Origin of the sequence: Vibrio profundum (assembly GCF_050337555.1) — a bacterium.
In the GTDB taxonomy this organism is placed as follows: domain Bacteria; phylum Pseudomonadota; class Gammaproteobacteria; order Enterobacterales; family Vibrionaceae; genus Vibrio; species Vibrio profundum.
Genome location: NZ_JAKJTA010000006.1, coordinates 115,344 through 230,686 on the forward strand (window position 1 = coordinate 115,344; position 115,343 = coordinate 230,686).

At 45.9% G+C, this 115,343-nt stretch carries 117 protein-coding genes and 6 pseudogenes (2 of these 123 cut by a window edge); 27 read left to right on the forward strand and 96 right to left on the reverse strand.

Annotated features, from left to right (window positions below; all coding sequences use genetic code 11):
• Positions 1-108 carry the 3' end of a BamJ family beta-barrel-assembly machinery protein gene (gene bamJ, locus L4C34_RS06470; protein WP_428788530.1) on the forward strand. 513 nt of this gene lie to the left of the window's left edge, so 108 of the gene's 621 nt are visible here — the last part of the coding sequence; its start codon lies off the left edge, out of view; the stop codon is at positions 106-108.
• Positions 109-543: 435 nt separating this feature from the next.
• On the opposite strand, the gene rplQ is transcribed toward bamJ, so the two are convergent.
• From rplQ to kefG, 37 genes are all read right to left on the reverse strand, one after another.
• On the reverse strand, positions 544-930 hold the full coding sequence (rplQ, locus tag L4C34_RS06475) for a 50S ribosomal protein L17 (RefSeq protein WP_428788531.1): 387 nt from the start codon (positions 928-930) through the stop codon (positions 544-546).
• Between the two features lie 24 nt (positions 931-954).
• On the reverse strand, positions 955-1,947 hold the full coding sequence (locus L4C34_RS06480) for a DNA-directed RNA polymerase subunit alpha (protein WP_428788532.1): 993 nt from the start codon (positions 1,945-1,947) through the stop codon (positions 955-957).
• Between the two features lie 24 nt (positions 1,948-1,971).
• Positions 1,972-2,592: a 30S ribosomal protein S4 gene (rpsD, locus tag L4C34_RS06485; protein ID WP_428788533.1), complete on the reverse strand. Its 621-nt coding sequence runs from the start codon at positions 2,590-2,592 to the stop codon at positions 1,972-1,974.
• Between the two features lie 31 nt (positions 2,593-2,623).
• Positions 2,624-3,013 carry a 30S ribosomal protein S11 gene (gene rpsK / locus L4C34_RS06490; RefSeq protein ID WP_005597095.1) on the reverse strand — a complete coding sequence of 130 codons (390 nt, stop codon included), beginning with the start codon at positions 3,011-3,013 and terminating at the stop codon, positions 2,624-2,626.
• Between the two features lie 19 nt (positions 3,014-3,032).
• On the reverse strand, positions 3,033-3,389 hold the full coding sequence (rpsM, locus tag L4C34_RS06495; RefSeq protein ID WP_428788534.1) for a 30S ribosomal protein S13: 357 nt from the start codon (positions 3,387-3,389) through the stop codon (positions 3,033-3,035).
• Between the two features lie 146 nt (positions 3,390-3,535).
• On the reverse strand, positions 3,536-3,652 hold the full coding sequence (gene rpmJ / locus L4C34_RS06500; protein WP_428788535.1) for a 50S ribosomal protein L36: 117 nt from the start codon (positions 3,650-3,652) through the stop codon (positions 3,536-3,538).
• A gap of 28 nt (positions 3,653-3,680) precedes the next feature.
• The gene (gene secY / locus L4C34_RS06505) at positions 3,681-5,015 is read right to left on the reverse strand and encodes a preprotein translocase subunit SecY (RefSeq protein ID WP_428788536.1); all 1,335 of its coding nucleotides are present in this window, start codon (positions 5,013-5,015) and stop codon (positions 3,681-3,683) included.
• A 20-nt stretch (positions 5,016-5,035) separates the two neighbouring features.
• Entirely contained in the window at positions 5,036-5,470 is a 435-nt protein-coding gene (gene rplO / locus L4C34_RS06510; protein ID WP_428788537.1) for a 50S ribosomal protein L15, read from the reverse strand.
• Between the two features lie 5 nt (positions 5,471-5,475).
• Positions 5,476-5,652: a 50S ribosomal protein L30 gene (gene rpmD, locus L4C34_RS06515; RefSeq protein WP_428788538.1), complete on the reverse strand. Its 177-nt coding sequence runs from the start codon at positions 5,650-5,652 to the stop codon at positions 5,476-5,478.
• A gap of 7 nt (positions 5,653-5,659) precedes the next feature.
• Complete coding sequence (gene rpsE, locus L4C34_RS06520) at positions 5,660-6,160, reverse strand: 30S ribosomal protein S5 (RefSeq protein WP_428788539.1); 501 nt, start codon at positions 6,158-6,160, stop codon at positions 5,660-5,662.
• Between the two features lie 14 nt (positions 6,161-6,174).
• Positions 6,175-6,528, reverse strand: coding sequence for a 50S ribosomal protein L18 (rplR, locus tag L4C34_RS06525; protein ID WP_428788540.1), 354 nt, complete (start codon positions 6,526-6,528; stop codon positions 6,175-6,177).
• 9 nt (positions 6,529-6,537) lie between these two features.
• Positions 6,538-7,071 (reverse strand): 50S ribosomal protein L6, encoded by a 534-nt coding sequence (rplF, locus tag L4C34_RS06530; protein WP_428788541.1) that lies wholly within the window; start codon positions 7,069-7,071, stop codon positions 6,538-6,540.
• A gap of 12 nt (positions 7,072-7,083) precedes the next feature.
• Positions 7,084-7,476, reverse strand: a complete 393-nt coding sequence (gene rpsH, locus L4C34_RS06535; RefSeq protein WP_428788542.1) for a 30S ribosomal protein S8 — start codon at positions 7,474-7,476, stop codon at positions 7,084-7,086.
• Between the two features lie 29 nt (positions 7,477-7,505).
• Positions 7,506-7,811: a 30S ribosomal protein S14 gene (rpsN, locus tag L4C34_RS06540; RefSeq protein WP_428788543.1), complete on the reverse strand. Its 306-nt coding sequence runs from the start codon at positions 7,809-7,811 to the stop codon at positions 7,506-7,508.
• Between the two features lie 16 nt (positions 7,812-7,827).
• The gene (gene rplE, locus L4C34_RS06545; protein WP_428788544.1) at positions 7,828-8,367 is read right to left on the reverse strand and encodes a 50S ribosomal protein L5; all 540 of its coding nucleotides are present in this window, start codon (positions 8,365-8,367) and stop codon (positions 7,828-7,830) included.
• Between the two features lie 23 nt (positions 8,368-8,390).
• Positions 8,391-8,708 (reverse strand): 50S ribosomal protein L24, encoded by a 318-nt coding sequence (gene rplX / locus L4C34_RS06550; protein ID WP_428788545.1) that lies wholly within the window; start codon positions 8,706-8,708, stop codon positions 8,391-8,393.
• Positions 8,709-8,720: 12 nt separating this feature from the next.
• Positions 8,721-9,092, reverse strand: a complete 372-nt coding sequence (gene rplN / locus L4C34_RS06555) for a 50S ribosomal protein L14 (RefSeq protein ID WP_017026385.1) — start codon at positions 9,090-9,092, stop codon at positions 8,721-8,723.
• Between the two features lie 163 nt (positions 9,093-9,255).
• Positions 9,256-9,510: a 30S ribosomal protein S17 gene (rpsQ, locus tag L4C34_RS06560; RefSeq protein WP_428788546.1), complete on the reverse strand. Its 255-nt coding sequence runs from the start codon at positions 9,508-9,510 to the stop codon at positions 9,256-9,258.
• Positions 9,510-9,701, reverse strand: coding sequence for a 50S ribosomal protein L29 (gene rpmC / locus L4C34_RS06565; RefSeq protein ID WP_428788547.1), 192 nt, complete (start codon positions 9,699-9,701; stop codon positions 9,510-9,512). The genes rpsQ and rpmC overlap by 1 nt, the downstream gene beginning before the upstream one ends.
• Positions 9,701-10,111 (reverse strand): 50S ribosomal protein L16, encoded by a 411-nt coding sequence (rplP, locus tag L4C34_RS06570; protein ID WP_428788548.1) that lies wholly within the window; start codon positions 10,109-10,111, stop codon positions 9,701-9,703. Before rplP ends, rpmC begins: the two co-directional genes overlap by 1 nt.
• Positions 10,112-10,122: 11 nt before the next feature.
• Positions 10,123-10,821 carry a 30S ribosomal protein S3 gene (rpsC, locus tag L4C34_RS06575; RefSeq protein WP_428788549.1) on the reverse strand — a complete coding sequence of 233 codons (699 nt, stop codon included), beginning with the start codon at positions 10,819-10,821 and terminating at the stop codon, positions 10,123-10,125.
• An 18-nt stretch (positions 10,822-10,839) separates the two neighbouring features.
• A complete protein-coding gene (gene rplV / locus L4C34_RS06580) occupies positions 10,840-11,172 on the reverse strand; it encodes a 50S ribosomal protein L22 (protein ID WP_428788713.1) in 333 nt (110 codons plus the stop codon).
• Between the two features lie 10 nt (positions 11,173-11,182).
• The gene (gene rpsS, locus L4C34_RS06585; protein ID WP_005435078.1) at positions 11,183-11,461 is read right to left on the reverse strand and encodes a 30S ribosomal protein S19; all 279 of its coding nucleotides are present in this window, start codon (positions 11,459-11,461) and stop codon (positions 11,183-11,185) included.
• Between the two features lie 19 nt (positions 11,462-11,480).
• Complete coding sequence (gene rplB / locus L4C34_RS06590) at positions 11,481-12,305, reverse strand: 50S ribosomal protein L2 (protein ID WP_428788550.1); 825 nt, start codon at positions 12,303-12,305, stop codon at positions 11,481-11,483.
• A 15-nt stretch (positions 12,306-12,320) separates the two neighbouring features.
• The gene (rplW, locus tag L4C34_RS06595) at positions 12,321-12,623 is read right to left on the reverse strand and encodes a 50S ribosomal protein L23 (RefSeq protein WP_428788551.1); all 303 of its coding nucleotides are present in this window, start codon (positions 12,621-12,623) and stop codon (positions 12,321-12,323) included.
• Positions 12,617-13,222, reverse strand: coding sequence for a 50S ribosomal protein L4 (gene rplD, locus L4C34_RS06600; protein WP_428788552.1), 606 nt, complete (start codon positions 13,220-13,222; stop codon positions 12,617-12,619). The genes rplW and rplD overlap by 7 nt, the downstream gene beginning before the upstream one ends.
• Positions 13,223-13,239: 17 nt before the next feature.
• Complete coding sequence (gene rplC / locus L4C34_RS06605) at positions 13,240-13,869, reverse strand: 50S ribosomal protein L3 (RefSeq protein WP_428788553.1); 630 nt, start codon at positions 13,867-13,869, stop codon at positions 13,240-13,242.
• Positions 13,870-13,883: 14 nt separating this feature from the next.
• Positions 13,884-14,195, reverse strand: a complete 312-nt coding sequence (rpsJ, locus tag L4C34_RS06610; RefSeq protein ID WP_004736761.1) for a 30S ribosomal protein S10 — start codon at positions 14,193-14,195, stop codon at positions 13,884-13,886.
• A 360-nt stretch (positions 14,196-14,555) separates the two neighbouring features.
• On the reverse strand, positions 14,556-15,296 hold the full coding sequence (gene rlmB, locus L4C34_RS06615) for a 23S rRNA (guanosine(2251)-2'-O)-methyltransferase RlmB (RefSeq protein WP_428788554.1): 741 nt from the start codon (positions 15,294-15,296) through the stop codon (positions 14,556-14,558).
• Positions 15,297-15,308: 12 nt separating this feature from the next.
• Positions 15,309-17,780: a ribonuclease R gene (rnr, locus tag L4C34_RS06620; RefSeq protein ID WP_428788555.1), complete on the reverse strand. Its 2,472-nt coding sequence runs from the start codon at positions 17,778-17,780 to the stop codon at positions 15,309-15,311.
• A 193-nt stretch (positions 17,781-17,973) separates the two neighbouring features.
• On the reverse strand, positions 17,974-18,606 hold the full coding sequence (gene motX, locus L4C34_RS06625) for a flagellar protein MotX (protein WP_428788556.1): 633 nt from the start codon (positions 18,604-18,606) through the stop codon (positions 17,974-17,976).
• Between the two features lie 217 nt (positions 18,607-18,823).
• Positions 18,824-20,140, reverse strand: coding sequence for an adenylosuccinate synthase (locus tag L4C34_RS06630; RefSeq protein ID WP_428788557.1), 1,317 nt, complete (start codon positions 20,138-20,140; stop codon positions 18,824-18,826).
• 175 nt (positions 20,141-20,315) lie between these two features.
• Complete coding sequence (locus tag L4C34_RS06635; RefSeq protein ID WP_428788558.1) at positions 20,316-21,257, reverse strand: isoaspartyl peptidase/L-asparaginase family protein; 942 nt, start codon at positions 21,255-21,257, stop codon at positions 20,316-20,318.
• Positions 21,258-21,405: 148 nt separating this feature from the next.
• The gene (gene slyD, locus L4C34_RS06640; protein WP_428788559.1) at positions 21,406-21,936 is read right to left on the reverse strand and encodes a peptidylprolyl isomerase; all 531 of its coding nucleotides are present in this window, start codon (positions 21,934-21,936) and stop codon (positions 21,406-21,408) included.
• A gap of 89 nt (positions 21,937-22,025) precedes the next feature.
• Positions 22,026-22,226, reverse strand: coding sequence for a YheV family putative zinc ribbon protein (locus L4C34_RS06645; protein WP_428788560.1), 201 nt, complete (start codon positions 22,224-22,226; stop codon positions 22,026-22,028).
• Positions 22,227-22,289: 63 nt separating this feature from the next.
• The gene (gene kefB, locus L4C34_RS06650; protein ID WP_428788561.1) at positions 22,290-24,089 is read right to left on the reverse strand and encodes a glutathione-regulated potassium-efflux system protein KefB; all 1,800 of its coding nucleotides are present in this window, start codon (positions 24,087-24,089) and stop codon (positions 22,290-22,292) included.
• Entirely contained in the window at positions 24,073-24,660 is a 588-nt protein-coding gene (gene kefG / locus L4C34_RS06655; RefSeq protein WP_428788562.1) for a glutathione-regulated potassium-efflux system ancillary protein KefG, read from the reverse strand. The genes kefB and kefG overlap by 17 nt, the downstream gene beginning before the upstream one ends.
• 133 nt (positions 24,661-24,793) lie before the next feature.
• On the opposite strand from kefG, the gene L4C34_RS06660 reads away from it, so the two are divergent.
• The 5 genes from L4C34_RS06660 (at position 24,794) to crp (ending at position 29,315) form a co-directional block, all read left to right on the forward strand.
• Positions 24,794-26,713 (forward strand): ABC transporter ATP-binding protein, encoded by a 1,920-nt coding sequence (locus L4C34_RS06660; RefSeq protein WP_428788563.1) that lies wholly within the window; start codon positions 24,794-24,796, stop codon positions 26,711-26,713.
• A complete protein-coding gene (locus L4C34_RS06665; protein WP_428788564.1) occupies positions 26,713-27,183 on the forward strand; it encodes a TIGR02444 family protein in 471 nt (156 codons plus the stop codon). The genes L4C34_RS06660 and L4C34_RS06665 overlap by 1 nt, the downstream gene beginning before the upstream one ends.
• Before the next feature lie 91 nt (positions 27,184-27,274).
• Complete coding sequence (locus L4C34_RS06670; protein ID WP_428788565.1) at positions 27,275-27,502, forward strand: YheU family protein; 228 nt, start codon at positions 27,275-27,277, stop codon at positions 27,500-27,502.
• A 61-nt stretch (positions 27,503-27,563) separates the two neighbouring features.
• A complete protein-coding gene (locus L4C34_RS06675; protein WP_428788566.1) occupies positions 27,564-28,433 on the forward strand; it encodes a phosphoribulokinase in 870 nt (289 codons plus the stop codon).
• A gap of 249 nt (positions 28,434-28,682) precedes the next feature.
• Complete coding sequence (gene crp / locus L4C34_RS06680) at positions 28,683-29,315, forward strand: cAMP-activated global transcriptional regulator CRP (protein ID WP_237363177.1); 633 nt, start codon at positions 28,683-28,685, stop codon at positions 29,313-29,315.
• A gap of 117 nt (positions 29,316-29,432) precedes the next feature.
• Here crp and L4C34_RS06685 read toward each other — a convergent pair whose 3' ends face one another.
• The 5 genes from L4C34_RS06685 to L4C34_RS06705 form a co-directional block, all read right to left on the reverse strand.
• Positions 29,433-30,224 (reverse strand): DUF1338 domain-containing protein, encoded by a 792-nt coding sequence (locus L4C34_RS06685; RefSeq protein WP_428788567.1) that lies wholly within the window; start codon positions 30,222-30,224, stop codon positions 29,433-29,435.
• A gap of 23 nt (positions 30,225-30,247) precedes the next feature.
• Positions 30,248-31,705 carry a succinylglutamate-semialdehyde dehydrogenase gene (gene astD, locus L4C34_RS06690; protein WP_428788568.1) on the reverse strand — a complete coding sequence of 486 codons (1,458 nt, stop codon included), beginning with the start codon at positions 31,703-31,705 and terminating at the stop codon, positions 30,248-30,250.
• Between the two features lie 21 nt (positions 31,706-31,726).
• Positions 31,727-32,746 (reverse strand): arginine N-succinyltransferase, encoded by a 1,020-nt coding sequence (astA, locus tag L4C34_RS06695; protein ID WP_428788569.1) that lies wholly within the window; start codon positions 32,744-32,746, stop codon positions 31,727-31,729.
• 58 nt (positions 32,747-32,804) lie between these two features.
• Entirely contained in the window at positions 32,805-34,016 is a 1,212-nt protein-coding gene (locus L4C34_RS06700; protein ID WP_428788570.1) for an aspartate aminotransferase family protein, read from the reverse strand.
• A gap of 359 nt (positions 34,017-34,375) precedes the next feature.
• Positions 34,376-34,954: an aminodeoxychorismate/anthranilate synthase component II gene (locus tag L4C34_RS06705; protein ID WP_428788714.1), complete on the reverse strand. Its 579-nt coding sequence runs from the start codon at positions 34,952-34,954 to the stop codon at positions 34,376-34,378.
• A gap of 223 nt (positions 34,955-35,177) precedes the next feature.
• Here L4C34_RS06705 and L4C34_RS06710 point away from each other — a divergent pair, with 223 nt between their 5' ends.
• Both L4C34_RS06710 and L4C34_RS06715 read left to right on the forward strand, forming a co-directional pair.
• Positions 35,178-35,792 carry a DedA family protein gene (locus L4C34_RS06710; protein ID WP_428788571.1) on the forward strand — a complete coding sequence of 205 codons (615 nt, stop codon included), beginning with the start codon at positions 35,178-35,180 and terminating at the stop codon, positions 35,790-35,792.
• An 83-nt stretch (positions 35,793-35,875) separates the two neighbouring features.
• The gene (locus tag L4C34_RS06715) at positions 35,876-36,259 is read left to right on the forward strand and encodes a hypothetical protein (RefSeq protein WP_428788572.1); all 384 of its coding nucleotides are present in this window, start codon (positions 35,876-35,878) and stop codon (positions 36,257-36,259) included.
• A 58-nt stretch (positions 36,260-36,317) separates the two neighbouring features.
• On the opposite strand, the gene trpS is transcribed toward L4C34_RS06715, so the two are convergent.
• The 12 genes from trpS to pilM all read right to left on the reverse strand — a co-directional run bounded on the left by trpS (position 36,318) and on the right by pilM (position 47,313).
• Positions 36,318-37,334, reverse strand: coding sequence for a tryptophan--tRNA ligase (gene trpS / locus L4C34_RS06720; protein ID WP_428788573.1), 1,017 nt, complete (start codon positions 37,332-37,334; stop codon positions 36,318-36,320).
• Positions 37,335-37,463: 129 nt separating this feature from the next.
• A complete protein-coding gene (locus L4C34_RS06725) occupies positions 37,464-38,150 on the reverse strand; it encodes a phosphoglycolate phosphatase (RefSeq protein ID WP_428788574.1) in 687 nt (228 codons plus the stop codon).
• Between the two features lie 49 nt (positions 38,151-38,199).
• Positions 38,200-38,871, reverse strand: a complete 672-nt coding sequence (gene rpe, locus L4C34_RS06730) for a ribulose-phosphate 3-epimerase (RefSeq protein ID WP_428788575.1) — start codon at positions 38,869-38,871, stop codon at positions 38,200-38,202.
• 117 nt (positions 38,872-38,988) lie between these two features.
• On the reverse strand, positions 38,989-39,828 hold the full coding sequence (locus tag L4C34_RS06735; protein WP_428788576.1) for a Dam family site-specific DNA-(adenine-N6)-methyltransferase: 840 nt from the start codon (positions 39,826-39,828) through the stop codon (positions 38,989-38,991).
• Positions 39,829-39,895: 67 nt separating this feature from the next.
• Complete coding sequence (locus tag L4C34_RS06740) at positions 39,896-41,449, reverse strand: AAA family ATPase (protein ID WP_428788577.1); 1,554 nt, start codon at positions 41,447-41,449, stop codon at positions 39,896-39,898.
• 42 nt (positions 41,450-41,491) lie between these two features.
• The gene (gene aroB / locus L4C34_RS06745) at positions 41,492-42,583 is read right to left on the reverse strand and encodes a 3-dehydroquinate synthase (protein WP_428788578.1); all 1,092 of its coding nucleotides are present in this window, start codon (positions 42,581-42,583) and stop codon (positions 41,492-41,494) included.
• A 27-nt stretch (positions 42,584-42,610) separates the two neighbouring features.
• Positions 42,611-43,129 (reverse strand): shikimate kinase AroK, encoded by a 519-nt coding sequence (aroK, locus tag L4C34_RS06750; RefSeq protein WP_428788579.1) that lies wholly within the window; start codon positions 43,127-43,129, stop codon positions 42,611-42,613.
• Positions 43,130-43,280: 151 nt separating this feature from the next.
• Complete coding sequence (locus L4C34_RS06755) at positions 43,281-44,651, reverse strand: type IV pilus secretin PilQ (RefSeq protein ID WP_428788715.1); 1,371 nt, start codon at positions 44,649-44,651, stop codon at positions 43,281-43,283.
• Between the two features lie 7 nt (positions 44,652-44,658).
• A complete protein-coding gene (locus L4C34_RS06760; RefSeq protein WP_428788580.1) occupies positions 44,659-45,180 on the reverse strand; it encodes a pilus assembly protein PilP in 522 nt (173 codons plus the stop codon).
• Complete coding sequence (pilO, locus tag L4C34_RS06765) at positions 45,155-45,661, reverse strand: type 4a pilus biogenesis protein PilO (protein ID WP_428788716.1); 507 nt, start codon at positions 45,659-45,661, stop codon at positions 45,155-45,157. The genes L4C34_RS06760 and pilO overlap by 26 nt, the downstream gene beginning before the upstream one ends.
• Before the next feature lie 139 nt (positions 45,662-45,800).
• A complete protein-coding gene (locus L4C34_RS06770; protein ID WP_428788581.1) occupies positions 45,801-46,355 on the reverse strand; it encodes a PilN domain-containing protein in 555 nt (184 codons plus the stop codon).
• The gene (pilM, locus tag L4C34_RS06775; protein ID WP_428788582.1) at positions 46,348-47,313 is read right to left on the reverse strand and encodes a pilus assembly protein PilM; all 966 of its coding nucleotides are present in this window, start codon (positions 47,311-47,313) and stop codon (positions 46,348-46,350) included. The genes L4C34_RS06770 and pilM overlap by 8 nt, the downstream gene beginning before the upstream one ends.
• Before the next feature lie 138 nt (positions 47,314-47,451).
• Between pilM and L4C34_RS06780 the strand changes: the two genes are divergently transcribed.
• A complete protein-coding gene (locus L4C34_RS06780; RefSeq protein WP_428788583.1) occupies positions 47,452-50,109 on the forward strand; it encodes a penicillin-binding protein 1A in 2,658 nt (885 codons plus the stop codon).
• Between the two features lie 82 nt (positions 50,110-50,191).
• Here L4C34_RS06780 and oxyR read toward each other — a convergent pair whose 3' ends face one another.
• Positions 50,192-51,082, reverse strand: coding sequence for a DNA-binding transcriptional regulator OxyR (gene oxyR / locus L4C34_RS06785; protein ID WP_428788584.1), 891 nt, complete (start codon positions 51,080-51,082; stop codon positions 50,192-50,194).
• A 152-nt stretch (positions 51,083-51,234) separates the two neighbouring features.
• Here oxyR and L4C34_RS06790 point away from each other — a divergent pair, with 152 nt between their 5' ends.
• Together L4C34_RS06790 and L4C34_RS06795 are read left to right on the forward strand one after the other, a co-directional pair.
• A complete protein-coding gene (locus L4C34_RS06790) occupies positions 51,235-51,963 on the forward strand; it encodes a redoxin family protein (RefSeq protein WP_428788585.1) in 729 nt (242 codons plus the stop codon).
• Positions 51,964-52,119: 156 nt separating this feature from the next.
• Complete coding sequence (locus L4C34_RS06795; protein ID WP_428788586.1) at positions 52,120-53,577, forward strand: dihydrolipoyl dehydrogenase; 1,458 nt, start codon at positions 52,120-52,122, stop codon at positions 53,575-53,577.
• 200 nt (positions 53,578-53,777) lie between these two features.
• On the opposite strand, the gene argH is transcribed toward L4C34_RS06795, so the two are convergent.
• The 4 genes from argH to argC form a co-directional block, all read right to left on the reverse strand.
• Positions 53,778-55,652, reverse strand: coding sequence for an argininosuccinate lyase (gene argH, locus L4C34_RS06800; RefSeq protein WP_428788587.1), 1,875 nt, complete (start codon positions 55,650-55,652; stop codon positions 53,778-53,780).
• An 85-nt stretch (positions 55,653-55,737) separates the two neighbouring features.
• On the reverse strand, positions 55,738-56,958 hold the full coding sequence (locus tag L4C34_RS06805) for an argininosuccinate synthase (RefSeq protein WP_428788588.1): 1,221 nt from the start codon (positions 56,956-56,958) through the stop codon (positions 55,738-55,740).
• Positions 56,959-57,017: 59 nt separating this feature from the next.
• Positions 57,018-57,827: an acetylglutamate kinase gene (argB, locus tag L4C34_RS06810; RefSeq protein WP_428788589.1), complete on the reverse strand. Its 810-nt coding sequence runs from the start codon at positions 57,825-57,827 to the stop codon at positions 57,018-57,020.
• A 16-nt stretch (positions 57,828-57,843) separates the two neighbouring features.
• Positions 57,844-58,848 (reverse strand): N-acetyl-gamma-glutamyl-phosphate reductase, encoded by a 1,005-nt coding sequence (gene argC, locus L4C34_RS06815; protein WP_428788590.1) that lies wholly within the window; start codon positions 58,846-58,848, stop codon positions 57,844-57,846.
• A gap of 146 nt (positions 58,849-58,994) precedes the next feature.
• Between argC and argE the strand changes: the two genes are divergently transcribed.
• The 3 genes from argE to L4C34_RS06830 all read left to right on the forward strand — a co-directional run bounded on the left by argE (position 58,995) and on the right by L4C34_RS06830 (position 64,047).
• Entirely contained in the window at positions 58,995-60,131 is a 1,137-nt protein-coding gene (argE, locus tag L4C34_RS06820) for an acetylornithine deacetylase (RefSeq protein ID WP_428788591.1), read from the forward strand.
• A gap of 285 nt (positions 60,132-60,416) precedes the next feature.
• The gene (ppc, locus tag L4C34_RS06825) at positions 60,417-63,050 is read left to right on the forward strand and encodes a phosphoenolpyruvate carboxylase (protein ID WP_428788592.1); all 2,634 of its coding nucleotides are present in this window, start codon (positions 60,417-60,419) and stop codon (positions 63,048-63,050) included.
• A 457-nt stretch (positions 63,051-63,507) separates the two neighbouring features.
• Positions 63,508-64,047 (forward strand): PadR family transcriptional regulator, encoded by a 540-nt coding sequence (locus tag L4C34_RS06830; RefSeq protein WP_428788593.1) that lies wholly within the window; start codon positions 63,508-63,510, stop codon positions 64,045-64,047.
• Between the two features lie 131 nt (positions 64,048-64,178).
• On the opposite strand, the gene cysE is transcribed toward L4C34_RS06830, so the two are convergent.
• The 15 genes from cysE to priA form a co-directional block, all read right to left on the reverse strand.
• Positions 64,179-65,000: a serine O-acetyltransferase gene (gene cysE / locus L4C34_RS06835; RefSeq protein ID WP_428788594.1), complete on the reverse strand. Its 822-nt coding sequence runs from the start codon at positions 64,998-65,000 to the stop codon at positions 64,179-64,181.
• A gap of 13 nt (positions 65,001-65,013) precedes the next feature.
• Positions 65,014-66,051 (reverse strand): NAD(P)H-dependent glycerol-3-phosphate dehydrogenase, encoded by a 1,038-nt coding sequence (gene gpsA, locus L4C34_RS06840; RefSeq protein WP_428788595.1) that lies wholly within the window; start codon positions 66,049-66,051, stop codon positions 65,014-65,016.
• 122 nt (positions 66,052-66,173) lie between these two features.
• A complete protein-coding gene (secB, locus tag L4C34_RS06845; protein WP_428788596.1) occupies positions 66,174-66,647 on the reverse strand; it encodes a protein-export chaperone SecB in 474 nt (157 codons plus the stop codon).
• Between the two features lie 44 nt (positions 66,648-66,691).
• The gene (locus L4C34_RS06850) at positions 66,692-67,126 is read right to left on the reverse strand and encodes a rhodanese-like domain-containing protein (RefSeq protein ID WP_428788597.1); all 435 of its coding nucleotides are present in this window, start codon (positions 67,124-67,126) and stop codon (positions 66,692-66,694) included.
• Positions 67,127-67,269: 143 nt separating this feature from the next.
• Positions 67,270-68,682 (reverse strand): sulfate adenylyltransferase subunit CysN, encoded by a 1,413-nt coding sequence (cysN, locus tag L4C34_RS06855; protein ID WP_428788598.1) that lies wholly within the window; start codon positions 68,680-68,682, stop codon positions 67,270-67,272.
• Positions 68,683-68,762: 80 nt separating this feature from the next.
• The gene (locus tag L4C34_RS06860) at positions 68,763-69,728 is read right to left on the reverse strand and encodes a DHH family phosphoesterase (RefSeq protein ID WP_428788599.1); all 966 of its coding nucleotides are present in this window, start codon (positions 69,726-69,728) and stop codon (positions 68,763-68,765) included.
• Positions 69,729-69,732: 4 nt separating this feature from the next.
• Positions 69,733-70,395 (reverse strand): adenylyl-sulfate kinase, encoded by a 663-nt coding sequence (cysC, locus tag L4C34_RS06865; protein WP_428788717.1) that lies wholly within the window; start codon positions 70,393-70,395, stop codon positions 69,733-69,735.
• A 33-nt stretch (positions 70,396-70,428) separates the two neighbouring features.
• A complete protein-coding gene (cysD, locus tag L4C34_RS06870) occupies positions 70,429-71,355 on the reverse strand; it encodes a sulfate adenylyltransferase subunit CysD (RefSeq protein ID WP_428788718.1) in 927 nt (308 codons plus the stop codon).
• Between the two features lie 20 nt (positions 71,356-71,375).
• Entirely contained in the window at positions 71,376-73,109 is a 1,734-nt protein-coding gene (locus tag L4C34_RS06875) for an SLC13 family permease (protein ID WP_428788719.1), read from the reverse strand.
• 404 nt (positions 73,110-73,513) lie between these two features.
• Positions 73,514-74,491, reverse strand: coding sequence for an elongation factor P--(R)-beta-lysine ligase (gene epmA, locus L4C34_RS06880; RefSeq protein WP_428788600.1), 978 nt, complete (start codon positions 74,489-74,491; stop codon positions 73,514-73,516).
• Between the two features lie 141 nt (positions 74,492-74,632).
• Complete coding sequence (hslU, locus tag L4C34_RS06885) at positions 74,633-75,970, reverse strand: ATP-dependent protease ATPase subunit HslU (protein WP_428788601.1); 1,338 nt, start codon at positions 75,968-75,970, stop codon at positions 74,633-74,635.
• Between the two features lie 56 nt (positions 75,971-76,026).
• Entirely contained in the window at positions 76,027-76,560 is a 534-nt protein-coding gene (hslV, locus tag L4C34_RS06890; RefSeq protein ID WP_428788602.1) for an ATP-dependent protease subunit HslV, read from the reverse strand.
• Between the two features lie 139 nt (positions 76,561-76,699).
• The gene (locus L4C34_RS06895) at positions 76,700-77,245 is read right to left on the reverse strand and encodes an SPOR domain-containing protein (protein ID WP_428788603.1); all 546 of its coding nucleotides are present in this window, start codon (positions 77,243-77,245) and stop codon (positions 76,700-76,702) included.
• A gap of 120 nt (positions 77,246-77,365) precedes the next feature.
• On the reverse strand, positions 77,366-78,379 hold the full coding sequence (cytR, locus tag L4C34_RS06900; protein WP_428788604.1) for a DNA-binding transcriptional regulator CytR: 1,014 nt from the start codon (positions 78,377-78,379) through the stop codon (positions 77,366-77,368).
• A 251-nt stretch (positions 78,380-78,630) separates the two neighbouring features.
• Complete coding sequence (gene priA / locus L4C34_RS06905; RefSeq protein WP_428788605.1) at positions 78,631-80,832, reverse strand: primosomal protein N'; 2,202 nt, start codon at positions 80,830-80,832, stop codon at positions 78,631-78,633.
• A gap of 269 nt (positions 80,833-81,101) precedes the next feature.
• Here priA and rpmE point away from each other — a divergent pair, with 269 nt between their 5' ends.
• Together rpmE and L4C34_RS06915 are read left to right on the forward strand one after the other, a co-directional pair.
• A complete protein-coding gene (gene rpmE, locus L4C34_RS06910; protein WP_428788606.1) occupies positions 81,102-81,323 on the forward strand; it encodes a 50S ribosomal protein L31 in 222 nt (73 codons plus the stop codon).
• A 246-nt stretch (positions 81,324-81,569) separates the two neighbouring features.
• Complete coding sequence (locus tag L4C34_RS06915; protein ID WP_428788607.1) at positions 81,570-82,868, forward strand: malic enzyme-like NAD(P)-binding protein; 1,299 nt, start codon at positions 81,570-81,572, stop codon at positions 82,866-82,868.
• 83 nt (positions 82,869-82,951) lie between these two features.
• Here L4C34_RS06915 and metJ read toward each other — a convergent pair whose 3' ends face one another.
• On the reverse strand, positions 82,952-83,272 hold the full coding sequence (metJ, locus tag L4C34_RS06920; protein ID WP_428788608.1) for a met regulon transcriptional regulator MetJ: 321 nt from the start codon (positions 83,270-83,272) through the stop codon (positions 82,952-82,954).
• 183 nt (positions 83,273-83,455) lie between these two features.
• Here metJ and L4C34_RS06925 point away from each other — a divergent pair, with 183 nt between their 5' ends.
• From L4C34_RS06925 to metF, 3 genes are all read left to right on the forward strand, one after another.
• Complete coding sequence (locus L4C34_RS06925) at positions 83,456-84,619, forward strand: O-succinylhomoserine (thiol)-lyase (protein ID WP_428788609.1); 1,164 nt, start codon at positions 83,456-83,458, stop codon at positions 84,617-84,619.
• Positions 84,620-84,631: 12 nt separating this feature from the next.
• Entirely contained in the window at positions 84,632-87,046 is a 2,415-nt protein-coding gene (locus tag L4C34_RS06930) for a bifunctional aspartate kinase/homoserine dehydrogenase II (protein WP_428788610.1), read from the forward strand.
• A gap of 300 nt (positions 87,047-87,346) precedes the next feature.
• The gene (metF, locus tag L4C34_RS06935) at positions 87,347-88,246 is read left to right on the forward strand and encodes a methylenetetrahydrofolate reductase (protein ID WP_428788611.1); all 900 of its coding nucleotides are present in this window, start codon (positions 87,347-87,349) and stop codon (positions 88,244-88,246) included.
• An 87-nt stretch (positions 88,247-88,333) separates the two neighbouring features.
• Here the strand turns inward: metF and zapB are convergent, their stop codons facing one another.
• Positions 88,334-88,585 (reverse strand): cell division protein ZapB, encoded by a 252-nt coding sequence (gene zapB, locus L4C34_RS06940; RefSeq protein WP_428788612.1) that lies wholly within the window; start codon positions 88,583-88,585, stop codon positions 88,334-88,336.
• A gap of 264 nt (positions 88,586-88,849) precedes the next feature.
• Here zapB and glpX point away from each other — a divergent pair, with 264 nt between their 5' ends.
• Positions 88,850-89,824, forward strand: a complete 975-nt coding sequence (gene glpX, locus L4C34_RS06945; protein WP_428788613.1) for a class II fructose-bisphosphatase — start codon at positions 88,850-88,852, stop codon at positions 89,822-89,824.
• Between the two features lie 110 nt (positions 89,825-89,934).
• Here glpX and groL read toward each other — a convergent pair whose 3' ends face one another.
• Both groL and L4C34_RS06955 read right to left on the reverse strand, forming a co-directional pair.
• A complete protein-coding gene (gene groL / locus L4C34_RS06950) occupies positions 89,935-91,581 on the reverse strand; it encodes a chaperonin GroEL (RefSeq protein ID WP_428788614.1) in 1,647 nt (548 codons plus the stop codon).
• A 58-nt stretch (positions 91,582-91,639) separates the two neighbouring features.
• Positions 91,640-91,930 carry a co-chaperone GroES gene (locus L4C34_RS06955; RefSeq protein WP_428788615.1) on the reverse strand — a complete coding sequence of 97 codons (291 nt, stop codon included), beginning with the start codon at positions 91,928-91,930 and terminating at the stop codon, positions 91,640-91,642.
• A gap of 483 nt (positions 91,931-92,413) precedes the next feature.
• On the opposite strand from L4C34_RS06955, the gene L4C34_RS06960 reads away from it, so the two are divergent.
• Complete coding sequence (locus tag L4C34_RS06960; RefSeq protein WP_428788616.1) at positions 92,414-92,749, forward strand: DUF3135 domain-containing protein; 336 nt, start codon at positions 92,414-92,416, stop codon at positions 92,747-92,749.
• A 36-nt stretch (positions 92,750-92,785) separates the two neighbouring features.
• Here L4C34_RS06960 and birA read toward each other — a convergent pair whose 3' ends face one another.
• Positions 92,786-93,745: a bifunctional biotin--[acetyl-CoA-carboxylase] ligase/biotin operon repressor BirA gene (birA, locus tag L4C34_RS06965; protein ID WP_428788617.1), complete on the reverse strand. Its 960-nt coding sequence runs from the start codon at positions 93,743-93,745 to the stop codon at positions 92,786-92,788.
• Positions 93,742-94,788: a UDP-N-acetylmuramate dehydrogenase gene (gene murB, locus L4C34_RS06970; RefSeq protein WP_428788618.1), complete on the reverse strand. Its 1,047-nt coding sequence runs from the start codon at positions 94,786-94,788 to the stop codon at positions 93,742-93,744. The genes birA and murB overlap by 4 nt, the downstream gene beginning before the upstream one ends.
• A 59-nt stretch (positions 94,789-94,847) precedes the next feature.
• Here murB and L4C34_RS06975 point away from each other — a divergent pair, with 59 nt between their 5' ends.
• The gene (locus tag L4C34_RS06975; RefSeq protein ID WP_428788619.1) at positions 94,848-95,300 is read left to right on the forward strand and encodes a GNAT family N-acetyltransferase; all 453 of its coding nucleotides are present in this window, start codon (positions 94,848-94,850) and stop codon (positions 95,298-95,300) included.
• A gap of 90 nt (positions 95,301-95,390) precedes the next feature.
• Positions 95,391-96,731, forward strand: coding sequence for a CDP-diacylglycerol--serine O-phosphatidyltransferase (pssA, locus tag L4C34_RS06980; RefSeq protein WP_428788620.1), 1,341 nt, complete (start codon positions 95,391-95,393; stop codon positions 96,729-96,731).
• 32 nt (positions 96,732-96,763) lie between these two features.
• Here the strand turns inward: pssA and L4C34_RS06985 are convergent, their stop codons facing one another.
• Both L4C34_RS06985 and L4C34_RS06990 read right to left on the reverse strand, forming a co-directional pair.
• Complete coding sequence (locus L4C34_RS06985; protein ID WP_428788621.1) at positions 96,764-98,698, reverse strand: polysaccharide biosynthesis protein; 1,935 nt, start codon at positions 98,696-98,698, stop codon at positions 96,764-96,766.
• 45 nt (positions 98,699-98,743) lie between these two features.
• Positions 98,744-99,292 (reverse strand): sugar transferase, encoded by a 549-nt coding sequence (locus L4C34_RS06990; RefSeq protein WP_428788622.1) that lies wholly within the window; start codon positions 99,290-99,292, stop codon positions 98,744-98,746.
• Between the two features lie 342 nt (positions 99,293-99,634).
• On the opposite strand from L4C34_RS06990, the gene L4C34_RS20410 reads away from it, so the two are divergent.
• The 3 genes from L4C34_RS20410 to L4C34_RS20420 are packed head-to-tail and all read left to right on the forward strand — an operon-like array spanning position 99,635 to position 100,678.
• The gene (locus tag L4C34_RS20410) at positions 99,635-99,964 is read left to right on the forward strand and encodes a helix-turn-helix domain-containing protein (protein WP_489686357.1); all 330 of its coding nucleotides are present in this window, start codon (positions 99,635-99,637) and stop codon (positions 99,962-99,964) included.
• The gene (locus L4C34_RS20415; protein WP_489686358.1) at positions 99,898-100,455 is read left to right on the forward strand and encodes a winged helix-turn-helix domain-containing protein; all 558 of its coding nucleotides are present in this window, start codon (positions 99,898-99,900) and stop codon (positions 100,453-100,455) included. The genes L4C34_RS20410 and L4C34_RS20415 overlap by 67 nt, the downstream gene beginning before the upstream one ends.
• Entirely contained in the window at positions 100,421-100,678 is a 258-nt protein-coding gene (locus tag L4C34_RS20420) for a transposase (protein WP_489686359.1), read from the forward strand. The genes L4C34_RS20415 and L4C34_RS20420 overlap by 35 nt, the downstream gene beginning before the upstream one ends.
• Positions 100,679-101,005: 327 nt before the next feature.
• Here the strand turns inward: L4C34_RS20420 and L4C34_RS07000 are convergent.
• The 4 genes and pseudogenes from L4C34_RS07000 to L4C34_RS07015 form a co-directional block, all read right to left on the reverse strand.
• Positions 101,006-101,155: pseudogene (locus L4C34_RS07000) on the reverse strand (ISAs1 family transposase); the annotation flags it as partial.
• Positions 101,156-101,510: 355 nt separating this feature from the next.
• Positions 101,511-103,304, reverse strand: coding sequence for an ABC transporter ATP-binding protein (locus tag L4C34_RS07005; RefSeq protein ID WP_428788623.1), 1,794 nt, complete (start codon positions 103,302-103,304; stop codon positions 101,511-101,513).
• A 145-nt stretch (positions 103,305-103,449) separates the two neighbouring features.
• Positions 103,450-103,547, reverse strand: a pseudogene (locus L4C34_RS07010) (IS30 family transposase); the annotation flags it as partial.
• A 374-nt stretch (positions 103,548-103,921) separates the two neighbouring features.
• A pseudogene (locus L4C34_RS07015) lies at positions 103,922-104,683 on the reverse strand (IS5 family transposase).
• A 473-nt stretch (positions 104,684-105,156) separates the two neighbouring features.
• Here L4C34_RS07015 and L4C34_RS07020 point away from each other — a divergent pair.
• Positions 105,157-105,527 (forward strand): annotated as a pseudogene (locus L4C34_RS07020) (IS66 family transposase); the annotation flags it as partial.
• A 71-nt stretch (positions 105,528-105,598) separates the two neighbouring features.
• On the opposite strand, the gene L4C34_RS07025 reads toward L4C34_RS07020, so the two are convergent.
• The 10 genes and pseudogenes from L4C34_RS07025 to L4C34_RS07070 all read right to left on the reverse strand — a co-directional run.
• Positions 105,599-106,249 (reverse strand): PIG-L deacetylase family protein, encoded by a 651-nt coding sequence (locus tag L4C34_RS07025; RefSeq protein WP_428788624.1) that lies wholly within the window; start codon positions 106,247-106,249, stop codon positions 105,599-105,601.
• Positions 106,250-106,268: 19 nt separating this feature from the next.
• Positions 106,269-107,321: a pseudaminic acid synthase gene (gene pseI, locus L4C34_RS07030; protein ID WP_428788625.1), complete on the reverse strand. Its 1,053-nt coding sequence runs from the start codon at positions 107,319-107,321 to the stop codon at positions 106,269-106,271.
• Position 107,322: 1 nt separating this feature from the next.
• Entirely contained in the window at positions 107,323-108,018 is a 696-nt protein-coding gene (locus tag L4C34_RS07035; protein WP_428788626.1) for a formyl transferase, read from the reverse strand.
• On the reverse strand, positions 108,008-108,658 hold the full coding sequence (locus tag L4C34_RS07040; RefSeq protein ID WP_428788627.1) for a formyl transferase: 651 nt from the start codon (positions 108,656-108,658) through the stop codon (positions 108,008-108,010). Before L4C34_RS07040 ends, L4C34_RS07035 begins: the two co-directional genes overlap by 11 nt.
• Positions 108,655-109,740: a UDP-2,4-diacetamido-2,4,6-trideoxy-beta-L-altropyranose hydrolase gene (gene pseG, locus L4C34_RS07045; protein WP_428788628.1), complete on the reverse strand. Its 1,086-nt coding sequence runs from the start codon at positions 109,738-109,740 to the stop codon at positions 108,655-108,657. The genes L4C34_RS07040 and pseG overlap by 4 nt, the downstream gene beginning before the upstream one ends.
• Positions 109,737-110,429 carry a pseudaminic acid cytidylyltransferase gene (gene pseF / locus L4C34_RS07050; protein WP_428788629.1) on the reverse strand — a complete coding sequence of 231 codons (693 nt, stop codon included), beginning with the start codon at positions 110,427-110,429 and terminating at the stop codon, positions 109,737-109,739. The genes pseG and pseF overlap by 4 nt, the downstream gene beginning before the upstream one ends.
• Complete coding sequence (pseC, locus tag L4C34_RS07055; RefSeq protein ID WP_428788630.1) at positions 110,429-111,592, reverse strand: UDP-4-amino-4,6-dideoxy-N-acetyl-beta-L-altrosamine transaminase; 1,164 nt, start codon at positions 111,590-111,592, stop codon at positions 110,429-110,431. Before pseC ends, pseF begins: the two co-directional genes overlap by 1 nt.
• A gap of 8 nt (positions 111,593-111,600) precedes the next feature.
• A complete protein-coding gene (gene pseB / locus L4C34_RS07060; RefSeq protein WP_428788631.1) occupies positions 111,601-112,614 on the reverse strand; it encodes a UDP-N-acetylglucosamine 4,6-dehydratase (inverting) in 1,014 nt (337 codons plus the stop codon).
• Between the two features lie 80 nt (positions 112,615-112,694).
• Positions 112,695-114,120 (reverse strand): annotated as a pseudogene (tnpC, locus tag L4C34_RS07065) (IS66 family transposase).
• 1,130 nt (positions 114,121-115,250) lie between these two features.
• Positions 115,251-115,343: pseudogene (locus L4C34_RS07070) on the reverse strand (transposase) (its annotated part continues 92 nt past the right edge of the window); the annotation flags it as partial.

Below are 115,343 nucleotides of genomic sequence, written 5' to 3' on the forward strand. Positions count from 1 at the left end.
AAGCTATACATCCCACAAGACCTTGCGTACGGTGAGCGTGGTGCTGGTGCAGCGATTCCTCCTTTCGCAGCACTTGTATTTGAAGTTGAACTACTAGCTATTCTGTAATTCGACCTCCAGCGCTGCAGAATCTGTGGCGCTGTCTCTCCCTCTCCTCCCTATTTTTCCACCTATCCCCAGCCAGAAGACCAGCTTTTCCCGGCCCATTTATTACAGCTTACCCACTTCCCTATATTCTACCTATCCTCTCCCTTTCCTAGTTCAGCTGATAAGAAGCCGATACTGAGATAGCTATACCGATATAGCATTCCGATATAGATAGATATGTACTCGCTACGATCCAAAAATACCGACAAAAAGAACGACTGACTTTGGAATTAGCCACATCCGAAACTTGCACTTGATGCCACTGTGGGTGACTTACGCGGGAAGATTATGGAGCTGACAGTTGAAATCACATTGAGATGCAAAGAAAAATAGTGATGCTAGAAAAGCAAAAAGCCGAGCATTACGCTCGGCTTTTAGTTCTATTACGAACTCTGATTACTCAGCAGCAGCTTCTTCAGCTACTTCTGGGCGATCAACTAGCTCAATGTATGCCATTGGAGCTTTATCGCCAGTACGGAAACCAGCTTTTAGGATACGTGTGTAACCGCCTTGACGGGCAGCAAAACGTGGACCTAGTTCGTTAAATAGTTTTGCAACAACTTCGTTATCACGAGTGCGTGCAAATGCAAGACGACGGTTAGCAACACTGTCTGTCTTAGCTAGGGTAATCAACGGCTCAATTACGCGGCGTAGTTCTTTTGCTTTTGGCACGGTAGTTTTGATAACTTCGTGACGAACAAGAGAGCTAGCCATGTTGCTGAACATCGCTTTGCGATGACTGCTGTTGCGGTTGAGTTGACGACCACTTTTACGATGGCGCATGACCTAATCCTTCTAACTTTTCGATTAATCTTCAGCGATTGACGCTGGTGGCCAGTTTTCTAGACGCATGCCTAGAGAAAGACCACGTGAAGCTAGCACATCTTTAATCTCTGTAAGAGATTTCTTACCAAGGTTAGGCGTTTTAAGTAGCTCAACCTCAGTGCGCTGTACAAGATCACCGATGTAGTGAATCGCTTCTGCCTTCAAACAGTTAGCAGAGCGAACTGTTAGTTCAAGATCGTCTACAGGACGCAGTAGGATAGGATCGAATTCAGGCTTCTCTTCCTTCTCCTCAGGAACTCGTACATCACGAAGATCTACAAACGCATCCAATTGCTCAGCAAGAATAGTTGCTGCGCGACGGATAGCTTCCTCAGGTTCTAGAGTACCGTTCGTTTCCATATCGATAACAAGCTTGTCTAGATCTGTACGTTGCTCAACACGAGCCGCTTCAACCGCGTAGGCAATTTTGTCTACTGGGCTGTAAGTTGCGTCGACAAGCAAACGACCGATTGGACGCTCATCTTCTTCGGTATGGATTCGAGCTGAAGCCGGAACATAACCGCGACCACGTTCTACTTTGATACGCATAGCGATCTCAGCGTTGTCATCCGTTAGGTGACAAATAACGTGTTCTGGGTTAGCGATCTCCACATCACCATCATGGGTGATGTCACCTGCAACAACAGGGCCCGAGCCTGATTTGTTTAGCGTAATAAACACTTCATCTTTGCCTTCGGCAACGCGTACAGCCAAACCTTTAAGGTTTAGAAGAATTTCAAGAACATCTTCTTGAACGCCTTCTTTAGTGCTGTATTCGTGTAATACGCCATCAATTTCTACTTCTGTTACGGCACAACCCGGCATAGAAGATAGAAGAATACGGCGAAGTGCATTACCAAGAGTATGGCCGAAACCACGCTCTAACGGCTCAAGAGTTACTTTTGCGTGTGTCGTATTGATCTGTTCGATATCAACAAGACGTGGCTTAAGAAATTCTGTTACAGAACCCTGCATTGTGTCCTCTCTTTAGTTTAAACCTTACTTAGAGTAAAGCTCGACGATCAATTGTTCGTTGATGTCAGCTGATAGGTCAGAACGCTCAGGCATACGCTTGAATGTACCTTCCATTTGGCCAGCATCTACTTCAATCCAAGTTGGTTTTTCACGTTGTTCAGCAACTTCTAGAGCCGCTTTAACACGAGATTGCTTCTTAGCTTTCTCGCGAATTGAAACAACGTCGTTAGCCGCAACTTTGAAAGAAGGAACGTTTACAACTTTACCGTTTACTAGGATAGCTTTATGGCTAACTAGCTGACGAGATTCTGCGCGAGTTGCGCCAAAGCCCATGCGGTAAACTACGTTATCAAGACGACCTTCAAGAAGCTGAAGCAGGTTTTCACCTGTGTTGCCTTTAAGGCGCGCAGCATCTTTGTAGTAGTTACGGAATTGTTTTTCTAGAACGCCGTACATACGACGAACTTTTTGCTTCTCACGAAGCTGAACACCATACTCAGATAGACGACCGCGACGAGCGCCGTGTACACCTGGTGGGTTATCAATTTTACACTTGGTATCGATCGCACGTACACCAGACTTAAGAAATAAGTCAGTGCCTTCGCGACGGCTAAGCTTAAGCTTAGGGCCCAAATATCTTGCCATGATTCTTCTCCAATATTCCTAAAAACGAAACTTAAACGCGACGTTTCTTAGGTGGACGACAACCGTTATGAGGGATTGGTGTAGCATCAACAATGTTTGTGATGCGGTAACCAGCAGCGTTCAGTGCGCGAACAGTAGATTCACGACCTGGACCTGGACCCTTAACCATAACTTCCAAGTTCTTAAGACCGTATTCTTTAGCCATTTCAGCACAACGTTCAGCAGCAACCTGTGCAGCGAACGGAGTAGATTTACGAGAACCACGGAAACCAGAACCACCAGCAGTAGCCCAAGCAAGAGCATTGCCTTGGCGGTCTGTGATAGTTACGATTGTATTATTAAAAGAAGCATGGATGTGCGCTACGCCATCAGCTACTTGCTTGCGTACGCGCTTACGCGCGCGAGTTGGTTGTTTTGCCATTGTACTCTACCTTATCCGACTATTTCTTGATCGGCTTGCGCGGACCCTTACGGGTGCGAGCGTTGGTTTTAGTACGCTGTCCACGTAGTGGTAGACTGCGACGATGACGAAGACCACGGAAACAGCCAAGGTCCATAAGACGCTTGATGTTCATGGATACTTCACGACGTAGATCACCTTCTACAGTGTACTTAGCTACACCATCACGCAGTTGATCGATCTGCTCTTCGTTTAGTTCACTGATCTTAACATTTTCAGCGATACCCACGTCAGCTAAAATAGCTTGAGCGCGAGTTTTGCCAATACCGTAGATTGCAGTTAATGCAATTACAGAATGCTTTTGATCAGGAATGTTAATGCCAGCTATACGGGCCATTATTCACTCCTAGTACTTTAATAAGAAATCATCCGTAGCAAAGCCCGTGAGGATACACTACGGTATACTACTTCTTTTGCACGCAAAAGGTAGGTCGTGGAATATACGCGACGCTACCTTATTTTTCAAGTAAAAACTTCTGCTTATTAGCCTTGGCGCTGTTTGTGCTTTGGCTCACTGCTACAGATCACGCGAACGACACCGTTACGCTTGATCACTTTGCAGTTACGGCAGATTGTTTTAACGGAAGCACGAACTTTCATTGCTAAACTCCGTAAATAGAAATCCGAATTAGCGGCCGTAGCCTTTCAGATTTGCTTTCTTCAACACAGAATCATACTGTTGGGACATCAGATGAGTCTGTACCTGTGCCATAAAGTCCATGATAACTACCACTACGATTAGTAGTGATGTACCGCCAAAATAGAAACGTACGTTCCAAGCGATCATCATGAACTGTGGAATCAGACAGATAAAGGTAATATATAGAGCACCCGCAAGGGTAAGTCTAGTCATAACTTTATCAATATATCTCGCTGTCTGCTCACCTGGGCGGATACCGGGTACGAATGCACCAGACTTCTTCAAATTATCTGCTGTTTCACGAGGGTTAAACACCAACGCTGTATAAAAGAAACAGAAGAAAATTATCGCTGCTGCATAAAGCATTACATACAACGGCTGACCTGGACTCAGTGCTAGTGACACGTCGGTTAACCAACCTAGTGTCTTACTTTGTCCGTTCTGACCAAACCACTGCGCTAATGTTCCTGGGAACAAAATAATACTTGATGCAAAAATCGCTGGTATTACACCGGCCATATTAATTTTTAATGGCAAGTGTGTACTTTGTGCAGCAAATACTTTACGACCTTGTTGACGTTTCGCGTAGTTGACGACTATTCGTCGCTGACCACGTTCCATGAAAACAACGAAGTAAATTACTGCAAAAGCCAATACCGCAATCAACAACATTGGAAGTACGTTCAGTTCACCTTGACGCGCTTGCTCAATTGTTTGTCCGATAGCTTTCGGCAAACCAGCAACAATACCTGCAAATATCAGAACCGAAATTCCGTTACCGATTCCGCGCTCAGTAATTTGTTCACCTAACCACATTAAGAACATGGTACCAGTTACTAAACTTACGGTAGCAATTAGCGTAAACATGGTTTGGTTGATAACAACCAAATTATGAACCATGCTTGGTAAGCCAGTTGCGATACCTATAGCTTGGAATATAGCAAGTACAAGCGTGCCATAACGCGTATATTGGGTAATCTTACGACGCCCTGCTTCACCCTCTTTTTTGAGTTCCGCCAACGCTGGATGAACTACGGTTAGCAACTGGACAACAATCGATGCCGAAATATACGGCATAATGCCCAGTGCTAATATAGATGCACGCTCTAAAGCACCACCGGAGAACATGTTGAACATTTCAACAATGGTGCCTTTTTGCTGTTCGAACAAATTGGCAAGTACAGCCGCATCAATACCAGGGATCGGTACAAAAGAGCCCGCTCGGAACACTATCAGCGCACCTATTACGAATAATAAGCGCGACTTAAGTTCACTCAAGCTGCCCTGAGCACTACGAAAATCTTTTCCTGGTTTCTTAGCCATCTGTACCTCGTTCCTCGAGATTATTCCTCGATTTTACCGCCTGCAGTTTCGATTGCAGCTTTAGCGCCTTTAGTCACGCGTAGACCTTTAACAGTCACAGCTTTAGTGATATCACCAGAAAGAACGATCTTAACGAACTCGATATTCTTAGTGATAACATTTGCTGCTTTAAGACTGTTTAGGTCTACAACGTCACCAGTTACCTTCGCTAGCTCAGCTAGACGAACTTCAGCAGTCACTAGGCTCTTACGAGAAGTGAAACCGAATTTTGGTAGACGTTGTTTTAGAGGCATCTGACCGCCTTCAAAACCTGGACGAACGCTGCCGCCAGAACGTGACTTTTGACCTTTGTGGCCACGGCCACCTGTTTTACCAAGGCCAGAACCGATACCACGGCCTACGCGCTTCTTAGAAGGCTTAGAACCCGCAGCCGGTGATAGAGTATTCAAACGCATTCTGATTACTCCTCAACTTTAACCATGTAGCTAACCTTGTTGATCATTCCACGTACACATGGAGTATCTTCAAGTTCAACTGTATGGTTGATTTTACGAAGGCCAAGACCTTTTAAGCATAAAACGTGCTTAGGTAGACGACCTATTGAGCTTTTAGTTTGAGTTACTTTAATAGTTGCCATCGTGCTCTTACTCCGAAATAGATTCAACAGTTAGACCACGTTTAGCAGCAACCATTTCTGGCGACTTCATGCTACCTAATGCATCGATCGTTGCACGAACGACGTTGATAGGGTTCGTAGAACCATATGCTTTAGATAGTACGTTATGTACACCAGCAACTTCTAGTACTGCACGCATCGCACCACCTGCGATAACACCAGTACCTTCAGAAGCAGGCTGCATGTAAACTTTAGAGCCCGAGTGACGACCTTTCACCGGATGGTGAAGAGTGCCTTCGTTAAGCGCGATAGTAGTCATGTTACGACGCGCTTTTTCCATTGCTTTTTGAATCGCAGCAGGTACTTCACGAGCTTTGCCGTAACCGAAACCTACGCGACCGTTACCGTCACCAACTACTGTTAGTGCAGTGAAGCTCATGATTCGACCACCTTTAACCGTCTTAGATACACGGTTAACAGCGATCAGCTTTTCTTGCAAATCATTCGCTTGTTGTTGTTCTTTAGCCATCTTCCAACCCTACCTTAGAATTTCAGACCAGCTTCGCGAGCAGATTCTGCTAGCGACGCTACTCGACCGTGGTATTGGAAACCAGAACGATCGAAAGCAACATTTGCAATGCCTTTTTCGATAGCGCGCTCAGCAATAGCTTTACCTACAGCTTTAGCAGCGTCAACGTTACCAGTATTCTTAACTTGCTCACGGATCGCTTTTTCTACAGTAGAAGCTGATGCGATAACCTCAGAGCCGTTTGATGCGATTACCTGTGCGTACACATGACGAGGAGTGCGGTGTACGACTAGGCGAGTTGCACCAAGTTCTGCAATCTTACGACGTGCGCGTGTAGCACGACGGATGCGAGATGCTTTCTTATCCATAGTGTTACCTTACTTCTTCTTAGCTTCTTTAGTACGCACGATTTCATCGGCGTAACGAACACCTTTGCCTTTATAAGGCTCAGGTTCACGGTAAGAACGAATGTCAGCCGCAACTTGACCTACTAATTGCTTATCGCAACCAGTAATAACGATCTCAGTTTGGCTTGGACATTCAGCTTTAATCCCCTCAGGTAGAGCGTGCTCTACAGGGTGAGAGAAGCCAAGGGTTAGGCCTACTGCGTTGCCTTTAATAGCAGCACGGTAACCAACACCTTTCAAAGTTAGCTTCTTAGTAAAGCCTTGAGTAACTCCAACAACCATGTTGTTTACTAGTGCACGAGCAGTACCTGCTTGTGCCCAAGCGTTAGCAACACCTTCTTTCGGACCGAAAGTTAGGTTGTTTTCTTCCTGTGCAACAACTACAGCGTTGTTTAGAACGCGAGTCAGCTCACCTTTAGTACCTTTTACAGTAACTTCTTGGCCGTTTACTTTCACCTCTACGCCAGCTGGAATAGAGACAGGTGCTTTAGCAACACGAGACATATTCTACTCCTATTAAGCTACGTAGCAGACGATTTCACCACCAAGACCTGCTTTGCGAGCAGCACGGTCAGACATCAGACCCTTGGAAGTGGACACTACAGCAATACCAAGACCACCCATCACAGTTGGTAGCGAGTCTTTGTTCTTGTAGACGCGCAGACCAGGACGTGATACACGTTTGATTTGCTCAATTACTGGTTTAGCTTGGAAGTACTTAAGTGTAACTTCTAGCTCAGGTTTTACTTCGCCTTCAACAGCGAAGTCAGTTACGTAACCTTCGGCTTTCAGTAGTGCAGCAATTGCAACTTTAAGCTTTGAAGAAGGCATTTTTACAGCAACTTTATTTGCTGCCTGACCGTTACGAACGCGGGTCAGCATATCCGAAATCGGATCTTGCATGCTCATAATATTTACTCCAAATGATTAAGCGGCAATTACCAGCTAGCCTTACGAAGACCCGGAATCTCGCCTTTCATGCAAGCTTCACGAACCTTAATACGGCTTAAACCGAATTTACGTACGTAACCGTGTGGGCGACCAGTTTGGTTGCAACGGTTGCGCTGACGAGATGCACTTGAATCACGTGGAAGAGCTTGCAGTTTAAGCACTGCGTTCCAACGGTCTTCTTCAGATGCGTTTGCATCGCTAATAATAACTTTTAGCGCCGCACGCTTTTCAGCGAACTTAGCTACTAGTTTTGCACGCTTTACTTCACGTGCTTTCATTGATTGTTTAGCCATAACAGTAACCCTACCCTTACTTACGGAATGGGAAGTTAAAGGCAGCCAGCAGAGCACGGCCTTCCACATCAGTACCAGCAGACGTCGTGATAGTAATATCAAGACCGCGCACTCGATCAACTTTATCGTAGTCGATCTCCGGGAAGATTATTTGCTCGCGAACGCCCATGCTGTAGTTACCGCGTCCGTCAAAAGACTTAGCGCTAACACCACGGAAATCACGCACACGTGGAAGAGCGATTGAGATTAAACGCTCAAGGAACTCCCACATACGCTCGCCACGTAAGGTTACTTTACAACCAATTGGGTAGCCTTCGCGGATTTTGAAACCTGCAACAGATTTACGCGCTTTCGTGATAAGTGGCTTTTGACCAGAGATCTGTGCCATATCAGAAGCTGCGTTTTCTAGCAGTTTCTTATCGTTGATTGCTTCGCCAACGCCCATGTTTAGGGTGATTTTCTCAATCCTAGGGACTTGCATGACGCTTGTGTAGCTGAACTCTTTGGCAAGTTCAGCGACTACAGACGACTTGTAGTAATCATGCAGTTTCGCCATAGTAGAACTCCAAATTGCTTCTATTAGTTAGAAACGGTTTCACCGTTAGACTTGAAGAAACGAACTTTCTTGCCGTCTTCAATACGGAAACCGATACGGTCTGCTTTACCAGTAGCTGCGTTGAAAAGTGCTACGTTAGAAGCATCAATCGCTGCTTCTAGCTCAACAATACCACCTTGTTGGTTCAAAGCCGGAACCGGCTTCTGGTGTTTCTTAACAAGGTTAATACCTTCAACAATAACTTTACCGGTTGCGAGAACCTTAGTTACTTTACCTTTCTTGCCTTTATCTTTACCGGCAAGAACGATAACTTCGTCATTACGACGGATCTTAGCTGCCATTTCTTGTGCCTCTTACAGAACTTCTGGAGCCAGTGAAACAATCTTCATGAATTTCGCATTGCGAAGTTCACGTGTCACTGGACCAAAGATACGTGTACCGACTGGTTGCTCAGTATTGTCGTTCAACAATACGCAAGCATTACGGTCGAAGCGAATGACTGAACCGTCTGGACGACGTACGCCTTTACGGGTGCGCACTACAACCGCCTTAAGAACATCACCTTTCTTAACTTTACCGCGAGGAATTGCTTCCTTAACAGTAACTTTAATGATGTCTCCGATATGTGCATAACGGCGGTGAGAGCCACCCAGAACCTTAATACACATTACTCTACGAGCGCCGGAATTATCCGCAGCGTCGAGTGTACTTTGCATCTGGATCATGTTAGTGCTCCGCTAAATATTAAAAACTAGACCCTCTCGGGTCGGGCTGCCTCTTTAAAGGGACGCGAATTGTACCACCCTTTCCTAGGATTGGGTAGACAAAAAACAAACGGCTCCAAAAAATAATTAGAGCCGTTTATTTATAAGTTAAAGTAAACCGAAATTATGCTTTCGCTTTTACTAAAACTTTAACCAATGCCCAAGACTTAGTCTTAGACAAAGGACGACACTCTGCGATTTCAACTTTGTCGCCTAGGCCACATTCGTTGTTCTCGTCATGTGCGTGTACTTTGGTCGTACGCTTTACGAATTTACCGTAAAATGGGTGTTTCACCATGCGTTCGATAGCAACAACGATAGACTTGTCCATCTTGTCGCTTACAACACGACCTTGTTGAGTACGTTTTTGTTCGCTCATTATGCGCCTGCCTTCTCAGTCAAAACAGTTTTCACACGTGCGATGTCACGGCGTACAGCTCTCAAAGTGTGAGATTGCTGTAGTTGACCAGTTGCAGCTTGCATACGCAAGTTGAACTGTTCACGCAGCAACTCTAGCAACTCAGAGTTAAGCTCTTCAACGCTTTTTTCGCGTAGATCTTGTGCTTTCATCACATTACCTGCTTAGTTACAAATGTAGTTTTGAAAGGCAGTTTGCGCGCCGCAAGACGGAACGCTTCACGTGCCAATTCTTCAGGTACACCGTTCATTTCGTACATAACCTTTCCAGGTTGGATTTGGGCTACCCAGTACTCAACGTTACCTTTACCCTTACCCTGACGAACTTCAAGCGGTTTTTCAGTGATTGGCTTATCTGGGAACACACGGATCCAGATTTGACCTTGACGCTTAACGTGACGTGTCATAGCACGACGTGCCGCTTCGATTTGACGAGCAGTTAGACGACCACGGCCAACAGCTTTAAGACCGAATTCGCCGAAGCTTACATCAGTACCTTTAGCTAGACCACGGTTACGACCAGTCTGAACCTTACGGAACTTAGTACGTTTAGGTTGTAGCATCTGTCGACTCCTTACTTACGGCCTTTACGCTGCTTCTTAGGCTTATCGCCTTTTGGCTCTACTGCGTTAGCAGCTGGCATTCCGTCTAGAATCTCACCTTTGAAGATCCAAACTTTAATGCCGATCACACCGTATTGAGTGTGAGCCGAAGAAGTTGCGTAATCAATGTCAGCACGTAGAGTGTGTAGAGGCACACGGCCTTCACGATACCACTCAGAACGTGCGATTTCAGCGCCGCCTAAACGACCACCTACTTGCACTTTGATACCTTTAGCGCCTAGACGCATAGCATTCTGTACTGCGCGCTTCATAGCACGACGGAACATAACGCGACGCTCTAGTTGAGACGCGATGCTATCACCGACAAGCTTGGCATCAAGCTCAGGTTTACGTACTTCAGCGATGTTAATTTGCGCTGGTACACCTGCGATTTTAGCTACAGCTGTGCGTAGTTTTTCTACGTCTTCACCTTTCTTACCGATAACAACGCCTGGGCGAGCAGTGTGAATAGTCACACGGATGCTCTTAGCAGGACGCTCGATAACGATACGTGAAAGAGATGCTTTCGTTAGTTCCTTAGTTAGGAACTGACGTACCTTGAAGTCGCCGTCTAGGTTGTCAGCGAATTCGTTGGTGTTAGCAAACCATGTAGCATTCCAAGGCTTAACGATGCCAAGACGAATACCATTTGGATGTACTTTCTGACCCATTGCTTACTCTCCTAGTCTTTAACGATCTGCTACAACAACAGTGATGTGGCTTGAACGCTTCAAGATACGATCCGCACGACCTTTAGCACGAGGCATAATACGCTTCATGATAGGGCCTTCATCTACGAAGATTTTAGCGACATTAAGATCGTCGATATCTGCACCTTCGTTGTGCTCCGCGTTCGCGATTGCTGACTCAAGAATTTTCTTAACTAGTTCAGCAGCTTTTTTGTTGCTGAAAGTTAGAATTTCTAGAGCTTGATCAACAGATTTACCGCGAATTTGGTCTGCAACTAAGCGAGCTTTCTGAGGCGAAATACGAGCATGGTTATGTTTAGCTAATGCTTCCATCATCTACTCCTTAACGCTTCTTCGCTTTCTTATCAGCAGCATGGCCGCGATAAGTACGAGTTGGTGCAAATTCACCCAGTTTGTGACCGATCATTTCTTCGGTAACGAAAACTGGTACGTGCTGACGACCATTATGGACAGCGATGGTCAAACCGATCATTGTAGGAATGATCATTGAGCGACGGGACCAAGTCTTAATAGGCTTTTTGTCTCCGCTTTCCACCGCTTTCTCTACCTTCTTCAGCAAGTGTAGGTCAATAAAAGGACCTTTCTTGAGAGAACGTGGCATGGCGATTCCTCTTTATAGATTATTTATTACGACGACGTACGATGTACTTGTCAGTGCGTTTGTTCTTACGAGTCTTAAAGCCTTTAGTTGGCATACCCCAAGGTGATACTGGGTGACGACCACCAGAAGTGCGGCCTTCACCACCACCGTGTGGGTGGTCTACTGGGTTCATCACTACACCACGAACGGTAGGACGAACACCGCGCCAACGGTTAGCACCAGCTTTACCAAGTTCACGTAGCATGTGTTCTGCGTTACCAACTTCACCGATTGTTGCACGGCCTTCAGAAAGTACTTTACGCATCTCACCTGAACGTAAGCGGATAGTTACATATGCACCGTCGCGAGCGACGATTTGAGCGTATGCACCCGCTGAACGAGCTAGCTGAGCGCCTTTACCAGGCTTAAGCTCAACACAGTGAACAGTAGAACCAACTGGAACGTTGCGCATCGGCAGAGTGTTACCTGCTTTGATTGGCGCATCTGGACCAGATTGAAGCTGATCACCAGCTTTAACACCCTTAGGTGCAATAATGTAACGACGCTCGCCGTCTGCGTACAGAACTAGAGCGATGTTAGCACTACGGTTTGGATCGTATTCTAGACGCTCAACTTTCGCTGGAATCCCGTCTTTAGTACGTTTGAAGTCAATTACACGGTAGTGGTGCTTATGACCACCGCCGATATGACGTACTGTGATACGACCGTTGTTGTTACGACCACCATTCTTAGAGTTTTTCTCTAAAAGTGGAGCGTATGGCTTACCCTTGTGTAGGTCAGCGTTAACAACTTTAACAACGTGACGACGACCAGGGGAAGTCGGCTTACATTTAACAATAGCCATTTCTAACTACTCCTGTTACTCAGCACCGCCAACGAAGTCAAGATCTTGACCTTCTTTCAAGATAACGTAGGCTTTCTTAACGTCTGAACGACGGCCTTGACGCATACCTTGACGCTTGGTCTTACCCTTAGTGATAAGAGTATTTACAGACTTAACTTCAACTTCAAATAGCTTTTCTACAGCTGCTTTGATCTCTTTTTTAGTTGCATCGATTGCAACTTTAAAAACTACAGTGTTTGCTTTTTCAGCAGCCATTGTTGCTTTCTCAGAGATCAGTGGAGCACGTAGAACTTTTAGTAGACGCTCTTCATTTAGCATGCCAGCATCTCCTCTACTTGCTTAACTGCATCTGCAGTCATAAGAACTTTGTCAAACGCGATTAGACTTACTGGGTCAATACCAGCAACGTCACGTACGTCGACTTTGTACAAGTTACGAGCAGCTAGGAATAGATTCTCATCTACTTCGCCAGTAACGATTAGTACGTCGTTAAGCTGAAATTCTTCAAGCTTAGCGATAAGTTCTTTAGTTTTTGGTGCTTCTACTGAGAAGTTATCAACAACGATTAAACGCTCTTGACGAACTAGCTCAGAAAAAATGCTTTTCATAGCACCGCGGTACATTTTTTTGTTTACTTTTTGGCTGTGATCTTGTGGTTTCGCAGCAAAAGTAACACCACCTGTACGCCAGATTGGGCTACGAATAGTACCAGCACGCGCGCGGCCAGTACCTTTTTGGCGCCATGGCTTAGCGCCACCGCCAGAAACTTCTGAACGTGTCTTTTGAGCACGAGTACCTTGACGAGCACCTGCTGCATAAGCAACAACTACTTGATGTACAAGAGCTTCGTTAAACTCACGTCCGAAAGTAGTTTCGGAAACAGTTAGTGCATCAGCACCTTTAACCATTAGTTCCATTACATACTCCTGAGACGTTATGCTTTAACAGCTGGTTTAACGATCACGTTGCCGCCAGTTGAGCCTGGAACTGCACCTTTAATAAGGAGCAAGTTGCGTTCAGCGTCAACTCGTACGATCTCTAGGTTTTGAGTCGTTACACGCTCAGCACCCATGTGACCTGCCATTTTCTTGCCTTTAAACACGCGACCTGGAGTTTGACATTGGCCAATTGAACCCGGTGCACGGTGAGACAATGAGTTACCGTGAGTCATATCTTGAGTACTGAAGTTCCAGCGCTTAATAGCACCTTGGAATCCTTTACCTTTCGATGTACCAGTAACGTCTACTTTCTTAGTTTCGTTGAATAGTTCAACAGTTAGCTCTGAACCTACTGCAAACTCTTCGCCGTTTTCTAAACGAAATTCCCAAAGACCGCGACCTGCTTCTACACCTGCTTTCGCAAAGTGGCCAGCTTCTGGCTTAGAAACACGGCTTGCTTTCTTCTCACCAGCAGTGATTTGGATTGCTGCATAACCGTCAGTCTCAAGTGATTTAACTTGAGTTACACGGTTCGCTTCAACCTCAACAACTGTTACTGGGATAGAAACGCCTTCTTCGGTAAATACGCGGGTCATACCCACTTTACGTCCGACTAGACCAATCATTATTCTAATCTCCCTTAACCTAGGCTAATTTGTACGTCAACGCCGGCAGCTAGGTCTAGACGCATCAGTGCGTCAACAGTTTTATCTGTTGGCTCAACGATGTCGATTAGACGTTTGTGAGTACGGATTTCGTACTGATCACGAGCATCTTTGTTAACGTGTGGAGAGGTAAGAACAGTGAAACGCTCTTTACGTGTTGGCAGTGGGATTGGACCACGAACCTGTGCGCCTGTGCGCTTAGCTGTTTCAACGATCTCCGCTGTAGAAGCATCGATTAGTTTATAATCGAAAGCTTTTAGGCGGATACGAATACGTTGGTTCTGCATGAGACAGAGCTCCAATTAAATTAAATTACACAAACAATATCGCCACTCAAACTCGTAAAGACGAGTGAATGCCGATTGATTTATGTGAAACCGTAGCACCCTAATTGGGTACATTGTCAGCTAATTTTCGATCATTCAGCCAGAGGATGAATGATTGTATTAACCGCGAACATAAGCTGAGTCTACATTACCAAGAAAATCAAGTAGATAAACTTGCTCCTCGCCGCTCATTGGTTCACAAACTGGCTAGGCCAGTGCGCGGTATTATACACACTACCAACGCACATGCAAGAGCTTGATTGAAAAACATACGAACCTAATTCAACCAAGCTCCTAGCCAGTATAAAAAAGCCATTCGCCTTAGGCGTGCTGCCTTTGTCGAACTGCTTCAAACAAACAAATACCTGATGCCACTGAAACATTCAAGCTAGACACACTGCCTGCCATCGGGATTTTGATTAAATCGTCACACGTTTCTCGGGTTAGACGACGCATTCCATCCCCTTCAGCCCCCATTACGATGGCCAATGGGCCAGTCAGTTTCGACTGATAGATATCGTGTGTCGCTTCTCCTGCTGTACCGACAAACCACACACCTTGCTCTTGTAAAGCTCGCATGGTACGGGCCAAGTTCGTCACTCTGACCAAAGGCACCACTTCCGCCGCACCGCACGCTACTTTACTAACCGTTGCATTCAGCGGTGCGGATTTGTCTTTCGGTACGATAATCGCAGCAACACCCGCCGCATCGGCATTTCTCAGACAAGCACCCAAGTTATGTGGGTCTGTCACTCCGTCTAATACTAGAAGCAGCGGTGCGTCATGTTTAGCTAAGATATTATCTAAATCGTGTTCGTTTAGCTGCTTTGCAGGCTTCACTTTCGCGATCACGCCCTGATGGCTAGCGCCATCGGCTTTGTCATCTAGAGCTTTACGCCCCATAGGCTGAACCGTTACGCCCAGCTTCTGCAGTTCATTAATGATCGGCATCAAACGGTCATCTTCACGGCCTTTCAAAATATAGGCCTCGATAAAACGTTCTGGCTCTCTCGCCAATAAAGACTTCACAGCATGAATGCCGTAAACAAATTCGTTACTCATGATTCTTTCCAATTACTTTTTCTGACTTCGGCCTTTATTGGCTTTATGACGTGACTTTTTCTTACGTGCTTTTTCCGCATTGGTTTTACTGCGGGCAGGCTTAGCCTCAGTTACTTCTGAAGCGTTCTCACCGCCATTCACTTTCTTGGTCGGTTCGATAAGAGGTTTTGCTTTTCCTCGGGAACGCTGGCGCACCGATTCTGCTCTCATTTTCGCTTTGCTTCGAACTTCCGACGCCCTTTTCTTCGCCGTTTTTCCTTTGCCGCGGGGCGCTCGCTCCGTGCCGACAATCTGAAAATCTATCTGGCGTTCATCGAGGTTAACGGCCACCACTTTTACTTTCACTGAATCGCCTAAGCGATAAGCTTGCCCAGAACTTTCTCCCAGTAAACGCTGACCGACAGGATCAAACTGATAGTAGTCATTCGCCAGAGATGAAATATGCACTAGACCATCGATATGTAATTCACTCAAACGAACGAAGAAACCAAAACCAGTCACATTCGCAATAACACCGTCGAGTTCCGCGCCAACGTGGTCACGCATATATTCGCACTTGAGCCAATCCGACACTTCACGGGTCGCATCATCTGCACGTCGCTCTGTGGTAGAGCACTGTTCACCGTACACATCCATATCGTCAAACGAGTAGTGGTAACCACCTGTTGGAGTCCAACGGTCTAAGTTGCGCCCTTCTTGCTTAGCAATTAAATACTTAATCGCTCGATGCAACAGCAAATCTGGATAACGGCGAATAGGCGAAGTAAAGTGCGCATATCGCTTCAGCGCCAAACCAAAGTGACCCGCATTGTCAGCGTTATACACCGCTTGCTTAAGCGAACGTAGCAACATGGTTTGGATCAGTTCTTTGTCTGGTCGCTCACCAATTTTCTGCATCAAGTGAGTATAATCGGTTGGCGATGGCGTCAAGCCGCCCTCTAAAGCGAGGCCAAGTTCACTCAAAAAGTCTTTAAACCCTTGCAAGCGCATTTCACCAGGAGACTCATGCACTCGGTATAGAGCGGGTTCTTTCATCTTCTCAACCAAAGAGGCCGAGGCGATGTTCGCCAAAATCATACATTCTTCAATGATTTTGTGTGCGTCATTACGAGTCACAGGCTCTATACGATCAATTTTTCGCTCAGCATTGAAGATGAACTTAGTTTCTACCGTTTCAAATTCAATCGCACCACGCTGATCACGACAGCCTTTTAATACCTTGTACATTTTGTGCAGCTGCTCAAGATCCGGAACCAATGCTTGGTATCTTTCACGCAGCTCTTCGTCGCCGTCCAATATCGCGCCGACTTTGTTATAAGTTAAACGAGCATGTGAATTCATCACCGCTTCGTAATGCTTATAGCCAGATAGCTTGCCCGCCGCTGAGATAGTCATCTCACACACCATGCACAAACGGTCCACTTGTGGGTTCAATGAGCACAGTCCGTTCGACAGCACTTCCGGCAACATAGGGACAACCTGCGATGGGAAATACACAGAGTTACCACGATTAATAGCTTCTTTGTCTAGTGCAGTATTGGGTCTAACGTAATAACTGACGTCCGCAATGGCAACCCATAAACGCCAACCGCCACTTGGTTTAGCCTGGCAATACACCGCATCATCGAAATCACGCGCATCTTCGCCATCGATGGTGACCAAAGGTAAATCACGTAGATCGACACGGCCAACTTTGGCTTTTTCCGGCACGCTTTCCGTCAAGTGCTCGGTTTGCTTCAACACTTCTTCCGGCCATTCGTTGGGGATTTGGTGGGTGCGAATCGCGATTTCGATTTCCATCCCCGGTGCCATATTTTCACCAAGCACTTCCACAACCTTAGCCGTCATGCCGCGATTGCGTGTGGCGCGCTCTAGAATCTCAATCACCACCACATTTCCCATCCGAGCCGTTGATTTATGCTCTTGAGGGATCAAAATATCTTGGCTAATACGTGAGTCATCTGACACCACATACGCATAACCGCCTTCAAGGAAGAAGCGGCCAACAAGCTGCCCTTCACGCGCTTCCAAGATGCGCACTAAACGGCCTTCTTTTCTACCACGCTTATCAGTGCCTGCTGGTTGAACCAACACGTAATCACCGTGAATGATGGTACGCATCTGGTGGTGCGGCAACAGTATGTCGTCGTCTTTCGATGTTTTGCCTTCTGGGCGCACCCAACCGTGGCCATCTTTATGACCAATGACATGACCTTTGATCATCTCGAGCTTATCTGGAAGCGCGTAACATTGACGACGAGTAAAGACCAATTGGCCATCTCGCTCCATCGCTCTTAAACGGCGGCGTAAACCTTCATACTGTTCTTCGCCTTTCAGTTCTAGTGCCTCAAACAAATCATTACGATTGAGCGGGGCTCCAGCGTTGGCCAAAAATTCCAAAATGAACTCTCGACTTGGGATGGGATTTTGATAATTTTTCGATTCTCTATCCGCGAAGGGATCATTTTGGGAAGCGTTAGACATTTGCGCAAACCTAGGGTCTATTGACCTAGCTATAATTAAATTAAGCTTAGTATATCTGACTCGCTAACATAGCTACAGGAAAGCCTTTCATTTCACCTTATTTATATATTCTGATTCGGCTATATCTGTGCTGAAAGAATGGATTTACAATCAAATCAAAATCTCCGCTTTGCATAAAGTGTGAAAGGGTTACTTACCAGTAGGTATCACGACTTTTAGCGCGAGCTATGATGTTTTGTGGCATGCGGTTTTCTAAGCCTTGTCGCAGTAAAGAGATCCGTCGGTGTGTCCGTTTATCGGCCGTCACCGAGTTGTACAGCCAGCGATAAGCATCCTCATAATCTAACGGGCTGCCGTAATCCCTAAGCAACAATTCGGCTAAATGAATACGTGCATTGAGGTTACCGAGTGCCGCCGCTTCTCGCAAATACGGAATCGCGCGTTCTTTGTCTTGTTGAACTAAGGTGCCTGTGGAATAAAAGCGACCCAGCTGATCCAGTGCGGCCGGAAGCCCTTGCTGAGCGGCGCTTTCGATATAATACAGCCCCAGTTCAACATCCTGATCCACACAGACTCCCCAAGCCAACATATCTCCATACAATAATTCGTATGACGGCAAATTGATCCGGGTGGCACGCGCAACGATATCCTCAACTAATTGACAATGATCGGCTTCGACACGTTCCAAGTGTTTATTTTGATTGATCAGTTTGATCAATTCAGCTTCACTGTAGATAGGGATCGGCTCTCCGACTCCTTCTGCTGTGGCGTAGGAACAAAAACAAAATACGGCCATGATTGAAGCTGCTACTCTTCGTAGCTTCATATTTGCACTCTTCAATTAACTCACGCCCCTCTACACTCTAATCTGAGTATAGTCTCTTTACCTAAAGAGTTCGGCTCTGACTAATCTATCGGCTTCACTTCCAAGGTCTTTAGTCGTTCATTAATTAAACATGCCACTGATGTGTATTTTGTGATCATAACGGATACAAAAAAGCCGGCTTCAATGAGCCGGCTTTCTAAATTCTCAATTTGAACGATTAAGATTCAAATGGGTGAACTTTAACGATCGTTTCGTTACGATCTGGGCCTGTTGATACGATATCAACTGGCACACCTGTTAACTCTTCAATGCGTTTGATGTAGTTCAACGCAGCTTGAGGCAATGCATCCATTGACTTAGCACCGAAGGTGTTTTCGCTCCAACCAGGCATTGTTTCGTAGATTGGCGTTGCTTCTTCAAAAGACTCTGCAGCCATTGGAGAAACTTCTAGGATAGAACCGTCTTTCATCTTGTAACCAGTACAGATTTTCAGTTCTTCTAGGCCATCTAGAACGTCTAGCTTCGTTAGACACATACCAGACAGAGAGTTGATTTGAATAGCGCGACGCATTGCAACTGCATCAAACCAACCTGTGCGACGTAAACGTCCAGTGGTTGCGCCAAATTCATGACCAACATCACCTAAGTGTTTGCCAATTGGATCTTGTTTTTCTAGACCATCATATAGTTCGGTTGGGAAAGGACCAGAACCTACGCGAGTACAGTAAGCTTTGGTAATACCTAGAATATAACCGATATGACGAGGACCGAAACCAGAACCGGCAGCAACACCACCAGCAGTCGTGTTAGAAGACGTTACATATGGGTAGGTACCGTGGTCGATATCTAGAAGTGTACCTTGTGCACCTTCGAACATGACTTTATCGCCGCGCTTACGTGCTGCGTCTAGTTCGTCAGTAACATCCATCACCATTGCAGTTAGCATATCGGCATAGCCCATGCACTGCTCTAGAACTTCTTTGTAGCTTACGGTGTCAACTTTGTAGAAGTGCTCTAATTGGAAGTTATGGAATTCCATTACTTCTTTTAGCTTTTCAGCGAATACTTCTTTGTCGAACAAGTCACCAACGCGAAGACCGCGACGTGCAACTTTATCTTCGTAAGCCGGACCGATACCACGACCCGTTGTACCGATAGCTTTCTTACCGCGAGCGACTTCACGCGCTTGGTCGATAGCAATGTGGTACGGAAGAATTAGGGGACAAGCCTCAGAAATGAAAAGGCGATCACGAACTGGAATGCCGCGCTCTTCTAAAGGTTTCATTTCTTTCAGTAAAGCTTCTGGTGAAAGTACAACACCATTACCAATAACGCATTTAACGTTATCGCGAAGAATACCGGATGGAATTAAGTGAAGAACGGTTTTTTCACCGTCAATGACAAGAGTGTGACCTGCATTATGACCGCCTTGATAGCGCACCACATATTTTGCATCTTCAGTTAAAAGGTCAACAATTTTACCTTTACCTTCGTCACCCCATTGGGTGCCTAGAACGACTACGTTATTTCCCATCTTTCCAAGTCTGATTGCTAGTTAAAAATGGATTCTAGCACCGAATGAGATTTTGTACAGTCGTTTTTTTAGACATATCTAACGAATAACCAGTTAAAGCGTTGATAAACGACTATAAATAGTCTAGTGATAGGCGTTATCTTTCGGCCGTTTTTTGCGCGAAAATATATGCGTATTATTCGTCCGAATAGACTTTTACCGTTAGCGCTCCCAGAGTATCAATCGACGCACGATACATTCCCGAACTATTCATAGAAAAATGGACCTTGCCACGCGCATCAATCGCAATCAACCCGCCTTCTCCACCCATGGATTTCACTTCACCCTGAATCACACTCTCACAGGCCGTTGCGACATCTTCATTTAAATACTGCATTCTTGCGGCTACGTCGCTGGCTACCCGCTTGCGGATGAATACCTCTCCCATTCCAGTTGTCGATACCGCCACATTGCCATTCTCTGCCACTGTTCCTGCGCCAATCAATGCAGTGTCCCCCACTCGGCCATAGCGTTTGTTGGTCAAACCGCCGGTACTGGTGGCCGCTGCTAGGTTCCCACACTTATCAAGGGCAACAGCGCCAACCGTACCAAACTTCTTGTCATCAGGGTATTTAGACTCAGATAAAGCGCATGCACCTTTCTCTCTCATCGCTTGCAGTTGCTCATAGCGGCGTTCGGTAACAAAGTAATCCTGCTCTGTGTAACCGTGCCCATGTTGAAATGCGAACTCTTCTGCACCTTCACCAATAAGCAGCACGTGATCGCTCTTGGTCATGACATCTTGCGCCAAAACGATGGGGTTTTTTATATGGCGAACACCCGCAATCGCCCCCGCTTGTAGGCTTTCTCCGTGCATCACAGAAGCGTCCATTTCTACTATTTCTTTATGGTTCAACACCGAGCCTTTCCCTGCATTAAAATAAGGGCAGTCCTCCAATACCTTCACTGCCGCCACCGCCGCATCTAAGGCATCACCACCGTTTACCAATATTTGATGACCGGAGTGAACCGCCTTCGACAACGCGGATTTTACCTCATCAAGTAAGTCCTGCGACATTTTAGATTTGTCGATAGTGCCAGCACCACCGTGAATAGCAATTGAATATGGTGTGACCACTGAGTCCCCTTTTTACTGGTTAATTAGTTAATTAGTTAATTAGTTAATTAGTTAATTAGTTAATTAGTTAATTAGTTAATTACAGATATTAAAAAAGCGCCGCATGCATCAACAAGCGGCGCTTTCACAATTTAGTCTACTGACGAAATTAGTGAGATGGGCAGCTCTCGTCGCCACAGCAATCATCTGCACTTTCTTCGCTGCTACAACCACCAGCCGCATGGATGTGGCCGTGGTCAATTTCTTCTTGAGTTGCTGCGCGAACCGCGACAACTTCTACGTCAAACTGCAGTGTCTGGCCTGCTAGCATATGGTTGCCATCAACAACAACTTCGTCACCGTCAACTTCAGTCACTTCCACTGGGATTTGACCTTGGTCGGTATCCGCTAAAAAGCGCATGCCCACTTCAATTTGCTCTACGCCTTGAAATACGTTAGCAGGAACGCGCTGCACTAGGCCTTCGTTATGCTCGCCGTAAGCTTCTTCAGGAGCAATAGTCGCTGTAAACTTGTCGCCCGCTACTCGCCCTTCAAGCTGCTTTTCCAACCCAGTAATAAGGTTGTTGTGACCATGTAGGTAATCTAATGGCGCTTCAGCCGTAGATTTGTCGGCAACGACACCGTCTTCAAGGGTAAGTTGGTAAGCAAGGCTTACAACAGAGTTGTTTTCAATTTTCATATTTGCTCCAGAGCGGTGTAGGCATGAGGGCTTGTCCCCATGCAAATCAGAATTACCGATATTATGGGGATCAATTAGAGAAACTCAATTTATTCCGGCTTAAAAATACCGATCATATCTTGGTCAGAGTGCGAATTTTCCTTTACTGAACTTGGTTTACGTTGTTCAAAAAAATCACACTCAACACATTCAACATGCTCAATGTTATTCTCAATCCACCAGCGCAGAGTATCCTGTGCATGGCAATGGTCACACTTGGCCGCTGCAATAAAGCGTTTTTTTATCTTCACTTTACACTCGTCTGTTTTATTATTGATACCCTATTCACTGTGTAATGACTCACTTTACAGTGACTAGTTGTTTTCCCAATAGTCCCTTGATTGACGGTCGTTGTCCATTTCTCGATTAAAGATTTCTTCCAGCTCTAGCCTCGCCTCTTTAGAGCGATGCAGCAACTGCTTGTCACCGCTGTGCTGTGGCAACAGCTCATGCAACATAGAATTATCAAGTTTCCGGAAATGTGCCTCGGCACGCTTAGCCTTGTACGGATGCATCCCCAACTCAATTAAAGCTTGTCGCCCTAAATCTAATGCGCCTAAAAACGTTTCGCGTGAATAAATGGTCACATCATGACTAAGCAATTGATAGGCTTCAACCCGGCTGCGAGCCCGCGCTAATATTTTTAGGCTAGGGAAATGTTGTTTACAGATTGCGACAATTCGCAATATTTCATCGGGTGAATCCGTACAGACCACAATCGCCTCTGCTTGCTCTGCGCCAGCAGAGCGTAGCAGCTCAACCTGAGTCGCATCTCCGTAGTAAACTTTGTAACCAAACTTACGCAACAAATGAATTTGACTGGCATCACTTTCCAATACCGTAACTTTCACTTTGTTGGCTGACATTAAACGACCGACAATTTGGCCAAACCGACCAAAGCCCGCGATGATAACCTTAGGTTCATCGTTATGGATTTCATCACTCATGGGCTCATCATCTTGGTTTAATCGTTTCGCAAACCAACGATTTTGCGCCATCAGTAGTAACGGCGTGGTCACCATAGACATGCTCACCACCACCAACAAAAAAGAAGACTGTGAATGACTCAGCAAGCCTTCACTATTGGCTGCTGTGAAAATAACGAACGCAAATTCACCGCCCTGACTCAAAATAGCGGCCACGCGACTGCGCGTTTTGGCTCTCACTCCTGAAACACGGCCAATCAAGTAAATGATGATGGCCTTGACCATGATAAGCCCCACCACCGCCGCCAACACTTTAAACGGCGCAAGCAAAAACAGCCCTAGATTCACCGCCATGCCAATCGAAATAAAAAACAGTCCCAACAGCAGGCCTTTAAACGGCTCGATTGCTATTTCCAGCTCATGCCGATATTCACTGTCGGCCAGCAGTACACCCGCCAAAAAGGTGCCCAGCGCCATCGAAATACCTAGGTGCTTCATGATGACAGCAATACCGACTACTAACATCAGTGCTGTGACCGTAAATAATTCACGTACGCCAGTCATAATCACATAGCGAAACAATGGACGAAGTAAAAAGTGACCAAAAATAAACAGGCCAATAACCGCACCTAAGATCCAAGCGGCATCCAACCAGTTTCCGGCCGTGTTTCCTGCAAGGACTGGCATCAAAGCCAGCATAGGAATCACCGCAATATCTTGAAATAAGAGCACTGAAAAGCCTGAATGGCCAGCCTCCGTTCCCTCGAGCTCTTGCTCTTCAATCACTTTCAACGCAATGGCAGTCGATGAAAGTGCTAGCCCCATGCCAATAACTAAACTGACTTGCCAAGACATGCCCGCCAAATTCGCAATGCTGGCCAATACCGCGGTCGTGATCACGACCTGAGCCCCACCAAAGCCAAGAATCGGCCCTCGTAACTGCCATAACTTCTGAGGATTCAGCTCTAACCCTATCAAGAAAAGCAGCAACACCACGCCAAATTCTGCAAAATGCAAAATGGCTTCAACATCATCGATCAGGCCAAGCCCCCAGGGGCCGATAGCCACCCCTGCTAGCAAATATCCTAATACGGAGCCCAGGCCTAACCGCTGCGCGATCGGTACCGTGACCACCGCTGCCGCAAGAAAAATCGCACAGCTTTCTAGTACATCATGTGCAATCTCCATTATCGCCTCCTGATAACGAGCAAGGAGAGATCAACCACTCTCGATATTGCTGAGCATGCCGCTCGCGCTGTACGTCCGTCACGTGATGCGACCAATACAGAACCAATGGCTCGAACCACTCCATTTTGCATAGCGCGGCGGTCAACTCAAAAGGTTGCAGAATTTGTTCCAACGGGTATTTATTATAGCCCTTCTCATCAAAGGCCAAAAATTTACCACCCGTGGTGATAACATTCCTCCAGCTCTTCCCCTGCAGCGCACAATGCTCGCCAAATGCAAACCCTTTGGCAAGAACCCGATCAAACCACTCTTTAAGCAGCGAAGGACAAGAATACATATACAGGGGATGCTGAAAAACAATCACATCATGTTGCAATAATAATTGCTGCTCATGATGCACATCGATAAAGAAGTCAGGGTATTGAGCGTAGATGTCATGCACTAACACATGCTCTAAGTCGCTTATATTATTAATTAACGTTTGATTTGCGATCGAGCTATCTGGGTCTGGATGAGCATAAATCACCAGTACCTTCGGAGGGGAGATAGTCGTTGCCGTTGGGTTTACCATTCGTCGTGCCACAGTCCTTGTCGAATTTTTCCTACCTATTGTGAATCATACCTCAAATTGCATAATGATCGACATTTATCCTCATTCACCCTACTATTCCCGAAGATCGCTTAACTAATTACCCTAGAAATTTATGATTACCTTCTCTGATATTCAATTGCTGCGCGGCGGCAAACCACTTCTCGAACACGCCTCAGCAACCATCCACCCCGGAGATAAGATTGGCCTAGTCGGTAAAAACGGCTGTGGTAAATCGACTCTCTTTGCACTCATGAAAGATGAGCTAAGTATTGATGCGGGCAACTTCAGCCAGCCGAGTCATTGGCAGCTAGCTTGGGTTGCACAAGAAACTCCAGCAATTGAGCGCAGCGCAATCGAATATGTTATTGATGGCGATCGTGAATACCGTCAATTGGAAAAAGCGCTACTGCAAGCCGAGGCCGATGACAATGGCACTCTCGCGGCTGAACTGCATGGACAAATTGAAACGATTGGCGGCTATACCATTCAATCCAGAGCGGCAGAATTGTTAGACGGGCTAGGATTTAGCCAAACGCAGATGGGCTGGCACTTAACCCAGTTTTCTGGTGGCTGGCGGATGCGCCTGAACCTCGCTCAAGCGCTACTGTGTCGCTCAGATTTGTTATTACTGGACGAACCAACCAACCACTTGGATTTAGACGCTGTCATGTGGCTAGAGCAATGGCTGCAGACTTATCCGGGCACTTTAATTCTCATTTCCCATGACCGAGATTTTCTCGACCCTATCGTAAGCCGAGTGATCCATGTTGAAAACCAATCACTCAATGAGTACACCGGCAACTATTCGTCGTTCGAAAGCCAGCGCGCGCAGAAACTTCTACTACAGCAAGCTTCGTATCAAAAGCAACAAAAGCAAATGTCGCACATGCAAAGCTATATCGACCGATTTCGCTACAAAGCCTCTAAGGCCCGCCAAGCGCAAAGTCGTATCAAAGCGCTGGAAAAAATGGAAAAGGTTCTTCCCGCTCAGTTTGATAACCCATTTAGCTTTGAATTCAAGCAACCTGACGCGCTTCCAAATCCAATATTGAGGATGGATCACGTATCCGCAGGCTACGAAGACAACCTAATTCTAGAGAAAATTCGTTTAAACCTCGTCCCCGGCAGCCGTATTGGATTGCTCGGCAGAAATGGCGCAGGTAAATCGACGTTAATCAAATTATTATCGGGGGAGTTGATACCGCAAAGCGGCGAGTTTATTTACTCACAAGGGGTCAAAATTGGTTATTTTGCTCAGCATCAGCTTGAAACCCTGCACCCTGAAGAATCGCCTTTGCAACATATGATGCAAATCGCACCCAAGCATACCGAACAGCAACTGCGTGATTACTTAGGCAGCTTCGGCTTTCAAGGCGAGAAATCGCTTGAGAAAGTAGCTCCATTTTCTGGGGGCGAAAAAGCCCGCCTCGTGCTAGCGCTGATTGTCTGGGGTAAACCCAACTTATTGCTGCTCGATGAACCGACCAACCACCTTGATTTGGATATGCGTCAAGCGCTGACATTAGCTCTGCAGTCATTTGAAGGCGCCATGGTCATTGTCAGCCACGACCGTTATTTGCTGCGTGCGACCACAGACGAGCTATATTTGGTTGATAACCGCCAAGTTGCACCGTTTAACGATGACCTCACTGGCTATTATAAATGGCTCACGGAACAACAAAAGCTGACGCGAAAGGCTAATCAAGCCCCAAGCTTGGAAAAAGATACCAGCCACAGCGCCGCCTCCAAAAAAGAGCAAAAGCGTAAGGAAGCAGAGTTTCGTAAGCTTACTGCACCAATTCGCAAAACTCTGACCAAATTGGAAAAAGAAATGGATAGACTGCAGCAACAGTTAAGCGAGGCCGAAGAGCAATTAGTAGAGGCTTCCTTATATGAAGCAGAAAATAAGACTAAACTTAACCAAGTACTCAGCGCACAAGCCAGTAGTAAGTCTAAACTTGAGGAAGTCGAGCTAGAATGGATGTCGCTGCAAGAAGAACTCGAAAATATGGAACAGGAACTCAACGCGTAATGACGGTGAAGTCTGCTAGCATGCCATTAACCTTAGAAAGGTTGTGGCAGTTTAGCTTGCAATACTACGGAATAAGGCAAGTTAAAAACGCTTGTTTAGAATTACAGAACCACTTTCGGGGCAATGTGAATTTACTGCTATTGCTCAAGTGGCTTGATGAGCAGCAAATAGCATTTCAAGAGCAAGACTGGCACCAAGTGGAGACCTGCGTAGGGCGTACGGAGGCTCTGCTGCACAATTTTCGTCAGCTAAGGCGACAATATAAACAGCATCTCCCTGACTCTCTCTACCGAGAGTCACTCCAGTTTGAGCTGCAACTTGAAAAGCAGCAGCAATCCGACTTGGTTGCCTGTGTGAATAGCTTAGGCCTCATCAGCCCCACAACCACACCGTTAACCTTGAGCTATTGTCGGCAGCTTGGTGCAGAGCGCCTCTATCCCATCTTTAGCAATGCCAAAGTAAGCAGTTAGCCTCATATGTACACTCTCAGCAGGGTAGGTTTTTTGCTATCGGCTCAGGTATACTGCTGCCCTCGCTCAACTTACCCCTTAAAAGCTTGATATGATCATACCTTGGCAACAGCTCGAAACTGAGACACTAGACAACCTCATTCATGAGTTTGTACTACGTGAAGGCACCGACTACGGAACAGAAGAATTCTCGCTACAAAATAAAGTCGACCAAGTAAAAATACAGCTAAAAAATAATGAAGCGGTCATCGTGTATTCAGAGCTGCATGAATCGGTAAACATTCAGCTTCGTCATACATTTCAAGGCAATATTTCATAGCCAAGCCAGTTCCTGCTATAGTCATTCGCCAAAGGCAATTATCGAATAGACAGGGCTCGTCATGTCAGCAAAGCACCCCATTATCGCCGTCACCGGTTCATCAGGAGCTGGAACGACCACCACATCGGAAGCGTTTAGAAAGATGTTCAATATGATGAACATCAAGCCTGCATGGGTAGAAGGTGACAGTTTCCATCAATTCACTCGCCCCGAGATGGACGTGGAGATCCGTAAAGCCCGCGAACAAGGGCGGCACATCAGCTACTTCGGACCACAAGCCAATAATTTCACCACGCTGGAGCAATTTTTCAAAACCTTTGGTAAGGAAGGAGTCGGCCAAGTACGCCGCTACTTACACACCTTTGATGAGGCCGTACCCTACAATCAAATGCCCGGCACGTTTACTCCTTGGCAAGACTTACCCACCAATACCGATGTATTGTTCTACGAAGGCTTGCACGGGGGGGTCGTAGATGGTGACGTCAATGTCGCCCAACATGTCGATCTACTAATTGGCATGGTGCCCATTGTTAACCTTGAGTGGATACAGAAATTTGTCCGTGACACCCGTGACCGCGGCCACTCACGAGAAGCCGTGATGGACTCCATCGTGCGTTCTATGGACGACTACCTAAACTACATCACCCCACAATTCTCTCGTACTCATATCAATTTCCAGCGTGTTCCAACCGTTGATACTTCCAATCCACTCAATGCCAAAGGCATCCCCAGCCTCGATGAAAGCTTTGTGGTCATCCGGTTACGCGGAATGAAAAACGTCGATTTTCCATACCTGCTCGCTATGATTGATGGCTCATTCATGTCGCGTCATAACACGCTTGTCGTTCCTGGGGGCAAAATGAGCTTTGCCATGGAGCTGATCGTACGACCAATTTTGCAACAGTTGATCGAGACGGGTAAAATAGGCTAGAGTGCTCAAGATTTAGCCACGAATGACACTGAGTTCTCATAGCGTGATCTTAGGCACGTTTTTGCCTATAAAATGCGCGCCTCCGAGCCATTTAAATCAAGAAATTCTGTGGCAAAAAGGATACTATCAGAAAGGAAACACAAGATAGCTTGCGGCATAAGGAAACTATTTTGTCCTGATAGACCAGGTTTCTGGTCTGGCTAAATTATGGAACACGGCAAGCATCACCTGCAGAGGAAGTGAGATATTATGGTTCTAGGTAAACCTCAAACCGACCCAACATTAGAGTGGTTTCTTTCACATTGTCATATTCATAAGTACCCTTCAAAGAGCACGTTGATCCATGCGGGCGAGAAGGCGGAAACGTTGTATTACATTGTTAAAGGATCTGTTGCGGTTCTGATAAAAGACGAAGAAGGCAAGGAGATGATCCTGTCTTACCTCAACCAAGGTGATTTCATCGGCGAACTTGGTCTATTTGAAGAAGATCAAGAACGTACAGCCTGGGTAAGAGCTAAATCTCCATGCGAAGTTGCTGAAATTTCTTTTAAGAAATTCCGTCAGCTTATCCAAGTTAACCCTGACATCCTGATGCGTCTGTCTTCACAGATTGCGAGCAGATTGAAAGTGACTAGCCAAAAAGTTGGCGATTTAGCTTTCCTAGATGTGACGGGCCGTATTGCCCAAACACTGCTTAATCTGGCGAAACAACCGGATGCAATGACCCACCCTGATGGCATGCAAATCAAAATCACTCGCCAAGAAATTGGCCAGATTGTTGGTTGCTCCCGCGAAACTGTTGGTCGTATCCTTAAAATGCTAGAAGAGCAGAATCTGATTTCTGCGCACGGTAAAACGATCGTCGTATACGGCACTCGTTAATCACCTAGCAATTAAAGATGCAGACAATAAAGCCACCTCATTGAGGTGGCTTTATGTTTTAGCAAAGAGCGAGTTTTCACACTCACCCTTCCTTCATCTTTTTATAAATCAATATTATCAAAGATTAGTGCTTTCAAAGATCTTATCTGCAGACGCTGCAACAAAGCCTGGGTATAGCTCGCCATTGGCCATAGCGTAACGCTTAGCAAATTCGTAGAACCCACCCGGCACTTCATGCTGACCATCGCTAAATGTCACCACGACTTTATCAGCCATCGTCGATGATTGTTCTAACAAAACTTCAGGCGACCCTTTTACTTCTCCACCCGATTGATTAATTGCAAAACCAGATTGTGTCAGGTAATCGTTCACTTGTTTGACTTGCTCGAAGCGATTGAGCTGGTTAACGCTCACCGTAAAGTGATTAGCACCATAACCATGAACCGACAACCAAGCGGCGTATTCGCTACTCTTAGCAAGGCACTGATAGTCATCGAAGCTGATGTCCCATAAACGCCCAGCCGATAGAAACTCATGTGAGTGTAAACGCTGTGAATCGACTTGTTGTACCAAGCGCTCAACAATAGCTTGCGCTTGGCTCGGTAATTTCTCTACCAACAATTCACTGATGAACACCTTAGGCTGATTAGCATCAGGGTGTTCATAATGCTTTGCTACCAAATGCTTGCTTTCAAAAACATAATCACCACATTCTTGATAGCCCAATGCTAAGAAAGGCGCAGCCAACACCTCAAGGCCAACAGGCGCGAGATTAAAGGTGCGCAATGCAATATGGTCGTTAATCAGGGTCGTCTCTTCTTGCAGCAGCTTGTGAACACGCTCAGCCGATGGGCATAGGCGCTCAATATAGTCATTCCAGAGAGATTGAAATAATATCGACGGTGTCATTACCGACTCCTCTTCTCATCACACTAAAGTTTGATACCTGGACTCAAAGTGTCTGGCAGCATCGTTGATGCTCCCTCCATTGAAGCCATTGGATAGGCACAGTAATCCGCCGCATAGTAAGCGCTTGGTCGTAAGTTACCAGATGCCCCAGGACCACCAAATGGTGCATCACCACTCGCGCCTGTCAATTGACGGTTACGATTCACGATACCCGCGCGAATATGATCAACGAAGTAATCCCACTCAGAATCATCGGTAGACACTAAGCCCGCTGACAGGCCAAAACGCGTGTCATTAGCAAGCGTGACCGCTTGTTCTAAGGTGCGATAGCGAACAACCTGTAGTAAAGGCCCAAAGTACTCTTCATCAGGCAACTCAGCGATATCGGTGACATCAATAATACCCGGCGAAACAAAGGCGGCCTCACCTGCTCTGGCAGGCAAAATTGATTTACCGCCTAGTGACACAAGATTGGCCTGTGCGTCGAGAATAACTTGCGCGGCTTGCTGAGAAATTTGCGGTCCCATGAAAGGCGCTGGCTCGGCAAATGGCTGATCAACAATGATTTCCTTCGCTGCAGTGAGTAATTTACTTAGTAGCTGGTCCCCTTTGTTTCCTTCTGGAACATATAAGCGGCGTGCGCACGTACAGCGCTGACCAGCACTAATAAATGCCGATTGTACTATGGTGTATACCGTGGCATCCAAATCTCCATATTGCTCAGAAATCACCATTGGGTTATTGCCACCCATTTCCAATGCGAGCATTTTATCTGGCTGGCCTGCGAATTGGCGGTGCAATATATGCCCGGTATTCGCACTGCCGGTAAAGAGTACGCCATCAATACCTTTGGCATTGGCTAGCGCGATACCGGTTTCTTTTGCGCCTTGTACTAAGTTGACAACGCCAGCAGGTAAGCCCGCTTCTTGCCATAGTTTCATGACAAATTCGCCCGTCCACGGTGTCAATTCTGAAGGCTTAAACACCACGGTGTTACCAGCTAAGAGTGCTGGCACAATATGCCCATTAGGCAAATGTCCGGGGAAGTTATAAGGACCAAAAACGGCCATCACACCTAGTGGTCGGTGGCGCAGCACTACTTGATTGCCAGCAACTTCACGAGTCGCAGCTCCAGTTCTGTCATGATAAGCACGAATAGATATCGCGATTTTACCCGCCATTGCCGCCGCTTCAGTGCGAGTTTCCCAAATAGGCTTACCCGTCTCTTTAGCAATGATTTCCGCTATCGTTTCACTGTTCGCTTTTACTTTGTCAGCAAAAGCCTGCACCAGTTGCTCACGTTCTGCCAAACTGGTTTTCTTCCAGCGTACAAAAGCGGCACGCGCCGCTTCAACCGCCGCATCGACTTGCACTGGCGTTGCACTCTTACCGTGCCAAATTTGTTGATTATCGTAAGGGCTGAGAGAGGCAATCACTTCACCCGCCCCTTCCTGCCATTGCCCACCAATCCACTGAGTCATCACTTTATCCTCAAAATAAACTTAAACTGCCAACATTCTGACTTTATCGCCTTCGGCTATCTCTAATGCCGACGCAACTTTACTATCCAAAATGACACTATCTGTCGCCTGATCGTAGGCCGCCTTTGCTACCGTCGCTCGGAAGTTTTCAAACGAGGTGTTAGCAATCAAATAGTCTTGCGAGCTAGAATGCTCGGAGATTTGTACGCTTGCTCTGAACGAATGGCGAACCGATTCAATATTCGATAAGTCACATTCGACTGACGGGCCCCCATCAAAAATGTCGACATAATTACGGCAGCTAAAACCTTCTTTTTCTAATAGACGTAAAGCAGGTTTAGTGTTCTCGTGAACTTGGCCGATAACCGCTTGCGCTTCTTCGCTCAATAAATTGATATAGATAGGCAGCTTAGGCATCAAATCGGCGATGAAGCCTTTTTTCCCGATACCAGTCAGATAATCAGCAAGAGTAAAATCAATCGAGAAAAAGTGCTCTTGCAACCATTGCCAGAATGGTGAATTACCATCGTCATCCGACACTCCACGCATTTCAGCAAAAATGGTTTCAGAAAAGCGATGAGGGTGCTCTGCCATCATCAAAAAACGGCATTTAGACATTAAACGGCCGTTGAGCCCGTGACGAAAATCTTCTCGTAAGAACAGGGTGCAAATTTCACTGCAACCTGTGTAGTTGTTGCCAAACGTCAAGAGTTTCACAACATTGTTCACGCCAAGCTTTGGCGATGAATGCACAACTTTACTAATGTGGTATGAGTAGAATGGCACATCCCAGCCAATCGATGCTTCAATACCTGTGGTTCCGGCAACTTCTCCCGTCTCGCTATCGAAACCCACCATCAAGTAACCTTCGTCTCCCGGTTCCGTGACTTCTGGCTTGTTAAAGCTGTATTCGGAATGAGTAATACGGTTAGTCAATAATTCTTCGTTAACCGGAAGAGAAGTGAACCCATAGCCAGACTCTTCTGCGCATGTATGCAGCGCGTCATAATCTGCCATAGAAATAGGACGTACAACCAGCATCGTTATTCCCTCCTGATGCAAGTTTGGCTCGCCGCTGTCACAGCAAGCCAAATAGAGATTAAACTAACGACGCGATCGCTTTATCTAATTTAGCCAGACCTTCTTCGATGTCTTTTTTATCAATCACCAATGATGGGGTGAAGCGAACGACATTCGCTCCAGCAACCAACACCATTAGGCCATGCTGGCCAGCGGCGACTAACACTTCACGCGCTCGTCCTTGCCAATTTTCATTCAGTGCCGCGCCAATCAATAGACCTTTACCACGCACTTCACTAAAAATTTGGTACTTATCATTAATTTTAGCCAAACCTTGGCGTAGAAGCTCTTCTCGCTCTTTGACGCCTTGTAAAGTCTCTGGTTGGCTGACAACATCAACCACAGCTTCCGCAACCGCACACGCTAATGGGTTACCACCATAAGTGGAACCGTGAGTACCAATCTTCATATGCGTTGCAAGTTCACTCGTCGTTAACATCGCACCGATAGGAAAACCGCCACCGAGCGATTTCGCTGTGCTTAGAATATCCGGTGTTACACCCAATCCTTGATAGGCATAGAAATCACCAGTACGGCCATTCCCCGTTTGAACTTCATCGAAAATTAGCAGCGCATTGTGCTTATCACACAATTCACGTACCGTTTGCACAAACTCGTCCGTCGGCGACACAATACCGCCTTCACCTTGCAATGGCTCCATCATCACCGCACACGTGCGATCAGACATATGCGCCTTGAGTTCTTCCACGTCGTTATAAGTCAGGTGTGTCACGTCACCAGGTTTAGGACCGAAACCATCTGAATAGGCTTCTTGACCACCAACGGTCACGGTAAAGAAAGTACGACCATGAAAACCCTGTTTAAAGGCAATGATTTCCGATTTGTGCTCACCGTGTACGTCAGCAGCCCAGCGGCGTGCAAGCTTGAGTGCTGCTTCATTGGCCTCTGCGCCTGAGTTGGCGAAGAAAACTTTTTCAGCAAAACTAACTTGAGTTAATTTCTGTGCTAAGCGCAATGCAGGCTCATTCGTCATAACGTTGCTTAAATGCCACAGCTTGTTAGATTGCTCTTGTAAGGCATTCACCATAGCCGGGTGGCAATGTCCTAAGCAACTCACCGCGATACCACCAGCAAAGTCGATAAACTCGTTTCCTTGCTGATCCCAAACACGAGCGCCTTCGCCTTTTACTGGAATCATTTGCATTGGGTTATAACAAGGCACCATAACCTCATCAAACAATTCGCGTTCCACTTTATTTCCAACCGTCATAGATTTTTCCTCATCGATGCAACTTGTCAATCAACATGCCAAAGACCTGCACCGTAAAATTTTGTATTACATTAATGACAATGTGGCATTTTATTTACATTTAATTAACCATTTCAATAGTAACTTGTTCTTTTTTTCACCGACAAGTTAATATTTGCGAAGCCAAGATTGAGTAAATATGCCAACAAAGTGACGCTAACACGTTATTTTATAGGAAGGAAAAAGAGGCGCAGCTAGAAAACCCAGTGCTGCTCGCACTATAGAGAGGTGAGACAACGCATAGTTTTTCACTATCCGCCGTAGCAATATTTTGCGTTAAAATGTTAAAAAAGGTGATCTAGGTCCAAGAGGAATTTAAATTATAGCGCTAAAAAATTCGCCAGCAATTCGTGGCCTTGCTCAGTTTTAATTGATTCTGGGTGAAATTGCACCGCATGGATCGGCAAAGAACGGTGTTGAAAACCCATAATTTCATCTACCGTGCCATCGTCTAACTCTGTCCATGCCGTTAAAACGAAACACTCAGGTAAGGTCTGTTTATCTACAATCAATGAGTGATAACGAGTGACCGTTAATGGATTATTGAGCCCATGAAACACTCCGCGTCCGGTATGAGCAATCGGAGAAGTTTTGCCATGCATCACTTGTCGCGCTTTAGTGACTGTCGCACCATACACTTGAGCAATCGCCTGATGCCCGAGGCACACGCCTAAAATAGGAAGTTTTCCCGCAAAATGTTCAATCGCCGACAGTGAAATTCCCGCATCATCTGGGGTACAAGGCCCCGGAGATATCACCAAATGACTCAAGCTCATCGCCTCAATGTCGGCCAAGCTAATTTCATCGTTACGCGCTACTTTTACTTCAATACCCAGTTCACAAAAGTACTGATACAAGTTATAGGTAAACGAATCGTAATTATCGATGATAAGCAGCATGGTATTAATCAGGGCTATGGACAGTAATGGTTTGCTATTGTGCCGCCCAGCGATAGAAACGCAAGGAGAAATCACACTTCTAAGGCTCCCCTCGACTCGGATTAGAACGGTCTGCTCTGCCAAATAAGATTGCCAGAGTAAAGCCCAAGCAGATCAGTTATACTAGCCGGCCTTTACGCTCAGCCCAGTGAATACAATACAATGTCGACAGTAGGGAGCACACTTGATACATATTCATGACTTGATCCAATCCATGAAGCCACTGTTGGAACACTATGGCTATTTTGCACTGATCGTATCAGTGTTTTTTGAAGGAATGGGGATCCCTCTTCCAGGGCAATCGGTGCTGATCACTGCCTCCATCATGTCATCAGAGAATGTCATGAACCTGCCGATGGTGATGACTATTGGCTGGATAGCTTGCTTTTGCGGCAACACTGCAGGCTATTTCATTGGTTACTACTTTGAAAGTTGGCTGGCCAAAAAGGGCTACATTTCAGAGAAGAAATGGCAGAAAATACACAGTATTATCCAAAAATATGGACCTATTTGCTTGGTGATCAGTCGTTTTGTCGAAGGAATGAAACAGTTTATGCCAATGGCCTGTGGCATGGCGAAAATGTCAAAAAGAACCTTTTTCATAGGCAATGCGATGGCCTCAACATTATGGGTACTCGTGTTTAGCCTATTAGTACACTACGTCTTTGCTCATTTATCCGGTGTGATGCGTTTTTACCATCATCACCAGCTGACTCTGTGGGTTGCCTGCGGGGTATTACTTCTGGCCATTGTCTTGCTGTTTATCAAACGTAAAAAGACATCGAAAGCATCTAGCTAGCTAACCAACTAAACAGGGCATAGCACGTCTCGCTATGCCTTTTGTCCTGCGACTATATTTAACTTCTGGAAATGCTACTTCATATGAACAAACTTAAACTTACTATGCTAGCCGTTACGGCTGCATTAGCGCTTTCTGGCTGTCAGACTCTTGATGCCAGCAAACTTCACACCGACGCTTCGCCACAAACCATCGCAGAAGCAAAAAAAGATTTATCTGGTATTGAAGATCTCAAAGTACTCGATAATGGTGTGATTTATTACACATTGAAAAAGCCTAGCGACCTACAATGGGATACGGTCGGAGTGAACGCCGTCAGTTACCGCCTAGCCTGTAAGAACTTGAAATATTTCATCGATAAGGGAATGCTGATGCGGTTACATTTCCAAGGCGGGGCCACGCAAGACTATAATGCTGAACGTTGCCAAACCGAAGTGCCGACGAACTATTTAGCTAACGTTAAATAAAACAAAAGCCCCTACCAATTCAGGTTAGGGGCTTTCTTATAGAGTCTCTTGCATCCGATTATGGACGAGCAACAAAACCTATCGCTTCATAGGCTTTTTTCAAGGTCACGGCAGCGCGGGCCGACGCTTTCTCTGCGCCTTCCTTCATGACCGTATCTAGGTAAGCTCGGTCTTGACGAATACGGTGATATTCACTCTGAACGGGTTCCAGCATCGCCACAACGGCTTCACCCACACGCTTCTTAAACGGGCCGTACATTTCAACACCGGTAAACTCAGCTTCAATTTCAGCAAAGCTCATTCCTGTGGCAGCAGAATACAGCCCCATTAGGTTAGAGATACCTGCTTTATTGGCAATATCGTGAGCAATGCGAGGCGGAGTTTCAGTATCCGTTTGCGCTTTGTTGATTTTCTTGATGATAGATTTTGGCTCTTCTAGCAAGGTAATTACGTTCTTGCGATTATCATCCGACTTAGACATCTTCTTCGTCGCATCTTGCAAGCTCATTACACGTGCGTTCACCTGTGGAATATACGGTTCTGGCACCGTAAATATAGGCTGTTCCGGGCCATAAACATTGTTAAAACGGGTCGCAATATCACGAGCAAGCTCTAGGTGCTGCTTCTGGTCATTACCTACTGGTACTTGATGTGCACCATAAAGCAGGATATCAGCCGCCATCAGCACTGGATAACTAAATAAGCCCGCATTGACATCGTTCGAGTAACGGCTGGATTTATCTTTAAACTGAGTCATGCGACTCAGCTCACCCATCTGAGTGTAACAATTAAGAAGCCAACCTAGCTGGGCATGTTCAGGCACGTGCGACTGCACAAACAATGGACTCTTCTTCGGGTCCACACCAACAGCTAAACAAATCGCCAACGCATCAAGCGTCGCTTCATGTAAGGCCTTAGGGTCTTGGCGCACCGTGATGGCATGCAAATCGACGATGCAGTACTGACAATCATAATCATCTTGCATCTGTTGCCATTGACGTAGAGCACCCAAGTAGTTACCGATACTTAATTCACCGGAAGGTTGGACACCACTCAATACAATGGGTTTGCTCATAGGGTTAATTCCTTAGACTTCTTAATTAATTCAACATGGTGTGCGTTAACTGCCAATGGCAGTAAGACAGACACACAAGTGTACTCGCTAGTAAGTATATTGCTAGTCATATATGCCATATGCTGACAGTTAAGCTGGAACAGCAACGAGCTCTAACAACTCAGAGAGACAATCGGAGACATAATCTGGGCCGGACTTGGTAATTGGCTCGCCGTGGTTATAACCATAAGTCAAACCAAACGACAGACAACCCACATTTTTCGCCGTCAGGATGTCATTTTTGGAATCACCGACCATCAACAATTGCTTTGCATCAAGCTGGTATTTATCCAGTAGGTGCTGAAGCGCCATAGGATGCGGTTTTTTCTCTGCAAAAGTATCGCCGCCGATCACCTCAACAAACAACTCATCAAGGCCGTGCTTCGCCAATAACTCAGGCACAAAACGATATGGCTTATTGGTCACAATCGCCATTGGGATGCCCGCTTCTTTAAGCTGCAGCAAGGTCGTCATCACTTTAGGGTAAAGGTGACTTTGGCTATGTCCGGTCTGCTGATAATTTTCATCAAACAGAATACGCGCTTTCGCAAGTAACTCTGTATCTAAATCTGGGGAGACATTCTGACTTTGGCTCAGAGCACGGCCAATCAATATATCCGCGCCATTCCCGACATAGTCACGAACTTGTGCTTGAGTTACCGACGCAAAGCCCAGTGCTTGCACCGTTTGATCTGCAGCGATCGCCAAATCTGGCACACTGTCGAGCAAAGTGCCGTCTAAATCAAAAGCAATAAAGGCGATATTTTCAAATGGCATTACTTACCTCATTCTCAAAACTGAAACTCTGTCATTCATCAGTGGATGATTAACTAACCTTGGCTAACTCAGCACGCATCTCAGCAATCACACTTTGATAGTCTGGTTGACTAAAAATAGCGGAACCTGCAACGAACATATCGGCGCCGGCCTGCGCGATCTCACGAATATTATCGACTTTCACACCACCATCAATTTCCAAACGAATATCTCGACCAGAGCGATCAATCAACTGACGTACGGCGTGCAGCTTGTCTAACGTATGAGGAATAAATGACTGGCCGCCAAAACCTGGATTCACCGACATCAACAAAATCATATCTACTTTATCCATCAGATAATCTAAGCAGCTGAGCGGCGTCGCAGGATTCAGCACCACGCCAGCCTGGCAGCCATGCTGTTTGATAAGTTGCAATGTTCGATCGACGTGATCAGATGCTTCCACATGAAAAGTAATCATAGAAGCACCAGCCTGCGCAAACACAGGAACAAGGCTATCGACAGGCTTAACCATTAAATGAACATCGATAGGTGCCGTGATGCCATAATTACGCAAAGCGTGGCAAATCGGCGCGCCAAACGTCAGATTAGGTACATAATGATTGTCCATTACATCGAAGTGGACAACATCCGCGCCCGCTTTTAAAACTCGGGCTACGTCGTCGCCCAAACAAGCAAAATCGGCAGATAAAATGGAAGGAGCGATAAGGAAATCTTTCATACCTAACCTCATAGTTTGTGCGGCGCCGTAGGATCTATCACAGCGCGCGTAAAATATAATGGGTTCGATTCTACCTAAGCCAGTAGCGAGATGATAGGACTGCGTGGACTTTTGCGGTTAATTTTCGTTCGAGTCAGACGGCTTATTGTCTTGAAACAAAGCCAACAGCTCATCGACTTTGTTGCGACCAGCGCCATTGCGGCTAATGGTGCGCTTTACCTTCACCACACTTAACGAGGCACCGTGGTACAAGCGGCGCGTGAGTGTGGTGTCGTGATTTGAAATAAGGACAGGAATGCCGCGTTGCCAAGCGGTTTTCTCTGCAATATCGGCCAGCGCGGCCTGATCATCCAAAGAAAAGCCATTCCCCGCATAAGAAGTAAAGTTTGCGGTCGTGGAAAGAGGAGCATACGGCGGATCGCAATACACAACGCTACCCTTGCGAGCGCGTTTAAAGGTATCACTGTAGCCCTGACAGACAAACGTGGCTTTTTTCGCTTTTTCAGCAAAAAACTCAAGTTCGGCTTCAGGAAAATAAGGTTTTTTATAAGAACCGAAAGGAACGTTAAAGCCGCCTTTCTTGTTGTAACGACACAGACCATTAAAGCCGAATCGATTCATGTACAGAAAAGCTAGCGAACGGTACATCACGTCATCGGTTTGATTAAACTGGGCACGTATATCCAGATAGGCTTCTTTGCGATTATTATCCGCAACAAACCAACGTTTCGCTTCCCTGATGTATAGCTCAGGATCGTTCTTGACCAAATTGTACAAGTTGATCAAGTCGGGGTTGATATCAGACAGCAAGTAGCGGTCGTAATCCGTATTGAGGAAGATAGAACCTGCCCCGACAAAGGGCTCTATGAGCTTACGGGCAGGAGGCAAGTGACGCTGGATATCTTCGACTAGACCGTATTTGCCACCAGCCCATTTAAGAAAAGCACGTTTTTTCATTTCCCGCTCAATTTAACCCTGACAACAAAGCAGCGGAATGTAACACATTTTCACGCGAAGCTCAGCGTTAATTGACACTATTCATTTCTCGTTGCACCTGACTAAGAGATTTAGCCCATGGGCCCACTTTCTGCAGTGCCTTAGGTAAGGTCACAACGGCATCACGAGCTAACTGAATAGTCGGATAATTATGATAGGTAATAATGAACCACTGCTTGCCGCTGCGTGTAGTTTTGTACACAAAAACTTTATGGGCAATTTTATATTCATCAATAAACTGATTCACTTCCGGCGCGGTATTCATCGCAGCAAGCTGCAAAGTATAACTGCGCGGAGAGAACGCGCTCAACTGGGAGTTAGAAAGCGCAAAGGCTAACTTTTCAGGACTGGTCGCCTTGTCGGCATCCGATTGCGCGTTATCACTCGGTGTCGTACTGGCATTTTTCTCTGTTGGCGAGACTTTCGCAGGTATCGCTTTAGGTTTAGAGCTAGAAGCCGGAGCGCTTAGATCTTGAGCTGTAGCCGCCTCATTTTGAAGGTTAGGCTTAACCGAGCTTGGCTTAACCTCATCTTTCATGAGCTTGTCGACCACCGCAGAGGAGATCACCACACGGTTTTTGTCTTTGCTCACGCCACCAACACTTGTCGTCGTGGTGACAACAGGCGGCGGCAAAGCCGCAGAGTCATCAACTAGCTTGGTCGCGCCGCCTTGACCAGTTTGTCCTGTACTATCGCTTGGGTTGCTAGGGTCAGAGTGGGTCGCAGATCCTGACAAAGTCGGAATGGCGGTTTGTTCAGTTTTCACAGTAGCCGGCGATGAGTCTGGCGAAGTTCCAGATTGGCCTAGAAGCCACCAATAGCCAACACCCAATAAAACTAATAACGTTACAGCCAATAATGCGATGTTCTTTGGCGAGCCGACAATAGAACGAATGATGATCTTCTTTGACACTTTTTGTTCCCCTAATCGCATGATTTCACCCGGCAGCAACGAGTTCAGCTTTCGGTAAGCATTGCGTACCCGCCGCTCCATATTATCTTCCACAAAACGTATCACTAATTGCTCAAAGAATCGATCCGCTTCAGACTGATTTAACGGTTCTATTTCAATATCTACCGGTTTATGGTCAATGCCGTGACTTAATCGCGCCAATAGCCGCTCGATACTCTTTGCGCCTGAAAACAAAACCGCATTGATGGTCCACTTGGGCATCAATTGCGCTTCTTGAATTAACGCCCACAATTCAGAGATGAAAGGCTCCGACAGAAAGTGTGCATCGTCAATCACTATCACTAAATTACAATGTTCATTTTCCAGTAGACGGGTAAAACTATCGACTAAAGTATCTTGAGGGTTAAACAAAGGAGAAGGAATAAGTTGAGTAATCAGCATCGAACGACGCTGCTCATCATTTTGACTCGGGTGGCAAATTAAAAGTGATTGATTTGTATCTTCAGACCAAGCTTCTAGGTAACGGTGAGCTACCCATGATTTGCCCGCTCCCGATTCACCTGTGATCGTCACAAGGTTGGATCCAAAATTAGTCAGGAGCTGGACACGTTCAAGTAACTCCACTTGCGAATCCAGCTCTAAAACACGCCTATCATGCGCTAAACTCATTCAGCTTCCGTCCCTTTAGCCAACGATTGTTATGACGCCCGATTAAATATCTCGGCAGTCCTTGATAGCAGCTTCAATCACCGCTTCCGGAACCCCTTTTACTACGTCGGCATGGCCGATAGTAGTCGGTAATACCAGCCTTAACTCACCCGCTAGCACTTTTTTATCACGCATCATATGGCGCATGAAATCTGTGTAAGACATTTTTTCAGGTGGATGGATAGGTAAACGAGCTTTTTTCAGTATAGAAACAATTCTCTCGACTTGCTGAGCTGAGATTAATCCTTGATATTGCGCCGTTTTAGCTGCTAATACAGTGCCTGCTGCGACCGCTTCTCCGTGCAACCAATTGCCATACCCCATCTCCGCTTCAATGGCATGACCAAAAGTGTGACCCAAGTTAAGCAAAGCTCGCACTCCCGCCTCTTTTTCATCTTGGGCAACCATCTCAGCCTTAATATGACAACAACGAGCAATCGCGTAGGTCAACGCTTGAGTTTGCTTCGCATACAGGGCATCAAGGTTGTCTTCAATCCAAGCAAAAAAATCTGAATCGTGGATAATGCCGTATTTGATGACTTCCGCGATTCCCGCCGCAAATTCGCGTTCAGGTAAGGTCGCTAAGCACTCAATATCTATCACCACCGACTTTGGTTGGTAGAAGGCACCGATCATATTCTTACCAAGCGGGTGATTCACCGCGGTTTTACCCCCAACGGACGAATCCACTTGTGCCAACAAAGTTGTCGGCAGCTGAATGAAATCAACGCCACGTTGATAACATGCTGCGGAAAAGCCAACTAAGTCTCCAATTACGCCGCCACCTAAAGCCACTAGCACGACATCACGACTGTAATTACCTTCCAGCAAATAAGTCATCACTTGTTGAAATGTCTCAAGGGATTTATGTTGCTCGCCATCGGCGAGTTGCAGCAAAGAAACTTGGCAGCCTAACTGCTCAAATTGGGCAACGATACGATTAGCGTAGAGAGGGGAAACCACTGTGTTTGTGATGATCACAACACGTTGTTTCGGGGAAATATAGGAGGAAAAGTGAGCCGGATCGTTAAATAATCCGGCTCCGATAGTTATGGGGTAGCTTCGCTCACCTAAATTGACCGTTATCCGATCCATGGTTTGCACTCCAAATAAAAAGAATGATTAGCGTTCTTCTAACATTTTTATGATTTGGTTGGCTACCACTTTCGCACTTTGGTCGTCAGTGCGCACTGTATAGTCGGCCACTTCTTCGTACAGGCCATTACGTTCGCCTGCCAAAGATTCAAGCACGTTACGTGGATCATCGGTTTGCAGCAGCGGGCGCTTTTTATCGCGATTTGTGCGCGCTAGTTGCTTATCGATTGTGGTTTCTAAATAAACAACCACACCTCTCGCCGACAAACGATTGCGGTTATCTTTGCTCTTAATCGAGCCACCGCCTGTTGCCAGAACAATCCCCTGCTGTTCCGTTAGATCATTAATAACGGATTCCTCGCGTATGCGGAAACCGTCTTCGCCTTCGACATCAAAAACCCACGCAATGTCTGCGCCGGTGCGTTCTTCAATTACAGTATCGGAATCGACGAATTCCATATGCAGTTGTTGAGCAAGATGTCTACCAATTGTGCTTTTGCCGGCCCCCATAGGGCCCACTAGAAAAATATTACGTTTATCAGCCATGTTCAGCAGTAGTTTACAACATTAATTCAATGACATCGCCACAAGAAAGTTAGTTATTAACCAACGTTAAAGACGCTTGTGGCACCTATTCCTCACAGATAATTCGTGATAAGACCCGAAATTATCTAGATATGGCAGCAGTAATGCAAATTTATTTTGTCGTCAAATTCGATTTTCCGTCATTTAACACCGTCGGAGTAACGAATATCAGCAACTCACTTTTTGCACTTTGTTCATAGCTGCGACGAAATAATCGCCCCAATAATGGTAAATCTCCCAGTACTGGTACCTTATCTTCCGTTTGATTCATGGAGTGCTGATATATTCCGCCCAGCACTACCGTGGCACCGTCGTTAACCAACACTTGGGTACCAATTTTTTGGGTATTCACCGCCACCGCCTCTCCTGTTCCTGTTTTTACTACGTCACCAGGATGATCTTGGGTCACGTCGATATCGAGCAGGACTTGATGGTCACGGGTAATATGAGGCGTGACTTTTAAACTCAACACCGCTTTTTTAAACGCAACCGAAGTTGCCCCGCTAGATGAAGATTCAAGGTAAGGAATTTCTGTACCTTGTTCAATATAAGCGGGTGTACGATCCGTTGTCAGTAAACGAGGGCTTGAAATGATTTCAGCCTTAGACTCACGCTGTAAAGCCGAAAGCTCTAAGTCCAACAAATTGTTTGCGCCCAGCATCGCCACTTGAAACGCCGCTGTCGCAGCGCCTGTCCCTGTAGCAGGCAAACTGACATTAAACAGTTGATCAATTGTAGACGAATCAGACCAACTCGACACATTGCTATTATCCAACTGACTTGCCGATGTATCGTTCGTATAATGCCCAGCTTGGTGGGAAGTATAGCCCCATTGGACACCCAATTCATCTACGTTGCCTTCATTAATTGCCACAATACGGGCTTCGATTTGAATCTGTTGCATCGCGACATCCATCATTGCAACTAAATTACGAATCTCATCAAGGTGTTGGCGAGTGTCTTTGAGCAATACCGCATTAAGTTGCGGTTCAGCTCTAACCGAGCCCCTCTCCGATAACAGACTGAATTGGCTGTCACCGCGAATCGACTTAGCCACATCCTCGGCAGAGGAAAACTTAAGTTTAATGAGCTCGGTGTTGAGTGGCGCTAATTTCTTTTTCTGCTCACGACTGGCGAGATCCTTATCTGTCGTCACTAAGATAATATTGCCATCGATACTTTTACTCAGCCCTTTCATTTGCAACACAATATCTAACGCTTTAGACCATGCCACTTGCTCCAAGCGTAATGACAAGCTCCCCGTGACCGTATCAGATACCACAATATTGAAGCCACTATACTCCGCTAATACCTGCAGCACATTGCGCACGGGTATATCCTGAAAGTTCAGACTTATCAGCTTATCGCGGATATTAACATGAACTGAGGTATCCGCCCTTCCCTTTGACTCTGAAGAGCTAGCCGCTCGCCCATTGATGCCGTGCAAAGAGCTGAAAATCACTACACTCATAATGACCAACATACGCAGATTACTCACTCTTTCCCTTCCTACCGCTGGCCACCAGCTTAACTTGACGAGATACATAGCAACCCGAAGATTGCTCTGCTTCTTGTTGTACCAGCAAATATTGAGGTGTGATCTGTGTAATACGTCCTACCTGCTGCCCAAGAGTACTGGCAACACCCAGCATCACGAGTTCACCACTTGGCAGTACAATCAATGCCTTTGTCACGCCGCCGCTGGCCAAATACCCTTGATACTTAAATTGGGACAAAGGCCCCAGCTGAGGTGAGACTTCAAGCTCCAGTTTCTTGTTGGCAAAGCAATGCGATTCATTTAGGGAATCCTTTATGCCAGATCGGAACAGGAGATTTCCTCCCCGATGAATATATGTGATATTGTCTGCGTCATCAGAATCGACCAGCTCATTTTTGACGACAACTTTTGATTGTGGCGGTGAATTAAAAGCAATAAGAGGGCTTTGGTGGGCGCGGCAACCCACAACCTGCACTGCCAACAGTATGCTAACTGCGACTTGTCGATAGCTCACGAGAGTGGTCCGGCTGATGTCGAGGTTGAAATAAATAAACAAATGCCCGCAAGTGAAGACGCAATCGCTGAGCGTGAGTTCGAACAGGACGGAGTTCTGCGCTCTGAACGGCAACACCTAATTGCGGCGCGGCTAAGTTTTGACAAAATATCCCCAATTGATCGTAACTCCCCCGAACATCGATTTCCAACGGCATCACCTCCAGCTCGCCCAGCTTGCGTTTATCGCCCCAACTCAAGCGCTGTACAACTAATTGGGACTGACTCGCTAATGCATGGAGTTCATTCAATAAACCAGCCATACGCACGGGACTCGGCTGCACATCTAACATCGCTTGATAATATGCCCCATCATGTGTTTGACGCCCTAACTCACGCATCTGAGAGAGTTTGGGCGCAATTTTTTGCACGCTTCGTGTTAGTGTGAGTTCAGACGCTTTGGCCACCTCTAACTGACGATAAACGGGCAAGCTAACCCACACGCTCAATAGGCCCTGACACACCGAATACATCACCAAAAAATACCAATACCGGCGGCCCCTCGGAAGCCGTAATAGCTCATCTATCTTTGCCAGAAATTGATGACTTATTGCATCACGAAACCAGGCACCTCCGATACCCTTATCCCCCATGCCTGTTGACCTTCAGCGAAAAAGACAGGGTGAACCTTTCCCCTATCGGCTTGACGCCCTTTTGAGCCGCCAGCCCGCCAATCTTGGCCTGTGAGGCATGCTCATTGACATTTAAACGCTGCAATGCAAGATTTAATTTCTTCGAATCTAGGATGTTTCCTGTCAGGCGCACTTGATCGCCTCGAAGGTCTATTTCATTGATGTATACACCTTGGGGAATGGCTATTGGAAGTAGATTCATTAATACAAGCATGCGTTTCTGCTGCCACGCTACTTTATCCAGCTCAGTCACTAATGCGTGCTGACGCTGCATCTCCCGTTTCGTTTGAGCATAGTGATCCAAACGTGTATTCATTGCTTGCAATGTATGCTTAAGCCCATCCACTCTTCGTTCCTGAATTACCAGCTGACCATTGAGGTAACGACCTCCGACCAAATGCCCGAGTAAGCCTATCGCTAAGCCAATCAAGCAACCCCCGTAAAAACGGCGACGTCGATGCCTCCGAAGGTGATCACGCCAAGGTAGAAAATTGATGCTACTCATCTAGCGCTGCCGTTTTCATCCAATTCACCGCGTGCATGGCAGCGCCTAAGGCCTGCATATTGGGAGGAACGTTAGACGTTGGTGATTGCAATTGAGCTAGCCCTTGCGTTAAATACTGAGAGATATCGACCCAATAACAGTCTAACTCCATCTTTTTCGCCCAATCCGCGACAACGTTTCCTCGCGATCTTTGTCCAGTAACCCACAATCCACGTAGGCTCAATCCATTCTCAATATTTTTCAACACCTGAACCTCTCGCTCCAGTAGAACATCAATATCCTGTTTAGTGCCCTGTTCATCTTGCTCGTACGCCTGAGTGAGGGTATTGCAATAAAACTCGCCAGATGGCATCAGCATCGTTAGGTACAACGCCCGCTCACCGATATCCAACCAAAAGTAATCACGCGTGCGAATGTGTGCAGAAAAAAGATGCCATAATTGAGTCGTACAATCGGAGGACAAACCAAAGAGTAGAGGATGAAAACCCGCTCGCTGAAGGGATAAACGGCGATCGTCCACAACGGATTTCTTAACTGCATACACGTTATAATGCGATGTATTAATATCGGTGTGCGTATTAGGGCGAGTGATTCGCTGATAATCGAGGTAAACCTGCCCTACGCTCAAACTCAATTTCTGACAAAACCTTTGCAAAATTGCATTATGCTTCTCTTGCCCAACCAGTAAGTTATCTATTTGTATTTCCTGACTAATTATCAAATCCTCGGCAATACTCAATGAAACTTTTCTACTAAATATCGGCAAAGACTTTCTTAGTTCTTTGAGTTTATTTACAATTTTCTGATGATTGAGCGTACAGTTGTCAGACAATAGGCCCGATTCTATCGGTATTTCTTGGCAAGTGATTAGCTGTATTGTCTGGCGAACTGGTTTTACGACAACGGCATGAATGCTGTTCGAGCCAATGCTTAATCCAGTAATCAATGAGTTACCCATACTGCTGAGCCCCGCTATCGGCTAAGTTCGGCAAACACTAGTGAACGGCGATATAATCCGTTCCAAAATGAGCAAGATAATTAGCTCAGAATATAAGGGCTTGCGAGTTAGCGGCCTAAACTAATCAGGGATTCTCCGGTGAAGTTCATAAAGCGACTGTTTATTTTTTCATTAATTTGCACGGTTCTTGGAGTCGGTACTATTTTTGGCGTGTATCTTTACGTCAAACCGTCTCTACCCGATGTAGCGACTTTGCGGGACGTTAAACTGCAGACCCCAATGCAGGTGTTCAGCCAGGATGGTAAGCTCATTGCCGAATATGGCGAAAAACGACGCATCCCAGTGACATTCAATGAAATTCCACAAAACCTCATTAATGCACTGATTGCTACGGAAGACAGTCGATTTTATGAGCACCCAGGCTTTGACCCTATCGGCATTATGCGAGCGGCGGTGGTCGTCGCGATTTCAGGCCACGCTAAACAAGGGGCAAGTACCATCACCCAGCAGTTGGCGAGAAACTTTTTCTTATCCGATAAGAAAAGCATCATGCGTAAGGTCAAAGAGATATTTATTGCGGTCCACATTGAACATTTACTGACCAAGAATGAAATCTTGCAACTGTATATCAATAAGATTTTCTTAGGTTATCGTTCTTATGGTTTTGGCGCCGCTGCCCAAGTGTATTTTGGTAAACCTTTGCAACAACTTGATCTCAGCCAAATCGCCGTGCTCGCCGGTCTGCCTAAAGCGCCATCGACGTTCAACCCTATCTACTCTGTGAAACGTGCCACCGATCGCCGAGATACGGTATTACTGCGTATGCTTGAAGAAAATTACATTACTCAAGCGCAATTTGATCAAGCAAAATCAGAGCCTGTCATCGCGAGCTACCACGCAGCGAACATTCAGATTCACGCGCCTTACGTGGCAGAAATGGCCCGCTCTTGGGCTGTCGCTCACTATGGTGACGATGCTTACACGTCTGGCCTCAATATCTACACCACCGTCACCAGCAAGCTGCAACATGCTGCCAATCATGCTGCGATCGATAATCTATTAGGTTACGATGAGCGCCACGGCTACCGAGGCCCTCAGCGCGTGTTATGGCAACCCAATCAGACTCCATTTACTGATGAGCAAATCAAAAGTGAGTTAAAGCAAACACCAACTTACGGCTCGTTATCCCCGGCAATCGTCACAGCAGTCAATGAAAAAAATGCGACGGTTTGGGTGAAACATCAAGGACAGCAAACCATCATTTGGGATGGCATGAATTGGGCACGTAGATATTTAACGGACGATCGCCAAGGCCCTGCACCAAGCGATGCGCACGACATTCTGGCCGTGGGACAAGAAGTGTGGGTACGTCAGGTCGATACACCAAAACAAGACCAAAATAACTTCCCAGATAAAATGTGGGCGCTAAGCCAAGTCCCTACCGCTAACGCCGCATTCGTTGCAATGAACCCAGATAACGGTGCTATCTTGGCTCTAGTGGGTGGTTTTAACTATATCCACAGTAAGTTTAATCGCGCCACTCAATCTATCAGACAAGTGGGTTCGAGTATTAAACCGTTTATTTATTCTTCAGCGCTCAACAGTGGTATGACACTGGCGACACTGATCAATGATGCGCCAATCAATAAATGGGATAAAAGCCAAGGCACGGCGTGGCGTCCACAAAACTCACCGCCAGTGTATCTTGGTCCTACTCGCCTACGAATTGGATTAGCGCAATCGATCAATGTAATGTCAATTCGTGTTCTGCGCGCGGTCGGACTAGAAAACGTGCGCCACTACTTAACCAGATTTGGTTTTAAACTCGACCAGCTCCCAGACTCAGAAACCATTGCACTTGGTGCCGGTAGTCTTACCCCAGTACAAATGGCACAAGGCTACTCAGTGTTTGCCAATGGAGGCTACTTCGTAAAACCTTTCTATATTAGTAAGATCATTGGCCCTTATGGCGACGTTTTATATCAAGCCGACCCAAGCATAGTGTGTCATTCGAAAGACTGTGAAGATGCCGTCCCTGACGGTACTAAGCCACAAGAGCAAAACACAGATACTGGTGCTGACACCTCAGATCAAATAGCAACAACCACTGCAAGTACAGCAGCCAATGATGCTCAAGATAATATTAATGCACCTGTCTCGGCCGCGGCCGATAGTACATCGCTACAAAACCGCGATGAGTTAGCGCAAACCACGCCAACACTTCCTGAAGTCCGTTACGCTAAGCGCGTGATCTCTAAACAAAATGCCTTCCTAGTACGTCAAATGATGTACAGCAACATCTGGGGCGGTGGTAATTGGTCGAAAGGGACGGGTTGGAACGGAACAGGCTGGAGAGCGCAAGTCCTTAAACGTCGAGATATTGGCGGAAAGACTGGCACCACCAACGATTCAAAAGATACTTGGTACAATGGTTTTGGCCCAAATATAGTGGCAACCAGTTGGGTTGGTTTCGATGCTCATAGCCGAGACTTAGGCCATACATCGAGCAACCCTAATTTAACTGGGCGACAAATCACGGGTGCCGAGTCTGGCGCTAAAACCGCTGAGCCGGCTTGGATCAACTTCATGCATGCTGATCTGCAAGATCATCCAGAACACGAGTTGGTGCTACCGCCAAATATTATCCGTGTTCGTATCGACCGTGCAACAGGCCTGCTCACCAATAAAACCGACTATACCTCTCGATTTGAGTACTTTGTCCAAGGCACTCAACCTAAGGAGTACGTCAGTGATAGTGGCGCAGACAATAACTCTGCCACCGAGCAAATCTTCTAGGCAATTAGCCCAAAAGATATCGGCTTAAATGAATGCCGCTCACGTTAAGTGAGCGGCATTTTTCTAACTTTTCTGCAACTTTCTAACTTTTCAACAACTGATGATGAATAAAATCCGCAACCTGCTCAAAGCGGGCTTTCAAGGGGGACCCCGGCCGATAGGCCAGCACTAAACTGCGAGATGGCACCGGATTCACCGCTTTTAAATAACACACCCCATCTTTGACTTTCTCTTTCGGCAATGACAGCTCTGGCAACAAAGTAATCCCCGCGCCTGCTGCCACCATATTGCGCAATGTCTCTAGACTGGTGGCTTTGAAGCGCTCATCGTCTTTTGCTCCAGCGGCAAAGCAGAAACCTAGTGCTTGGTCGCGTAAGCAATGCCCATCTCCCAGCGCCAGTACCGTTTTTCCGTCTAGGGCACTCATTTCCACTTCCGTCTGCTGCGCCCATTCATGCTCGCTCGGCACTGCGACACTCATCGGCTCTTGATACACTTCAATTTCCGTAAACGGCTCCGTTTCCGTCACCGAAGCTAGCACAAGGCAATCTAATTTCCCTTCTGCCAGCTGACGCACCAATTGGTGAGTCTGTGCTTCGTGCAAAAACAACTCAAGATCAGGGAAGCTATCTTTCATCGCGGGCACAATTCTTGGGAGCAAATACGGCCCAACCGTGGGAATAAACCCCATGTGGATGGGGCCCTGCATATTGCCACTTTGCCCGCTGGCCATGTCTTTAAACGTTTTCACCTCACTCAAAATCCGTTTCGCCTGTTCGATCAGTTGCAAACCCGATTCAGTAAACAATACCCGCCGACTACTGCGTTCAAACAGGGTCGTGCCCAATTCCGTTTCAAGTTTGCGTATTTGCCCACTTAAGGTTGGCTGACTAACAAAACACGCCTCGGCGGCTTTACGGTAATGACGATGCTCCGCGAGTGCGACCAAATATTCCAGATCTCGTATGTTCATAGCTCTCTCACATAGGTAATGCCTATCAAAATAATAATATTAAGCGATTAGATCTATCAAGCAATTTAACCAATAATGAATTCAACAACAGGGAGACATCTTAGATATCTTCGACTAAACATTATTATGACCGATTCAATGAGGAACTCGTTATGCAAGATACCAAAACTGGCCAAGCTGTACCCAATGTGACTTTTGCAACTCGACAAGGCGATGCCTGGGTCAGTGTAAACAGCGAAGAGCTATTTAAAGATAAAACTGTCATTGTATTTAGTTTACCGGGTGCGTTTACACCAACATGCTCTTCCAGCCACCTACCTAGATACAACGAATTGCACCCTGTATTCAAGCAACATGGGGTCGATGAAATTGTTTGTGTTTCCGTTAACGATACGTTTGTAATGAACGCTTGGAAAGACGACCAAGAAGCAGAAAACATTACCTTTATCCCTGATGGTAACGGCGACTTTACCCAAGGCATGAACATGCTTGTAGACAAAAGTGAAATTGGATTTGGCAAACGTTCGTGGCGCTACAGCATGTTAGTCAAAAACGGCGTGGTAGAGAAAATGTTCATTGAACCAAACGAGCCAGGCGACCCGTTTAAAGTGTCCGACGCCGATACAATGCTCAACTACATTGCGCCAGATTACAAAACGCAAGAATCTATCACAGTCTTCACTAAACCGGGCTGCCCATTCTGCGCCAAAGCAAAACAGAACTTGACTGAAAACGGATTGCAGTTTGAAGAAGTGGTGCTGGGCAAAGACGCCACCACTGTCAGCCTAAGAGCCATCACGGGCAGAACAACCGTGCCACAGGTCTTTATTGGCGGAAAGCACATTGGCGGTAGCGAAGAGCTAGCAACCTACCTAGGTTAAACATATTTAGGTTAAATGTTGTCACTCTAGATGTGGTTATAACCCTCAGACTCCTCGGCACGCAGATAAGCTGGGGGTCTGCGCCACAAGTCACACAGCCCAATTTATGCCTACAAGCCAAAGTAGTGGCTTGATAATATTAAGCGAGAGTCCATTATGAAGCAGTTGAATGTCGATGTTGCCATTATCGGTGGTGGTACCGCAGGTCTTGGTGCATACCGCGCAGCAAAAGCGCATACAGATAACGTAGTCATGGTTGAAAGTGGCCCATACGGTACCACTTGTGCACGAGTTGGTTGTATGCCGTCCAAGCTGCTAATTGCAGCAGCAGAAAGCGCGCACCAAATCGAGAAAGCCCCCGGCTTTGGTATTCACCCTCAGGGTGAAATAAAAATTGATGGGCGTGAAGTCTTGGGCCGTGTAAAACGTGAACGCGACCGTTTTGTGGACTTTGTGCTTGAAAGCGTGGACGAGATCCCTGCCCAAGACAAAATTTCTGGTAAGGCTTCATTTATTGATAACACGACTTTAATGGTTGATGAGCACACCAAAATCACAGCCAAACGCATTATCATCGCCACAGGCTCACGGCCAGCTTACCCTAGAGCGTGGGACGAATTAGGCGATCGCCTTATTATCAACGATGACGTGTTTGATTGGGACGACTTACCCGAATCTGTGGTGGTGTTTGGTCCTGGTGTTATTGGCTTAGAGCTAGGGCAAGCGCTGCATCGCTTGGGCGTAAAAGTAAAACTATTTGGTCTAGGCGGTAGAATGGGCCCATTGACCGACCCAGACATCATGGCCTACGCAGAAAATGCTTTCAAAGAAGAGTTCTACTTGGATCCAAACGTCAAAATTGAAAGTATGAAACGCATCGACGGGGAGGATAAGGTTCAAGTCCAATTCATCAATCACGAGGGTGAACTCGAAACCTTTACTGCCGACTATGTATTAGCCGCAACAGGCCGCCGTCCCAATGTCGATAAGTTAGCGATTAAAAATACCTCAATAGAATTGGATGAACGTGGGGTTCCGATCGCGGATCACTACACAATGCAGACTTCAGCAGAGAACATTTTCATTGCCGGAGACGCAAGTAACCAAATTCCGCTATTGCACGAAGCAGCCGATCAAGGTCGCATTGCCGGAGACAACGCAGGTCGTTTCCCCGATATTCGCGCAGGTCTGCGCCGTTCAGTCATTTCAGCTGTGTTCTCTGATCCGCAAATAGCTATGGTGGGTGAGACTTATAAGCAACTGACAGTGCGTTTAGGCAACTGCGGTTGTTTTGCAACCGGTGAGGTTTCCTTTGAAAATCAAGGTCGTTCTCGCGTTGTGTTACGTAACAAAGGCATCTTGCATGTTTACGGTGAGCAAGGCACAGGCCGCTTTCTTGGCGCTGAAATGATCGGTCCTAATGCCGAGCACTTAGCACACTTGCTTGCATGGGCACATCAAAACAAAATGACGATTTCAGATATGCTAGACATGCCATTCTACCATCCCGTGATCGAAGAGGGTGTCCGTACCGCGCTGCGAGATCTGAATGCGAAACTGCATCTTGGTCCAGAGATGGTCAAACATTGCTTGGATTGTGGGCCGGGCTGTTAATACCCAAAGTCTGCCACAAAGAAAAAAGCCCCAATACCAATTTCTGGTTTGGGGCTCTCTTAGATATTTCTAAGAAAAAGCAGTGGTATCTAAGTAGACCCGCGGCTTCATCATAAGTTCCGAGAAAAATTAACTTTTTTTTCAAAAATATTCAAAGGCTCATAGTACTTTTCTCGATTGGGAACCTGATCTTCGAATCATCAGGCCACACTGATCCGAGCAATAGATTTTTCGATGAAATTCACCTCCAAGGCCACCTCATCACAGGCATGTTGTCTTGGACACTGATCGCAATCTTTGAGCACTTTTTCCGGTAACAAGTTTTTCGACGTCGGCAAAAAGTCGAGTTTCATGAAAAACTCAGGTGTCCGTGTCAGCACAAACACTTTCTTGATTGCCATTGCGCGAGCCTTATTGACTAAATACTGAACGATCGAGCCACCTTGCCCCTGCCCCTGCCAACCCGCTTCAACCCCTAATGATCGGATTTCCGCTAAACCTGAATCATAGACATACAAAGACGCACAACCTGTCACTTCGCCGTGATGCTCTGCGACTGCAAAGGAGCCGATATCCCGTATCAATTCACTCCGTGAACGAGGCAAGTTTTCGCCTAAGTTGGCCCAATAGGTAACCATGCTTTCTAACGCTTCAATATCTGTTAGCCTCGCCGCCCGCACCCTTGCGGTACGGTTTTCTCGCTGCGCTAATCGTTGCTGTGCCTGCCCGAGCGCAAACGCGACTTGCTGCGGTGCCACTCCGCCTAAGGCATTACGCTGCGCTAAACAGGACTCTATCGTCAATACCGCATAAACATCGTCGTCGATCACATTTGAATACGATCGTAATTGCTCAAGTGATAACTCTTCCAGCGCGCAGCCCTTGCCAATGGCATCGACAACCGTAACCCCAACAATATGGTGCGCCTCACGAAACGGAATCCCCTTCGCAACTAAATAATCGGCGAGTTCCGTCGAATTGGCGTAGCCTTGCTTGGCCGCTTCCAGAGTACGCTCAGCGTTCACTTGAATGCCTTCCAAGCACAATACCGCCATCTCAAGACAATCATTCCAAGTATCGAAGGCGTCAAATAGTCCTTCTTTATCTTCTTGCATGTCTTTGTTGTAAGCCAAAGGAAGCGCTTTGATCGTCATCATTAGGCCGGCGAGAGAACCATAAACCCGGCCAGCTTTCCCCCTGATAAGCTCTAGAGCATCGGGATTTTTTTTCTGTGGCATTAACGAAGAGCCAGAGGTCACCGTATCTGCCAGCTCGATGAAGTTCGATTCTCCCGAATTATAAAAAATAAGGTCTTCGGCAAAGCGCGATAAATGCAGCATCGATAAACTCGCCGACGACATTAATTCCACCACATGATCACGATCCGATACCGAATCCAGCGAATTCCTCGTCGCACGATTGAACCCCAAGCTGTGGGCGAGTCTTTCTCTATCGATAGGATACGCCGTACCTGCCAGAGCTCCGGAACCCAAAGGACACGTATCAAGTCGCGTCAGTGCATCCGTTAAACGGTCATAATCACGCTCAAACATCTCCACATACGCCATACACCAATGGGCAAAAGTGACAGGTTGCGCACGTTGCAAATGAGTATATCCCGGCAACACCGTGGCTTGGTGGCTACTGGCCACTTTCACTAACTGAGTTTGCAATAAATCAAGAGCTTGTAAGAGTTGCTGCCCTTGCTGACGACACCAAAGTTTGAGATCTGTGGCCACTTGATCGTTACGAGAACGGCCAGTGTGCAGTTTTTTACCCAGCTCCCCAACTTTGCTAATCAACTGTTGCTCTACCCAAGAATGAATATCTTCCGCATCAGAGTTGAGGATCTGTCGTGGATCTTCCATCACTTCCAGCTTGAGCTCATTTAAAGCTAATTCGAGAGTTTGCTGCTCAGCGTTGGTTAATACATCCACTGACAGTAGCGCTTTGGACCAAGCGATAGAGCCTACAATGTCTTGTTCAGCCAATCGGTAATCAAAGCGTAGTGAATCATTAAACTCTTTGAACCGAGTGTCTGCTGCTTGGGTAAATCTTCCGCCCCATAGTGCCATTGTTTCTCTCCCGCTGGTAAATCGAAACTCGGCGCACCAGCACCGAGCCTACTCAAACATTGTTGTGTATGACCACTAACTCAAATTATGCGTCGCGTTTTTTTTCATTTAACGCTTTAATTCTGCTGGCTAATGAGTACAAACGGATGAAGCCACCTGCGTGACTATGATCGTAAACGTCATCCTCACCAAATGTCGCGAACTCTTCAGAATAGAGACTATTATCTGAGCGCTTTTGCAATACTGTCGCATGGCCTTTATACAGTTTAATCACCACCTCACCATTCACATCTTGAGCAAGCTCATTCGCCGCAGCGAGTATCGACTTACATAATGGCGTAAACCAACGACCGTCATACACAAGATGTGATGCTTTCAAGGACAGCTCTTCACGAAATTCAAACGCCGTTTTATCTAACACTAATTGTTCAACAGCGCGTAGAGCTTCCATCATGATGGTGCCCCCTGGGGTTTCATAACAGCCACGTGACTTCATGCCAACCAAACGGTTTTCGACAATATCAATTCGCCCCACTCCATGTTTCGCACCCTTGTCATTAAGGTACATCAAGGCGTTATAAGGCGTCATACACTCACCATCCACGGCGACAACCTCACCTTTTTCCACTCGAAGGGTGACCATTTCGGGAGTGTTTGGTGCCAACTCAGGATCCTGCGTCCATACCCAGCAATCATCATTAGGGGCATTCCAAGTGTTTTCTAATACACCACCTTCGGTAGACACATGCCAAGCATTCGCATCACGGGAATAGATTTTCGTCAGCGACGCACTGCAAGGAATATTGCGCTCAGCGAGATAATCCAAACACTGCTCGCGGCTCACCAATTCCCATTCCCGCCAAGGTGCGATCACGGTTAATTCTGGTGCTAATGCGGCAAATGCTCCTTCAAAGCGCACTTGATCGTTGCCCTTGCCCGTACAGCCATGACACAACGCATCCGCCCCAACATTCCGGGCAACTTCCACTTGAGCTTTAGCAATAATTGGTCTCGCCATTGAGGTGCCGAGTAGATACTTTCCTTCATAGCAAGCTCCCGTTTTCAGTGTCGGATAGACATACTCAGCCACCATTTGCTCTTTCAAATCGACCACATAACACTCAGATGCTCCCGATTGTTTGGCTTTAAGCTCCACGCCTTCCAGTTCATCTTGTCCTTGACCAACATCAGCCACAAACGCTATCACTTCACAGTCGTAGTTTTCTTTTAACCACGGAATAATTACCGAAGTATCTAGGCCTCCCGAGTACGCCACAACCACTTTATTAATTTGAACCTTACTCATTTTCTTTCTCCGAATTCCATTCCATTTGCGCCATTCTTGCCGCAAAAAAGTTAATTTAACTATGATGATTGTTTTTCTGATGGGGACAAAAACTGAGTGCCAATATTTTCACCAGCGAATAACTTGGCCAATTTCTCAGGATAACGCCATGTCGCGACTTGGATCGCGCGCCCAAGCACAGAGGCCGCTTCCAACGCTGCTTTTACTTTTACCACCATGCCATCGGTGATCACTTTCCCGTCAATAAGGTGATTGGCCTGACTTTCATCTAAGCTCTTAATTAAGTGACCTTTACCATCTAAAACGCCGCTGACATCTGAGAGCAGCACTAGGTTAGCATTCAGCGCACCCGCCACTGCAACTGCCGCTTGATCGGCGTTTACATTCATTAGTTGACCCTGTGAATTTAGTCCAATAGAACTAATGATTGGCAATACTCCTGTCGCCAATACCGCTCGAAGTAAAGAAGCATTACCCGGTTTTGCGTGCCCTACCGCGCCAAGTTCAGGGTCTAATTCTGTTACCTGACAAAGCCCGCCATCGGCAAGGCTCAGCCCAATACTATCTATACCTGCTCGCACTGCGTGTCCCTGCAAAACCTTATTCGCCGTGCCAGCTAATGCGCCCGCAACCACATTGATGTGTTCGGTTGGAGTCACTCTTAGCCCTGCTTTCTTGACGCTAGTGAGCTGCAATTTTTCCATTAGCTCATCAACTAAGTACCCGCCACCATGTACCACGACGATTTGTCGATTGGCTTGGGCTTGATAGTTCTCGATGGCGTGAAAGAGTTGATTAAGCGTGTCAGCGCAAGACAGTGCTGCGCCGCCAAGTTTGATCACAAGAGGAGTATTGCCATTTTCAGTCATAACTAATCCCATCGGCCTACACTAAGGCCGTCATTTCAGAAAAACCGTAGTGAATATTTAGGCACTGCATTGCTTGGCTAGCAGCTCCTTTTAACAGGTTATCAATCGCCGATACGACAACGATATGCTCATCGCCAACCCGCCAGCCGATATGACAAAACGGCGTATGTTCCACGTCTTGCACGCTAGGTAACTTATCATGGGTTAAGCAAACAGCAGGCTTGTCAGCATAAGCGAGTTGAAAGGCTTCGCTAACTTGCTGGCTTGACGTGCCCGCTGCGAGCTTCATAGTAATCGTCGCTAATAAGCCGCGCTTATATGGCGCGAGGTGGGGAGTAAAAATCACCTCACACCCTATATAATGACTAATCTCAGGCTGATGACGATGCTCAAATACTCCATAAGGCTGCAAGCTCACTTCACAAAAGCTGCTAGCTAAATTGGCTTTTCTTCCCGCCCCTGACACGCCGCTCACCGCATTTATAACTGGCCACTGCTGGGTATCAATCAACTCTGCAGCCAACAAGGGTTTCATCGCAAGCTGGCTAGCGGTTGGATAACAACCCGCTATTGCAACTAACTGAGCTTCTCTGATAGCCGCCTGATTCCACTCAGCTAAACCATAGGCCGCTTTATCTAACCAGTCCTGATAGCGGTGCTCAAATCCATAATATTGCGGATAAAAATCATCCGCTTTAACCCGGAACGCGCCAGATAAATCGAAGACTTGGCAGCCGTGGCGCAAGAACGTAGACGCGAGTTGATGACTGACTTCATGGGCCGTTGCCAAAAACACCACGTCACATTGCTCGGCCGTCATCTCTACATCTGATAAAGGGGAAATAGGCATATCGACACGCCCCTTAAACTTGCGATGTAGCTCAGATAACTTTTTCCCTGCGTCTAAACTATTGGCGGATACATATAAACCTGTTAGCTTGAGTTCCGGGTGGTGATTCACCATAAATGCAAGTTCGGCTCCCGTGTAACCGCTTGCGCCAATAATAATGGTTCTTAACATCTCTAACCTTTCCTTTGATGAGCTCACCCACCCACAGATGAGTACTAATCCATTCAAACAACCATTTTGAATTTTTATTCACAAAAAGCAGCTCATTATGTTTAACGTCTTAATCTATTCCTGTCAACAGAAGAAGCGAAGATAATATGCCATTACCCAATTTCAGAGAGATTTACGCCGATTTAATAGCCACCTCTTCCATTAGCTCAACTGAACCTTCATGGGACCAAGGAAACTTGCAAGTAATTGAAAAACTAGAAACTTGGCTCACTGATATTGGCTTCGACGTACAGGTTATTCAAGTAAAACCTGGAAAATTCAACCTCATAGCTAAAAAAGGCCAAGATGATGGTGGCTTGTTGCTGGCTGGACACAGCGATACTGTGCCGTTTGACGAAGGACGTTGGGATTATTCACCCCATAAACTGACCGAGAGCAACAACCGCTTCTATGGTTTAGGCACGGCAGATATGAAAGGATTTTTCGCTTTTATCATTGATGCCGTAAAAGATATTGATTGGCGAACTCAAACTAAACCTCTGTATATATTGGCAACCTGTGACGAAGAAACTACCATGCTTGGGGCTAGGGATTTCAGCCACAACACCCCGTTTAAACCCGATTACTGCATCATAGGTGAGCCGACAAGTTTAGTGCCTGTTCGAGCCCATAAGGGGCATATTGCCAATGCGATTCGCATAACTGGTAAGTCTGGCCATTCTTCTGATCCCGCGCTCGGGGTTAACGCCATCGACATTATGCACGAAGTTCTATTTGCTCTTAAAACACTACGAGACGAACTGGTTCAGCACTATCATCATCCTGGGTTTGCCATTCCATCACCGACACTTAACTTAGGTCATATCCATGGCGGAGACAGCGCTAACCGAATTTGCGGTTGCTGTGAGCTACACTATGACCTTCGGCCGCTGCCAGGAATAAGTTTAGACGGCCTAAACAACATGTTGCGCGAAGTACTAAAAGGCGTAGAACAACGCTGGCCTGGCCGACTCGAAATCAACGCCCTACATGAACCCATTCCCGGCTATGAATGCCCACCAGATCAACCGTTTATTCCACAAATGGAATCTATCTGCCAAACTCCAGCAGAAACCGTTAATTATTGTACCGAAGCCCCTTTCTTACAGCAGCTGTGCCCGACTCTCGTGTTAGGCCCAGGTTCAATCGAACAAGCGCATCAGCCTAATGAATATTTAGAGCATAAGTTTATCCAACCGACATTGGATATTTTATCCAAAGCGATTAGGCAATATTGTTTCTAGCCGCTTTCTTTCTGTTGCCAAGGTTGCCAAGGTTGCCAAGGTTGCCAAGGTTGCCAACAGGAGACGGTGACACATTGCGGCCAAGCGACTCAATTGTTCTGGCCACAATGTGTAATTAAATTTCATAATATTTTAAAAATGTGCACTTGATCAGTAAAAATAAGGGAAAAACGTTAATTCATCCTCTCCACATTGGTGAAATTTGACTCAACCGGACAATTTTCGCTAGATTGTTGCTCTACAGAAAGGACAATCAATGTAATTAATTTACAAGGTAGGATGATAATGAACGAAAAGTACGCGGCGCTGAAAAGTAACGTCAGCATGCTCGGACGCTTGCTCGGCAACACCATTCAACAAGCGCACGGAGAGGCACTATTTGACCAGATTGAGACGATTCGCCAATTATCGAAATCTGCTCAAGCTGGTAACGATAAAGATCGCGAGCAATTGGTTGAGGCGATTAAAGGCCTCCCTGATGAACAATTGACTCCAGTCGCCCACGCATTCAATCAGTTTCTCAACCTCACCAACATGGCCGAGCAATATCACACCATTTCACGCCATTGTGACGATTACGTATTAGAGCCTAACTCAATCAACACCTTGTTAGAAAAGCTACAACAAAACGATGTCAGCGCACTGGATACAGCGCAAGCGGTCAAGGATCTCAATATTGAGATTGTCCTCACAGCACATCCAACAGAAATTACCCGCCGGACCATGATCAACAAGCTGATCAAAATCAACGACTGTTTGTCTAAACTCGACCTAAATGAATTGTCGCAAAAAGAAAGACAAAAAACCGAACGTCGCTTGGAGCAGCTTATCGCACAAAGTTGGCATTCAGATGTGATACGCCAGCAACGTCCAACCCCACTTGATGAAGCGAAATGGGGCTTTGCGGTTATCGAGAACTCTTTGTGGCAAGCGGTTCCAGACTTCTTACGCGATTTTGATCAAAGGCTAGTGGATGCGCTAGGTGAAGGCCTACCGATTGACGCTCGTCCCGTCCACTTCTCCTCGTGGATGGGCGGAGACAGAGACGGCAACCCATTTGTCACCCATACCATCACCCGAGAAGTATTACTACTGTCACGTTGGAAAGCCGCTGATCTCTACCTCGCGGATATCAATGAGCTCATCAGCGAGCTATCAATGACCAAGTGCAATGCCGATGTACGCACTTTGGCTGGTGCTGAAGAACACGAACCATATCGAGCGATTTTGAAAGGGCTACGTCAGTTACTGACGGACACTACCGAGATCTTAGCCGCCAAAATCGACGGCCAACAACTTGCCATCAAAGCCCCACTAAAGCACATAGATCAGCTCTGGGAGCCATTGTATGCCTGCTACCAATCCTTGCATGAATGCGGCATGGGTATCATTGCCGACGGTTCACTGCTGGATATTTTGCGTAGAGTCAAAGCCTTTGGTGTCCATTTAGTACGCTTGGATATTCGCCAAGAAAGTACCCGCCATGCTGATGTATTATCTGAACTCACCCGCTATCTGGGCATCGGTGATTATGAGCAGTGGAGCGAGCAAGATAAGGTGTCCTTTCTTAGCAACGAACTCAGTTCAAAGCGGCCACTACTGCCACTTGACTGGCAACCATCCCCTGAAGTTCAAGAGGTATTAGATACCTGCAGTATTATTGCAACCCAACCTCGCGAGGCGTTTGGCGCGTATGTCATTTCAATGGCGAGAACGGCATCAGACGTGTTGGCTGTACACCTACTGTTGCAAGAAGTGGGTTGCCCATATCGTATGGATGTTTGCCCACTGTTTGAAACGCTCGACGACCTGAATAATGCTCAGTCCGTCATGCAACAGTTGATGGAAATAGATCTCTATCGAGGAATTATTCAAAATAACCAAATGGTCATGATTGGCTATTCCGATTCAGCCAAAGATGCCGGAGTCATGGCAGCTGGCTGGGCGCAATATCGCGCTATGGAAGAACTGGTACAATTGGCTGAACAAGAAAGCTTTGAACTCACCCTATTCCACGGCCGAGGCGGCACCGTTGGCCGAGGCGGAGCACCTGCCCATGCCGCGCTCCTTTCTCAACCACCACAGAGTCTGAAAAAAGGCTTGCGAGTCACCGAGCAAGGTGAAATGATCCGCTTTAAGCTAGGATTGCCGGACATCGCCGTTAACAGCTTCAACCTCTACGCCAGCGCAATTTTAGAAGCGAATCTACTGCCGCCTCCACACCCTAAGCAACAATGGCGTGAACAAATGGAAACCTTGGCTGATGTCTCTTGCCAAGCTTATCGTCATACGGTGCGAGGTGAAGCCGACTTCGTGCCCTACTTCCGCCAAGCGACTCCCGAACTCGAGCTCGGTAAATTACCGCTTGGATCGCGCCCATCCAAACGTAATCCAAATGGCGGGGTCGAAAGCTTACGTGCTATTCCATGGATATTCTCGTGGAGTCAAAACCGGTTAGTACTGCCTGCTTGGTTAGGGGCGGGGGAAGCGATACAAAGCTCCATTGATCAAGGTCAGCAGACTCTGCTAGAAGAAATGTGCCGAGAGTGGCCATTCTTTTCTACCCGACTAGGTATGCTGGAAATGGTCTATTACAAATGCAACAGCGACATTTCCCATTACTACGATCAAAGGCTCGTCGATCCGCCACTGCGTCCATTGGGTGAACGCTTACGAAGTCAGCTACAAAAAGACATAGTGGCGGTGCTGAATGTCGAAAACAACGAGAACTTAATGCAAAGTGACCCATGGGGGCTAGAATCGATTCGACTAAGAAATGCCTACGTTGAACCGCTGAATATGCTGCAAGCAGAATTGTTATATCGCACCCGTCAAACTGACCAAACGTCGACAGAATTAGAAGAAGCGCTAATGGTCACCATTGCCGGTATTGCCGCAGGCATGCGCAACACTGGCTAAGTTGTAACGGGTTGGTTAGAAAAAGTGTAATTTCTAACTAGCCCGTTATCTAATAACAATAATCATTTCCATTATCAATCACTCCTCGGCCCAAAGCCTCGGACTATTATCCTGAAAATCGCACAAAATTCAGTCAAAAGTAGAAATTAAAACCTACAACCAGTGTTTACTGAGTTTTTTATCAGTTTTTTATTCAAATAGATTTAAATATTCTACTTAATGCTTATTATTTAGATATACTACTTTCCCTCTGCGAACTACTATAAATCAATACATCGCAGAGCTTTGATAGCAAAAACTATCGATGATCTAGGTGATACACCGGCTTATGTAAGGAGAGACTTCCGACGAGCTTTTCTCGTTGGTTATGTTTGAATGTACTGATAAATAAAGTGCCTTTCGAGCACAGCAGACTGTTCAAACATGTTTATATTTTTTTTATATTTGGATTAGAAACATGTCATTACCTCACGTTATTCTCACCGTACTTAGTACACGCGATGCCACTGGTTACGATATAACCAAAGAGTTTTCGGCCAGCATCGGTTACTTTTGGAAAGCAAGCCACCAGCAAGTTTACCGCGAGCTGAACAAGATGGCTCAAAATAGCTTAGTCACCTGTGTGATCGAGCCTCAAGAAGGCAAACCCGACCGTAAAGTCTACTCTATTACCGATGCAGGGCGCGCAGCATTGGGAGAATGGTTTGATCAACCGACCGCTCACCCAACCGTTCGCGATGAATTTTCTGCTAAATTAATGGCTTGCTCAGTTCAAGATGCAGAACCATACCGTGCCCAGCTCAGTGATTTGGTTGCCGACTCTTATAAATTAGTGGCACACTACCAAGAAATAGAAGCCGCTTACTACTCGTCAGCGAGTAACTTAGATAAGCAACATCGTTTAGAAAGATTGACACTGCGTCGCAATTTATTGGTTCGCCAAGCATGGATTTTGTGGGCAGAAGAAGTATTGTCTGAACTAAACGCCATGGCGTAATTCAGCTTTCAGCATATACGAGAGCAGATGTGAGAACGCTAAGCTCTCTATCGACGCTGAGGGGTGAATAACCCAAGTCAAACTATGCACCCGATTCACTATCAGGTGCACGTGACACTCGGGTTGGGGGATTATATTCCCCCGCCACTTTCAAATGTTTGATTCTTGCCGTTAAACTGCTGATCCATATCGAGGGATGGTTTTTCTGTTTTCGGCTTGCCGACAATCTTAGCGGGAACCCCTGCGACCGTAGTATGGGGTGGCACTGCATGTAGCACCACAGAACACGACCCTATCTTAGCGCCTTGCCCAACCTCAATATTACCGAGCACTTTTGCGCCTGCGCCAATCATCACACCTTCACGAATTTTCGGATGGCGATCGCCACAATCATTACCGGTACCGCCTAACGTCACGTCCTGCAAAATCGACACATCATTATCCACCACTGCAGTTTCACCGATCACGATACCCGTCGCGTGATCCAACATGATGCCTTTACCGATTTTGGCAGCTGGGTGAATATCAACTTGGCAAGCCACAGAAATTTGGTTTTGCAGATAGGTCGCCAACGCTTTTCGACCTTGCGTCCATAACCAATTCGCGACTCGATGTCCTTGCAACGCATGATAGCCTTTAAGATACAACAAAGGCGTAGAATACATTGCCACCGCAGGGTCTCGCTCTACCGTCGCGCGCACATCACACGCCATCTTCTCTGCAATGCTCTCATCAGCCTTGAATGCCTCTTCTATAACCTCGCGCACCGCTATGGCCGGCATAGAGGTAGTGTTGAGCTTATTGGCTAAAATATAGCTCAGCGACGACGTGATACTTTCATGTTTAATGATGGTGGCATGGTAAAAGCTCGCCAGCATAGGCTCTTGTTCCGACAATTGTCGAGCTTCATTAACTATGGTGTTCCAGACTTGCTGCTGTTCACTATATTTCATGATGATGACCCTATTATTCACTCTCTGCTTTTTTATCGCGCGCCAACAAATCCTTCGCCGCTATTTGCGCGCTCTTACTTTGGTAGAGCACTTGATAAATTTGCTCCACAATCGGCATCTCCACCCCCATACGATTGGCAAGCAACCAGACTTCTTTGGTGTTGCGGTAGCCTTCCACGACTTGGCCAATCTCATCTTGTGCGGTTAACACGTCCTTACCTTGCCCTAAAGCTAAGCCAAAGCGACGGTTGCGCGATTGATTATCAGTACAGGTCAAGACTAAATCACCAAGACCTGCCATTCCCATAAAGGTTTCAGCCTGTGCACCCAGCGCAGTCCCCAAGCGGGTCATTTCGGCTAATCCGCGCGTAATTAATGCTGTACGTGCGTTCGCACCAAAACCAATACCATCGGAGATCCCAGCGCCAATCGCAATGACATTTTTAACCGCGCCGCCCAACTGCACTCCGGTAAAATCTTCATTCGCATACACACGGAATGTCTTGCTGCAGTGGATCTTATCTTGCAAATCAGCAACAAACTGACGATCAGGTGACGAGACTGAAATCGCCGTTGGTAAACCTGCGGCTAGCTCTTTTGCAAACGTTGGCCCAGAAATTACGGCCAAGGCGTAATTTTGCCCCAATGCATCATGCGCGACCTCTTTAAGCAAACGGCCAGTTTCAGGCTCCAAGCCTTTCGTTGCCCAACATAAACGAGAGTCAGAGCGTAAATGTGGCGCCACATTTGCCAATACCTCACCAAACACGTGACTGGGAACAACCACTAACAAGTCGCGACAAGACTGCACCGCTCGTGGCAAGTCTGATTCAATAATTAAGCTGTCGGGAAACACAGTATCTGGCAGAAACGCTCGGTTACAGCGATCGTCTTGCAAGCGCTGCATATGCTCAGGGTTATGCCCCCATAGCACAATATTATTTCCGTTACGCGCTAAAGAAATGGCCAAGGAAGTACCGTACGAGCCCGCACCTAACACCACCATGGATATATCCTTGCCATAACTATTGCTTACTACTGAATCCGTCATTATTACTCGCCACTATTGATAGAGGTTACTTAAAACAAAAAATGCACATGACATCGAAAATTCGAGCCATTGTGCATTTTTAAATACGTATAAAGCTTAATAGAAGCCAAACTTCACATTAATTAAGCTTGAACAGGTGTATCACCTTCGCTTTCAGTTTGTTGCTGTAGGTAGTTCATGAACAAAGCATCAAAGTTAACTGGAGCTAGGTTCAATTGAGGGAACGTACCTTTCACAACGAGACTTGAAATCGTTTCACGTGCGTAAGGGAACAGAATGTTCGGGCAGAATGCACCTAGGCAATGTGCCAATTGGCCAGCTTCCATCTGCTCTGCACTGAAGATACCGCCTTGCTGAACTTCGCACAAAAATGCTGTTTCTTCTTCATTCTTAACCACAACAGTCAGACGAAGTATCACTTCATAAACACCTTCACCCAATTCACGACTTTGAGTGTCCAAATCCAATTTTACATCTGGGTTCCAGTCCTTTTGGAAAAGTGCTGGAGAATTCGGCGCTTCAAATGATACATCTTTTAAAAAGACACGTTGAATTGCAAAGTTTTGCGCTTCTTGTTCTGGTGCTACGTCAGCCATGTTTGAATCCTTAAATTCCGTTCTCTATGTTCGGATAATGTGGGTTATTTTTTACCGCGGACTAAAGGTAAGTTCGCTTCATTCCAAGAGATTAATCCGTTTTTTAGCAACTTAACTTGCTCATAACCCGCCTTGGCCAATAAATTGGCACTTTCGCGAGCCGATTGCCCAGTTTTGCATACTACGATGATTGGGTCTGATTTGTGTTTTTCAAGGCTTTCGAGTTTCCCCTCTTTGATATCCGAAGGCAAAATGTTCATCGCTTCGGTAATATGACCCGATTTGAATTCACTCTTCGCACGAATATCAACCACGATACCGTTGTGCTTATTCATTAACAGGGTCGCATCCGATGGGGTAATTTCTTTATACGCAGCCGTGGACGACTTAACGATTTGCATGATAAGAGCAATAAAGATGCCCACCCATGCGATAGACAAAACTGGGTTTTGTTTGAAAAATTCGATGTACTCTTGCATATTCTCAGCTCTTGCTAGTCAGGGGCATAAATTTCAGAGTACGAGTATAGCGAGGTTGCCTGCAAGATGCGAGATGACTCCGTAGAAGTATTCTTGTCTACTGCAACTAGACTTCCCTTCGTCAAACTCGCTTGCCAGAGAGCTTACTTTATCGTTTGACAGCCCCATTCTGGAAAATGCTTACAGATATAAGCATTCAGCTCTTTTTCCTGCAAAGAATACTGACGCTGAGACTGAGACTGTACTTCGCCCACCTTACTTACCATGCCCGCAGCAACTGTGGCATTGCTATAACGATCGATCACCACAAATGCGCCCGTATTGGGTAGCGATGTATACTCATCTAAAGCAATACTATCGGTAAGGCTAACGGACAGCTCAGCAATTTCATTGAGCGATAACTGTTGCTGTGCTGTTTGGTCTTTACCTAAAGTGTTGATATCAATTTTGTGCTGAATTTGGCGAAATTGCCCTGCGATGATTTTTGTCGAAAACTTAAATAAATACTCTTTACCAACGTGCATTGGCTGCTCATCCATCCACACCAACTGAGTATTAAACTGCTTGGTTACGCGTGAGCCTTGTCCTTCGTGCACGAGCAAGTCGCCACGAGACACATCAATCTCATCATCTAGCGTCACAGTAATCGCCTGCCCTGCGTAAGCAAATGATTGCTCTTTGTCCGCAATAAAAACCCTTCTCACACTGGTTTTCTTTCCTGACGGAAGTGCAATCACAAGGTCGCCTACCTGCAACATGCCAGACTCCAATGTGCCGCAGAAACCGCGAAAGTCGAGATTAGGTCGATTCACATACTGGATTGGCAAGCGCATCGGCTGAGACCCTAGCTTTGGGTGCACTTGCACCGTCTCTAGCAGTTTCATTAGTGTGGCGCCCGGATACCAAGGCATGAATTTACTTGGCGTGACCACATTGTCGCCATTTAGGGCTGAAATGGGTACAAAGCGAATATCATCAAGTGCAAAGCCACTCGCCATGTCACGATAATCTGCTTTTATCTTGCGATAAACTTCTTGGTCGTAATCCATCAAGTCCATTTTATTGACGGCCACTATAATGTGTTTAATACCCAGTAAGTTGCACAGATAGCTATGCCGGCGAGTCTGGTTTTGAATCCCGAAACGAGCGTCAACAATCACAATCGCTAAGTCACAAGTCGACGCTCCAGTCACCATATTGCGCGTGTATTGTTCATGCCCTGGCGTGTCAGCGATAATAAATTTTCGCTTGTCGGTCGAAAAGTAACGGTAGGCCACATCAATGGTGATGCCTTGCTCACGTTCAGATTGTAACCCATCGACCAACAACGCCAGATCAAAGGCCTCATCTGTGGTATTAAATCGCTGCGAATCTTTTTCAATAGCAGCCATCTGATCGTCATAAATCAGCTTGCTGTCATAAAGAAGACGACCAATTAGCGTCGATTTTCCATCATCGACACTGCCACAGGTTAAAAAGCGCAGCAGATCTTTTTTCTCATGCACCGCGAGATACGCATCGATATCTTGTGCAATCAACTCGGAAGAGTGTGACATATGCATTCCTTGTAATTGAAATAACTAAATATCTAAATCTAATGGCCGACCTTTACTATTCAGGCCTACCGTAATCGTCACTATTTATCGTAATAATCACAAAAGGTCCGAATAAACTTCGACTTATCTGCTAGCGGCAAAGTATTAATCCCCGCCGCCCCCCGACGCCCACCGCCCGTAAAAAACTGCTGACACACCTCGTCCGCCCCTTCTCTATTCGCTAATGGAGCACGAACGCTTACGGTATAGTCAGACTCGGTAGGATTGAGCGTTAACACCGCATGTGCTTGATTTTGAATTTGATTGGCTAACTGATTGCTAAAAACCCCACTCATTCTTCTCGCCCAAGCTGCATTGGGAAGCTCAAACACGCGCGTATATTCAGTTTTGGTAACCGGGGATAGCGCCGCTAAATGCCGACAATCCTGCTGATAGCCTTCATGCAAAATGAAATATGGCGAATTTGGATCAGTGCGTAGAGCAAAAGGATCACGGTAGGCCAATAGCTGTTGGTACAATTGCACGGGGGGAATATGTAAATCGCGCAGTGAGGCCCCATAGGCATTGTAATTAATGAGTGTGCCTAACTGCCTAAGAAAGGCTTGATCACTTTCATTAACACCGTACTTATCGGCGAGCACTTGAGCGCTTGCATGCAAATTGTCCCCAAATGCAGCGGCGATAGCCCAATGAACATAACGCCCTTCTAACTTTTCATTAATCAATAAACTGGTGCACGTATCTGCATCCATACAAAGCAAGCTCTCTAGTAGCTCTGATTCAGGAATGTGACCCGCTCGGTGATGATCGCAATAAAACACCGCAACGCCCGCTTCAAGCAAAGTTCTAAGCGCGATTTGATTGGTTTCCATCGACACATCAAGCACAGTCACGCTAGTTATTGAATCCTGACCAACAACTTGCTTGAGTAGCGCTATATCACGCTTAACCCCCGAAATCAGTCGGCTGGGCTTAGGCTGCGCCAAACGCAGTTGCAATAGCGCGATAACGCCATCCGCATCACCATTGAAGACATCGTAGTGCATCCGCTTATCTCTCCATTTTGCGCTTATTCGCAACTAAATAGCCCATATTAGTTAGCCAAGTTACAATCTGTTCCGCGCACTCTTCTATTGAACCGTCGGCCGTTTCGATATGTATTTCAGCGTCTGAGGGAGGCTCGTAATCAGAATCCACTCCCGTGAATTGAGTGATTTCACCCGCGCGAGCTTTTTTATATAAACCTTTAGGGTCTCGCCGCTCACATACAGAAATGGGCGTGTCTATAAACACTTCTAAAAACTCGCCTTGTTCAAATCGCTCACGAGCGGTGCGGCGGTCGGATAAAAAAGGCGATATAAAAGCGCTCAGAACCAATGTTCCGGAGTCGACAAATAACTTGGCAACCTCAGCAATACGGCGGATGTTTTCTGTCCTATCACTTTCACTAAAACCGAGGTCGCGATTCAAACCATGCCGAACATTATCACCATCGAGTAAGTAACTGTGCTTACCCAAAGCCAACAGCTTTTTTTCCACCGCATTGGCGATGCTCGATTTACCGGAGCCACTCAATCCAGTAAACCAGAGCACCGCTGGACACTGCTGTTTGAGTCCCGCACGTTGATGTTGGCTCACCGTTGTTTGGTGCCAGACGATATCTCGCAGTTCCTCAATGGACTTTATCTCTGCTGACGTTCTATTTTCTGGCATTTGGTTTGCTGACATTCTCTTTGACGACATAGGCTAAAAGTATCCTTCACGCTTTTTCTTTTCCATAGACCCTGAGCTATCGTGATCGATAGCTCGCCCTTGCCGCTCTGAGGTGGTAGTCAGCAGCATTTCTTGAATGACTTCAGGTAAGGTGGTAGCTTGAGATTCCACCGCACCTGTCAGTGGGTAGCAACCCAATGTACGAAAGCGCACCATTTTATTCTCAACATGTTCATCAGGCTTGAGCTCCATCCTCTCGTCGTCAACCATGATCAACATGCCATCGCGCTCAACCACTGGGCGTATTTCTGATAAATACAAACTTGGAATCTCTATGTTTTCCAAATAGATGTATTGCCAAATATCCAGTTCAGTCCAGTTGGAAAGCGGAAATACTCGAATACTCTCCCCTTTGTCCACTTTGCTATTGTAGATATGCCATAACTCGGGGCGCTGATTTTTTGGGTCCCAGCGATGGTGCTCATCACGAAACGAATACACTCGCTCCTTAGCTCGAGATTTTTCTTCATCTCGACGCGCGCCGCCAAATGCAGCATCAAAGCCATATTTATCCAGCGCTTGTTTCAGCCCTTGCGTTTTCATGACGTCGGTATGCATCGAACTCCCATGGACGAATGGGCTAATATTCATGGCTAGACCGTCTGGGTTTTGGTGCACGATGAGCTGCATACCTAACTTTTTAGCCATTGCATCACGAAAGGCAATCATCTCGCGAAACTTCCATGTGGTATCAACATGCATAAGCGGGAAAGGTGGCGCCGCTGGCGCAAACGCTTTTTTAGCTAAATGCAGCATCACCGAGGAGTCTTTACCAACCGAGTACAGCATCACTGGGTTATCAAACTCAGCAACCACCTCACGCATAATATGGATTGATTCTGCTTCCAGCTGCTGTAAGTGAGTCATTCTTTTCGTTTCTACTTGCATGGCACTTCCTATTTGTTCAGAGCAAAGCTGAGTTACACGCCAACAAACCAATAAATAGACGTAATAACCGTGATCCCATAAGCCAAGCTGATCGGGACTCCGATTTTGGCAAAATCACTCAATTTATATTGCCCAGCATTGAACACCATTAGATTAGTTTGATAGCCATATGGGCTAATAAAACTGGCACTTGCGCCGAATGCGACCGCCAAAATATAAGCTTTTGGAGCCACCGATAACGTCAATGCTAAGGTATAAGCGATGGGGAAAATTAATACCGCTGCTGCGTTATTCGTCACCAGCTCAGTTAATAGCCAAGTGAGCGAATACACCATAATCAAGCCAAGCAAAGGCGTGATTATATGATGATGCGCCTGAATCCAAGCGCCGAGCGCGGTAAGGACACCACTCGTCAACAATGCTTGGGATAACAGCAATGCTGATGCAATGATCAGCCAAATCTTCATAGGTAAACGGCGCATAATCTCATTGGAAGTGAGGCACCCTGTAAACAAAAGCAAGCTCAACAAGACTAAGGTGGTTTTAAACAAGGTGAACCAGCCTAATGCAGCGAGCGCTATCGCAGTAACAAAACCAACAAGCGCCACTTTTTCCTGCCAAGGCTGCAACGCATGCTCGGTCTCTTTATCACTCATTAGATAAAAGTTTTTAGTGATATTTCGGCGTTGATGGAAGTCTTTGCCGACCGCCAGTACTAAGCAATCCCCCGCTCTCAATACTACGTCGCCAAGCTGACCAGAAATGGATTCGCCATCCCTGCGCATTGCAACGACAGCCGCATCAAACAAAGCGCGAAATCCTGCTTGTTTCATGCTGGAGCCAATCAACACACTATCTGGTTTGATTAAAGCTTCATGAAGATTTTTTAACGGCAAACCATTTTCATGAGCATAAGTAGACAAGCCATTAAACTGCTTGAGGCGAGTGACTTTTTGAATATCACCACTGAAAATCAAGCGGTCGTTATCTTCAATTCCTTCACTTGGGGAGACAGGCGAGATCAATCTGCCACGACGTAGAATCTCGACCAAGAATAAAGATTCCAAGCTTCTCAGCCCATTTTGTTCAACGCTTTTCCCTGCTAACGTTGAGCCACTCGCCACTTTCGCATCGATAAAGTATTGTGATGAACACAAACGTGGCATCGGCTTATTTGGCAAACGTTTCGACAACAGAAACAGTAATCCCCCACACACTACTATCACGCTGGCTCCAATCGGGGTAAATTCAAAGAAGCCCAATGGCGGTAAGCCCTGATCCAATACCATACTATTGACGATCAAGTTGGTGGAAGTCCCAACCAAGGTTAATGTACCGCCAAAGATAGCGGCGTAGGATAGCGGCAGTAATAACAGGCTGGGGGAGTGATATTTGTTGTTTCGAATCGGCGACAGCATAGTCGCGACCACTGCCGTATTGTTGAGAAAAGCCGACGATAAGGCAGTTAAACCCAGCAGGCGCAGCCATGTTTTTTGGTAGCTAGTCTGCATGACATAGCGGCCAAGTGCTCGCAATGCTTTGGTTTTCTCCAAAGCGAGAGAACACGTCATCAAAAGCATTAAGGTCAGCAGACCTTGATTGGAAAATTTGTCTAAGACTTGCTGCGTGGTAACAATATTCAGCCCATACAAGCTAATCAATACTGCACCAAATACTCTTTCTGGGTAATTTTGATACTTTATCAGCCCCACGACCGTCGCGAAGAAAATAAATAGCACCCATACTGACTGTTCGTTTTCAATCACGCTCAACTCTAGCTCACCATTCCCTCGTGCTTGAATACTAGCGGTGAAAAGAGCCCTTAATGAACGATGGATTACGCATATCACATAACTGAATGCTATTGATGCCTTTCTAACTCAACATGCGATGGATGTCGGTTACATGGAAGAAAGACTAGACGGGTAATAAAATCAAACACAAGCCATTGTTTTATGGTATTAAAATTCCATTACAATAGAAGGTAGTGCGATTTTTCACATCACTTCCCTACCTACACCACGACATCAAGATGGTCAGTCAACCATTGAGTTGAGCATATATCATGGAATTTGGTTCTATTTGTCGGGGGTAGGCAAAGAGCTGCTCAAGGGGGCCATTCGCATTAAACTCAAAGAAATGGCCCCTCTTACTAACAACAAATAAATAGTTATGAACGAGGAAAGGGAAATGCTGTGATTTCATCAATATGCTGCGCACCTTGCGCCAACATTATTACGCGGTCGATGCCAAGCGCAACACCCGCGCATTGTGGCAATCCTGCCTCAAGAGCGGATAATAAATGCTCATCGATAGGCTGAGGCATCAGCCCCATCTCTTTACGTTGCTGATTATCCTGCTCAAATCTCGCCCGCTGCTCCTTAGCGTCATCAAGTTCATGAAAGCCGTTGGCTAACTCAATGCCCTTAAAGTAAACTTCAAAGCGATCGGCAACACGGGTGTCTTGCTGATTAATTTTCGCCAGCGCTGCTTGTGAGGCAGGAAAATCGTAGACAAAAGCAGGGGCTTGTTGGCCGATTTTTGGCTCAATCACCACAGAGAACAGCAATTGCAGCAAAGTATCACGGTGAGTTTCATCACGAGCAATATCGGCAAGGCCATGCTGCTCAGCAACGACCTTGAGGTCATCCAAAGAACTCTCCAGTGGGCAAACCGATAATATTCGCAAAAAGGCTTGCTGGTAGGTCATGCGTTCTGCGGCGCTACAGGACAACACAAACTGCAATAAATCATCCATCTCATCCATCAATTGGTGATGATCAAAGCCCACTCGATACCACTCTAACATAGTGAACTCAGGGTTATGGTAACGACCACTTTCTTCATTACGAAAGGCTTTACCGATTTGGTAAATACAACCACTGCCCGCGGCCAGCAAGCGTTTCATATGAAATTCTGGGCTGGTCATAAAGAACAATGGCTGGCCATCGACGTAACCTGGGCCAACAAATTGAGTCTGGAAAGTATGCAGGTGAATATCGGTGACCGTGGCATGGCTCATCGCAGGCGTATCGACTTCCAACACCCCTCGGTCTGAGAAAAATTGACGGATTTTTCCAATCGACTCCGCGCGTTGTTTTAACGCTGCGAGCGAGGCACTGGGTTGCCAAGTGTGTGGTTGAGTCATAATACCGCGTACCAATCAAATATTAACAAAGAGGCGTATTTTACCTTGTTCGCCAGCGCGGTCCAACTTTAGATAGTTCGATATAAAAACGCCCCTACTAATGTAGAGGCGTTGAAACTAAAGTGTGATTACTTGGTATCACTAGAGGATGAAACGACTGAGGTCTTCATCGTCAACAAACTCACCCAACTTGCCCTTCACGTAGTCGGCGTCAATCTCCATCTCGCTGCCGGCTTTATCGGTTGCTTCAAATGAGATTTCATCCATCAAACGCTCCATCACAGTATGCAAGCGGCGCGCACCAATATTTTCAGTGGTTTCATTCACTTTCCATGCGGCTTCTGCAATCTGGGTAATACCCTCTTCGGTAAAGGATACCGATACGTCTTCCGTCTTCATCAGCGCCGTATATTGCTCGGTGAGCGATGCTTTAGGCTCAGTCAAAATGCGCTTGAAATCGTGGCTTGTTAAAGCTTCCAGTTCAACACGAATAGGTAGACGACCTTGCAACTCAGGAATGAGATCCGATGGCGTCGCCACTTGGAACGCACCTGAAGCCACAAATAAAATGTGATCGGTTTTCACCATGCCATGCTTGGTTGACACTGTGCTGCCTTCGATAAGCGGCAACAGGTCGCGCTGTACGCCTTCACGGGATACGTCAGGGCCAGAGCTTTCACCACGCTTGCAAATCTTGTCGATTTCGTCGATAAAAACGATGCCGTTATTTTCAACATTGTAAATCGCGCTTTCTTTCAGCTCTTCTTGGTTCACCAACTTAGCGGCTTCTTCTTCCGTCAGGGCTTTAAACGCATCTTTAATTTTCAGTTTACGTTTTTTCTTAGTATCGCCCGCAAGGTTTTGAAACATACCTTGCAGTTGATTAGTCATCTCTTCCATGCCCGGAGGCGCCATAATTTCTACGCCCATTTGCGGCGCAGCCACGTCGATTTCTATTTCTTTGTCGTCCAGCTTGCCTTCACGGAACTTTTTGCGAAATACTTGACGGGTATTGGTATTCGATGAGTCCGTTTTCTCTTCGTTTTCACCCCAAGCGTCACGCGCTGGTGGTAACAAAGCATCAAGAATGCGATCTTCTGCTTGCTCTTCCGCGCGAAACTTCACTTTTTCCATCGCTTGTTGGTGAGTCATCTTCACCGCCACATCCGTCAAATCACGAATAATGGTTTCCACTTCTTTACCAACATAACCCACTTCGGTGAACTTAGTCGCTTCAACCTTGATAAAAGGTGCATTAGCAAGCTTGGCTAAACGGCGTGCAATTTCAGTTTTACCTACGCCTGTTGGGCCGATCATTAAAATGTTTTTTGGTGTCACTTCAGAACGCAGGCTCTCGTCCAACTGCATTCTTCTCCAACGGTTACGCAAAGCAATCGCAACCGCACGTTTGGCATTGTCTTGACCAATAATATGGCGATTTAATTCGTGAACTATTTCACGTGGTGTCATTTCAGACATGGCTTCATTCCTTCAATTCTTTATTAATGCGCGCATTAACTTATGCAGCGAACAAATTATTCCGCTGGGCTTTCAAGTTCTTCAACCGTTTGATGATGGTTGGTAAACACACAAATATCACCCGCAATTTTTAGCGATTTTTCCGCAATCTCACGCGCATTTAATTCGGTATTTTCTAATAGGGCAGTCGCGGCCGCTTGAGCGAAGTTGCCGCCAGAGCCAATCGCGATCAAATCATTTTCAGGCTGAACCACATCACCGTTGCCAGTGATAATGAGTGATGCGGTTTCATCGGCAACGGCAAGTAGCGCTTCTAATTTACGCAGTGCGCGATCGCTGCGCCAGTCTTTTGCCAGCTCTACCGCGGCTTTGGTCAAATGACCTTGGTGCATTTGCAATTTACTTTCAAAACGCTCAAACAAGGTAAAGGCATCCGCGGTGCCACCTGCAAAGCCGGCAATCACTTTGCCGTTATACAGTCGGCGCACTTTGCGTGCATTGCCTTTCATTACCGTGTTGCCAAGAGAAACTTGTCCATCACCCGCGATGACAACTTGATTATTTCGACGTACAGATACGATGGTAGTCACGAGTAAGGCCTCTTTTTATTTATTTTCACAATGAGATTAAAGGATATGTTTGGGCGCATCACACTAAAATCAAGATGCTTGGCTACAATCTCACAAAGCATCTCGACCAAAATCCCCTAACCTGCCATGCCATCGCTAATTACGATGTTTGTTTCCAAATAGCACACGGCCGAATTTTAACTCGCTGCAACTTATGTTTGTCTTTCTCAGCATCACGCTTGGTTTTATAAGGTCCTAAGACGACCCGAAACCAAGAACTGCCCGGCTTCTTAATAATATTGCTATTTAACCCTTGAAAGGCGATGTCAACTTTGCGTGATTCTGCTTGATGTTTGGTTTTATACGCGCCGCACTGCATGACATACGGGATTTTTGAGACCACTAAAGGCTTAGCTTTCACTTTAATCTCGCGGCTCGGCAAAGTGTCTACGTAATCCCATTTAGCTTCTGGCGGAGGGGGGAGTTTTACGGCTGGTTTCGGTTTAGGTTGTAAGTGTACCACTTCCGTTTTCACCGGTTCCGGATCTTGGTTTAACGTATATAAACCATAGACGAAAGCGCCAACCACGCTTATAGCGAGCAAACCGCTTCGCCAAGGCTTTTTGACCGATGTTTTTGTCCGAGTGGATTTTTTACTTGGTTTGCGCTGCCCGCTGCCGCGCTTCACATAATCTTTACTTGCCACAATTGTTTGCCAGCCATACTGTTGATAACGAATATGGTAATGGACTTCACGGCGAGTTTACAGAGACAAGAAGTTCCGAATAGGTAAAATCTTATCTCTGTTCTTTCATTGCTTGCTGGGTTATACCATTCTCGGCGGCGCAACACTACTTCGCACCACGAGTCGAGTCTCTAGCAAACGAGATCCCGCACGAACATCTTTACCACGCAATAATTCTAATACCATCAACAAGGCTTGTCGGCCAATTTCATAACGGGGCTGAGCAATCGTCGTGAGTGGTGGATCGCAATATTGGRAGAATTGAACATCATCAAACCCGACTACGGATAAATCCTGCGGCACTCTTAAGCCCAATCGTTTGATCTCTTGTATCGCGCCAATCGCCATCAAATCACAATGACAAAATATCGCTGTTGGGGGCTCAGCTAGTGACAAAAGCTTGCGTACAGCTTGTGTGCCCGCATCAAACGAATAGTCACCGGAAACACTGTAGTTCGGGTTCATCGCAATGCCACCACGGCGCAGGGCCTGCTGGTAACCTTGCGAGCGAAACTTACAAATGGCCGCTTCTTCTGGCCCAGAAATCTGTGCTACGCGCTTGTGGCCCATTTGAGTGAGGTAATTCACGGCTTCAAATGCTGACGTCAGGTTGTCAATGTGCACCGTCGGCAATTCCAGCTCAGGAGCAAATTCACATGCCATAACCATAGGGGGCAGGTTTTTCTGTTCCGGTTTACTCACATCAAAAGGAATATCGGTGCCCAGTAGCAAGATGCCATCGGCATGCTTGGTAAAGGCTAAACTGGTGACGGAGGAGTCGTGCTTCTGTTGATTAGTATCGCCCAATAACACAACATAGCCGTGCTCAGCAGCAGCATCCTCGATACCACGGATGATATCCGAGTAATATGGGTCACAGATATCGGGCACCACAGCGACAATGGTTTTTGATTCATTTCGACGCAAATTTCGAGCCAATGAGTTTGGAGAATATCCAGACTCCAACACCGCATCTTCCACTCTCTTTCTCGTTGATGTTGATACTTTCTCGGGGTTCATCAACGCTCTCGATACCGTAGCAGTTGACACGCCCGCAAGTTGAGCAACATCCTTCATTGTCGCCATAAAATTCACCTTCTTAATTTGTTACTAATGAATGCAATAAATTGAATTCAAGCCATAGCCAAAAATTGATTGTTATTTGGTCACCTTATAAAAGCTGATGCCCATTTTCTGCCACTATTTTATTCCTTTCTGGCCATAAAGTTACGACGAATTTAGCAAATATTACATAACTTATGTGATGACAATCACAATAGGAAAGAAATGACACTCTATTTGATTACATAATTCACACTCAGGATCTACAGCTTCGTAATATTTTCTTAAGTGAAGTCGTGAGGATCTCTATCTAATACCCAGCGGACTTTTTTAGCATCGGGCAACAGCGAAATAGCGGGCTTAGCGCTAGCGAGTATCGATTGCATGAGATTGCGATTGGGAGTTTGCAATAGCATCTGCCAACGCGCTTTCCCTGCTCGTTTTGCCAGTGGTGAGGGGGACGGGCCCAATATCGCCCCACCTTGGGCAAACAGTGGATGACTTTCTAGAGTAAAACGTACTTGACGTAAAAAGCGCTCAGCAACCTCACTCTTGTTCGCTTCAGCTCGAAATAAAGTCAAACAGCTAAAAGGGGGGAGATGAGAGGTATGCCTTTCTTGTAGGGCTTGCTGGGCAAATTGATGATAGTCACCTTCCATTAGGCTTTGTAATAATGGGTGTTCCGGGTGGTGAGTTTGCAATATCACATGCCCAGGTTTACTCGCCCGCCCTGCTCGCCCTGCAACCTGAGTAAACAGCTGGGCAAAATGCTCCGAGGCGCGAAAATCACTGTTGTATAAAGCGCCATCCACGTCAAGCAGTGACACCAGCGTCACATTGGGAAAGTGATGACCTTTAGCCAACATTTGCGTGCCAATCAAAATTTGATATTCACCGCTACGAATTGCATCCAGCGCCGCATCGAGACTCCCTTTACGCCGAGTGCTATCACGGTCAATCCGAATCGAACGGTATTCTGGGAATAGGCTCGCTAAATGATGTTCCAATTGCTCAGTTCCCACCCCCACCGTCACTACGTTCGACGAACCACAATCGTGACAGCGTTGAATGACGGGTCGCCGAGAGCCACAATGGTGACAGCACACCTCTTGCGCATGCTGATGGAAAGTGTAATAGCGATCGCAGCGCTGGCATTCTGCCAACCAGCCGCAATCGTGACACATCAAAGCCGGCGAAAAACCGCGCCGATTTAAAAACAGCATCACTTGATTGCCCGCCTCAAGGTGATGTCTCATCTCAGCAATAAGGGGGGCAGACAAGCCACTCTCTAAATACTGGCCTTTTAAGTCGAGCAAATGATTGTCAGTGGGCACAGCATCACCAGCACGCTGCGTGAGTCGTAAGTGATGATACTTTCCTGATAACGCATTTTGTAACGTTTCAAACGCTGGGGTCGCTGAGCCAAGCACGACAGGAATATTGCTTCGGTGCGCCCGCATCACGGCCACATCTCGGGCGTGGTAACGCAAAGTATCTTGCTGTTTATAGGAACCATCATGTTCTTCATCGACAATGATAATACCCAAGTCAGAAAATGGGCTAAACAGTGCCGAACGAGTGCCGATAACAATCCCCGCCCCTTTGTCTCGCGCAGACAACCAAGCGTTTAGCCGTTCCGTATCATTGAGCCCTGAATGCATGACTTCGACAGGAACATTGAAGCGGCGCTTAAATCGATTGATAGTTTGTGGTGTCAGGCCGATTTCCGGCACCAGAACTAAAGCTTGCTTACCTTGCTTGAGCACTGGCGCTATGAGGTTGAGATAAACTTCCGTTTTCCCAGAGCCAGTCACCCCTTCCAACAAATAGCAGCCATAGCCAGCACGACTATTGACTGTAGCAATCGCAATACACTGTTCATCGTTGAGCTTAGGTTTGTCTTGTTCTGACTCAAACTCGGCAGGCCATGGTTTGGAAACAGGAGACAACTCTTGCTCCGCTATCCAACCTTTATCCTTTAATCCATTTAATACCGTGCGGCTAACCTCCGCATCGAGCATCGCTTGATGAGAAAGACTCCCAGAAACCAACATATTTATGACTTTGGCCTGCTGGACCGCTCGGCCAAAGCTTTGCATCGCGCGCTCTTTACCCGCCTCGGTTAAATACCACTGTATGACTGGGGCCACTTGCGCCGCTTTTTTCTTACGCAGCGCGCTAGGCAAAGCATTGTTAAATGTTTCGCCTAACGGGCAATGATAGAATTGGCTACACCAACGCAGTAAATCGAACAGCTCGCTAGACCAAATAGGCGCATCATCCAACACAGTGCTAATCGATTTTAGCTTCTCTATTGCAAAACTTGATGTATCGGTGAGCTCTGTGACTATGCCCACTAACGACTGCTGACCAAACGGCACCACAACTCGAGCGCCTATAACAGGAGGGCGCTGTGATGAAATTAAATAATCAAACTCTCGGTCTAATGGGACAGGCAGTGAAACACGAGCGATAGTGGGGGTCATATCAGGAAGCAGCTACAGTTGGCGATATCAGGTTACAGTCTAATAGATACTCTAGGCCGACCTCAAGACAACTCGGCGATCCACACATACACTCACTGCTGCCGAACTGCAAAATCGGTTGATTATCCAACAGGGATTCATTATCATACCGCGCCTCAGTGATTCTGAGCTGGCAACAGCGAATCAAGAACGCTGAACTTTTTTTATCAACTACGTGTGGTGTCCGGCTTAGTATCGGATGGCGACACGGCCCTAATTGAGGTTATCCCATGAAAACTGGTATCCACCCAGAATACAAAGCTGTAAATGCAACTTGCTCTTGCGGCAACTCTTTTGAGTTCAACTCTACTCTAGGTAAAGATTCTATCCACCTAGACGTATGTGACAAGTGTCACCCATTCTACACTGGTAAGCAACGTATCGTAGATACTGGCGGCCGTGTTGATCGCTTCAACAAGCGTTTCGGTGCACTATCTACCAGCAAGAAGTAATTCTTCTTTTCTGTCCAGATTTCGAAAAGGGCGCCTAGCGCCCTTTTCTTATTGGTCCCTATAAAAAGTTATCCCCGCTTTCTCTGCGTGTCCACGCATCAAACCCAATAAAGAATGGCTCACCGTTATCGGTTTAATACCGCGGAGAGTTCTCCTTTTGACGCCATCGTGTATACACTCATTACTACTAAGCGTCTGCGTGCGCGAGAATAGCCTTCCATTGAAAATGTACGAGTAATATTAGTTATGTCGGAAAAAAGCCTAGAGCAACCTTCTGTCTCTGCCGAAGAGACCCTACGTCAGCAAGCACTTGAATACCATGCCAAGCCGACCCCTGGCAAAATTTCGGTTGCCTTAACCAAACCTGCTGACTCTGCGGAAGATTTGTCGCTAGCCTACAGCCCAGGTGTGGCCGAACCTGTTCGTGAGATCGCGCAAAATGCCGATAATGTTTACAAATATACCGCGAAAGGCAATATGGTTGCCGTCATTTCCAATGGTACCGCTATCTTAGGCCTAGGCAATTTAGGTCCACTGGCTTCCAAACCAGTCATGGAAGGCAAGTCGCTACTCTTTAAGCGCTTCGCTAACCTAGATTCTATCGATATCGAAGTAAAACACCGCACCATCGATGAGTTTGTCGATACGGTCGCCAACATTTCCGATACCTTTGGTGGCATCAACTTAGAAGACATCAAAGCACCAGATTGTTTCGAAATTGAACGTCGCCTGATTGAGCGCTGTGATGTGCCCGTTTTCCACGATGACCAACACGGCACCGCTATCGTGACGGCGGCGGGAATGCTTAACGCAATCGAGCTGCAAGGTAAGAAGCTAGAAGAAGCCACCATTGTTTGTCTTGGCGCGGGCGCGGCGGCTGTGGCTTGTATGGAGCTACTGATCAAGTGTGGCGCGATGCGTGAAAAAATCTACATGTTAGATCGCAAAGGCGTGATTCACACTCGCCGTGATGACCTAAACGAATACAAGCAGCTGTTCGCCAACAACACCGACAAACGCACTTTAGAAGACGTGATTGACGGCGCGGACTTATTCCTTGGTGTATCAGGCCCTAACTTGCTATCACAAGACGCACTTAAGCTGATGGCCGACAAGCCTGTAGTCTTCGCTTGTTCGAACCCAGATCCGGAAATCAAGCCTGAACTGGCTCATCAAGTACGCCAAGATTTGATCATGGGTACTGGCCGCAGTGATTACCCGAACCAAGTGAACAACGTATTGTGCTTCCCGTTTATTTTCCGCGGTGCACTGGATGTTCGTGCAAGCGAAATCAATGATGACATGAAATTGGCTGCTGTTGACGCTATCCGTCATCTAGCCAAGGAACCAGTACCAGCAGAAGTACTCAAAGCTGCAGGCGCAGACAAACTAGAGTTCGGTAAAGATTATATTATTCCAAAACCAATGGACTCTCGCCTTCTTCCCCGCGTAGCAAAAGCCGTGGCGGAAGCAGCAGTAGCCTCTGGCGTTGCGCGCATTGAATTGCCAAGCAACTATATGCAAGAGCTGCAAGAAAAGAAGTAACGACTAAGAGCCGACTCTTATCGAATACGAAAAAAAACGCTGAGTTCATCTCAGCGTTTTTTTTATATTTTTAAGCTCAAACCTTACTCGCTATCGTAAGATTCAAACTCAATACCCATTTCTGTCATCAATGCTTTTGCTTCCGCGGGAATATCATCTGGACGATCTTTACGCATATCTTCATCAGTCGGCAGTGGTTGACCGGTGTACGCATGCAGAAAAGCTTCGCATAAAAGCTCACTATTAGTGGCATGGCGCAGATTATTTATTTGGCGACGAGTACGCTCATCTGTTAACACCTTCAATACTTTCAAAGGGATAGATACCGTGATTTTCTTTACCTGCTCACTTTTCTTTCCATGTTCAGCATATGGGCTAATGTATTCGCCGTTCCAGTCTGCCATTGCGCACCTTCAAAATTAGTTTTAACGTCAATCTAGTGCTGAATTTTAGCGGGATTTAAGGCTATAAGCAAAGACATTTAGCCATCTAGACTTGTTGACGTCTACAATTTTGAGCAGTAAAGTATCTCAATCAGCTTGAGCAAGCCACAGCCCACCGATTCATGAGCAGGAAGGAAACTAATTATGAGCAGCAGAAAACCGGCCACTATCGCCGTTCGAACTGGCATCGAATCTGACACCCAACATCACGCCGTTGTTCCGCCGATTTACCTTTCGACCAACTTTAGTTTCCCCGAGTTTGGTGACGTGCCGCAATACGATTACACTCGCTCAGGTAACCCAAATCGTGGGCTATTGGAACAAGCTCTATACGAACTGGAAGTCGGTCAAGGGGCGGTCGTGACCAACTGCGGCACTTCGGCGATAAACCTATGGCTATCATCTTTCTTGGCGGCTGGCGATCTGGTTGTCGCCCCGCATGACTGTTATGGGGGCACCTATCGACTGCTTAACTCTCGATCGCAAAAAGGTGACTTCGAGGTACTGTTTATTGACCAGTCCGACTCAGAAGCCTTGCAGCAAGCAATCGCAAGGCAGCCGAAGCTGCTGCTCATTGAAACTCCCTCCAATCCTTTAGTGCGTGTGGTGGATATTGAACAAGTATGCCAATTAGCTAAATCCGTTGGGACGCTTGTCGCTGTCGATAATACCTTTTTGACTCCGGTTTATCAGCAGCCGCTCACGCTTGGTGCAGATTTTGTGATTCATTCCACGACCAAATTTATCAATGGTCACTCCGATGTGATTGGGGGGGTCGTAATAAGCAAACAAGCTGAACACGCTGAACAGCTTGCATGGTGGGGTAATTGCATTGGTGCCACTGGTACCCCCTTTGATAGTTACATGACACTGCGCGGCATTCGCACCCTTGGCGCACGCATGAAGCTTCACGAAGAAAGTGCCAAAAAAATCTTAGCCTACCTGCAACAGCAACCATTAGTGAGTACCATTTATCACCCTAGCCTACCGACTCACCCCGGCCATGATATTGCTCTGAAACAACAAACGGGCTTTGGCTCGATGTTGAGCTTCGAATTTGCGGGATCGCAACAAAAGCTTAAACAGTTTGTTGGTGCGCTCCAGCTCTTTTCACTAGCCGAATCACTCGGCGGCGTAGAGAGTTTGATCTGCCACCCGGCGTCCATGACGCATAGAGCGATGGGAGAAGAAGCGCTCGCTGAAGCTGGCGTCACGCAGCAACTACTGCGCTTATCCGTCGGACTCGAGGACGCAGGCGATCTCATTAACGATTTGCAGCAAGCATTTCACCGCGTAACCACACTTTAGGAATCCACCAAAATGGCAATCTCTCGTCAATTACATAAATTTGGTGGCAGCAGCCTTGCTGACGCCGAGTGCTATCTGCGCGTTGTACGCATTCTGGAACAATACTCTAATGATAGCGATCTCGTCGTTGTCTCCGCGGCGGGTAAGACAACCAACCAGCTGATCGAATTCGTGCAAGCATTGGAAAAAGATGGTCGTGTTGCCCACGAGACCTTACAAGCACTGAAATATTTCCAGCGTGAACTGCTGCAACAATTATTGCATGGAGAAGAACAAGCTCAACTATTGGCGCAGTTAGAAGACGAAATTGCCACCTTAGGGCAAATCAACGCCCCGGTGAGTTCAACCCAACGCGCCGCTATTTTAGGTCATGGTGAAATTTGGTCATCGCGCTTGCTAGCGGTATTATTATCTCAACATGGGCTGAGTGCCAGAAGCCAAGATTCTAGAAGCTTCTTACGCGCGCAGCCAAGCCCTTTACCCGAAGTTGACCACGAGAGCTCTGCTCCATTATTACAAACCTTGTTAACTCAGCACCCAAGAAAACGACTGGTCATTACTGGATTTATGGCACAAGACCGCGAAGGGCAAACCGTATTGCTAGGTCGCAATGGTTCAGACTACTCTGCCACCATAATTGGCGCGCTAGCGAAAGTAACACGAGTCACTATTTGGAGTGATGTAGCAGGCGTCTATAGCGCAGATCCTCGCTTAGTCAGCGACAGCTGCCTACTGCCGCTATTGCGCCTTGACGAAGCCAGTGAATTAGCACGTCTAGCCGCTCCTGTGCTGCATAGCCGTACTTTACAGCCTGTGGCACAAAGTAATATTCAATTGCACCTGCGCTCTAGCCACCAGCCTGAATCTGGCTCAACGCATATAGAGCGCGTACTGGCCTCTGGTCGCGGCGCCAAAATCGTCACCTCTCTCGACGATGTATTATTAATCCAAGTGACATTCTCGAAAGAACAAGATGTAAGTCAGCAAGATGCGCTGATCTCACAGACGTTGGAATCCGCCCAGCTGACTCCTATTTGCTATCGCATACAGCCTGAACAAACGCAGCTGCAACTCGCTTTTACGCAAGAAGTGGTCGACGACGTAATCCTACTATTGCAAAACCTGTTACCTAACTGTCGAGTTGAAAAAAAACACGGTTATTCGATAGTCGCGGCGGTTGGCGCAGGCGTCACCAACAACCCAAGCCACTGCCATTTATTTAAGCAACATTGTGCGGAACCATCGCTCGAATTTATCAGCCACGGGCAAGCGGGCTTGAGCCTAATCGCAGTCTTTAAAGGAAGCGTCGATACCACACTGGTTGAATCTCTGCACCGACGCTTATTTCAAGCCAGAAAGCGACTCGCCATTGCGCTTTGCGGCAAAGGTAACATTGGTTCCAACTGGCTATCTCTGTTCTCTCAGCAAAAAAGTCACCTAGAGAAACGTCATGGCATCAGTGTCGAGTTAGTGGCCGTTATTGCCAGCCAACGATACTGGTATGACGCGTCAGGTATTGATGCGAACCAAGCGTTAATCAAATTTGACGCGGCTTCTTCTCCTTATGAAGGCGCGCAATGGATACCTCAACTAGGTGCCCTTCAAGATTATGACGATGCAGTCGTCTTAGATTTAACTGCTAGCTCCGAGCTGGCGAGCCAATATAGCGCTATTGCAGAGCAAGGCTTGCATCTGATTTCTGCCAATAAAATCGCGGGATCAGCCAGCAGCCAAGACTATTACCAAACCCAACACGCCTTTGAAAAAATTAACCGTCACTGGCTGTACAATGCGACTGTCGGAGCTGGGCTCCCCATCAATCATACCGTGCGCGATTTAACCCAAAGCGGCGATCACATCACCGCTCTGTCTGGTATTTTTTCCGGTACTTTGTCATGGCTGTTCCAGCAATATGATGGCAGCGTACCGTTTGCCGAACTACTTGAACTAGCGTGGCAACAAGGCTTGACGGAACCCGACCCGCGCAACGATTTAGACGGCTCGGATGTGATGCGTAAACTGGTCATCCTTGCACGTGAAGCAGGCCTACCGCTAGAGCCTGAGCAAGTTCGCGTAGATTCTCTAGTGCCAGAAGCCTTGAGCATATTATCTGTGGACGATTTTCTTGAACACGGTGATACGCTGAGCGCCGAAATGGCACGCAAACTAGACGCAGCGCAACAAGATGGTAAGGTGCTGCGCTATATTGCGCGCTTAGATAAACAAGGGAAAGCGTCGGTGGGTTTAGAAGCCATCTACCCTGAGCACGCGTTGGCTAACTTACTCCCGTGCGACAACATCTTTGCCATTGAAAGCCAATGGTATAAAGACAACCCCTTGGTGATCCGAGGCCCCGGCGCAGGCAAAGATGTAACAGCAGGCGCCGTACAGTCTGATCTCAATCGGCTAGCTCGACTGATCGCTTAATCTCGACTGTTCGCTAAACCTCGATTGATCGCTCAAGTAAGTTACGATACCGATTCTCAGCCATACCTAGGACTTATCAATACTTGGCAGCCCACGTGAGCACATCACGAGGGCTACCAATCTTTAGCGCCATAGCACCCTTTTCTACCCCGACACTACCCGGCAGCCAAATTCTCTCACTATAATCATGAATAAATTTCATGTTTGCATGATTGACAGGCAATTGTATTCAATTCATTCTATAGACACCTAGACGGCTAAATGATTTAGTTGACGGGTGGCGAATACAGGGAGAGTCAAATGGGATACACACACGCGAGTCACATCGATGCGCTAAATCAGAATATTGCTGAGCTGTCAGACGACATTAAGGTATCGTTTGAGTTCTTTCCACCCAGTAGCGAGAAAATGGAACAGACGCTATGGAACTCAGTGCATCGCCTCAAAGCGCTGCAACCGTCTTTTGTGTCCGTGACCTACGGCGCCAATTCGGGCGAGCGCGACCGCACCCATTCCATCATCAAAGATATCAAGCAGCAGACGGGATTAGTCGCTGCCCCTCACCTCACCTGCATCGACGCGAGCCGCACCGAGTTAGAGGCTATTGCCGACGATTACTGGCACAACGGCATCAAAAACATTGTCGCGCTGCGTGGCGACATTCCCGCCGAAGGGGGTAAGCCTGATATGTACGCCTCAGATCTGGTTGAATTGCTCAAAGCCAAACACGACTTTGATATTTCCGTGGCCGCATTTCCAGAAGTCCACCCAGAGGCCAAAAGCGCGCAAGCTGACCTGATCAACTTAAAGCGTAAAGTAGAAGCTGGAGCCAACCGTGCCATTACCCAGTTTTTCTTCGATGTGGAATCTTACTTACGATTTCGTGACCGGTGTGTCGCGGCAGGAATTGAAGCGGAAATCATTCCCGGTATTTTGCCTGTTTCCAACTTCAACCAAGCCTCGCGCTTTGCTAAGCAAAATAATGTCAAGGTACCGGGCTGGATGGCACAACAGTTTGAAGGGCTAGATGACGACCCTGTGACTCGCCAATTGGTCGGGGCAAGCCAAGCGATTGATATGGTCAGAGTGCTCAGTCGAGAAGGTGTCAAAGACTTCCATTTCTATACGCTAAACCGCGCAGAAATGACGTTCGCACTTTGCCACACATTAGGAATTCGCCCTCAAGAGTCAGTGAGCTAACAACAAAAAACGCCAGTGATAACTGGCGTTTTTTTAGCTCGATTGTTTTCTTTCGATTCGTCTATGAACCACAGAAAAGCAACGGACTTATTGAGCTTCTTCCACTTCTTCCATTTTGCCTAGCAAATTGCGGATGCGATCTTGCCACGCTGTATGCTCTTGCTGCATTTGCTGACTTCTTCTTTCCAATTCTTCACGGCTTTCTTTTAACTCAAACGCTTCTGTTTCTAATTGGTCTTTTTGCCCTTTTAGCTCTTCTACTTCCATTTGTAAAAGTGCAATGGTGTCGACTGCGGTTTGAATTTTTGCTTCTAGTTGTTCAAGTACTTCAAAAGACATATTGGCCTACCTTGTATTAATCGTTTGAGATTATATTCCTATATTGCCTCATTCTACTCAGCAAGTGATAGAGAAACACCTGCTATCTTCGAATTTTCAGCCATTTGCTCAAAAAAGCACAAATCTATCTGGGATAAGCATTCAAATACCATTCGTTTTTAAAGACGATGAATCTTCTTTGCTCTTCCCTCACGCTCAAATCAAGCCTGAAACCAATCTATGTTATTATTTGGCCAATTTTTATTGATGGATATTGGAGTACAAATGAACCGAGATTTAGCAATGGCCTTTGCTCGTGTCACAGAGGGAGCAGCCTTAGCCGGTTATCAATGGTTAGGCAGAGGCGACAAAAACATCGCTGATGGCGCGGCAGTGGAAGCGATGCGAGATATCCTCAATGACACCAAAATCACTGGAGAAGTGGTGATTGGTGAAGGCGAAATTGACGACGCTCCTATGCTCTACATTGGTGAAAAAGTAGGGTTGGGCGGCGATGCCGTTGATATTGCGGTTGACCCGATAGAAGGCACACGTATGACCGCCATGGGCCAAGAAAATGCCATTACGGTACTCGCCGCAGGTGAACAAGGCAGCTTTTTAAAGGCGCCCGATATGTATATGGAAAAGTTGGTTGTTGGGCCAAAAGCAAAGGGCTACATCGATTTAAACCTAGCGCTAGAAGATAACCTTATCAACATTGCCAACGCACTAGGCAAGCCTCTGAGTCAGCTTACCGTAACTATTCTAGCCAAACCGCGTCACGATACGATCATCAAAAGCATGCACAAAATGGGCATTCGCGTCTTTGCCATTCCAGATGGGGATGTCGCAGCGTCGGTACTGACCTGCATGGACGATTCGGAAGTCGATGTGATGTATGGGATTGGCGGTGCACCGGAAGGGGTCATTTCTGCCGCGGTGATCCGCGCTCTAGGCGGTGACATGCACGCGCGTTTACTGCCTCGCCACAAAGTAAAAGAAGATACTCCGGCCAATCAACAACACGGCGAACAAGAGTTATTACGCTGCACCGAAATGGGCGTAACGGCAGAAACTGTACTCCAACTCGACCAAATGGCCAGCAGTGATAACGTCATCTTTTCCGCAACGGGGATCACTCAAGGTGATTTGGTGCAAGGCGTTCGCAAGCAGGGAACTACTGTCAGCACCGAGTCTTTGGTCGTCTGCGGCCACGACGGCAGTATCCACCGTATTCATTCAACACACCCAGTAGAATAAAACTAAGTTCTTCAGCTTTCACGTGTAAAGAGAATCCTCTCTGTTACAAGATGCAAAAACGGAGGCAAAAGCCTCCGTTTTTTCTTATGACAACAGTCGTAGGGGGATGATTACATCATGCCGCCCATGCCGCCCATACCACCCATGCCGCCCATATCTGGCATTGCAGGAGCATCTTTTTGTGGTAGGTCAGTCACCATCGCTTCAGTCGTGATCATAAGACCAGCAACAGATGCAGCAAACTGAAGTGCAGAGCGCGTTACTTTAGTTGGGTCTAGGATACCCATCTCTAGCATGTCGCCATATTCGCCCGTTGCTGCGTTGTAACCGTAGCTACCTTCGCCAGCACGAACGTTGTTTGCAACCACTGACTCTTCATCACCAGCGTTGCTTGTGATTTGGCGAAGCGGAGATTCCATCGCACGCAGAGCAACACGGATACCAACGCTTTGTTCTTCGTTGTCACCTTCAAGTTCTGTCAGTTTAGAAGCTGCGCGGATTAGTGCAACACCACCACCCGCAACCACGCCTTCTTCAACGGCTGCGCGAGTTGCGTGCAGTGCGTCTTCTACGCGGTCTTTCTTCTCTTTCATTTCAACTTCAGTCGCTGCGCCAACTTTGATTACCGCAACACCGCCAGCCAGTTTAGCTACACGCTCTTGCAGTTTTTCTTTGTCGTAGTCAGACGTCGCATCTTCTGCTTGTTGACGAATTTGTGCTACGCGACCTTGAATCATCGCTTCTTCACCAACACCGTCGATGATTGTAGTGTTTTCTTTAGTGATATTAACGCGCTTAGCTTGACCTAGGTCTTCAAGTGTTACTTTCTCTAGCTCAAGACCAATTTCTTCAGAAATCACTGTACCAGCAGTAAGAACTGCGATGTCTTGTAGCATAGACTTGCGACGGTCGCCGAAACCTGGTGCTTTCACTGCCGCAACCTTCACGATGCCGCGCATGTTGTTCACAACAAGTGTCGCTAGAGCTTCGCCTTCCACATCTTCAGCGATGATAAGAAGAGGGCGAGATGCCTTCGCTACTGCTTCTAGAGTTGGAAGAAGTTCACGGATATTTGAAACTTTCTTATCAATCAGAAGAATGAATGGGTTTTCTAGATCAACGCTGCCCGCTTCTTGGTTGTTAACGAAGTATGGAGATAGGTAACCACGGTCAAACTGCATACCTTCAACGACATCAAGCTCGTCTTGTAGTGCTTGACCTTCTTCAACAGTGATAACACCATCACGGCCTACTTTTTCCATTGCTTCAGCGATGATGCGACCAACAGTTTCATCAGCGTTCGCTGAAATAGTACCAACTTGCGCAATCGCTTTGTTGTCAGCACAAGGAACAGAAAGCACTTTAAGCTCTTCAACTGCAGCAACGACAGCTTTGTCGATACCACGTTTAAGATCCATTGGGTTCATGCCAGCCGCAACCGCTTTAAGGCCTTCAGTAATGATAGACTGAGCCAATACCGTTGCAGTTGTTGTACCGTCACCCGCCGCGTCGTTCGCTTGCGAGGCAACTTCTTTAACCATTTGCGCGCCCATGTTTTGGAACTTGTCTTCAAGTTCGATTTCACGTGCAACAGAAACACCATCTTTGGTGATAGTTGGAGCGCCAAATGATTTGTCTAGTACTACGTTACGGCCTTTAGGACCTAGCGTTACTTTTACTGCGTCAGCCAGAACGTTTACACCTTCTAGCATTTTAACTCGTGCGTCATTACCAAATTTAACGTCTTTAGCAGCCATCTTTTATTTCCTTTTCCTAATTCGGTTTTAAGCTATAGTTTTTGAATCAGAGCAAAAATTACTCAACGATCGCCATGATGTCATTTTCAGACATAATCAAAACTTCTTTGCCATCGATTTTTTCTGTTTTTGTCGCATAACCTTCAGAAAAAATCACTGTATCGCCAACTTTTACGTCTAGTTGTTGCACTTCACCATTGTCTAGCACACGGCCTTTACCGACAGCTAGAATGGTACCGCGAGTCGATTTTTCTGCAGCAGAACCTGTAAGAACAATGCCACCAGCTGACTTTGATTCAAGGTCTTGGCGCTCAACAATAACACGATCGTGTAATGGACGAATGTTCATTGGTCATCTCTCCTGAAAACTTTATGTAGTTTGATTAAATGCTCCAGTATCAAGCAGTCACCTGATACTGCGGCTTATAGAAGATATGTTGGGGATGATTTTTTTTTCCCAAGGGGATAACGGGAAATTTTTGTGACCAATGCGACGAAATATTGCTTATATCGCTGTTCGATGAAGAAAACGCCACTAGTTAAGAGCTATTCCTAGCTCTTCTACACTTTATTTAAACTCACCAACCCGAACTAAAATCACTCGAAACGAGAGGGAAATGACAACGGTCGATTGAATACTGCAAACCATTACAACCAATCGCCATATTATCAACGGACAACGGCGATCCACCAACCCAGTCACTCCACTCTAAACCTCGCACCATAAAGTCTCATTGTTGAGAATCTCATTTCGACGCGCTCCAAGCTTTGCTTTCCTTGGTTACACTTACTAGTGAGTCAATTAATAATAGCCTCAACAGGAAGGGCGACTATGGCTGTACTTATAATCAATCAGACCTTACCCCCGTTCGACGAAATGGTCGAATTGGCTCAAGCCAACCCTCAAGCTTTCAGTCAACTCAAAAAGGATATGTGTGAAGAAATGATATTATCTGCATCAGAAGTGATGCAAGACCGGCTTTGGGCTCAGCAAAGCCATATCGATTTAGTGGTGAGTCAATGTAAAAATCCAACCCAGACCAATGTAATTCTAATGCAGGAATTATCATCACAAATCGTTCGTTTTCAAGGCGCTCTGGAAGGAGATGGAGAACACAGCAATCATAATGCCGAGATAGTCCCATTTTCAGTTCAAGATCCAACGTAGGAGAACAGTTGGGGAATCTACATAAGCTATTAAAATTTACTCGTTGCCGCGCAAAGAGATTTCTCCGCCAATAAAGCGCTGTAAACCTTGTTCAGTCTCTAATAGAACTGCGCCTTGCTCATCAATGCCTTGTGAGATGCCTTCAATTTCCTTATTGCCCATGATGAGTTTGACTTTTCGGCCTAGAAAGTTATCCAGTCGATTCCAACGCTGCACAAACTCGCCCATGCCATGGGCTTCGTAGTCTGACAACGCATTATGTAGTGTCTGCACCAACTGGCTAGCTAAGCGATTTCTGTCGAGAGATTGTGGGTAGACTTCGGATAGACTTGCCCAAGGCTGGCTGATAGCTTCCGTCCCAGCCGTCATTCTCAAATTCATCCCTAAGCCAATAATAAGATTAGCCGCCGCACCAGCTTGACCAGACATTTCAACCAAAATCCCGGCCAACTTGCGGTCTTGATAATATATATCGTTAGGCCATTTGAGCTTAACATCAACAACTCCCAACTTTTCCAACGCTTCAACAATCGCCACCCCGACAACCAAACTCAGTCCCATCGCCGCCGCCATACCAGCATCCAAACGCCAATACATAGATAGGTATAAGTTGGTGCCAAAAGGCGACACCCACTGTCGACCTCGTCGGCCTCGCCCTTGAGACTGATATTCTGCAAGGCATGCGTATCCACTGGGTAACTCGTCCACTCGATCAAGTAAGTATTGATTGGTAGAATCGATAATCGGCTGTAATTCAAATGGAGTTTGAATGTAACTTGTCAGTATTTGCTCATCCAGTAACTGCATCGGCTCAGCCAATTGATAACCTTTGCCTTGCACACGAAAAATATCGACGCCCCACTCCTGAATACCTTTAACGTGCTTACTGATCGCAGCGCGCGAGATACCCAGTTGCTCACCAAGTGCTTCCCCTGAATGAAATCCGCCTTGTGATAAGGTTTTTAGTAGTGCGAGTTTAATCGTGTAGCTTTTCATTGTTTGGCATCCAAAATTTGGGTCAGAGAGGTTTCGCCAGTACGCGCAATAAAACGTACTTCATGTTCTAACTCGATAGAAAAAGTATCGAGGACGCGCTGACGTACAAGGCTAGCCAGCTGAATGATATCCTGCGCGCTAGCATTATCGCGATTGACAATGACTAGAGCCTGCTTCGGATGAACTTGAGCACCACCCAATGTCGTACCCTTAAGGCCACATTGATCAATGAGCCAGCCTGCTGCTACTTTAGCGCCGCCATCTGTGGGATAAGACACCAGTTGTGGAAAGCGAGCTTTGAGCCCAAGTAGAACCTCGGCAGGTATAACAGGGTTTTTGAAAAAGCTGCCCGCATTGCCGATTTCATTTGGGTCGGGCAATTTACTACGGCGGGTCTCACAGACACAATCGAATACCTCTTGCGCTGATATCGATTCGCTCTCCAGATTCTTCAGAGGACCATAATTAAGCTTTGGCTGCCAGTGCTTGGTAAGCTTTAAGCCAATCGCCACCACAATCACTTTTTGCCGCAATTCGTGTTTAAATACCGAATCACGATAACCAAACTGACACTCTTGGTTGCTCATGCGCTTCACTTGCAAAGTGTCTAAACACAAGACATCCACATAATCACAAACTTCACGCAACTCAAGCCCATAGGCGCCAATATTTTGGATTGGCGCACTGCCCGCGCAGCCAGGAATCATTGCGAGGTTTTCTAACCCTGAATACCCCTGCTCGACGCTCCAGCGCACCAGAGATGGCCAGTCTTCTCCCGCCCCAACGTGTAACTGCCACTGGTCAGCTCGCTCACTTACATCAATACCAAGAATTTTATTGGCGATAACAAGCCCCTCAAACGGCTCAGTAAATAGCACATTGCTACCTTTGCCAAGCATCAAATATGGTTTAAAGGGCAGCGCTTCACTCTGGCATAGCTGCACCAGCTCACCTACCGAGTTCACTTCTACCAACCGCTGGCAAAGCTGGCTAACAGAAAATGTATGGTAATTCTTAAGATCAATATTGTGGAAAGATTGCATGGGAGAACATCTGTTGTCTACACTGCGGCTATTCTACCTCAAACTAAACAGCTGTGAGAATGAGTAAACTACGAATCGAGTTATTAGACCCAATTAAGACGCCCTTAATCTCGCGCTTATACAAAGCGCATTACCCTTCAGGAAAAGCAAAAAAAAATGAAGACATTGTTGTCGGGTATCTTGATAGTGAGATAGTTGCAGTCGCTCGCTTGCGTACCATCGCACCATATCGCCTGTTAACAGGAATGTTAGTGGTGCCTTATATACAAAAGTCTGGTTACGGGCACCAGCTACTCAATCACTGCCAGGCGCACTTACTAAAAGACGGTGACTTTTGTTTCGCTTACTCGCATTTAGAGAGTTTTTACGCTCAGCATCAATTCAAAACCACTGACCCTGAAAAACTACCCGCTCCCCTGCTAAGCTTGTATCGACGTTATTCTCAAGCAGGCAAGCAACTCACTGCCATGCGCTTTCTTGCAAAACCCTCACCTCATCAAGCAGTTTGCTAGCATTCATTCGAGCAAGTTTGTTACTATGTGGCGCATCAGTCGAAAATTCTTCGCCACTGACCCTAACACCACCGAGGTAACACATCCCGTATGATGACCAATAGGAATTTATTCGCCCAGCTTCCCGCTCTCGCGATTGAACCTGCAAAATTTGATACGCTTTTTGCAGCGAAAGACTTTCGAGAGCGCTTAATTACGGCGATCCAAACGGCAAAACAACGGATTTACCTCGTCTCTTTATACCTTGAAGATGATGAAGCCGGTCGCGAAATTATGACTGAGCTGTATAAAGCAAAACAGAAAAAACCTAACTTAGACATCAGTGTATGTGTGGATTGGCACCGCGCCCAGCGAGGCCTAATTGGTGTGGCAGCGAATAGAACCAATGCGGCTATGTATCAAGAACTTGCCGAACAACATGAGCATAAAATCCCAGTCTATGGTATCCCCGTACGCGGCCGTGAAGTATTTGGCGTGCTGCACTTAAAAGGTTTTATCATTGATGATGACGTGTTCTATAGCGGCGCTAGCTTAAACAACATCTACCTCCATTATAAAGAGCGCTACCGATTTGACCGCTACCATATAATTACCAATGCCGACCTTTCCAACAGCATGGTGCGATTCATTCAAGACGAAATGATCAGTCACCCTGCAGTTCATGACCTCACGGATGCCGATAAACCGAAAACTAAACAAATTAAAGCAGATATCCGACAGTTCAGAGCTTCACTGGCAAAAGCTGCGTATAAATTTACTCCGCAACAAATTGGCGAAGAACACGTGGCCGTAACGCCACTTGTTGGCGTAGGCAACAAACGTAACAAACTCAATCAAGGGATTAATCAATTACTGCGCCAGGCAAAAGAAGAGATTTTCATTTGCACGCCTTACTTTAACTTCCCACGCAGCGTCGCCAAAGAAGTTAAAAAAGCGCTCAAACGCGGAGTAAAAGTACACATTGTAGTGGGTGATAAGACCGCCAACGATTTTTATATTCCACCCGGGCAAGCGTTTAAAACCATTGGCGGGCTACCGTATCTATATGAAATCAACCTAAGACAGTTTGCTAAAGTCAATGAAGGTTTCATTGCAAGCAGACAACTTTCGATTCATCTATGGAAACACGGTGACAATAGCTTCCACTTGAAAGGCACATGGGTGGATAATCGCTATATGTTGATTACGGGGAACAACCTAAACCCAAGAGCGTGGAAATTAGACCTTGAGAATGCGCTCTTTATCCAAGATCACCAGCAGCACCTGACTGAACAGTTCCAACAAGAATCGGATAACATTTTGCAACACACCCAGCTAATTTGCACTTATCGCCAATTGGATAAAATTGAAAACTATCCGGATGGAGTTCAGAAGTTAGTTAGGAAAATTACCCGAGTGAAAGCAGACAGGATTTTGAAACAGATTTTATAATAGAAGTATAATTAAATCCGTTAGCATCATGGCTAGTGAATGGTGCTATCACTTTCTGATTCTGTCTCTTGTTGTACTTTTTTCCAGACGAGATCTCCAATCCCGTCGGTTGGTGAAAAATCCGTAGGCGCCGACAGCAAAAGTTTTCGTATCGTGTCTTGATCGTAATTGTGGCAAGCTCGGTCCAACCCAGCAATTAAACTCTCATACTGCACTAGTGGTAAAAAGCGTTCATTGGCTGTCATAATACACTCATGCGTTGTTTGGCGGACGTTGTCACCGATCAACAACTCTTCAAATAGTTTTTCACCTGGCCGTAACCCAGAGAAATGAATCTCAATATCGCCATACGGGTTATCTTCACCTTTAACTTCGAGCCCTGATAGCTGGATAAGGTTTTTCGCCAAATCCGTTATTTTAACTGGTTCACCCATATCCAGTACAAAAACATCTCCGCCCTGTCCCATAGCACCCGCTTGAATTACCAGCTGAGCTGCCTCCGGTATCGTCATGAAGTAGCGAATAATATCTGGGTGAGTTACAGTTATTGGCCCACCATCTTCGATTTGCTTTTTAAACAGCGGAATCACTGAGCCAGAAGAACCAAGTACGTTTCCAAACCTCACCATAGCAAAGCGCGTCCCACCCTTCTCCTGTCTTTCAGCCAACGCTTGCAAACCCAATTCAGCCATTCGCTTGGTAGTACCCATCACATTTGTAGGCCGTACAGCTTTATCTGTTGATATCAAAACAAAAGACTCGACCCCAGCATTTACAGCCGCTTTAGCCGCATGATACGTACCAAAGATATTATTGCGCACACCTTCTACCACGTTATACTCAACCAATGGAACATGTTTATACGCCGCTGCGTGGTAGACAGTGTTTACTTGAAAACTGCGCATAGTTCTTTCCAATCGACTTGAATGTTGGACACTTCCTAGTAAAGGTACTAATTCAATGCTCAAATTTTCATTATCGACGATAATACTCAACTCTCGATCTATTTTGTATAATGAAGATTCGGAAAGTTCGAACAGAACTAACACCATAGGTCTATACTGTACAATTTGACGGCAAAGTTCAGAACCAATAGAGCCTCCAGCACCTGTCACCATCACCACTTTGTTTTTAATATTGGCTTGCATTAATAACCGATCAGGTTGTACTGCATCACGGCCCAATAGATCTGCAATTTCGACATCCTTCAGCTCATCAATACTTGCCCTTCCTTCTACAATATCCTGCATGTCTGGGATCGTTAATACTTCAACTGGTAACTGTACCAGCGAGTCTAGTATCTGCTTCCTAACCGCTCTAGAGGCACTTGGGACAGCTAACAAAACTTGAGTAACGTGCTTTTTTTCCACCCAGCATTGCGCGTATTCGGCATTACCGACAGGTAATCCCATGATTACGGTATTCTCTAGTGTAGAGTCGGCGTCAATAAATCCGACGACTTTATGCGTATCAGAGCTTTTTAACGCCAAAGCGAGCTGGCGCCCTGCCGATCCCGCACCATAAATCACAACATTTTTTTTCCCTTTGTCGTTAGATTCAGCCACCAACACACGAACTATTAGCCTAGAACCTCCACAAAGTAAACATAGGAAGGCGCCATAAATAATGGGAATAGATCTTGGTAAAGACGCATCAAAGTAAAAAGCTAATACGGATATTGACAGTGCGGATACTACAGAGCCCAAAGTGACGACAGCAAGAGCATGAAACGTAAGATAACGGAGGATCGCTCGGTATAGACCAAGCTTTGAAAATACTAACAATGTAGATACCAGAGAACAGACTATTACATAGTGGTTAGCGACAGAGTCAAAGTTTTGAATATGCCCAACTCGACTCCAGTATGCTCCGTAAAACGAAAGTAATATGAACATGGTATCAATTAATAAGCTAATCACGCGTTTGTAAACACGAGGTAATGCCCAAAGGTAATTCAACTTAGCCATAATAACGCCCTGTCAAAGTAATATAAAACCCAGTAGCTACCGTACTTAGAGAACTGCATCTCCAGCACCTTTCCCACACATGGTAAGAATAATATACCCAAAGTATTTCCGTATGCTCATGTTATTGAGCATTTCCTTATCAACTTCGGCTAATAATTTAGGTGTAGACATGTCGATATCTTTTAATTGAGCCAAGCCAGTAATACCAGGTAAAACATCATATACACCTTGAACCTCTCTTTCCGTCATTAACACTGCTTGATTAAACAAATTTGGGCGTGGACCGACAAGGCTCATATCACCTTTTAATACATTTATAAGCTGGGGGGTCTCATCGATTTTTGTTTTACGTAAATAAGCACCTAATTTTGTAATTGAACTCCTATGAGATAAGTGACTTGCCATCGACGGTGTGTTTTTATTCATAGTTCGAAATTTGATCATATTAAATGGTTTCTTGTTTTTTCCCACTCGAACCTGGACAAAAATCGGGGAGCCTGAGTCTAAAAAACTTAGAAATAATACTAGCATCATTATAGGGAACAAAAGAATAAGTCCCAGCAAGGAACCCACTATGTCAAAAAATCTAATCACATTGCCTCTCCACGTTCTATTTCTCACTGTCAACCATGCGAACCCGTGAATAACTAAAACTTTCCTGTAGTTGCAATGAAACATCTACAATTGTACACCATTTAAAAAAATGGTTATGGGATAATATAATATTATGTGACATAAGCTTTCCTCTAATATTACGTAAACCTTATCAAAGGAGTGAGGGGCAAAATTCGAGCTCGCTTTGTATCGCTACATGGCCGTCTCGGACAGTGACCGGGGCTACCGCATCAATGCATTTTGATCAAAAAAGAAGCAGATTGACGATCACTTTATACCCGTGGTCATTGAAGGTACTTGATTTTTTAAAAGAAGAAAATCATGCTAAGCCCCATGAAAATGACGCTAACTGATAAGAAAAAGAAAGAACTTGAACGTACGCATGAGAGCGCTCGTGACGGTCGAGTTCGTGACCGTATCAAAGCGGTACTTCTTACTTCAGAAGGTTGGAGTAGCTCGATGATCTCTCAAGCGTTGCGTATTCATGAAACAACGGTGCTTCGTCATCTCAAAGATTTCGAACAATCAGAAAAGCTCAAGCCTGAAAATGGCGGGCGACTAGCCACCTTTCGGTTACTCAGACAATGGCGCTTATTGAGCAGATTTCAACACATCTCTATCACCACACCCATCAAATTGTTGCTTACGTAAAGGTAGAATTTAATATCAATTACACCGTATCCGGCATGAACRAATGGCTTCATCACAACAGATTTAGCTATAAGAAACCGAAAGGYATCCCCCGTAAGGTTGATGRGCAAAAACAGCATGATTTCATTCACCATTACCATGTGCTGAAAGGGGCGACGAGTGACCCGATTTTGTTCTTAGATGCTGTTCACCCAACTCAAGCGACTAAGATTAGCTATGGTTGGATCCGAAAAGGTGAAGACAAAGCAATCGTGACCACGGGAAGCCGCAGTCGAATGAATCTCGTCGGCGCTTTAGCGCTCGATGACATCGGCAATACAGTGGTTGAACATTACGACACAATCAACAGCGAGAGTATCGTCCGCTTCTTCTGGCGCCTCCAAAAAGAGGGGGCATTACCCGTTAGAACAAAACGTCCACATTATCTTAGATGGTGCGGGGTATCACCAGACAGAATTGGTCCAAAATACGGCAAAAGTGCTGAATATTGAGCTCCACTATCTTCCACCCTATAGCCCGAATCTCAATCCAATCGAACGACTCTGGAAAGTGATGAATAAGCAGATTCGAAACAACGTTTACTTTGCCAATAAACGAGAATTTGAGTCAACAATAAAGCAATGTTTTACGGAGGTATTACCGAATATCGACGACTCTCTTGTGTCTCGAATTAATGATAATTTTCAGATTCTCAAACCTGCACCTTCAAGTTGAACGAGTATACACGTTTGCCAGTCAACATTAGCTTTTAACGTTTTCTTGACGCCCCTCAGTTGTCGTTACCTAGCCATGAACCTCTTGCGCACATTATTCACCCTTTGGACAGCGTATCAACTCGGTCGTTACGTCTTAATACTTCGCTCAATTTTTATAGCAATTTTCCAGGCAGATCAGCCAAGTTCAGATTATGCTTCAACAATTGTTCTGCAGGACTACCGCATGAACATTATTTAACTAGGAAAACCTTCCACCAATACGTATTCAGTGAAGTTATTTTCATCCAACACATTTTTTGTTTACTCGCGATACTCAGTTTGCTTTTTCCTTACGTAACATATTCAAGGCAGTTTGCCGTACTGCCGCGAGGTTTTCTGCTGAGTGATCTTTGTGAATTTTACAAGCATCTTCCGACATCGTCACATCCAAAACCCAATGAAGACTATTTTCAATCGCCCAATGCCCTCGAGCGGCTTATTCAAGCTGGGGTCGCTTCCGTTTTTCTAAGCTATAACCGGTGACATACCGAGCGTTTTGAGCTCTGCGCATCTTAAAAAATCACCGTCGAGAGCTTTGGCATCCAAGGTATAGTAGCCACGAGCTTCAACTCAGCCGTGCCCTTGCGATACGTCTAACGGGTGCTCTTTTAGATACTCTGCCGTCACATGCTTAAAAGCCGATTGAATCGCTTTTGATAATGTCCCTTGGTTACCCTTGAAGGCTAAAAGGTAGTTTGCTTTCTTTTCGACAATAAGTTCAGCAATGAGTTCTTCTCAATAGACTAGGATATAGGTTGTTGTTGAGATCGAAGCTTAACCTACACTCAGAATTAATGAATTACAGCCATCGCGCGAAAGCGATCGTTGGTTTGTACTAATTGCTCGAAGCTACCCTGTCCTTTGAGTTCGCCTTTTTCAAGTAAAAAAATAGTGTCACATTCTTTGACTGTGCTAAGGCGGTGGGCAATCAGGATAATCGTAATATCGTGGTCTAGGCTCCGAACCGCTTTCATTACAGCCTGTTCTGTGAGGTTATCCAATGCGCTTGTAGCCTCATCCAGTATTAAAACCTGCGGCGAGTGGTAAAGTGCTCGGGCCACCCCTAGACGCTGACGCTGACCTCCAGAGAGCCGAATACCCCGTTCACCAACTTCAGTCACGTAACCTTCAGGTAGGTCGTTTACGATAAAATCATGTAGATCAGCCATTTTAGCCGCACGTTCAACCGAAGCCATATCAACCTTCGAGGAGGAGATTCCAAAGGCAATATTTTGTGCAATAGTTTCATCTGCGATGAATACCTGCTGTGGCACATAGCCGATCGACCGCTGCCACCTCCTCGCATTTTCACGTGTGATAGGTACACCATCAACCTCAATTGTCCCTGTCTGGGATTCAAGAAGGCCAATGATAAGATCGATGACCGTAGATTTTCCAGCGCCTGTTGACCCGACAAAACCTACACTAGAGTTGGCTGGAATTGTCAACGATACCTCTTTTATAACGCTCCTTTCAGATGCCGGATAGATGAAGCTAACGTTTCTCAACGCTAGTTCCCTATTTAAGGGAAAATTACGTTCGGCAGTCTTAAGATCAGTGGCATGGTCAGCTTCAAACAATTCACGATACAATGCATCTAATGCTGGTTTTCCGACGCGCATGGAGCCGATGCTTTGATACAGCAACTGAACAACAGGTAGTATGCGCGTACCTGCAAAAGCATAGAGCGCGACGCTCGGTAACACTTCGTGGAATTTTCCATCAGCTCGGAAAAGCAAGGTCAATATCACAGTGAGTACGCCACCGAACGCAATAATCTGCAACAACATCTGAGGGATTTGCTTGGTTAGAGCAAGGCGTACCTTCAACTTGTGAAAATAACCAGAGACCTCATCGTAGCGGCGTAAATAACCGGCTTCCAAGCCTCCAACCTTGATTTCCTTAACTCCTGCTAACACTTCCTGTGCAACCATATAGCGCCTGCGATTAAACTCCAGACGCTCAGCCCCTCTGCGAACTAAGTACCCCCTGATAACCACGTAAGCGAGACTGTAACTTACTGTGAGCACTAGAATTGAAATCAAGGCAACTTTCGGCTCCATGACGATGACGAGGGACAAGAGGGAAATCGCTATGATTAACTTGGAGACCACCTGAAGTGAAGGCATAAGTGAACCATATATAACCTGCTCGACTTCCGAAAGCACTGTCTTGCCTAAGTCAGCACTGTGGCGGTTAAGGAAATATGTATATGGGCGGCGCAGGTAGGAGCTGAGCAATCTCAAACTAAAGGATTGGCTACGCATTTCAGAAAAGCGTAGAAGGGCATAGTTCGTAAGGCCCGTATATACGGTGCGTAGAACGATAATTAGAAAAACGCTACCAGTCAGGAAAATAAGGAAACTGTTCATATCAGTAAACTTGAGTGTTTGGTAGAAGCTATTGAGATATATGTTGGTTTCGATGACCTTAGGATTAGATAGCACGGCTATAAGTGGAAAGATTGAGGCGACACCTGCCAACTCCAAAGCACCGAGTCCAAGCATCAGCACAAGCAAGATAGACGCTTGCTTACGCTCTCGCGGTAACAAAATTGACCAAAGTTTTCGATAGGTTTCTTGCATGCTTGAGGTCCTTCATCACCTAAAACTCTACACTTCTTATAAACTAGACGGCCATCAAATGCTCAAAAACATCATTCGGTAACCGCTATCCTAACAAAGCTCGCCTCATATATTTAATATGCTCCAGCTTCGTAATTTCTTCATCGCTAAAGTCGGTGCCCTTAAGATAAAATTGGCGAATCAACCATTATTACGTTCATTGAGACAACACTCCCAAGAATGATACGGCTGAGCAAAATAAAATTCGCCCAAGCACGCTGCCGCCAAGGTATGCAGTGACCTGCAAACCTGCCTCAATGCTCATCGTGCCTATAAATCAGTAACTTGGGTGGCGTTTAAAACCATAACAAACACTTCATATACTACACTGAAATACATTGATTTTTAGTGATTTTATTGTGGATTAGCTCCCAGATTGTTCATATGACTCCTCTGTGGCCTCATTTTTGGCATGGTTCAAATTCACTGAACAGATTTGGAAAAGCTCGGTGCTTAACGAGTCTATTTTTTCTAACGTACCAGTAATATTAGATTTGTGCGTTCAGCCCTCTGTGTACCTGCTCCCGATTATGTGCTTCGTTACTAAGGCCTGTTGATCTTGGCTTTACGGTATTTACTCAACAATACATCGGTAGCCACATTAACATGAATGCCAGTGATAGCATGCTGACATAATTTCTTTCAAGTTTGTCATACCTTGTTAAAACTGAACGATATTGCTTAATTCTCCCGAAGGCATTCTCGACTAAATGACGATATCTATATAGGCACCAATCCATACTGTTTTTATCAATATCTTGCCCGTAGTTGCGTGAGCGATGACCGTCTCGCCACCTTTAAGCGCTACATATTCTCTAATATGATGCACTGTCATAACCTTTATCGGCAATGATCGTATTCACTTCGATAAGATTATCGATAAGGCTTTCTGCATGAACAATATCGCGCCTTTGCCCTTGTGATAGCTCGAAATAGATCGGTAACCCGCCGCTATCAACAGCAAGATGAATCTTGGTTGAATTGCCACCACGGCTTTTTCCTATTTGCTCATGATTCAACGTTGATGCACCTGTACTCTGTTGATGCGCTCGAACAATGGAACCATCAATGAAGACCCACTCCAAATTCGCCATTTTAGACAACTTATTGAAAAGTAGTCCTAAAATTCCTTTTTTAGACCACAGGTTAAATCGTCGATAAACACTGCTCCATTCTCCGAAATAGCGAGGTAAATCTCGCCAAGGGATCCCCGTTCGCATTCGATAAATAATGCCTTCAAAGGTCATTCGATGCTCAGGCTTGTCATAGACACGGCCAGTGCTCTTCATTAATTGGAGTAACAATTCCCATCGATTATCAGTTAATATAGTTCTAGGCATGGTGTGGTGCATATGGTTGTTTTTGGCGAAGTGATTATAACGTCTCGCCATGCCGTTCAAAAAGCACCCACCAAAGATCAACACGCCCTAGGCAAGTTGGATGAGTAAAAACTAAAATCACCGGTGCAGAATAAGTGGATTGTGAAGGGAGATGATAAGTCCATCAGGTTATTTCAAATATGAAGGTTATCATCTACCCATTACCTATACTTCAAAACCTAATATTTTCATTATGGTTACCGTCATTGAGCGCAGTATTCCTGATTTACTGAGTTGTACGAAGTTCCTAGGTACACCGAAGTAGAAACTATATGCTGTTCTATGAAGAGCGTAATCATCAAGGTCTCAACGATCTTACCCCTTATGAAGTGTATTTCGGTAAACAGAGATACGCGGCATGAACTGGATTGGCCACTTAAAGAATCCATTGATGTGCCCAGCCTATGGGATCCACTTATCTTGGCCGTATCCTGTATTTACGGCGGATGAAACGATTACAAACCGCGTTCGACTACTGGTTAGATAAGGGCGCAACGTCATGGTCCAACGTTATCGTGGTCGCTGTAAACTGCTCATAAAACATCGAGAAAGCTTTTGGGTCTTCTGGAAACAAACGTCGATACCTCTGACGAATAATGAAGCCGAACGATGCATTCGAGGGTTCATCATCCAACGAAAAATCAGTTACGGAACGACGTCTGACGCTGGAGATAAGTTCCGTAGCCGTATCCACAGCGTGATTGAAAACTGTAAAAAGCGTGAGATGTCAGTGCTGTTTGTCGTGGCAGAAATCGTCACGTCGGTGGTCAATCGTGCGCCATACCCAAATTTATTCGGCTTATAAAGTCAAGCGCCCCTGCTGAACGATTACGCCACTTCTCTATCCTTCGGATATCCACCACGTAGTCATAACTCTCATTTAATAATTCGCTCAACAAAAAATGCTTCTGCTTTACCAACACCATGAGTACTACCTCTCAGTAACGCAAGTGCTTCAACTGCTTCATAGCTACGACTATGAGGAAACTTCCTCATTTCACCATGATAGCACTTGAGAGCCTTTAGTTTTAGCTCCCAACAGTCAGAGATATCAACGATTAACAGAGGAAGAAATTGGCAATTGGCCTTCGATGCCCACTCAGTAGATGATAACACTTCAAACGTATAAATTTCTTTAACTGACGATTGGGCTTGTGGCCGACACGCCGTCATCACTGCTTGGTGAGTAATTCTATGATCAACGTTGAGATCATGCGCATAATGCGTATACACTACTGACGGCTGCACCTTGTCAATCACCTGCTCAAGCTTCTGCACTACCTCTAACAATGGAACTGAATCCATATTGTTATCTGGAAAATCAAACTGGTAGCTGTTAGAAATTGAAAGTGTAGATAGAGCTCTCTGGGAGCTCGTATTGCGAACAACTGCATCTTTTTTATTATTATCCACTCTAGACCCAACACCATCAGTCATAAAGACAACTGATACTCGGTCTCCGTTCGCTACATGTTTAGCAATAGTGCCTCCGCATCCCAATACTTCATCATCTGAATGAGCTGCCACTACAAGTACCTTGCTGTTTCTAATCACTTTTGATTAAATCCCATGAAGTTGCCGTACCAAATTCCACATCAGAGCAAACTTGTTTCCCCACTAGTTCATTAAAATGCTTAGGAGGAAGACCATAACCAGGTCGAACTCTTCTGATATCGCTCTCTGTAATAGTATCACCTGCTTTTAGCGCATTAATGAAGTAGATTGAACGGCGAAATTGTATGCTTGCTTCTTCCACAGGCTTACGTTCATAACCCGCACGACCTATCGCCTTCCATGCATCTTCCGTATCTGAACACAAAGCTTGCAGTTCATTGGGTTCTAGCGAGAACTCTGAATCTGGACCTTTATCTTGACGACTCAACGTAACATGCTTCTCAATTAGACTCGCACCCATCACGATAGATGCAACAGAAACTGCGGTTCCCAAGGTATGATCAGAAAGACCAACAACACAATCAAACTCTTTAGCAATATCAGGTATCGTTGCGAGATTCGCTTGTTCGACTGGAGAAGGGTATCCACTTATACAATGCAATACAACTAACTCTTGACAACCATTCACTCTAGCGGTAGCCACTGCTTCCTCAATTTCTTCGTAACTACCCATCCCTGTAGACATAATTATCGGCTTACCCGTTTGAGCTACACGCTTGATTAGCGTTAAGTCGGTGAGTTCAAAAGACGCGATCTTATAAGCAGGCGCATTAAGTTGTTCAAGTAGATCAACTGCTGTCTCATCAAAAGGAGTCGAAAATACAGTAATTCCAACCTCTTTAGCTTTTTTGAACATCGCCTGGTGCCATTCAAACGGAGTATGTGCCCAATTATACAAATCATAAAGCTTGTAACCATCCCATAGACCACCTGCAACTTGAAAGTCTGGTTTGTCACAATCGATAGTCATCGTATCAGGTGTATACGTTTGTAGTTTTATAGCGTCTGCACCCGCTTTTTTAGCCATCTCAATAATTTCAAAAGCACGTTCAATTGAGCCATTGTGGTTCGCTGATAGCTCTGCGATAACGTAGGGCTTATTGTTTGAGCCAATAGTTCGCCCGTCAATTTTTATTTCTTTCATATTACTTACTCTGTTCATTCTTAATGATACTCACACGGGTATTCAATCGACCGTTAATATCAACTTCAGCTTGACTGAACTCCAAACGAAACTCTCCATACTGCAAAAATGCTGTCGGATATGTTTCTGCATCCAACATTCGAATGTGATCATAAAGAGTTGAGATATTTCCCTCGCTGGGCAATGCGCTCTGTTCTGGTGTTCTTCTTTTGAATGTCATCACCTCACCACCTTGCTCTTGTGGCTCTGGTTCATTAATTGCGATATCTCTCGCCAAATCGAACATTAATGGAGCCATGCGATGGAATATATCTTGTGCGGCCCCACTCAAAGAGAGGGGAACTTTTGTATACACAGGACCTGCATCAAGCTCACGAACCATTTGTAACGCACTAAGCTTAGTTTCTTTGTGCCCCCTGACTATAAGGTTTTGTAACGGACTTCCCCCACGACCATAAGGAACATCAGCCATATGAAAGCACACACACTCCCATCTATCCAAAATTTCGCTCGGAACAATCCAACTCCAATGCGGAAAAAATATATATCGAGGCGCTAGTTTTTCTAGCAACTCTAGCGTCAACTCAGTATGATCCGTAACTAGATGCCAATTACCAGGAAGTGTATCTTTGACATGATGGAACTGGTCGATATTCCAAGGTTTGATAGTGGCTACAATATAATTATTAGGATTCATATTCAGAGATCTCGAGTTTATATTTTTTTCCCCGATAATGAAAAAATGCCGGAAAATTATCATTGTCAGCAGTGCGTAATAAGTCGAACTGCTGTTCTAACGTCTTATCTACAGAAAGTTCACTATCAAGCAGAGTTCGGCGTGCATAAAAGGATTCCTTACCTTGCTGCTTGACTGGCTTGATTCTTTGATACCCCTTAAGAAACTTGACGCACAACTCTAAAGTAGCTTGTCCTTGCTTCGCTCTCCACTCTCGATAAAGTTCTTGTCCAGTCAAAGAAAAACTATCTTTCAGCCAAATATCTCCGCTATCCGCCGCTTCTGAAGCTTCTATCAAGCAGATGGGTATGTCGTGTTTTCCTTCCAAAATTTGCCAAGCTACAGGAGCAAAACCTTTACCTTCTGGAAGTGCACTTTCATGGACAACAAGGTTGAGAGTGCTTTTTTTAAGGTTATTTGAATTTACCAACTGAGTACAACCAATGAAAAAGCTGACATCACTGTTAGTCAGCTGGTGTTGATTACACGCAAAGTTTACTTCTAAACCTATTTCTTCGCATGTTTTCACCAACTGTTTCGCATAAGGAAGCACCCATGAATCATTATCGACCAAAACATTTACTTTATGTAAAAATTTCATTGCTTTAGCGCTCCTATCACGCGCTCAGCACCAAGACCATCACTCACTTTGAAGCAGTTCTCAACCATATTTCTATATGTTTCTATTTCACAAACTTCGTGCAACCGCTTTTTGATCGAGTTAGGAGTATCTGTTAGTTCAAACACAGATACAGCTCCAAACTGGTTGAGCATGGATAGGATCAATCTTTGATTTTCGGCAAAAGCAACCACTATGCTTGGAAGCCCCATTACACATCGCTCCCAAGAAGCGGTTCCCGCTGCACCAAAGCAAATATCATGCGCCAACATCAGTTCTGCCATATTTGACGCCCCCGATAGAAATTCAAAACGAGGGTCAGAGCCGAATTGTCGCTCTATTGAGTTGCGATGTGGAGCTGTTGGCCCTAATACAGCCGTGATCTGACTGATTGATGTTTCGTCCTGGATTGCCTTTAGAACTCTCTCAGTGACATTTAGGTGATCAGTTCCCCCCATCATCACTAGCACACGCTTACTTTTCTCATCCATTCCTAAATGGCGGATTTGTCCCGCGCGCGCACTTTCCTCTGCAAATTCAGGTCTAAGTAGTGCAAACCTAGTACCGAGCAATAACTTGCACCTGTTTGGAACGTGCTGCAGATAATCACTTGCTGGTCGCATAAATGTTTGATCAAGCAAATAGTCACATAGATGATCTCTATCAGCGAGATCATCTATTACTAAAATTTTAGTATTCCCTGACTTTTCATTTAGGTGGGTATGCCACCTTGCATCGATACCATAGTGGTCAACGATAATTAGGTCTACATCGCTTTCAAAGTACTGCTCACTTATCTCTATAGTCTGTTCTGCATCAGTTTGTTGAGTACCACTCAACCATTTTGAATGGGCTAGCCCCTCATCAACATGTTCCTGCAACAATAATAAGAATACCGGAAAACCATCCTTTTTAAGGTTGTTTTCTATGTGACCTTCGTGCTCTTTGCAGACAAAGATTAGATTATGCTTCTGCTCACGAAGAGCCCTAGCCAACGTCAAACAACGCATCACATGGCCAGTTCCGATTTCCATTCCAGAATCTGCTCGAACGACTATATTCACGCAAATTCCCCCTGTGATAGCAACACTTCATACATTGCTTCCGCACGAAGCCAGTCTTCATTATTATCAATATCTTGAACAAAGTGCCTTGGTAAAACTATCGGTGCCGTTGTACCAGAGAACAGAGGTCTATCTCTTAAAAAAGCTTCCGCGGTCCCCCAATATATTTGTCCTGCATCGTGAAGCATTTCGACTAAATCTTGTGAACGAGTCATTCTATGCTTTGGCTCATTAAGCTCTAACATATGGTTAGTATTGACTATAGCGGCTCGCTGAATAGGAAATGGAAACGAAGTCACCGTCACCGCGTACTCAGCATCGCAAGACTTCAGTCTTTCGAGGCCCTCAGCAATAGATTTTATCGTAATGAACGGTGCTGTAGCATATATGCAGCATGCTTCTCCAGTTGAGATATTTAACCTAAGAAGCGCATCTGCAACAACAGCATTGGTTCCCGTAAAGTCATCCGCCAACTCTGGAGCACGAACAAAGGGAACTTCAGCGCCATAGCTTTTTGCTACCTCGGAAATTTCTTGATTGTCTGTAGATACAATTACCTTATCAAAACAACCCGAGCGTAAAGCAACTTCAATCGAATAGGCTATTATGGGCTTACCATGAAACAGCTTTATATTTTTTCGAGGAATTCGCTTACTTCCTCCTCTAGCAGGGATAATAGCTACTCTCATCAGTACTCCTGAAGCACTTCTTTCAAAGCTTGTATAACTTCATCTTGCTGCAACTTACTCATCCCGTGAAACATTGGCAATGATATAGCTTCACGATAATAGCGCTCAGACTCCGGGAAATCCCCATCTGAAAAGCCCATATCCTTATAGTAAGGCTGAGTATGAACGGGTACGTAGTGCACGTTAACACCTATTCCATACTGGCGTAGGCGTTCAAACACTTGCCTATGAGCCGGAGCTATCTCATCCAACCTCAACCGAATTACAAATAGATGCATGCCTGAATATGTTTCAGGCAACTGGTAAGGTAGCACCAACGGTAAATCGACTAACTTTTCATTGTAACGCTCAAAAAGCTGGTGGCGTGCCGAAACAAACTCATCTAGACGCCTCATCTGACTTACACCCAGAGCGGCTTGTAACTCTGTCATACGGTAGTTAAAACCCAAATCAATTTGCTGATAATACCAATCTCCGTGTGGATCACCACACATCAAATCTGGATCACGAGTAACCCCATGACTACGCAAAAGTGCCATTTTGTCCGCAAGACTTTTTTGATTCGTCAGAGCAGCCCCACCTTCTGCTGTTGTAACGATTTTAACTGGATGGAAACTAAATACAGTGATATCTGAGTACTCGCAACTCCCTATTGGAAGATCTCTATACTTACCGCCAATTGCATGGGATGCGTCTTCAATCACCTTAAAGCCATATTTTTTCGATAACTTACCTATCGCAGCCATGTCACACGGCTGCCCACACAAATGAACTGGCACGACTATTTTAGGTAATTTGCCGGCGGCTTTCGCTCTAATGAGCTTCTCTTCAAGACGCTTTGGACACATATTGTACGTATCGGGGTCTATATCCACGAAACCCAGTTTCGCACCACAATACAAACCACAATTTGCTGATGCGACGAAAGTAATAGGGGATGTCCATAGCCAATCACCCTGACCCAATCCCAAAGCGAGACAAGCAATATGCAATGCTGATGTAGCACTATTTGATGCTAGAGCATGTTTAGCACCGGTATGCTCAACAAGCGCCTTTTCGAATGCAGGAACTTGAGGCCCCTGCGTTAAAAAGTCCGAATTCAAAACATCTACAACACTGTCAATGTCTTGCTGATTGATATCTTGCTTACCGTAAGGAATCATAATCGTTCTCACACTGTAAAGTTTGAATCCACGTGTACTTTGATAAGTTCACGTATGTCCTCAATTGTTTCCCACTCAGTGTTAGTACCTGAGTTGTATCTAAAACCGAATGGTACTTTTTCCGCTTTGTGATGAACTAGGTATTCTTGCTCTGTGTAGGTAAATGACACCGAGGGTAAAATAGCATAGTACTTTCCTAGGTCGATCGTGTTTAGGGCATCAGTATCCGTAATCATCTCTTCGTGTATTTTTTCACCTGGACGAATACCCACGACGTCCGTTTCACACCATGGAGCAATAGCCTCGGCAAGATCTAAGACCTTGTACGACGGGAGCTTAGGAACAAAGATTTCACCTCCAAGGTGGTTCTTAAGTGCATATATCACCATGTTCACTCCATCTTGCAGAGAAATATTGAAGCGAGTCATATCTTCGTGAGTAATTGGTAAAACGCCTTCTTGTCTTTTCCCTAGGAAAAAAGGGATCACAGACCCACGAGAACCCATTACGTTACCGTAACGTACAACACTAAAACGGATATCTTTAGACCCTTTTATATTGTTAGCGGCAGTAAACAACTTATCGGAAACCAATTTAGTTGCTCCGTATAAGTTAATTGGAGCACACGCTTTATCAGTTGAAAGGGCCACCACATCTTTTACGCCGCAAGTAAGAGCGGCATTAATCACATTCTCTGCACCAATAACATTTGTCTTAATGCATTCCGAAGGATTATACTCTGATGTGTCTACTTGTTTGATCGCTGCTGCATGAATAATTACGTCTACGCCTTCGCAAGCTTGAATCATTCGAGATTCGTCACGCACATCCCCAATAAAGAAACGGAGCTGTGGAAAGTTTTTTTGAGGATAAACTTGTTTAACCTCAAATTGTTTTAGTTCATCTCTAGAATAGATTACGATTTTGCCCACCCCAGGAAAACGTTCCAATATTGTTTTTATAAACAGCTTTCCAAAAGAACCAGTTCCACCTGTAATTAATACTTTTTTATTATTTAGCATCTTAAAACCTTTAATTGCCACCAATTCATCACATTAACATACATACCACATTTTTAACTGTTCGGCAGCGTCGCTTAATTTTATAAACCGAAGACATTTTGGTATGGTACACGCTTGACCAGAGGTGTAACGATTTCTGGCACAACAGGCAGCACTGATATCTTACACTTTTCACAGGTTTCAATGACCAGTGAATACGACTGCGAAATTTATCTCCGACGTCAGACGCTGTACCATAACGGATTTCTCGTTGAATGACGAAGCCTCGAATGCACTGCTCGGCTTCATTATTCGTTTGAGGTATCGAGATTTGTTTCAAAAAGGCCCATAGACTTTCTCGATGTTTCATGAGCAGTTTACAGCGACCGCGATAACGTTGGACCACGACGTTAGAGCCTTTTTCTAACCAGTAGTCTAAAGCTGTTTGTAACCGTTTTATCCACCTTTAATAAAATATATGGCCGAGTTCATTTTTCTCGTATCGATGTCGTGTACTAAGAATGGCATCAGTGATTAAACAAAGATGCCTGCCCAAATAAAAGGTGTGACCGCCACCGCTATAATTAGTCATTTGATAAAGATTACGTTTGATATGCGCCCAACTAAATTGACAAGGCTCTGGCACCAGCCAGTTGTTACCTGAAGATTGCTCTGAGACCACAGTACCAGCATAGCCTTCATTGATTACCTTCTTCGCTGATGATGTCAATCGAAAGAAAATAATGTGTTCATACACTAAATCCGACCCAGACACGAACCAACACCAACGCAGGCTGCTTGCATCATTACGACGATGAGAAGTTTCATCCAAATGAATCAATGGTGCTTTTTGTAACGCGACCTTTATTGTTTGATGCAAAGGCGTCAGCATCGAGGAGATTTTTGCTTGAGCTTCGCTGATGGCCCCAATAGAAAAAGTAGTACCTAGTTGTTCCTTCAAAAGCGCGCGAATTTTACGGACACTCAGATGATATAGGCCAGCAAGAACAGCGATATAGCTGAGTAGGCTCGGTCCGATAATACCCAAAGACACCTTTACGTGCGTGGTCGTTTTTACCTTTTTCTGGCAATGCTGACATTGTCCTGCAAATACGCGACATTCGGTAATATCCACCGTGGGTTTAGGAATATCATGGACTTGATGACGATAACAAGATGTCTGGCTGACCTCAATATCAACGCCACCGCAATCAGGACACGCCTCATCAGGAAAACAATCCAACACGGTATCGGTATCTTGTAGTGAGGCTACTTTTTGTTGATGCTCTGTGTGACCTTCTTGATCTCCTCTCGGGTTACTGTCACCAGAGCTTTCGTCTTTTTTCGTTCATGTTTGTCTTTGGGAGTATCAGAAGAAGGAGGTTTGGACGAGTTTTTAGGACAGGTCGACTGCTTGCCTTCATAATGGCAAAAATGCTCCCAAAGCTCATCAATGAGCGTTTTAGCCTCGTTTGAATCTGAAACGTTAGGTGACGCGGGTTGGAATTTAGGTTTTTTATTTCTAATCATGATAACAGCATAAAGCACCAGAATGATCACTCAACGGGGAGAGATGGATCAAGCGCTGCCCGTCACACTTTTTGTGTCAATAGGGTCTCAGTGAACGGTTACGGCCTTTTTATTAAGATTCCTCTAATTCTGGATAAACGGTCGAACGATGGCAATCGATTGTTTTAGCGACATTAGAAACAGAAATTTCCTGTTTCTAAAAGGTAGACATATGGTACCTTCCTCCCTCCGTAAACTGCTGATATTTCATGGTAGCACTGCTTGCTCCTTTGCCGAAAGGAGCGTACCACTTTCGGCAGTTGGCTTCCTTTTCTACGCCTTTCCATGAATGTCGCAGTTATTATCTGAAATCAGGAACAAACACTATAACTCCGTAAAGATGGCTTGTTTCGCTTCCCACATGAGTGACCTATAACTCGTTTAAATCCTGGTTTATAGCACGACAATATTAGCATTAGATTCAACAAATTAGAATTACAACTCCAACTCTTGTGGAAGACACATTTCTTATATACTGCGCGAATGCATAACAGTATGTAACTATCAGTGGTATCATTCCGACAAATGACTCTATATAGACGTTTGATAATGAGCATAATAACAGATAAATTCAGTAGCATAAGCTGATAGTAAACTTCATCATTTCGACTAAAGAAACAAATTAATAAAGGAGAAAAAACAAAGATAACACTTAAAAACACAGCGCCAAATAAGCCGTGAATAGCCGCCCAATACATATACATATACATATACATATACATATACATATACATATACATATACATTCTCTAACTTTGTGTCAATCCTATCCCCAATAGCTATTAACTTCCCAAACCCACCACCCCAAATTGGTAAATTTTCAAAGATATATTTAAATTGGGCTAACTTGACCTCTATTGACACTAGTTTTTCATTCATGACATAGTGGAAAGGCCTAGTATTACCCCCAGGGCGGGATCACACTTTGTTAATAAATCTGATCTAATAGGCAAAACCCATTGATAGAACGCTAATTTGAGCTTACTCGATCACCTCTCTGTTATAGACACTCGGCCTCACACCAACCAAAAACATGACCTTATTGATGTTATGTTCCTTATAGTCAGTGCCGTTGCCTCAGGCTGTACAGATTGACTATCAGGGGTAAATATACTCGCTGCGTTTTCGAGCAACTCCTCTTCCCAAGTGGAAATCTGATTGGCGTGAAGGCTATATTTCTG

Coding starts and splice junctions, on each gene's coding strand:
- rplQ (WP_428788531.1), bottom strand. CDS start 930: ATGCGCCATCGTAAAAGTGGTCGTCAACTCAACCGCAACAGCAGTCAT.
- L4C34_RS06480 (WP_428788532.1), bottom strand. CDS start 1,947: ATGCAGGGTTCTGTAACAGAATTTCTTAAGCCACGTCTTGTTGATATC.
- rpsD (WP_428788533.1), bottom strand. CDS start 2,592: ATGGCAAGATATTTGGGCCCTAAGCTTAAGCTTAGCCGTCGCGAAGGC.
- rpsK (WP_005597095.1), bottom strand. CDS start 3,013: ATGGCAAAACAACCAACTCGCGCGCGTAAGCGCGTACGCAAGCAAGTA.
- rpsM (WP_428788534.1), bottom strand. CDS start 3,389: ATGGCCCGTATAGCTGGCATTAACATTCCTGATCAAAAGCATTCTGTA.
- rpmJ (WP_428788535.1), bottom strand. CDS start 3,652: ATGAAAGTTCGTGCTTCCGTTAAAACAATCTGCCGTAACTGCAAAGTG.
- secY (WP_428788536.1), bottom strand. CDS start 5,015: ATGGCTAAGAAACCAGGAAAAGATTTTCGTAGTGCTCAGGGCAGCTTG.
- rplO (WP_428788537.1), bottom strand. CDS start 5,470: ATGCGTTTGAATACTCTATCACCGGCTGCGGGTTCTAAGCCTTCTAAG.
- rpmD (WP_428788538.1), bottom strand. CDS start 5,652: ATGGCAACTATTAAAGTAACTCAAACTAAAAGCTCAATAGGTCGTCTA.
- rpsE (WP_428788539.1), bottom strand. CDS start 6,160: ATGGCTAAAGAACAACAACAAGCGAATGATTTGCAAGAAAAGCTGATC.
- rplR (WP_428788540.1), bottom strand. CDS start 6,528: ATGGATAAGAAAGCATCTCGCATCCGTCGTGCTACACGCGCACGTCGT.
- rplF (WP_428788541.1), bottom strand. CDS start 7,071: ATGTCTCGTGTTGCTAAAGCACCTGTCTCTATTCCAGCTGGCGTAGAG.
- rpsH (WP_428788542.1), bottom strand. CDS start 7,476: ATGAGCATGCAAGATCCGATTTCGGATATGCTGACCCGCGTTCGTAAC.
- rpsN (WP_428788543.1), bottom strand. CDS start 7,811: ATGGCTAAACAATCAATGAAAGCACGTGAAGTAAAGCGTGCAAAACTA.
- rplE (WP_428788544.1), bottom strand. CDS start 8,367: ATGGCGAAACTGCATGATTACTACAAGTCGTCTGTAGTCGCTGAACTT.
- rplX (WP_428788545.1), bottom strand. CDS start 8,708: ATGGCAGCTAAGATCCGTCGTAATGACGAAGTTATCGTTCTTGCCGGT.
- rplN (WP_017026385.1), bottom strand. CDS start 9,092: ATGATCCAGATGCAAAGTACACTCGACGCTGCGGATAATTCCGGCGCT.
- rpsQ (WP_428788546.1), bottom strand. CDS start 9,510: ATGAGCGAACAAAAACGTACTCAACAAGGTCGTGTTGTAAGCGACAAG.
- rpmC (WP_428788547.1), bottom strand. CDS start 9,701: ATGAAAGCACAAGATCTACGCGAAAAAAGCGTTGAAGAGCTTAACTCT.
- rplP (WP_428788548.1), bottom strand. CDS start 10,111: ATGCTACAACCTAAACGTACTAAGTTCCGTAAGGTTCAGACTGGTCGT.
- rpsC (WP_428788549.1), bottom strand. CDS start 10,821: ATGGGTCAGAAAGTACATCCAAATGGTATTCGTCTTGGCATCGTTAAG.
- rplV (WP_428788713.1), bottom strand. CDS start 11,172: ATGGAAGCATTAGCTAAACATAACCATGCTCGTATTTCGCCTCAGAAA.
- rpsS (WP_005435078.1), bottom strand. CDS start 11,461: ATGCCACGTTCTCTCAAGAAAGGTCCTTTTATTGACCTACACTTGCTG.
- rplB (WP_428788550.1), bottom strand. CDS start 12,305: ATGGCTATTGTTAAATGTAAGCCGACTTCCCCTGGTCGTCGTCACGTT.
- rplW (WP_428788551.1), bottom strand. CDS start 12,623: ATGCTAAATGAAGAGCGTCTACTAAAAGTTCTACGTGCTCCACTGATC.
- rplD (WP_428788552.1), bottom strand. CDS start 13,222: ATGGAACTAATGGTTAAAGGTGCTGATGCACTAACTGTTTCCGAAACT.
- rplC (WP_428788553.1), bottom strand. CDS start 13,869: ATGATTGGTCTAGTCGGACGTAAAGTGGGTATGACCCGCGTATTTACC.
- rpsJ (WP_004736761.1), bottom strand. CDS start 14,195: ATGCAGAACCAACGTATTCGTATCCGCCTAAAAGCTTTCGATTATAAA.
- rlmB (WP_428788554.1), bottom strand. CDS start 15,296: ATGAGTAACGAATTTGTTTACGGCATTCATGCTGTGAAGTCTTTATTG.
- rnr (WP_428788555.1), bottom strand. CDS start 17,780: ATGTCTAACGCTTCCCAAAATGATCCCTTCGCGGATAGAGAATCGAAA.
- motX (WP_428788556.1), bottom strand. CDS start 18,606: ATGAAGCTACGAAGAGTAGCAGCTTCAATCATGGCCGTATTTTGTTTT.
- L4C34_RS06630 (WP_428788557.1), bottom strand. CDS start 20,140: ATGGGAAATAACGTAGTCGTTCTAGGCACCCAATGGGGTGACGAAGGT.
- slyD (WP_428788559.1), bottom strand. CDS start 21,936: ATGAAAATTGAAAACAACTCTGTTGTAAGCCTTGCTTACCAACTTACC.
- kefB (WP_428788561.1), bottom strand. CDS start 24,089: ATGGAGATTGCACATGATGTACTAGAAAGCTGTGCGATTTTTCTTGCG.
- kefG (WP_428788562.1), bottom strand. CDS start 24,660: ATGGTAAACCCAACGGCAACGACTATCTCCCCTCCGAAGGTACTGGTG.
- L4C34_RS06660 (WP_428788563.1), top strand. CDS start 24,794: ATGATTACCTTCTCTGATATTCAATTGCTGCGCGGCGGCAAACCACTT.
- L4C34_RS06665 (WP_428788564.1), top strand. CDS start 26,713: ATGACGGTGAAGTCTGCTAGCATGCCATTAACCTTAGAAAGGTTGTGG.
- L4C34_RS06670 (WP_428788565.1), top strand. CDS start 27,275: ATGATCATACCTTGGCAACAGCTCGAAACTGAGACACTAGACAACCTC.
- L4C34_RS06675 (WP_428788566.1), top strand. CDS start 27,564: ATGTCAGCAAAGCACCCCATTATCGCCGTCACCGGTTCATCAGGAGCT.
- crp (WP_237363177.1), top strand. CDS start 28,683: ATGGTTCTAGGTAAACCTCAAACCGACCCAACATTAGAGTGGTTTCTT.
- L4C34_RS06685 (WP_428788567.1), bottom strand. CDS start 30,224: ATGACACCGTCGATATTATTTCAATCTCTCTGGAATGACTATATTGAG.
- astD (WP_428788568.1), bottom strand. CDS start 31,705: ATGACTCAGTGGATTGGTGGGCAATGGCAGGAAGGGGCGGGTGAAGTG.
- astA (WP_428788569.1), bottom strand. CDS start 32,746: ATGCTGGTTGTACGTCCTATTTCTATGGCAGATTATGACGCGCTGCAT.
- L4C34_RS06700 (WP_428788570.1), bottom strand. CDS start 34,016: ATGACGGTTGGAAATAAAGTGGAACGCGAATTGTTTGATGAGGTTATG.
- L4C34_RS06705 (WP_428788714.1), bottom strand. CDS start 34,954: ATGCTGCTTATCATCGATAATTACGATTCGTTTACCTATAACTTGTAT.
- L4C34_RS06715 (WP_428788572.1), top strand. CDS start 35,876: ATGAACAAACTTAAACTTACTATGCTAGCCGTTACGGCTGCATTAGCG.
- trpS (WP_428788573.1), bottom strand. CDS start 37,334: ATGAGCAAACCCATTGTATTGAGTGGTGTCCAACCTTCCGGTGAATTA.
- L4C34_RS06725 (WP_428788574.1), bottom strand. CDS start 38,150: ATGCCATTTGAAAATATCGCCTTTATTGCTTTTGATTTAGACGGCACT.
- rpe (WP_428788575.1), bottom strand. CDS start 38,871: ATGAAAGATTTCCTTATCGCTCCTTCCATTTTATCTGCCGATTTTGCT.
- L4C34_RS06735 (WP_428788576.1), bottom strand. CDS start 39,828: ATGAAAAAACGTGCTTTTCTTAAATGGGCTGGTGGCAAATACGGTCTA.
- L4C34_RS06740 (WP_428788577.1), bottom strand. CDS start 41,449: ATGAGTTTAGCGCATGATAGGCGTGTTTTAGAGCTGGATTCGCAAGTG.
- aroB (WP_428788578.1), bottom strand. CDS start 42,583: ATGGATCGGATAACGGTCAATTTAGGTGAGCGAAGCTACCCCATAACT.
- aroK (WP_428788579.1), bottom strand. CDS start 43,129: ATGGCTGATAAACGTAATATTTTTCTAGTGGGCCCTATGGGGGCCGGC.
- L4C34_RS06755 (WP_428788715.1), bottom strand. CDS start 44,651: ATGTTGGTCATTATGAGTGTAGTGATTTTCAGCTCTTTGCACGGCATC.
- L4C34_RS06770 (WP_428788581.1), bottom strand. CDS start 46,355: ATGAGTAGCATCAATTTTCTACCTTGGCGTGATCACCTTCGGAGGCAT.
- pilM (WP_428788582.1), bottom strand. CDS start 47,313: ATGGGTAACTCATTGATTACTGGATTAAGCATTGGCTCGAACAGCATT.
- oxyR (WP_428788584.1), bottom strand. CDS start 51,082: ATGAACATACGAGATCTGGAATATTTGGTCGCACTCGCGGAGCATCGT.
- L4C34_RS06790 (WP_428788585.1), top strand. CDS start 51,235: ATGCAAGATACCAAAACTGGCCAAGCTGTACCCAATGTGACTTTTGCA.
- L4C34_RS06795 (WP_428788586.1), top strand. CDS start 52,120: ATGAAGCAGTTGAATGTCGATGTTGCCATTATCGGTGGTGGTACCGCA.
- argH (WP_428788587.1), bottom strand. CDS start 55,652: ATGGCACTATGGGGCGGAAGATTTACCCAAGCAGCAGACACTCGGTTC.
- L4C34_RS06805 (WP_428788588.1), bottom strand. CDS start 56,958: ATGAGTAAGGTTCAAATTAATAAAGTGGTTGTGGCGTACTCGGGAGGC.
- argB (WP_428788589.1), bottom strand. CDS start 57,827: ATGACTGAAAATGGCAATACTCCTCTTGTGATCAAACTTGGCGGCGCA.
- argC (WP_428788590.1), bottom strand. CDS start 58,848: ATGTTAAGAACCATTATTATTGGCGCAAGCGGTTACACGGGAGCCGAA.
- argE (WP_428788591.1), top strand. CDS start 58,995: ATGCCATTACCCAATTTCAGAGAGATTTACGCCGATTTAATAGCCACC.
- ppc (WP_428788592.1), top strand. CDS start 60,417: ATGAACGAAAAGTACGCGGCGCTGAAAAGTAACGTCAGCATGCTCGGA.
- L4C34_RS06830 (WP_428788593.1), top strand. CDS start 63,508: ATGTCATTACCTCACGTTATTCTCACCGTACTTAGTACACGCGATGCC.
- cysE (WP_428788594.1), bottom strand. CDS start 65,000: ATGAAATATAGTGAACAGCAGCAAGTCTGGAACACCATAGTTAATGAA.
- gpsA (WP_428788595.1), bottom strand. CDS start 66,051: ATGACGGATTCAGTAGTAAGCAATAGTTATGGCAAGGATATATCCATG.
- secB (WP_428788596.1), bottom strand. CDS start 66,647: ATGGCTGACGTAGCACCAGAACAAGAAGCGCAAAACTTTGCAATTCAA.
- L4C34_RS06850 (WP_428788597.1), bottom strand. CDS start 67,126: ATGCAAGAGTACATCGAATTTTTCAAACAAAACCCAGTTTTGTCTATC.
- cysN (WP_428788598.1), bottom strand. CDS start 68,682: ATGTCACACTCTTCCGAGTTGATTGCACAAGATATCGATGCGTATCTC.
- L4C34_RS06860 (WP_428788599.1), bottom strand. CDS start 69,728: ATGCACTACGATGTCTTCAATGGTGATGCGGATGGCGTTATCGCGCTA.
- cysC (WP_428788717.1), bottom strand. CDS start 70,395: ATGCCAGAAAATAGAACGTCAGCAGAGATAAAGTCCATTGAGGAACTG.
- epmA (WP_428788600.1), bottom strand. CDS start 74,491: ATGACTCAACCACACACTTGGCAACCCAGTGCCTCGCTCGCAGCGTTA.
- hslU (WP_428788601.1), bottom strand. CDS start 75,970: ATGTCTGAAATGACACCACGTGAAATAGTTCACGAATTAAATCGCCAT.
- priA (WP_428788605.1), bottom strand. CDS start 80,832: ATGACCCCCACTATCGCTCGTGTTTCACTGCCTGTCCCATTAGACCGA.
- rpmE (WP_428788606.1), top strand. CDS start 81,102: ATGAAAACTGGTATCCACCCAGAATACAAAGCTGTAAATGCAACTTGC.
- L4C34_RS06915 (WP_428788607.1), top strand. CDS start 81,570: ATGTCGGAAAAAAGCCTAGAGCAACCTTCTGTCTCTGCCGAAGAGACC.
- metJ (WP_428788608.1), bottom strand. CDS start 83,272: ATGGCAGACTGGAACGGCGAATACATTAGCCCATATGCTGAACATGGA.
- L4C34_RS06925 (WP_428788609.1), top strand. CDS start 83,456: ATGAGCAGCAGAAAACCGGCCACTATCGCCGTTCGAACTGGCATCGAA.
- L4C34_RS06930 (WP_428788610.1), top strand. CDS start 84,632: ATGGCAATCTCTCGTCAATTACATAAATTTGGTGGCAGCAGCCTTGCT.
- metF (WP_428788611.1), top strand. CDS start 87,347: ATGGGATACACACACGCGAGTCACATCGATGCGCTAAATCAGAATATT.
- zapB (WP_428788612.1), bottom strand. CDS start 88,585: ATGTCTTTTGAAGTACTTGAACAACTAGAAGCAAAAATTCAAACCGCA.
- glpX (WP_428788613.1), top strand. CDS start 88,850: ATGAACCGAGATTTAGCAATGGCCTTTGCTCGTGTCACAGAGGGAGCA.
- groL (WP_428788614.1), bottom strand. CDS start 91,581: ATGGCTGCTAAAGACGTTAAATTTGGTAATGACGCACGAGTTAAAATG.
- L4C34_RS06955 (WP_428788615.1), bottom strand. CDS start 91,930: ATGAACATTCGTCCATTACACGATCGTGTTATTGTTGAGCGCCAAGAC.
- L4C34_RS06960 (WP_428788616.1), top strand. CDS start 92,414: ATGGCTGTACTTATAATCAATCAGACCTTACCCCCGTTCGACGAAATG.
- birA (WP_428788617.1), bottom strand. CDS start 93,745: ATGAAAAGCTACACGATTAAACTCGCACTACTAAAAACCTTATCACAA.
- murB (WP_428788618.1), bottom strand. CDS start 94,788: ATGCAATCTTTCCACAATATTGATCTTAAGAATTACCATACATTTTCT.
- L4C34_RS06975 (WP_428788619.1), top strand. CDS start 94,848: ATGAGTAAACTACGAATCGAGTTATTAGACCCAATTAAGACGCCCTTA.
- pssA (WP_428788620.1), top strand. CDS start 95,391: ATGATGACCAATAGGAATTTATTCGCCCAGCTTCCCGCTCTCGCGATT.
- L4C34_RS06985 (WP_428788621.1), bottom strand. CDS start 98,698: ATGGCTAAGTTGAATTACCTTTGGGCATTACCTCGTGTTTACAAACGC.
- L4C34_RS20410 (WP_489686357.1), top strand. CDS start 99,635: ATGCTAAGCCCCATGAAAATGACGCTAACTGATAAGAAAAAGAAAGAA.
- L4C34_RS07005 (WP_428788623.1), bottom strand. CDS start 103,304: ATGCAAGAAACCTATCGAAAACTTTGGTCAATTTTGTTACCGCGAGAG.
- pseI (WP_428788625.1), bottom strand. CDS start 107,321: ATGAAAGAAATAAAAATTGACGGGCGAACTATTGGCTCAAACAATAAG.
- L4C34_RS07035 (WP_428788626.1), bottom strand. CDS start 108,018: ATGAATCCTAATAATTATATTGTAGCCACTATCAAACCTTGGAATATC.
- L4C34_RS07040 (WP_428788627.1), bottom strand. CDS start 108,658: ATGAAATTTTTACATAAAGTAAATGTTTTGGTCGATAATGATTCATGG.
- pseF (WP_428788629.1), bottom strand. CDS start 110,429: ATGAGAGTAGCTATTATCCCTGCTAGAGGAGGAAGTAAGCGAATTCCT.
- pseC (WP_428788630.1), bottom strand. CDS start 111,592: ATGATTCCTTACGGTAAGCAAGATATCAATCAGCAAGACATTGACAGT.
- pseB (WP_428788631.1), bottom strand. CDS start 112,614: ATGCTAAATAATAAAAAAGTATTAATTACAGGTGGAACTGGTTCTTTT.